At 73.2% G+C, this 115,343-nt stretch carries 79 protein-coding genes and 3 pseudogenes (1 of these 82 cut by a window edge); 19 read left to right on the forward strand and 63 right to left on the reverse strand.

Annotated features, from left to right (window positions below; translation table 11 throughout):
• Positions 1–468 carry the 5' end (the start) of a hypothetical protein gene (locus AB5J73_RS38800; RefSeq protein WP_370963795.1) on the reverse strand. The gene continues 789 nt to the left of window position 1, outside the view, so the window shows 468 of its 1,257 coding nt (coding positions 1–468); it begins with the start codon at positions 466–468; its stop codon lies off the left edge, out of view.
• Positions 469–634: 166 nt separating this feature from the next.
• Between AB5J73_RS38800 and AB5J73_RS38805 the strand changes: the two genes are divergently transcribed.
• Positions 635–1,129: a polyketide cyclase gene (locus AB5J73_RS38805; protein WP_370963796.1), complete on the forward strand. Its 495-nt coding sequence runs from the start codon at positions 635–637 to the stop codon at positions 1,127–1,129.
• Here the strand turns inward: AB5J73_RS38805 and AB5J73_RS38810 are convergent.
• From AB5J73_RS38810 to AB5J73_RS38830, 5 genes are all read right to left on the reverse strand, one after another.
• Positions 1,117–2,826, reverse strand: coding sequence for a dipeptide ABC transporter ATP-binding protein (locus tag AB5J73_RS38810; protein ID WP_370963797.1), 1,710 nt, complete (start codon positions 2,824–2,826; stop codon positions 1,117–1,119). The two genes, AB5J73_RS38805 and AB5J73_RS38810, sit on opposite strands and share 13 nt — an antisense overlap.
• Positions 2,823–4,496, reverse strand: a complete 1,674-nt coding sequence (locus tag AB5J73_RS38815) for an ABC transporter substrate-binding protein (protein WP_370963798.1) — start codon at positions 4,494–4,496, stop codon at positions 2,823–2,825. Before AB5J73_RS38815 ends, AB5J73_RS38810 begins: the two co-directional genes overlap by 4 nt.
• Positions 4,497–4,506: 10 nt before the next feature.
• On the reverse strand, positions 4,507–5,502 hold the full coding sequence (locus AB5J73_RS38820; RefSeq protein ID WP_370963799.1) for an ABC transporter permease: 996 nt from the start codon (positions 5,500–5,502) through the stop codon (positions 4,507–4,509).
• The gene (locus tag AB5J73_RS38825) at positions 5,502–6,428 is read right to left on the reverse strand and encodes an ABC transporter permease (RefSeq protein ID WP_370963800.1); all 927 of its coding nucleotides are present in this window, start codon (positions 6,426–6,428) and stop codon (positions 5,502–5,504) included. The genes AB5J73_RS38820 and AB5J73_RS38825 overlap by 1 nt, the downstream gene beginning before the upstream one ends.
• A 165-nt stretch (positions 6,429–6,593) precedes the next feature.
• Positions 6,594–7,790: an acyl-CoA dehydrogenase family protein gene (locus AB5J73_RS38830; RefSeq protein WP_370963801.1), complete on the reverse strand. Its 1,197-nt coding sequence runs from the start codon at positions 7,788–7,790 to the stop codon at positions 6,594–6,596.
• A 190-nt stretch (positions 7,791–7,980) separates the two neighbouring features.
• Between AB5J73_RS38830 and AB5J73_RS38835 the strand changes: the two genes are divergently transcribed.
• Positions 7,981–9,651 (forward strand): MOSC domain-containing protein, encoded by a 1,671-nt coding sequence (locus tag AB5J73_RS38835; RefSeq protein WP_370963802.1) that lies wholly within the window; start codon positions 7,981–7,983, stop codon positions 9,649–9,651.
• A gap of 55 nt (positions 9,652–9,706) precedes the next feature.
• Here AB5J73_RS38835 and AB5J73_RS38840 read toward each other — a convergent pair whose 3' ends face one another.
• Positions 9,707–10,876 (reverse strand): DUF222 domain-containing protein, encoded by a 1,170-nt coding sequence (locus AB5J73_RS38840; protein WP_370963803.1) that lies wholly within the window; start codon positions 10,874–10,876, stop codon positions 9,707–9,709.
• A 146-nt stretch (positions 10,877–11,022) separates the two neighbouring features.
• Between AB5J73_RS38840 and AB5J73_RS38845 the strand changes: the two genes are divergently transcribed.
• Positions 11,023–11,853, forward strand: a complete 831-nt coding sequence (locus AB5J73_RS38845) for a class I SAM-dependent methyltransferase (RefSeq protein WP_370963804.1) — start codon at positions 11,023–11,025, stop codon at positions 11,851–11,853.
• A gap of 45 nt (positions 11,854–11,898) precedes the next feature.
• On the opposite strand, the gene AB5J73_RS38850 is transcribed toward AB5J73_RS38845, so the two are convergent.
• From AB5J73_RS38850 to AB5J73_RS38900, 11 genes are all read right to left on the reverse strand, one after another.
• Positions 11,899–13,329 (reverse strand): hypothetical protein, encoded by a 1,431-nt coding sequence (locus AB5J73_RS38850; RefSeq protein WP_370963805.1) that lies wholly within the window; start codon positions 13,327–13,329, stop codon positions 11,899–11,901.
• Entirely contained in the window at positions 13,313–14,431 is a 1,119-nt protein-coding gene (locus AB5J73_RS38855; protein WP_370963806.1) for a 2-oxo acid dehydrogenase subunit E2, read from the reverse strand. Before AB5J73_RS38855 ends, AB5J73_RS38850 begins: the two co-directional genes overlap by 17 nt.
• Entirely contained in the window at positions 14,428–15,465 is a 1,038-nt protein-coding gene (locus tag AB5J73_RS38860; protein ID WP_370963807.1) for an alpha-ketoacid dehydrogenase subunit beta, read from the reverse strand. The genes AB5J73_RS38855 and AB5J73_RS38860 overlap by 4 nt, the downstream gene beginning before the upstream one ends.
• Positions 15,462–16,385: a thiamine pyrophosphate-dependent dehydrogenase E1 component subunit alpha gene (locus AB5J73_RS38865; RefSeq protein ID WP_370963809.1), complete on the reverse strand. Its 924-nt coding sequence runs from the start codon at positions 16,383–16,385 to the stop codon at positions 15,462–15,464. Before AB5J73_RS38865 ends, AB5J73_RS38860 begins: the two co-directional genes overlap by 4 nt.
• Positions 16,382–16,813: an MbtH family NRPS accessory protein gene (locus AB5J73_RS38870; protein WP_370963811.1), complete on the reverse strand. Its 432-nt coding sequence runs from the start codon at positions 16,811–16,813 to the stop codon at positions 16,382–16,384. The genes AB5J73_RS38865 and AB5J73_RS38870 overlap by 4 nt, the downstream gene beginning before the upstream one ends.
• A 21-nt stretch (positions 16,814–16,834) precedes the next feature.
• The gene (locus tag AB5J73_RS38875; RefSeq protein ID WP_370963813.1) at positions 16,835–18,199 is read right to left on the reverse strand and encodes an MFS transporter; all 1,365 of its coding nucleotides are present in this window, start codon (positions 18,197–18,199) and stop codon (positions 16,835–16,837) included.
• Entirely contained in the window at positions 18,196–22,494 is a 4,299-nt protein-coding gene (locus AB5J73_RS38880; protein WP_370963814.1) for a condensation domain-containing protein, read from the reverse strand. The genes AB5J73_RS38875 and AB5J73_RS38880 overlap by 4 nt, the downstream gene beginning before the upstream one ends.
• Before the next feature lie 31 nt (positions 22,495–22,525).
• On the reverse strand, positions 22,526–23,554 hold the full coding sequence (locus AB5J73_RS38885) for an AMP-binding protein (RefSeq protein ID WP_370963815.1): 1,029 nt from the start codon (positions 23,552–23,554) through the stop codon (positions 22,526–22,528).
• 81 nt (positions 23,555–23,635) lie between these two features.
• Positions 23,636–25,507, reverse strand: coding sequence for a BTAD domain-containing putative transcriptional regulator (locus AB5J73_RS38890; protein WP_370963817.1), 1,872 nt, complete (start codon positions 25,505–25,507; stop codon positions 23,636–23,638).
• 95 nt (positions 25,508–25,602) lie between these two features.
• Positions 25,603–28,596 carry a type I polyketide synthase gene (locus AB5J73_RS38895; protein ID WP_370963818.1) on the reverse strand — a complete coding sequence of 998 codons (2,994 nt, stop codon included), beginning with the start codon at positions 28,594–28,596 and terminating at the stop codon, positions 25,603–25,605.
• On the reverse strand, positions 28,593–30,419 hold the full coding sequence (locus AB5J73_RS38900; protein ID WP_370963819.1) for an amino acid adenylation domain-containing protein: 1,827 nt from the start codon (positions 30,417–30,419) through the stop codon (positions 28,593–28,595). Before AB5J73_RS38900 ends, AB5J73_RS38895 begins: the two co-directional genes overlap by 4 nt.
• A 463-nt stretch (positions 30,420–30,882) precedes the next feature.
• Here AB5J73_RS38900 and AB5J73_RS38905 point away from each other — a divergent pair, with 463 nt between their 5' ends.
• On the forward strand, positions 30,883–32,400 hold the full coding sequence (locus AB5J73_RS38905) for a BTAD domain-containing putative transcriptional regulator (RefSeq protein WP_370963821.1): 1,518 nt from the start codon (positions 30,883–30,885) through the stop codon (positions 32,398–32,400).
• Between the two features lie 88 nt (positions 32,401–32,488).
• Here AB5J73_RS38905 and AB5J73_RS38910 read toward each other — a convergent pair whose 3' ends face one another.
• The 4 genes from AB5J73_RS38910 to AB5J73_RS38925 all read right to left on the reverse strand — a co-directional run bounded on the left by AB5J73_RS38910 (position 32,489) and on the right by AB5J73_RS38925 (position 39,269).
• Positions 32,489–32,671, reverse strand: coding sequence for an MbtH family protein (locus AB5J73_RS38910; protein WP_370963822.1), 183 nt, complete (start codon positions 32,669–32,671; stop codon positions 32,489–32,491).
• Positions 32,668–35,706, reverse strand: a complete 3,039-nt coding sequence (locus AB5J73_RS38915; protein WP_370963824.1) for an amino acid adenylation domain-containing protein — start codon at positions 35,704–35,706, stop codon at positions 32,668–32,670. The genes AB5J73_RS38910 and AB5J73_RS38915 overlap by 4 nt, the downstream gene beginning before the upstream one ends.
• Positions 35,703–38,759, reverse strand: coding sequence for an amino acid adenylation domain-containing protein (locus AB5J73_RS38920; protein ID WP_370963826.1), 3,057 nt, complete (start codon positions 38,757–38,759; stop codon positions 35,703–35,705). Before AB5J73_RS38920 ends, AB5J73_RS38915 begins: the two co-directional genes overlap by 4 nt.
• Before the next feature lie 87 nt (positions 38,760–38,846).
• Positions 38,847–39,269: a DUF6069 family protein gene (locus AB5J73_RS38925; RefSeq protein WP_370963828.1), complete on the reverse strand. Its 423-nt coding sequence runs from the start codon at positions 39,267–39,269 to the stop codon at positions 38,847–38,849.
• 235 nt (positions 39,270–39,504) lie between these two features.
• Between AB5J73_RS38925 and AB5J73_RS38930 the strand changes: the two genes are divergently transcribed.
• Genes AB5J73_RS38930 through AB5J73_RS38940 form a run of 3 tightly spaced genes read left to right on the forward strand, consistent with a single transcriptional unit; the run spans position 39,505 to position 42,688 of the window.
• Complete coding sequence (locus AB5J73_RS38930; RefSeq protein ID WP_370963830.1) at positions 39,505–40,974, forward strand: APC family permease; 1,470 nt, start codon at positions 39,505–39,507, stop codon at positions 40,972–40,974.
• Positions 40,971–41,315 (forward strand): hypothetical protein, encoded by a 345-nt coding sequence (locus tag AB5J73_RS38935; RefSeq protein ID WP_370963831.1) that lies wholly within the window; start codon positions 40,971–40,973, stop codon positions 41,313–41,315. The genes AB5J73_RS38930 and AB5J73_RS38935 overlap by 4 nt, the downstream gene beginning before the upstream one ends.
• Positions 41,312–42,688 carry a dipeptidase gene (locus AB5J73_RS38940; RefSeq protein WP_370963832.1) on the forward strand — a complete coding sequence of 459 codons (1,377 nt, stop codon included), beginning with the start codon at positions 41,312–41,314 and terminating at the stop codon, positions 42,686–42,688. The genes AB5J73_RS38935 and AB5J73_RS38940 overlap by 4 nt, the downstream gene beginning before the upstream one ends.
• On the opposite strand, the gene AB5J73_RS38945 is transcribed toward AB5J73_RS38940, so the two are convergent.
• From AB5J73_RS38945 to AB5J73_RS38955, 3 genes are read right to left on the reverse strand one after another with little or no spacing between them, the layout of a single operon-like run.
• The gene (locus tag AB5J73_RS38945) at positions 42,654–42,980 is read right to left on the reverse strand and encodes a hypothetical protein (RefSeq protein WP_370963834.1); all 327 of its coding nucleotides are present in this window, start codon (positions 42,978–42,980) and stop codon (positions 42,654–42,656) included. The two genes, AB5J73_RS38940 and AB5J73_RS38945, sit on opposite strands and share 35 nt — an antisense overlap.
• Positions 42,981–43,012: 32 nt before the next feature.
• On the reverse strand, positions 43,013–43,807 hold the full coding sequence (locus tag AB5J73_RS38950) for an SDR family NAD(P)-dependent oxidoreductase (RefSeq protein WP_370963836.1): 795 nt from the start codon (positions 43,805–43,807) through the stop codon (positions 43,013–43,015).
• Positions 43,808–43,811: 4 nt separating this feature from the next.
• On the reverse strand, positions 43,812–44,612 hold the full coding sequence (locus AB5J73_RS38955) for an alpha/beta hydrolase (RefSeq protein ID WP_370963837.1): 801 nt from the start codon (positions 44,610–44,612) through the stop codon (positions 43,812–43,814).
• Positions 44,613–44,754: 142 nt separating this feature from the next.
• On the opposite strand from AB5J73_RS38955, the gene AB5J73_RS38960 reads away from it, so the two are divergent.
• The gene (locus AB5J73_RS38960; RefSeq protein WP_370963839.1) at positions 44,755–45,717 is read left to right on the forward strand and encodes a LysR family transcriptional regulator; all 963 of its coding nucleotides are present in this window, start codon (positions 44,755–44,757) and stop codon (positions 45,715–45,717) included.
• Between the two features lies 1 nt (position 45,718).
• On the opposite strand, the gene AB5J73_RS38965 is transcribed toward AB5J73_RS38960, so the two are convergent.
• Genes AB5J73_RS38965 through AB5J73_RS39045 form a run of 17 tightly spaced genes read right to left on the reverse strand, consistent with a single transcriptional unit; the run spans position 45,719 to position 64,038 of the window.
• Complete coding sequence (locus tag AB5J73_RS38965; RefSeq protein WP_370963841.1) at positions 45,719–46,450, reverse strand: hypothetical protein; 732 nt, start codon at positions 46,448–46,450, stop codon at positions 45,719–45,721.
• Positions 46,447–47,388, reverse strand: coding sequence for a RimK family alpha-L-glutamate ligase (locus tag AB5J73_RS38970; protein WP_370963843.1), 942 nt, complete (start codon positions 47,386–47,388; stop codon positions 46,447–46,449). Before AB5J73_RS38970 ends, AB5J73_RS38965 begins: the two co-directional genes overlap by 4 nt.
• Positions 47,385–48,407 carry a hypothetical protein gene (locus AB5J73_RS38975; RefSeq protein WP_370963844.1) on the reverse strand — a complete coding sequence of 341 codons (1,023 nt, stop codon included), beginning with the start codon at positions 48,405–48,407 and terminating at the stop codon, positions 47,385–47,387. The genes AB5J73_RS38970 and AB5J73_RS38975 overlap by 4 nt, the downstream gene beginning before the upstream one ends.
• Positions 48,407–49,153 carry a hypothetical protein gene (locus AB5J73_RS38980; RefSeq protein WP_370963846.1) on the reverse strand — a complete coding sequence of 249 codons (747 nt, stop codon included), beginning with the start codon at positions 49,151–49,153 and terminating at the stop codon, positions 48,407–48,409. Before AB5J73_RS38980 ends, AB5J73_RS38975 begins: the two co-directional genes overlap by 1 nt.
• Positions 49,150–51,402 (reverse strand): hypothetical protein, encoded by a 2,253-nt coding sequence (locus AB5J73_RS38985; RefSeq protein ID WP_370963848.1) that lies wholly within the window; start codon positions 51,400–51,402, stop codon positions 49,150–49,152. The genes AB5J73_RS38980 and AB5J73_RS38985 overlap by 4 nt, the downstream gene beginning before the upstream one ends.
• A 4-nt stretch (positions 51,403–51,406) precedes the next feature.
• Positions 51,407–52,876, reverse strand: a complete 1,470-nt coding sequence (locus tag AB5J73_RS38990; protein ID WP_370963850.1) for a hypothetical protein — start codon at positions 52,874–52,876, stop codon at positions 51,407–51,409.
• Complete coding sequence (locus AB5J73_RS38995; RefSeq protein WP_370963852.1) at positions 52,873–53,394, reverse strand: hypothetical protein; 522 nt, start codon at positions 53,392–53,394, stop codon at positions 52,873–52,875. Before AB5J73_RS38995 ends, AB5J73_RS38990 begins: the two co-directional genes overlap by 4 nt.
• 10 nt (positions 53,395–53,404) lie before the next feature.
• Positions 53,405–53,737: a hypothetical protein gene (locus tag AB5J73_RS39000; RefSeq protein ID WP_370963854.1), complete on the reverse strand. Its 333-nt coding sequence runs from the start codon at positions 53,735–53,737 to the stop codon at positions 53,405–53,407.
• Complete coding sequence (locus AB5J73_RS39005) at positions 53,737–55,746, reverse strand: hypothetical protein (protein ID WP_370963856.1); 2,010 nt, start codon at positions 55,744–55,746, stop codon at positions 53,737–53,739. Before AB5J73_RS39005 ends, AB5J73_RS39000 begins: the two co-directional genes overlap by 1 nt.
• On the reverse strand, positions 55,746–56,291 hold the full coding sequence (locus tag AB5J73_RS39010) for a hypothetical protein (protein WP_370963857.1): 546 nt from the start codon (positions 56,289–56,291) through the stop codon (positions 55,746–55,748). Before AB5J73_RS39010 ends, AB5J73_RS39005 begins: the two co-directional genes overlap by 1 nt.
• A gap of 13 nt (positions 56,292–56,304) precedes the next feature.
• The gene (locus tag AB5J73_RS39015; RefSeq protein ID WP_370963858.1) at positions 56,305–56,796 is read right to left on the reverse strand and encodes a hypothetical protein; all 492 of its coding nucleotides are present in this window, start codon (positions 56,794–56,796) and stop codon (positions 56,305–56,307) included.
• Positions 56,793–58,688, reverse strand: a complete 1,896-nt coding sequence (locus tag AB5J73_RS39020) for a hypothetical protein (RefSeq protein ID WP_370963859.1) — start codon at positions 58,686–58,688, stop codon at positions 56,793–56,795. Before AB5J73_RS39020 ends, AB5J73_RS39015 begins: the two co-directional genes overlap by 4 nt.
• A complete protein-coding gene (locus AB5J73_RS39025; protein WP_370963861.1) occupies positions 58,685–61,351 on the reverse strand; it encodes a hypothetical protein in 2,667 nt (888 codons plus the stop codon). The genes AB5J73_RS39020 and AB5J73_RS39025 overlap by 4 nt, the downstream gene beginning before the upstream one ends.
• On the reverse strand, positions 61,348–61,542 hold the full coding sequence (locus AB5J73_RS39030) for a hypothetical protein (protein ID WP_247022844.1): 195 nt from the start codon (positions 61,540–61,542) through the stop codon (positions 61,348–61,350). Before AB5J73_RS39030 ends, AB5J73_RS39025 begins: the two co-directional genes overlap by 4 nt.
• A 12-nt stretch (positions 61,543–61,554) precedes the next feature.
• Positions 61,555–62,016: a hypothetical protein gene (locus tag AB5J73_RS39035; RefSeq protein ID WP_370963863.1), complete on the reverse strand. Its 462-nt coding sequence runs from the start codon at positions 62,014–62,016 to the stop codon at positions 61,555–61,557.
• A 13-nt stretch (positions 62,017–62,029) separates the two neighbouring features.
• Positions 62,030–63,226, reverse strand: coding sequence for a hypothetical protein (locus AB5J73_RS39040; RefSeq protein WP_370963864.1), 1,197 nt, complete (start codon positions 63,224–63,226; stop codon positions 62,030–62,032).
• Positions 63,227–63,285: 59 nt separating this feature from the next.
• Complete coding sequence (locus tag AB5J73_RS39045; RefSeq protein WP_370963865.1) at positions 63,286–64,038, reverse strand: hypothetical protein; 753 nt, start codon at positions 64,036–64,038, stop codon at positions 63,286–63,288.
• Between the two features lie 173 nt (positions 64,039–64,211).
• Here AB5J73_RS39045 and AB5J73_RS39050 point away from each other — a divergent pair, with 173 nt between their 5' ends.
• From AB5J73_RS39050 to AB5J73_RS39060, 3 genes are all read left to right on the forward strand, one after another.
• On the forward strand, positions 64,212–67,028 hold the full coding sequence (locus AB5J73_RS39050) for a BTAD domain-containing putative transcriptional regulator (protein WP_370963866.1): 2,817 nt from the start codon (positions 64,212–64,214) through the stop codon (positions 67,026–67,028).
• Positions 67,029–67,283: 255 nt separating this feature from the next.
• Positions 67,284–69,257: a hypothetical protein gene (locus AB5J73_RS39055; RefSeq protein WP_370963868.1), complete on the forward strand. Its 1,974-nt coding sequence runs from the start codon at positions 67,284–67,286 to the stop codon at positions 69,255–69,257.
• Positions 69,258–69,259: 2 nt separating this feature from the next.
• Positions 69,260–70,801 carry a hypothetical protein gene (locus AB5J73_RS39060; RefSeq protein WP_370963869.1) on the forward strand — a complete coding sequence of 514 codons (1,542 nt, stop codon included), beginning with the start codon at positions 69,260–69,262 and terminating at the stop codon, positions 70,799–70,801.
• A 22-nt stretch (positions 70,802–70,823) separates the two neighbouring features.
• Here the strand turns inward: AB5J73_RS39060 and AB5J73_RS39065 are convergent, their stop codons facing one another.
• The 12 genes from AB5J73_RS39065 to AB5J73_RS39120 form a co-directional block, all read right to left on the reverse strand.
• The gene (locus AB5J73_RS39065; protein WP_370963870.1) at positions 70,824–71,069 is read right to left on the reverse strand and encodes a hypothetical protein; all 246 of its coding nucleotides are present in this window, start codon (positions 71,067–71,069) and stop codon (positions 70,824–70,826) included.
• A gap of 71 nt (positions 71,070–71,140) precedes the next feature.
• Positions 71,141–72,964 (reverse strand): OmpL47-type beta-barrel domain-containing protein, encoded by a 1,824-nt coding sequence (locus AB5J73_RS39070; RefSeq protein WP_370963871.1) that lies wholly within the window; start codon positions 72,962–72,964, stop codon positions 71,141–71,143.
• Between the two features lie 63 nt (positions 72,965–73,027).
• A complete protein-coding gene (locus AB5J73_RS39075) occupies positions 73,028–76,975 on the reverse strand; it encodes a ThuA domain-containing protein (protein ID WP_370963872.1) in 3,948 nt (1,315 codons plus the stop codon).
• Positions 76,976–76,986: 11 nt separating this feature from the next.
• Positions 76,987–77,964 (reverse strand): multicopper oxidase domain-containing protein, encoded by a 978-nt coding sequence (locus tag AB5J73_RS39080; RefSeq protein ID WP_370963873.1) that lies wholly within the window; start codon positions 77,962–77,964, stop codon positions 76,987–76,989.
• A gap of 19 nt (positions 77,965–77,983) precedes the next feature.
• Positions 77,984–78,838, reverse strand: coding sequence for a TIM barrel protein (locus AB5J73_RS39085; RefSeq protein ID WP_370963874.1), 855 nt, complete (start codon positions 78,836–78,838; stop codon positions 77,984–77,986).
• A gap of 9 nt (positions 78,839–78,847) precedes the next feature.
• Positions 78,848–79,852, reverse strand: a complete 1,005-nt coding sequence (locus AB5J73_RS39090) for a sugar phosphate isomerase/epimerase family protein (protein WP_370963875.1) — start codon at positions 79,850–79,852, stop codon at positions 78,848–78,850.
• Positions 79,849–80,997 carry a Gfo/Idh/MocA family protein gene (locus AB5J73_RS39095; RefSeq protein ID WP_370963876.1) on the reverse strand — a complete coding sequence of 383 codons (1,149 nt, stop codon included), beginning with the start codon at positions 80,995–80,997 and terminating at the stop codon, positions 79,849–79,851. Before AB5J73_RS39095 ends, AB5J73_RS39090 begins: the two co-directional genes overlap by 4 nt.
• 32 nt (positions 80,998–81,029) lie before the next feature.
• Positions 81,030–82,085, reverse strand: a complete 1,056-nt coding sequence (locus AB5J73_RS39100; protein WP_370963878.1) for a substrate-binding domain-containing protein — start codon at positions 82,083–82,085, stop codon at positions 81,030–81,032.
• A gap of 21 nt (positions 82,086–82,106) precedes the next feature.
• Complete coding sequence (locus AB5J73_RS39105) at positions 82,107–83,105, reverse strand: ABC transporter permease (RefSeq protein WP_370963880.1); 999 nt, start codon at positions 83,103–83,105, stop codon at positions 82,107–82,109.
• Positions 83,102–84,601: a sugar ABC transporter ATP-binding protein gene (locus tag AB5J73_RS39110; RefSeq protein WP_370963882.1), complete on the reverse strand. Its 1,500-nt coding sequence runs from the start codon at positions 84,599–84,601 to the stop codon at positions 83,102–83,104. Before AB5J73_RS39110 ends, AB5J73_RS39105 begins: the two co-directional genes overlap by 4 nt.
• Positions 84,598–85,782, reverse strand: a complete 1,185-nt coding sequence (locus tag AB5J73_RS39115) for an ROK family protein (protein WP_370963883.1) — start codon at positions 85,780–85,782, stop codon at positions 84,598–84,600. Before AB5J73_RS39115 ends, AB5J73_RS39110 begins: the two co-directional genes overlap by 4 nt.
• Before the next feature lie 308 nt (positions 85,783–86,090).
• Complete coding sequence (locus tag AB5J73_RS39120; RefSeq protein ID WP_370973461.1) at positions 86,091–87,263, reverse strand: ROK family protein; 1,173 nt, start codon at positions 87,261–87,263, stop codon at positions 86,091–86,093.
• Between the two features lie 277 nt (positions 87,264–87,540).
• Between AB5J73_RS39120 and AB5J73_RS39125 the strand changes: the two genes are divergently transcribed.
• Positions 87,541–90,489: a BTAD domain-containing putative transcriptional regulator gene (locus AB5J73_RS39125; RefSeq protein ID WP_370963885.1), complete on the forward strand. Its 2,949-nt coding sequence runs from the start codon at positions 87,541–87,543 to the stop codon at positions 90,487–90,489.
• Positions 90,490–90,581: 92 nt separating this feature from the next.
• Positions 90,582–91,401: pseudogene (locus AB5J73_RS39130) on the forward strand (IS5 family transposase).
• Between the two features lie 230 nt (positions 91,402–91,631).
• On the opposite strand, the gene AB5J73_RS39135 reads toward AB5J73_RS39130, so the two are convergent.
• The 3 genes and pseudogenes from AB5J73_RS39135 to AB5J73_RS39145 form a co-directional block, all read right to left on the reverse strand.
• On the reverse strand, positions 91,632–92,351 hold the full coding sequence (locus AB5J73_RS39135; protein ID WP_370973462.1) for a cold-shock protein: 720 nt from the start codon (positions 92,349–92,351) through the stop codon (positions 91,632–91,634).
• A 30-nt stretch (positions 92,352–92,381) separates the two neighbouring features.
• Positions 92,382–92,579 (reverse strand): annotated as a pseudogene (locus AB5J73_RS39140) (cold-shock protein); the annotation flags it as partial.
• A 174-nt stretch (positions 92,580–92,753) separates the two neighbouring features.
• Positions 92,754–93,896, reverse strand: a complete 1,143-nt coding sequence (locus AB5J73_RS39145; protein WP_370963887.1) for an MFS transporter — start codon at positions 93,894–93,896, stop codon at positions 92,754–92,756.
• A gap of 85 nt (positions 93,897–93,981) precedes the next feature.
• On the opposite strand from AB5J73_RS39145, the gene AB5J73_RS39150 reads away from it, so the two are divergent.
• Entirely contained in the window at positions 93,982–94,422 is a 441-nt protein-coding gene (locus AB5J73_RS39150; RefSeq protein ID WP_370963888.1) for a winged helix-turn-helix transcriptional regulator, read from the forward strand.
• Here the strand turns inward: AB5J73_RS39150 and AB5J73_RS39155 are convergent.
• From AB5J73_RS39155 to AB5J73_RS39165, 3 genes are all read right to left on the reverse strand, one after another.
• Entirely contained in the window at positions 94,415–95,374 is a 960-nt protein-coding gene (locus tag AB5J73_RS39155) for a glycine betaine ABC transporter substrate-binding protein (RefSeq protein ID WP_370963890.1), read from the reverse strand. The genes AB5J73_RS39150 and AB5J73_RS39155 overlap by 8 nt on opposite strands.
• A gap of 9 nt (positions 95,375–95,383) precedes the next feature.
• Entirely contained in the window at positions 95,384–97,729 is a 2,346-nt protein-coding gene (locus AB5J73_RS39160; protein WP_370963891.1) for an ABC transporter permease subunit, read from the reverse strand.
• A 170-nt stretch (positions 97,730–97,899) separates the two neighbouring features.
• Positions 97,900–99,846 carry a potassium transporter Kup gene (locus tag AB5J73_RS39165; RefSeq protein WP_370963893.1) on the reverse strand — a complete coding sequence of 649 codons (1,947 nt, stop codon included), beginning with the start codon at positions 99,844–99,846 and terminating at the stop codon, positions 97,900–97,902.
• Between the two features lie 205 nt (positions 99,847–100,051).
• Here AB5J73_RS39165 and AB5J73_RS39170 point away from each other — a divergent pair, with 205 nt between their 5' ends.
• Positions 100,052–100,489 carry a hypothetical protein gene (locus AB5J73_RS39170; RefSeq protein ID WP_370963894.1) on the forward strand — a complete coding sequence of 146 codons (438 nt, stop codon included), beginning with the start codon at positions 100,052–100,054 and terminating at the stop codon, positions 100,487–100,489.
• Positions 100,490–100,491: 2 nt separating this feature from the next.
• On the opposite strand, the pseudogene AB5J73_RS39175 reads toward AB5J73_RS39170, so the two are convergent.
• Positions 100,492–101,829, reverse strand: a pseudogene (locus AB5J73_RS39175) (purple acid phosphatase family protein); the annotation flags it as partial.
• Between the two features lie 91 nt (positions 101,830–101,920).
• On the reverse strand, positions 101,921–103,504 hold the full coding sequence (locus tag AB5J73_RS39180) for a purple acid phosphatase family protein (RefSeq protein WP_370963896.1): 1,584 nt from the start codon (positions 103,502–103,504) through the stop codon (positions 101,921–101,923).
• Positions 103,505–103,660: 156 nt separating this feature from the next.
• On the opposite strand from AB5J73_RS39180, the gene AB5J73_RS39185 reads away from it, so the two are divergent.
• From AB5J73_RS39185 to AB5J73_RS39200, 4 genes are all read left to right on the forward strand, one after another.
• Positions 103,661–104,644, forward strand: a complete 984-nt coding sequence (locus tag AB5J73_RS39185; protein ID WP_370963898.1) for an esterase-like activity of phytase family protein — start codon at positions 103,661–103,663, stop codon at positions 104,642–104,644.
• Between the two features lie 59 nt (positions 104,645–104,703).
• Positions 104,704–105,297 carry a TetR/AcrR family transcriptional regulator gene (locus AB5J73_RS39190; protein ID WP_370963899.1) on the forward strand — a complete coding sequence of 198 codons (594 nt, stop codon included), beginning with the start codon at positions 104,704–104,706 and terminating at the stop codon, positions 105,295–105,297.
• A complete protein-coding gene (locus tag AB5J73_RS39195) occupies positions 105,294–106,457 on the forward strand; it encodes an NADH:flavin oxidoreductase (protein ID WP_370963900.1) in 1,164 nt (387 codons plus the stop codon). Before AB5J73_RS39190 ends, AB5J73_RS39195 begins: the two co-directional genes overlap by 4 nt.
• Positions 106,458–106,555: 98 nt before the next feature.
• Positions 106,556–110,275: a hypothetical protein gene (locus tag AB5J73_RS39200; protein WP_370963901.1), complete on the forward strand. Its 3,720-nt coding sequence runs from the start codon at positions 106,556–106,558 to the stop codon at positions 110,273–110,275.
• Between the two features lie 34 nt (positions 110,276–110,309).
• On the opposite strand, the gene AB5J73_RS39205 is transcribed toward AB5J73_RS39200, so the two are convergent.
• Positions 110,310–115,148 (reverse strand): RHS repeat-associated core domain-containing protein, encoded by a 4,839-nt coding sequence (locus AB5J73_RS39205; RefSeq protein ID WP_370963902.1) that lies wholly within the window; start codon positions 115,146–115,148, stop codon positions 110,310–110,312.
• Between the last annotated feature and the right edge of the window lie 195 nt (positions 115,149–115,343).

Consider the following 115,343-nt stretch of genomic DNA (forward strand, 5'->3'; position numbering starts at 1 on the left):
CGGCCCGACCCGCCGGATCACCTCGGCCACCCGGGCCACCACCGCCTCCGGCGCGCCGAGCTCGGCGGCGACCTGCGCGCACGACCGGTCGAGGAACCCGTGCTCGTCGAGGCTGCCGACCAGGTATTCGGCCACGGCCACCTCGGCGGTCCCGACCTCGGCCCGCACGGCCCGCAGCAGTGCGTGGGTGTCGGGTTCGGCGGCGGCGGCCTCGGGCCGGGCGGCGAACGGGCCGGGCCCGGGGCCGCCGGCCGGCGGCGCGCACACCGGGCACCGCGTGCGCCAGCGGCCCGCACAGACCGGGCATTCGCTCTCCAGCCGTTCGAGCGCGGTGTTGCCCAGCAGCTCGTCTTCGATCGCGGCCTGCATCGCGTCGTACGGGAGCATCAGCATCTCGCCGAACACCACCAGCGCCGGCGACACCTCGAGACCGAGCCTCGGCTCCATGCCGAGTTCGAGTGAGAACACCACCTCAACCTCCCCCACCAGGGCGACTTGGGTTTCGTGCCTCCTCAGCAAGAATCGGGCCAGACCGGCGTTCCGTGACCGCGACTGAAATTTTGGCCGCCGGGTGTCGAATTCCGGCGGGCCCGTTCGTGGTGGGGGTGAGAGCCCCTCGAGAAAGGATCTGACCATGGCGGACCACGAGAACGTGCGCGCGACCCTGACCTTCGCCGTGCCCGCCGAGCGGGTGTTCGCGGTGCTGGCGGACCCGGCCACCCACGCCGCGATCGATGGGACCGGGTGGGTGCGGGAGCCCGTCGACCCGGCGCCGCTGACCCGGGCCGGCCAGCTCTTCCGGATGGACATGTTCCACGGCAGCCGTCCGGTCGGTGACTACCAGGTCGTCAACCGCGTCGAGGTGTTCGACGCGCCGCGCGCCATCGGCTGGGTGACCGGCCACCGGAAGGCCGACGGCGAGCTGGAGTTCGGCGGCTGGCTCTGGCGGTACGACCTGATCCCGCTCGGGGCGTCGGGCACCGAGGTCACGCTGTCCTACGACTGGTCGGCGGTGCCGCAGCACATCCGCGACCGCGGCATCGCGTTCCCGCCGTTCGGTCCCGGCCACCTCGAGAACTCACTGCGCCACCTGGCGGACCTCGCCGCACCCGCCGCTCAGCGCAGCTGACGCCAGGCTTCACGGCGACGGCGCTGCGCGTCCGGGTCGGCGACCGGCGCCGCCGACAGCAGGCGCTGGGTGTAGGCGTGGGCCGGAGCGGTCAGGACCTCCTTGGCCGGGCCCTGCTCGACGACGTGGCCGCGGTGCATCACCGCGACGCGGTCGGCGAGCTGTTCGATCACCGCGAGGTCGTGGCTGATGAACAGGCAGGCGAACCCGAACTCGTGCCGCAGGTCGCGCAGCAGGTCGAGGATCCTGGCCTGGATCGTGACGTCGAGCGCGCTCGTCGGCTCGTCGGCGACCAGCAGGTCCGGGCGCAGGGCCAGGGCCCGCGCGATGCACGCCCGCTGCCGCTGGCCGCCGGAGAGCTCGTGCGGGTAGCGCGAGGCCAGTGCCGGTGACAGCTGGACCGCTTCCAGCAGCTCCGCGACCCGGCCGCCCACTCCCGACGGCCGGACCGCGCCGTGCAGCCGCAGCGGCGTCGCGACGCTCTCCCCCACCGTCGTGCGCGGGTTGAGCGAGGACAGCGGGTCCTGGAACACCACGCCGATCCGCCGCCGCAGCGCCTTCGCCGCCCGCCCGCGCACCCGCGTGAGGTCGGCGTCCCCGACGCGGACGGCCCCTTCGGACGGCGCGAGCACGCCGGTGACCGCCCGCGCGACCGTGCTCTTGCCCGAGCCGGACTCGCCGACCAGGCCGAGCACCTCCCCCGGCTCGACGTGCAGGCTCACCCCGTCGGCGGCCCGGACCGCCACCGCCCGGAACCGGCCGCGGTAGGTCACCGACAGGTTCTCCACGCGCAGCAGCGGGGACTCGGCGGGCACGTCCGCGACCGAGGCCGCGGCCGGGTGTGCCGCCGCGGCGACGTGCCCGGGCCCGACCGGGACGTCGGCGGCCAGCGCGCGTTCGAGCCCGGCCGTGGCGGCGCCGCTGAGCGAGACGACCGAGCCGAGCAGCTGCCGCGTGTACGCCTCGGCCGGCGCGGCGAAGATCGTGCGGACGTCGCCCTGTTCGACGACGCGGCCGTCGTGCATCACCACCACCCGGTCGGCCAGGTCGGCGACCACGCCCATGTCGTGGGTGATCAGCAGGATCGCCGTGCCCAGCCGGGACCGCAGGTCGCGCAGCAGCTCGAGGATCTCCGCCTGGACGGTGACGTCGAGCGCCGTGGTCGGCTCGTCGGCGATGAGCAGCTTCGGCTCGTTCGCCACCGCCATCGCGATGACGACGCGCTGCAGCTGCCCGCCGGAGAGCTCGTGCGGGTAGGAGCGGAACCGCTCGCGCGGGTCCGGCAGCCCGACGAGGCCGAGCAGCTCGACCGCCCGCTCCCGGGCGGCCGGGGCGGCGAGCGGCTGGTGCGCGCGGATCGCCTCGACGAGCTGGTCGCCGATGGTGAACACCGGGTTCAGCGCGCTCATCGGCTCCTGGAACACCATGCCGACGTCGCCGCCGCGGACCGCCCGCAGCGCGGCCGGGGTCAGCGCGTAGAGGTCCCGCCCGGCCAGCTCCGCGCGGCCCGTCACGCGGGCCGTGGGCGGGAGCAGGCCGAGCAGGGACATCGCCGTGACCGTCTTGCCGGAGCCGGACTCCCCGACCACCGCGACGACTTCGCCCGCGCCGACCTCGTAGCCGACCCCGCGGACGGCTTCGACGTCCCCGAACGAGACCGCGACGTCGTGCAGCCGCAGGAGTCCGGCCGCGGTCACTGCACGATCCCGAACTTGCGGTAGTCGACGTAGGCGGGGAACCGGCCGATCCGGACGTCGCCGACGCTCGACCCGTGCAGGAACGAGTTGCGCGTGTAGATCAGCGGCACGACCGGCGAGTCGGCGAGGATCTTCTTGTCCAGCGCCGCCCATTTCTTGCCCGCTTCCGCCGGGTCCACAGTGGCCTGCGCTTCGGCGATCAGCTTGTCGACCTCGGGGTTGTCGTACCGCGACTCGTTGTACCCGCCGTTGCCGATCTCGGTGGACTGGAACAGCGGCTGGATGTTCGCGTTGGCCGACGGGATGTCCGGCTGCCACGAGGTGAGCGTCAGGTCGTAGTCCGACAGGCCCTTGGTGTCCACTTCGGACGTGTAGGTGTCCTCGTCGAGCGGCTTGATGGTGACCTTGATGCCCGCCCGCGCCAGCGACGCCTGGATCGCCGCGGCCTTCTCCGGGTAGCCGTTTTCGTTGTGGGTGGCCAGGACCAGCCCGTCGAGCCCGTTCGGGAAGCCGGCCTCGGTCAGCAGCTGCTTGGCCTTCGCCACGTCACCGGACGGCGGCGCCGGGTACAGGTCGTACTGCTCGCGCCCCTGCAGACCGGGCGTGATGAGCGTGGTGGCGACGTCGCCGGCCAGCTGGGCGCTGCCGGCGCTGGCGACCTGGTACGCGGCCTTGTCGACGGCGTACTGGAACGCCTGGCGCACCTTGGGGTTCGTCAGCTTGCCGCGCTGGGTGTTCAGCGAAAGGTAGGCCAGCGCCCCGGATTCCGACGTCACGAGCCGCGCCTTCGCCGACGCGTTGCCCTGGATCTGGGCCAGCTGCGCGGGCGAGGCGAACGACATGCCGAAGGCGTTGCGGTCCTTGCCGGTGTCGTCGATCAGCCGCTTGGAGATGACGCTGGTGTCCTGGCCGAGCTCGAAGTCGATGGTGTCGGCGTACGCCTTGCGCGTGGTGTCCTCGTCCCGGTTCCAGTTCGGGTTGCGGGTGAGCTTCGCCGCCTTGCCGCGCTCGTAGCTCTGCAGCTGGTACGGGCCGGACGCGACCGGGTGGTCACCGTAGTTGGCCTCGGCGCCCTTGCCCTTCGGCACCGGCGAGAACGCCGGGGTGCTGGCGACCCAGTTGAAGTCGCCGTAGGCGCGGGCGAGGTGGAAGACGATGGTCTTCGCGTCCGGCGTCTGGATGGTGTCGAGCTCCTTGCCGCCGTCGAACGGGCCCTTGTACGCCAGGCCCGGCGAGAGCAGGTCCTTGTGGTAGGCCAGCCCGCCGGAGAACGCGGCCGCGAACGAGCGCTCGAGGCCCCACTTGACGTCCTCGCTCTTGATCGGCGTGCCGTCGGCGTACTTCAGGCCGTCCTTGAGCGTGAACGTCCACGTCTTGCCGCCGTCGCTGGGCCGCCCGGTGTCGGTGGCCAGGTCCGGCACGATGGTGGTGTCCTTGCCCGGCGCGACGTCCCACGACGTCAGCCGCCGGTGGATCAGCCCGAGCGTCGTGACGACGAGGTTGGAGCTCTTCGCCGGGTCCCAGGTGATCGACGGCGCGTCGTTGAGCAGCACGAGGTTCCCGCCCGGCTTGACGGTGCCGCCCTGCCCGGCCGGTGTGTCGTTGGCGCCGCACGCCGTCAGCAGTGTGGCGGCGGCCAGTACCCCCGCGGCGAACCGCAGCTGTTTCATCGTGTCCCCTTCAGACGAGGCGGGCTCGCGGATCGAGCGCGCCGTAGCAGAGATCGACCAGGAAGTTCAGGACCGTGACCAGCAAGGCGGAGAACAGCGTCACGCCGAGCAGCACGGGCAGGTTGAGCGAGGCGATGGCGTCGACGAGCAGCCGCCCGACGCCGGCCATGCCGAAGATCCGCTCGGTGATCACGGTGCCGGCCAGCAGGCCGCCGAGGTCGACGCCGAACACGGTGACCACCGGCAGCAGGACGTTGCGCAGGGCGTGGCGGCCCACGACCTTCCGCTCGGTGAGGCCCTTCGCCCGCGCGGTGCGGATGTAGTCCTCGCCGAGGGTTTCCAGCATCTGCCCGCGGGTGAGCCGCGCGTAGATCGCCGCGTGCAGGAACGCCAGCACGAACCACGGCAGGACCAGGTGCCACGCCCACTGCGCGGGGTCCTCGGTCAGCGGCACGTACCCGTTCTTCGGGACGACGTCGAGCGCGAACGCGAAGATCGTGATGCCGATCATCCCGGCCAGGTAGGCGGGCATGGACACGCCGGCCATCGCGGCGGCCATGGTGATCCGGTCGGCGGCGGTCCCGCGGCGCAGCGCCGAAAGCACGCCGAGGCCGACGCCGAGCACGATCCAGATCGCCGCGGCGCCGAGCGCGACCGAGAAGCTGACCTCGATCCGGCCGCCGATCTCGCTGAGCACGTCGACGTTGTTCTGGAAGTCCCAGCCGAAGCACGGCGCGGTGCAGTGGATCGCCGCGGCACCCGTGCCGAACGTCCGGCCGCCGGCGATCCCGCCGAGGAAGTCCAGGAACTGCCGGTACCAGGGGACGTCGTAGCCCATGAACTCGCGCGCGAGCCGGAGGCCTTCCGGGGTGCACGGGCGGCCGCAGGCCATCCGCGCGGGGTCGGCGGGCAGGACGTAGAACACCACGAACGTCACGAACGCGACGACGAAGAGCACGAGCAGCATCCCGGCGAACCGGGTGGCCACGAAGCGGGCGGTGCGCATCAGGCCGCACCCCCGGACCGCGGATCGAGCGCGTCGCGGACCGCGTCGCCGACGACGTTGAAGGCCAGGGTGATCAGGAACAGCAGGAGGCCGGGGAAGACGAGGTACATCGGGTCGGTCTCGAAGAAGTCGATCGCGGTGCTGATGGTGCGGCCCCAGCTCGGGGTCGGGGGCAGGACGCCGACGCCGAGGAACGACAGCGCGGCTTCGCTGCCGATCATCGACGGGATGGTGAGGCTGGCCACGACGATGATCGGCGCCCACAGGTTCGGCAGGAGCTCCTTGGTGAACACGTGCCACGGGCCGCCGCCGATCACCCGCGCGGCGGCCACGAAGTCGCGCTTGGCCAGCGTCAGCGTCTGGGCCCGGACGATGCGGGCCACCCGCGGCCAGCCGAACAGCCCGAGCACGACGATCAACGTGATCTGGCGCGGGAAGTCGACCGGCAGGACGGCGCCGAGCGCGATCATGAAGATCAGGTAGGGGAAGCCGAGGATGACGTCGGCGGTCCAGGTGACCAGCCGGTCCCACCAGCCGCCGAGGTAGCCGGCGCTGACCCCGACGACGACGCCGAGCGCGGTGCCCAGCGCGGTCGCGCCCAGCCCGACGAGCAGCGATGTCCGCGCGCCGTGGGCGACGAGCGCGAAGAGGTCGACGCCGGTGAGGGGCTCGACCCCGAACCAGTGCGCGCCGCTCACCCCGCCGAGCGCGCCGGCGGGCAGCCCGGTCGGGCCGAGCGTGGTGATGTCCGGGGTGAGGCTCTGCCCCTCGGCCAGCACGAACAGGTCGGCCCCGGCGGCGAGCAGCACGATCAGGACGACGAGCAGGGCGCAGCCGGACGTCCACCGCCCGGATCGGACGGCACGCCACACCGCGGCGGGCAGGGAACGCGCCGCCGCTGGCGGCGGGAGGGAGGGGGCGGACACAGCACCTTCAAGGTTCAGCCGATCGAGTGACGATCGGGGACTCTAAGGAGGTGCGTCGGTGATCGTTCAACCGTCCCACCAGGTGGACGGTAAGTATCGCGCCCCACTGCCCTTTCATCCGGTTGATCCCGGTTTCCGGTCACGATGTGGTCGCTTTCGGCGGGCTCACGTGTACCAGGTCGGCTCCGGCAGCTCGCCGCGCAGCGCGTAGACCCCGACCTCCCGGCGCTTGTACGCCACCGGGTCGTGCAGCGAGTGGGTGCGCAGGTTCCGCCAGAACCGGTCCAGCCCGTGCTTCGACGCGCTCGCCCGGGCGCCGGTCAGCTCGAAGATCTTCGTCCCGATCTCCAGCCCGGTCTCGATCACGCGCTGCTTCGCGGCCGCGATCAGGACCGCCAGCTCACCGCGTGCCTCGGCCGTCAGCTGCTCGCGCGGGGCGTGCAGCACCGCCGAGATCGCCGCGCCCGCCTTGTCGGTCAGCGCCTCCGCCGCCCACAGCTTCGCCTGCAGGTCGCCGTAGCCGTCGAGGATGTACCACTCCTCCGCGGCGGCGTCCTTGTCGTCGCCGCCGTAGGGCCACGGGCGGGTGCGCTCGCGGGTGTACGCCAGGCCCGCGTCGAGGGCGCCCTGGGCGATGCCGAGGTAGAAGTTCGTGAACACCAGCTGGATCGCCGGCACGTTGAGCGTGTTGTAGGTGAGCGGCCGGAACCGCCGGTCGACGTACCCGGCGGCGCTCGCCCACGGGACGCGCACGTCGGTGATCGTCACGCTGCCGGATTCGGTGAGGCGCTGGCCGATGTTGTCCCAGTCGTCGTGGAAGACGATGCCCTCCTGGGCGGACGGGACGATGGCGAAGACGTGGTCTTCGGTCCCGGCGAGGACGCCTTCGAGCACCGTGAGGTCGGAAACCCTGCTGCCGGTGGAAAACGACTTGTGTCCGTTGTAGACGAGCTCGTCACCGTCCTCGGTGATCGTCAGGTCGGAGTCCCGGGGGTTGACCGCGCCGCCGAAGAAGAAGTTGTTGTTCGTGTACAGCTCTTCGACGGCGGCGATCTGCTCGTCGGTGGCGACCAGCCGCGCCGCCCACGCCCAGAGGTAGTGGTAGCCGAGCAGCTGCCCGATCGAGCCGTCCGCGCGGGCGATCTCACGGGTCACCCGGTAGGCGGTGTCCCAGGTCTGCCCGCCCCCGCCGTGCTCGACCGGGCCCAGCAGCGTGACCAGCCCGGCGTCCTTGAGCAGCCGGACTTCTTCGTGCGGGGTGGCGTTGCGGCGGTCGCGCTCGACGGCGTCGACGGCGAGTTTCGCGGCGACGTCCTTCGCGGTCGCGATCCAGTCGGCCGCGGTCTTTTCCGTGGTCGTCAACGGCTTTCCCTTCGGTGCGCGGGCATGGCGGACACCCCCGGGGAGCGGGGTTGTCCGGTGGGAGCGGTCAGGCGGTCCGGCAGCGGCCGCCGGCCATGATCCCGAGTACACCGGGACGCCTCAGGGGTGTCAACGGGAGTCCGCGCGCTGGGACCGGGCAGCCATGCGTTCTCCGCGTAACCTGCCAACCATGAGGTCGGCACGCTTGGTTTCGCTCAACGTCGGGTTGCCCGAGGACGTCGCCTGGGCGGGCCGGACCGTCCACACGGGAATTTTCAAGTACCCGGTCGAGGGACCGCGGCTGGTCCGCCGGCTCAACGTCGACGGCGACGGCCAGGGCGACCTGGGCGGCCACGGCGGCGAGAACCGGGCGGTGCTGGTCTACCAGCGCGAGTCGTACGAGCACTGGCGGCGCTTCCTCGGCCGCGACGACCTCGAGGACGGCCAGTTCGGCGAGAACTTCACCGTCGAGGGCCTCGCCGACGACGAAGTGCACATCGGCGACCGGTACCGGATCGGCGAGGCGGAGTTCGAGGTCACCCAGCCGCGGGTCACGTGCTTCCGCGTCGGCATGCGCCTGGGCGAGCCGCGCATGCCGGCCCTGCTGGTGGCCCACCACCGGCCGGGCTTCTACCTGCGCGTCATCACCGAGGGCCGCGTCCGGGCCGGCGACGAGATCGTCCGCACCCGGACCGGCCGCCACGAGCTGAGCGTCGCGGCCGTCGACGCGCTCCTCTACCTGCCGGACCGCGACCGCGACACGCTGCGCAAGGCCCTCGACGTCCCGGCCCTCAGCCCCGGCTGGCAGGGCTCGTTCCGCGACCTGCTGGCGGCGGCCCCGGCACCCCCGGTCCGGCGCGGGTTCCGGCCGCTGCGCGTGACCCGCGTGGCGCCGGAGAGCACGACGGTGACCTCGATCCACCTGACCGCCGACGAGCCGCTCCCCCGCCCCGAGCCGGGCCAGTACGTGACGCTGCGCGTCCCGGGCGCGGGCGACCCGGCCCCGGTCCGCAGCTATTCGCTTTCGGCGGCGCCGTCGGAGAGCGAGTACCGCATCAGCGTCAAGCGCGACGGCGTCGTGAGCAGCTACCTCCAGACGCACGTGACCCCTGGGACCGTGGTGGAGGTCGCGGGCCCTCGCGGCGACTTCGTCCTGACGGACGAGGAGCGTCCGGTGGTGCTGGTCTCGGCGGGCATCGGCATCACACCGGTGCTGGCGATGCTGCACGCTCTGGCGGCCCGCGAGTCGGAGCGGGACGTGCGCTGGGTGCACACCGCCCGGACGGCGGCCGAGCAGGCGTTCGCCACCGAGGCGCACCGGCTCCTGGCTGCGTTGCCCCACGGCCGCGAGCACGTCCACCTCACCTCGGAGACCGGGCGGCTGACCCCGGCCGAGCTGTCCGCCTTGGACTTGCCGGTGGCCGCGGCGGTCTACTTGTGCGGCCCGGACGCGTTCATGACGGCCATGCGTGCCGCGTTCGTTTCGCTCGGCTTCGACGCATCCCGCGTCCACAGTGAACTGTTCGGCGGCGTCTCGGCGATCAACCCGGGCCTCGTCGGCGCCGTCCGCAAGCCACCGCACGCACCGGCGGGCACGCCGGGCAGCGGCCCGGCGGTGACGTTCGCACGCAGCGGGTTGACCGTGCCGTGGGGCGAGGGGTATCCGAGCCTCCTGGAGTTCGCCGAGGCGTGCGATGTGCCGACCCGGTGGTCGTGCCGGACCGGGGTGTGCCACACGTGCGTGACGCCGGTGCTTTCGGGGAGCGTGTCGTACGAGCCGGAGCCGCTCGAGCCGCCCGCGGAGGGCGAGGCTCTCGTCTGCTGCGCGCGGCCGAGCGAGGACGTGGTGCTGGACCTGTGAGCCGGCCACGGTAGGCCCGGAGCCGGTGGCTGCGGGCCTTTCCCGTGTTCGGTTGTCAGGCTGCGGATGGCAGCGGCTGATGCAGGTTGTTGCGCCTGGGTTTTCGGCGTTTGTCCAAGAACCGTGGAGGCAGGAACTCGGGGTGACCGTCGGTGGCGATGCGGACCTGCCAGCCGGAACGGTGCAGCAACCGGTGATGATGCCCGCAGAGCAACACCAGGTTCGCCAGGTCGGTCGGGCCACCCTCGGCCCAGTGCCGGATGTGGTGACCTTGGCAATGCCGGGGCGGGCGGTGACAGCCCGGGAACGCACAACCCCGGTCGCGCAGGAACAGCGCCCGCCGCAAGCCGGGTGAGATCAGGCGGCGGGCCCGGCCGAGGTCGAGAGGTTCGCTGGTAGTGCCCAGGACAGCAGGGATGAGTTTGCAGTCGCAGGCGTGAAGCCGGGCTTCGGCGGCCGAGAGCAGGCCGGTGTCGCCGAGGGTCGCAGTGCCGAGGACGGACTGCAGGTCCGACAGGGAGACCGCGACCATGACGTGGGCGCGTTCCCCGGCCTGGGTCGGCAGCTCTGGGGAGTTGAGGGCCAGGTCCACCGCGTCGGAGAACGCGTCGCCGTAACGATCCTGCGGGGAACGCAGGTCGGGGCCGTCGTCGGCGGAGCGGCGTTCGGCCAGGGCGTCGAGCAGGGCGCTGGCGCGGGTGCCGGTCTCGTCGTCGAAGCGGCCGGACAGTTCCCACATCCCGGTGCGTTTGCGGCGCAGCGACAACTCCCGGGCGGGGGTGGCGGGCTCGGGGCCGCCGGGGTCGAGGTGGGCCACGATCCGCGCGCCGAGCGCGGCGACTTGTCTGTGGCCGTTGTCGGCGGCGAAGGCCAGTAGGTCTGCTTCGGCGGTGTCGCGGTGCTCGGCCGGGATCCGGGTGAGAGCCTCGACGATCGTGTCGATCATCGGAGTGCTCAGCCGTCCGGTGAGGGCGGCGACACCGGTCGCGGGAGCGGCGTTGGCTCGTACGACAGTCCGCACGGCGGCAGCGCGGGGGACATCGGCGAGGTGTTCGTAAAGCCGCGCGGTGGAGCGGTATCCGAACAGTTCCCGCACACCCCGCGACTCGATTTCCACGAGCACCGCACCCATCTCCGCCTCAGCGGACCGCACAACGGTGAGCAGGGTACGGAGGCGGTCGGCCAAGGCCCCCGCATCCGCTCTCCACACCGCTTCTCTGTCCACACACCAAGATTACCGACGATCGACCACCTGTTCATCACTCGATCGGGTGCACCCGCTGCACTTCAGTGCCGAGTCAGCGGGGCGGGACACGATCGGAGTCAGGGGCCATCCCCTACGCCGGCCATCACATCGAAGAGAGGCCTCCATTGGACACCGCCATCGACGACCGCACTCGTATGCAGAGCAACCAGCAGGGCTGGAACCGGCGGGCGCTCGCCCACCTGGACTCGACCTACTACGACCTCGACGCGTTCCGGGCCGGCAAGAGCAGCCTGCGCTCGCTGGAGAAGGGCGCGCTCGGGGACGTTTCCGGCAAGGACTTCCTGCACCTGCAGTGCCACATCGGGCTGAACGCGATCTCGTGGGCGCGGCTGGGCGCGAACGTCACGGCCGTGGACTTCGCCGACGAGGCCCTCAAGATCGGCCGGGAGCTGGCCGACGGCCTGAACACCGACATCAACTTCGTGCACGCCAACGTCTTCGACCTGCCCCAGGTGCTGGACGACTCCTTCGACATCGTCTACACCGACTACGGCGTGCTCCACCTCCTGCCCGACCTCAACGCCTGGGCCAAGGTCGTGGCGCACTTCCTGAAGCCCGGCGGGGTCTTCCACATCGCGGAGATCCACCCGATCCTCGCCGCGGTCGAAGAGGTCGACGGCGTGCTGCGGGTGCGGCCGGAACGGCTCCCGAGCGGGCCGCTGGAGGACGAGGTCTCCGCGACCTACGGCGACGGGTACGACGACGTCCAGCACATCGAGTCGTACAAGCAGTACAGCTGGCTGTGGACCATTCCCGAGATCATGGGCGCGCTGATCGCGGCGGGCCTGCAGATCCGGACGTTCACCGAAGTCCCGGTCGACTGCCGGCAGCGCTTCAGCACCATGGTCCGCGACGAGCACGACGAGGGCTTCTGGCGCCTGCCCGGCGACCCGCTCCCGCTGTCGTGGACGCTCTCCGCGAGCAAGCCCGAGTAGCACGCGAACCGGCCCCGCCTTCACCGAAGGCGGGGCCGGATTCCGTTATACCGCGCGAACCGCCACCGGCCCCTCGGCGTCCTGCGCCGAAGCGGCGAACTCCAGCGCGACGTCGTTGCGCCCGGTCGGGGTGAGGACGAGCTCGACCGCGGAACAACCGTGACGTTCCGCCGCGGCCGCGATCTCCCTCAGCACCAACGGTTCCACGCCGCGGCCCAGCACCGGGCACGAGACCGAGAACACCTCGACGCGGCAGACGCCGTCGCCGAACTCCAGCGCCGCCACCGCGCCCAGGCCGTGGTCGCCGAACCGGTCGCGGACCGATGCCGCCAGCAGCAGCCGGTCCGGGCCGGCCGCGAAGGCCGCCGGGTCGAACCCCGCGGGTACCGGGCCCAGCACGAAGTCCTTGGCCCGTGCGAGCAGTTCGGTCACCTTCGGGAACTCCGGCTCGCCGAACGTCACCGACAGGTCCAGGCCCGCCAGGAAGTCGTCCAGTGACAACGTGCCCGGGGCTGCCGAGGGCGACGCCGGAGGAGCACCGGGCCGGCGCGGCAGTGGCCGGTCGAAGACACCGGCCTCCTGCAGTTCCGCCGGCCAGTTTTCGGTGGCCGCGCCGAGGAGCACCGGTTCCCGGCCGGCCGCGGCCGTCGCACCCGCCGGATCCGTGGTCAGCAGCCAGCTCGGGCCGGGCGGCGGCGGTTCGCCGGCGGAGACGACCGTCACTCCGGCCGCTGCCAGCCGCCCCAACGGATCGCGCAGGACCTCCGCGTACTCCGGCGCCGCGAGGTCCGCGCCGAGGACCACCGCACGGGGAACGCCGCCGAAGTGCGTGCGCAGGAGCCGGGCGATGCCGAGGCCGAGGCGCCAGAACACTTCCTCGCGGTAGGGGATCCGGGCGAACGCGTACAGCGCCGGGTGGTGCGCGCTCAGCGCCCCGACCTCGCGCACCGCCGCCTCCGCGTCGGCGACCAGCACCTGGGGACGGCCCGCGAGCCGGTCCCGCAGCCGTTGCCGGGCCGTCGAGACCGCGGCCACGACGCCGTCCGCCTGCCCGGCGTCGGCCGCGCCGGCGCCGTCCTGCGGGAGTGCCGGGAGCACGAACACCAGGCAGCTCTCCCAGCGGTCGGCGGCCGCCGCCGCGGCGTCGGCGAGCCGCAGCAGTTCGGCTTCCTCTTCGCCGTCCGGCAGTTCCTCCCAGCGCGGGGCGACGACGAGCGCGTCGGGCGCGAGCCGGGCCAGCTTCCCGTGATCGCCGAGGCACTCCGGCAGGATCTGGTCGAACGGCCCGACGACGATCTCGGGGGCCAGGCCCGCGTCCGCGAGCGCCACCCGCAGGTAGGGCTCGACCGGGTCGATCGTGTAGGTGGCCAGCAGCCCGACGGTCAGCACCGGCGGGACCGCGGGCAGGGTGCGGCGGCGGGCCCGGACGGCGGCCGCGGCGTCGGCCGGCGCGTCGCGCTCAGCGGTCGAGGGCATCGGACACCTCCTCCGGCGCTTCGAGCGCCGCCTTGATCGCCTTGAGGAACTCCACCGCGGCGCTGCCGTTGACGAACCGGTGGTCGTAGGCGAGCCCGACGACGGCGACCGAGCGCGGGGCGACGGTGCCGTCGGCGGCGAACACGGCCTCCTGGCGGACCCCGCCCAGCGCGACCGCGCACGTCTGGCCCGGGAACACGATGGGCTGGGCGAACAGGACGTCGTCGTCGTTGTTCAGCGACAGCAGGATGTTCGCGCCGTCGAGGTCCTCGGTGCGGAAGTCCTCGCGCATGGCCTTGATGCGGAAGTCCATCAGCAGCCCGGCGATCTCCCCGAGCGGCTGCTCCCCCGCGTCCTTCACGACCGGCGCGAACAGCCCCTTCCCGACGTCGACCGTGACGCCGACGTGCGCCGCGGCGGGCAGCAGCAGCGTGCCCTCGGCGGTGGGTGTGCCGTAGCAGAGCGGGAACCGCGTGGTCAGCCTGCCGAGGACGGCCACCAGCAGCTCGGGCAGCCCGATCAGCGCGCCCGTCCGCTCCGACAGCTCCCGCGCGGCCGACAGGGCCGGGCCGGCGGTGACGACGACGGCGGTGAACGCGGCCGGGATCTCCTGGTGCGACCGGGAAACGGCGGCGGCCACCCCGCGCTGGGCCCGGTCCGGGGTGTAGGTGTCCGGCGCGGTTTCCCTCAGCAGCCGCTGGACGTCGGCCTCGCGGATCACCCGCCGCCCCAGCCCGGCCAGCGCGGCGGGCGTCACCCCGTGCTGTTCGGCCAGCAGGCGCGCCGGTTCGGTGAGCGTGAACCGGCCGTCGGCGGTCTCGTCCGCGGCGGGCGCGGGCCGGGCGGACAGGAACTCCCGCAGGTCCGCGTCCGAGGCGAAGAGGCGGGCGACGACGTCGCCGGGGCCGCAGTCGGCGGGCGCGGTGACCAGCCGGTGCAGGACGCCGTCGTGGTCGCAGTACAGCTCTTCGGTCGCCTTCGACGTCTCGACGACGGCGACCGGGTCGCCCTCCTTCAGCGGCTGCCCGTCTTCGGCGAGCCACTCGACGAGCACGTAGGCGGTGTCGTTGGTGTTGAGCTTCGGCACCTCGATGTCGTTCACACCGGGCTCCTTTCCGCACGCAGGTCGGCGAGCACGGCGTCCCGGATCGTGCCGGCCTGGACCAGGACCTCGCGTTCCAGGTGGACAGCGGCCGGGATGACGCTGTCGGCCGAGTGGACGAGCCGCACCGGGCGGCGCAGGCGGCCCCAGAGCCGCTCGTGCAGGACGTGCGCGACCTCCGCGCCCCACGTCCCGCCCGCCGTGCTCTCCTCGACGACGCAGACGTGCGACGCGCGCCGCGCCGCGCTCAGCAGCGGCTCCGCCTCGACCGGGTACAGCCGGGACGGGACCACGAGCCGGCAGCTGATCTCGTGGTGCAGCAGCAGTTCGCGCATCGCGGCGACGGCCCGGTCCGCGACGCCGCCGGGCGCGATGAGCAGGCAGTCCACCTCGCCGTCGGCGTCGACGTACACGTGCGCCGGGGCGACGTCGGGCGCGCCGAGGAAGCCGTAGTCGAACAGGTCGTCCACCCGGCCCGCTTCGGCTTTCCGGCGCGTGTAGAGCACCTTGTCCTCGACGAACACGCACGGTTCGCCGAGGTCGAGCATGCGGGCCAGCACCGCCCGGTTGTCGTGGAACGGCGACAGCTCGAACAGCGACAGCCCGGGAATCCCGATGAAGTGCTTGAGCAGGGACTGGCTGTGGGTCGGGCCGTAGCCGCGGCCGCCACCGGAGGGCAGGCGCACCACCAGGCGCATCGGGTGCGGGCGCCCGTACATGGACACCGACTTGCTGGCGAAGTTGAGCACCTGGTCGAAGGCGAGCCCGGCGAAGTCGCCGAACATGATCTCGACGATCGCCGCGTCCCCGGTGAGTGCGAGCCCCGCGGCGACCCCGGCGATGCCGTTCTCGCTGATCGGGGTGGCGATCACCCGGCCGGGGTGGGCGTCGGACAGCCCGCGGGTCACCTTGAACGCCCCGCCGTAGGGATCGGCGATGTCCTCGCCGAGCACGTACAGCCGGGGGTCGGCCCGCAGGCGCTCGTGCAGCGCGTGGTTCAGGTTCTCCACCACCCGCTCCGGCCGCGCGGTCACGCCCGGCTCCAGACCGCCGGCGGCCGCGCGGCCACCTCGGCCACCAGTGCCGCGATCCGCGCCGCCGCGGCCGCGTCCGCCGCCGCGAACCGCTCCCCCGAACCCCGCGTGTGCCAGTCGGCCGCGCGCACCCGGCTCAGCTCCGCCTCCGGGCGGGTGTCGTCGCCCTTGCTGTGCGGCCCGAGCCGGTTGGTGACGAACTCGAGGACCAGCGGCGCACCCTCGCGCACCCGCTCGACGAGGGGCCCCGCCGCCGCGCGGATCTCGGCCGGGTCGGTGTTCTCGATGCGCAGGTGGGCGCAGCCGAACGCGGCGGCGCGGCCGCCGATGGTGCCCGCCAGCTCCGCGGCGGTGGGCGTCGACTGCGCGATGCCGTTGTTCTCCACGACGACCAGCAGCGGCAGCCGCCACAGCGCCGCCATGTTGAGCGCCTCGTAGACCGCGCCCTCGCCCCAGGTGCCGTCGCCGATGTAGGCGAGCGCGAGAGCACCGGGCTCGTCCCGCTTGAGGTGCAGGGCGACGCCGGTGGCGACCGGCAGGCTCTCCCCCTGCACCCCCGTGGACAGGTAGCGGTCGCGGAAGACGTGCTGGCTGCCACCGACGCCGTGGCAGACGCCGCCCGCGCGGCCCATGATCTCGGCGAGCAGGCCGGCCGGGTCCCCGAAGCGGGCGATGTAGTGGCCGTGGCCGCGGTGGTTGCTGAAGACGTAGTCGCGCGCGGTCAGCAACGGCGCCAGCGCGACCGGCACGTGCTCCTGCCCGAGGCAGGTGTGCGTGGTGCCGTGCAGCTCGCCCCGGGCGAACAGGTCGAGCAGGGCGAGCTCGAAGTGCCGGATCAGCAGCATCGTCGCGAGGTCGGCGTCCGCCGGTGGCGAATCCGGCGCCTTCTCGATGGTGGTCGTCGCCAGGAAGTCCGTCACTCGCCGGCCCCCTTCGCCCGCAACGTCTCCCGGATGGCCGCGACGGACGTCAGGCCCCGGATGTCGGCGGCGGACAGCTTGACGCCGAAGGTGTGTTCCAGGCTCGTGACGAGCTGGATGTGCTTGAGGCTCGTCCACCCGGCGGCCCGGCCCGGGCCGGCGTCGTCGCCGAGCTCCCCCGGGTCGGTCTCCAGCACCTCGGCGATCAGCCGGACGAGCGGGGAGGCTTCGGGTTCCCGGGCGGACCGCGGCCGCATGTCCGTCCACACCTCCTCGATGTAGGCGAGGCACTCTTCCTTGCCCGCCGTCTTCCCGGTGTCGTGCCAGCCCACCGGGTTTTCCTTGTGGGCGGGCCAGATCGAAAACTGGTCCTCGTCGTTCACGACCACCCGGTAGGACGGGCCGGCCGGGGCTGCGGTGTCGGTCATGGCTCTCTCCTTGGCGTGGGCTCAGCGGGCGGGTGCGGTGCCGGGCTCCGCGGGGGCGGGCGCGACCTCGCCGCCCCCGTCCGGCAGCAGGGATTCCGCGTTCCGGATGGCGGGGGTGAGGAAACCGACGAGGGCCACGACGGCCGCGCCGGCGCCGGACACGATGAACAGCACGGCGATCCCGGACCCGGGCCCGGTGCCGGTGACCGGGCCGAAGACCGAAGCGAGCCACCCGCCGGAGCGCATGGCGGGCTCGAGGAGGTCGTCGGCGAGCAGCCCGGCGGCGAGGTAGGCCAGCGGGCTCGCGATGTTCTCGACCATCTGGACCACGGCGAAGATGCGGCCCTGCAGCCGCGGCGGGGTCTTCTCCTGCCAGATGGTCTGGTTGTAGCCGTCGATGAAGGGCAGCGCGCCCCAGCCGAAGAACAGCGCGACCGACCAGACCCAGATGCCTTCGAAGCCGAAGAGGATCCGCCCGAGCACGCCGAGGACGAGGATCGCGACGAGCATCCGGCCGATCTTCTTGTCCGTCGGCTTGAGCATGGCCAGCAGCACGCCCGCCCCGGTGCCGCCGATCGCCCCGACGACCTGGACGATGCCGACCGCGTTGGCCGAATCGCCGGTGCGGGCGAGGATCAGCGGCGGGAACAGCACCCAGCCGAGCGCGGACAGGAAGCTGATCGCGATCATGATGGACAGCAGCCCGACCAGCGGCGGGCGGCGGGCGATGTAGGTGAAGCCCACGGCGAAGTCCCGCCGGAACCGGGCCAGCGCGGTCCCGTCCGCCGGGGTCACCGGCTCGCGGACCGGGTCCGGTGGCAGTGTGATGGCGTACACCGCGACGATCGCCACCACCGCCGAAACGACGTCGACGGCGAGGACCGCGGCGAGGCCGAACGCCGAGACCAGCGGGGCGGCGATGGCCGGGGCGGCCACGTAGGGCGCCGCCCGCAGCAGGCCCATCATCGCGTTGGCCCTGGTGTAGCCGCCCTTCTCGATCATCAGCGTGATCGCGGCGCCGTACGCGGGCACCTGGAAGGCGAGGAACGCGCCGGTCAGGAAGTTCACCAGGTACAGCTGCCAGAGCTGGGGATCGCCGAACACGTAGACGCCGAGCAGCGCCAGGGTGACCGCGGCCGAGCCGACGTCGGCCGCGATGATGGTGGTGCGGCGGCTCCAGCGGTCGATCAGCACCCCCGCGATGGGTGAGAAGGCGACGGTCGCCCCGAAGGCGACGAACGTCAGCAGGGTCACGCTCAACGCCGAGTGCGTCTCCTGGAAGACGCTGATGCCGATGGCGAAGTTCGTCATCCGGGTGCCGACGGTCGAGAGCATCTGCCCGGACCACATCACGGTGAATCCGGCGAAACCCGAAGCGCGTTTCATGGGCGAGTCACGTCCTTTTCGCGGGGTAGGGCGACCAGCTCGGCGATCGTGGGGTGGGCCGAGAACTGCCTGGGGGTGACGGCGATCCCCGCCTCGCCGGCTTCGTGGGCGGCTCGGATGGCGAGCAGGGAGTCGCCGCCGATGGCGAAGAAGTCGCTGTGGACGCCGATCCGGGCGGGGTCCAGGTCCAGCAGGCCGGCCCAGATCCGCGCCAGCGCCCGTTCCCGGTCGTCGCGGGGCGCTTCGGCGACCGGCCCGTCGGGCCGCGGGCACGCCCGCCGCAGCCGCTCGACGGCGACCTCCGCCGCCGGGGCCGGGCCGGTGACCACCTCCGTGCCGGGCAGCCCGGCCAGCTCGACGTGCAGCCGGGCGTCGAGGCGGGCCTCCAGCCGGGGCGGCACCCCCTCCGACGCCCGCGTCAGCAGCACCAGCGGGCGGCTCGTCCGGGCCCGGAACGCGGTGGCCGCCGCGACGACGTCGGTCACCGCGTCGTCCAGGCGGCGGACGAGCGTGCCCGGCCGGGTGGGCACCGGTACCCCGACGAGGTCACCCCAGCGCAGCACCACCGCGGTGAGGCCGGCCGGGCCGCCGGGGTCGAGCAGGGTGCCGAACACCCGGGACGTCACGGCGAGGCCGGGAGGCTCCGCGAAGCGGGTCAGCAGCTGCTCGGCTTCGCGGCGGATCGCCGCCGTGGAGCCGGTCGTCGCGATCGTCAAGTCCGGTGCGGTGGCGCGGGTTCCGGCGCGAACGGGCTCGCTCAGCGGCGGCCCCGGGACGGCTTCGTCGGGCCGCTCGGCCATCCGGGTCACCACGGCGGCGAACCGGGTGACCAGTTCGGCCACGACGTCCTCGCCGAGCCGGCCCGTGTCGTACTCGGCGGTGGCGGCCAGCTCGCCGTTTTCCCACCGCAGGTGCAGGAACAGCTCGTACTGGGTGGCCGCGAGCGGCGGGTCGAGCGTCCGCACCGAAACCTCGGGCAGGTCGAGCCCGGCCGACCGCTCGCCGACGACGTTGAGCGCGTGCTGGAAGACCGGGTGGTGCTCGCGCTCGCGCGGTGGCCGCACCACTTCGACGATCCGGCCGAACGGCACCCCGCGGTGCCGCTGCGCGGTCAGGACCGCCTCGTGCACGCGGTGCAGGAGCGCCCGGGACGTCGTGGCCCCCGCCAGGTTCAGGCGCAGCGGCATCAGGTGGGCGAAGCGGCCGACCACACCCTGGAGTTCCGGGCGGTCCCGGCCCGCGGTGGGTACGCCGAGGACGACGTCGCCCGTCCCCGCTTCCCCGCCCAGTGTCAAGGCGTACGCGGTGAGCAGCACGACGAACGTGCTGACGCCGGTCACCCGGGCCAGTTCGCCGACGCGGGGGCCGAGGCCTTCGCCGAGGGACTGGTGCCGCAGCCCGGCTTCCCCGGTCGCTGTCGGGCGGGCGCGGGCCAGCTCCAGCCGCGGCGGCGCGTCCCGCAGGCACTCGGCCCAGTACGCCGCGTCGGCCTCGGCCGCCGGGCCGGCCAGGTGGATCCGTTCCCACGCCGCGTAGTCCGCCATCTGGACGGGCAGCGGCGGCAGCGGCTCGCCGAGGCCCAGCCGGGCCCGGTAGGCGGCGGCCAGGTCCGTGAGGAACACGTGCCAGGACTCGTTGTCGCAGACGGCCTGGTGCAGGCCGATCAGCAGGTGGTGCCGTCCTGGCCCGTCGCGGAGCAGCTGGACCCGCAGCAGCGGCCCCGTCTCCAGGTCGTACGGCCGGGTCGCGAACTCCCGGACCGCCGTGTCCACGGACCCGGTGGCGGGCCACCAGCAGTCGATTCCCTTGTGGACGATCAGGACCGGGCGCCCCCGCTCGGTGCCGATGGTCGTCCGGAGGGATTCGTGGCGCCGCACGACGTCCTCGACCGCCGCGCGCAGCGCCGCCTCGTCGAGCGGGCCGGTCAGGGTGGCCGCGAAGGTGACCGCTCCCGAGTGGACACCGAGCTGCGCGAGCGCCCACAAGCGTTTCTGCGTGACGGCCGGCTCGATGGGCTCGTCCCGGGACACGGGAAGGATCTCGGCGGGCTTCGGCGCGGTCTCACCGGCCAGGTCGATCGTGGTGGCCAGCGCCGCGATCACGGGGTCGGCGTAGAACTCGTGGAACGGCACGGTCACACCGAACTCCCGGTGCACCAGGGAAAGCATCCGGGTGACCAGCAGGGAATGCCCGCCCATCGAGAAGAAGCTCGTCCGCACGCCGACCTCGCCGGTGCCCAGCTGCTCGGCCCAGAGCACCGCCAGCCGCTTCTCCGTCTCCGTCCGCGGGGCCACGTACTCGTCCGCGTCCGGGGCCGGGCCCGCGACCGGCCGGGCCGCCGCGGCGATCCGCGCGGCGGAGGCCAGGTGGGTGGCGGCGTACTCCGCGCGTTCCGGGCCGGGCGGCGGGGTTCCCCAGTGGGCGTGCAGCCGGTCCACGGCCAGCGTGCCGAGCGCGGCGAAGAACTCTTCGGTGTAGGGAACGTGCCCGAGCGCGTCGGCGGCGGGGTCGGCGACCTCGGTGACGCCGAGGGCCGCGGCGTACTCCGCGGGCCACGTCACCTCGACCCCCGGCACGCCGGCCAGGCCCCGCGCCAGCCGTTCGTCGGCGGCCGGGAAGCCGGTCCCCGGCTCCGGCGGGCAGACCAGCACCAGCAGGGGCCCACCCGTCCGGGCGCGGAACGCCTTCACACCCGCGAGGAGTTCGTCGACGACGCCGTCGAGGAACTCCGCCGAAGCGGCCTTGCGGCGGGTCCAGTCGCTCCAGCGCAGCAGGACGACCTGCGCGTCCCCGCCGTCCCCGGCGAGCAGCTGCTGGAGCACCTGGCCGTACGGGGCGAACCGCGTGTCGGCGGGGACCCGGCGGAAACCGGCCCAGAACCGCATCGCGTCGCCCATCGGCTCGGCCGTGAACGACGCGGCGACCTCGACCCGGCGGCGGCGCACCGGCATCAGCTCGGCGACCGGCCGGCCGGGCGCGGCGGCCAGCCCGGTCAGCACGGTGACCAGGCCGCCGGTGACGTACCGGGCGGTCTCGGCCAGGTACAGGTCGGTGTTGTAGCCGAGGACGCCGGTCAGCCCCGCGGGACCGCGGCGCACCGTCAGGAACAGGTCGAACTCGGTGGTGCCGGTTTCGACGCGCTCGGGGGTGAAGGTGACGCCGGCCGCTTCCCGCGCGGCCACCACGATTTCGCTGACGCTGAGCATGATCTGGAACAGCGGGTTGTACGCCGCCCGCCGGGCGGGCGCGAGTTCCCGCACCAGTTCGGAGAACGGGACGTCCTGGTGCGCCACCGCGGCGGCGGCCGAGCGCTGGACGCGGCGCAGCAGCTCCTCGCCCGACGGGCCGCCGGTCAGGTCGACCCGGGTCACCACGGTGTCGGCGAAGCTGCCGATGAGCGGCTCGAGCTCCGTCCGCCGCCGGCGCGCGACCGGCGTGCCGAACAGCACGTCGTCCTGGCCCGTCGCGTGCTGGAGCAGGACCGCGAAGGCGGCCGTGACCACGGTGTTGAGGGTGACGCCGGTCCGCCGGGCGAGCGCGGTCAGCCGGTCGGTCACGTCGGCGGCGACGGTGAATTCGGTGTGGGCGCCCCGCCTGCTCTGCAGTGGCGGGCGCGGACGGTCCGGCGGGACGGTCGACAGCGCCGGCGCGCCGGCCAGCCGTTCGCGCCAGTAGGCGACCTGCTCCGCGAGCTGCCCGGCGGCTTCCCGCTCGGCCACGGCGTAGTCGGCGAAGCGGAGGCGGAGTCCGGGCAGGTCGGCGTGCCCGCCGTAGTGGGCGATGAGTTCGTCCAGGAAGACCTGCGTGGACCAGCCGTCGATGACGATGTGGTGGACGCAGACCAGGAGCAGGTGGTCGGCCGGCGTCGTCTCGAACAGCGTCACGGCCACCGGCGGCTCGGCGGTCAGGTCGAAGACCGGCCGGATCCGCTCGGCGAGCGCGCCCGGCTCCGCCGTGACCACCGGGGGCCGGAACCCGTCGAGGACCACCTGGCGGGGGCCGTCGGGGGTCTCGCGGAATACCGTGCGCAGCGCGGACTGGCGGTCGATCACGGCGGCGATCGCGGCGTGCAGGCGGTCTCGGTCCAGCGGGCCGGTCAAGCGGATCGCCAGGATGACGGGCGCCGACTGGCCGGGTGAGAGGCGATCGGCCAGCCACAGGCGTTCCTGCGCGGGCGAGAGGGGGAACACGTCGGCGGGTGCCGGTGCCGCCGCCTGCTGGGCCAGCCTGGCGCGCACCAATCTCTGCTGCTGCGGTGTGAGGCCGCCGAGCAGGTCCTCGAGGTTCGTGGTCATCGCTGTCGTCCGCTCTTCCGGGTCGGCCGCATCACGGCGTGCGGGCGTGGTCATCGGTGCGGCCGACGACTTCGAAGCGGCCGTCGGGCAGGACGCGCGCCAGGTCGCCCGTCCGGTAGAGGCGGGCGCCCGGCTCGCGGGCGAACGGGTGCGGGCCGAACAGCTCCGCCGTCAGCGCGGGCCGGCCCAGGTAGCCGCGGCAGACCGTCGGGCCGCCCAGGTACAGCTCGCCCACTGTGCCGCACGCGACCGGCCAGAGGTCGGCGTCGAGGACGTACGCCTCGACCGAGGGCAGCGGCCGGCCGGCCGTGACCGCGATCGACGTCGTTTCCGGTGCCCCGTAAGCCGATGGCGGCCGGCTCGTCCGGTCCGGCAGCCACGGCAGGCCGGCGCCCGACGGGGGCAGCACCACCGCGCCGCCGCTGGTCAGCGGGCCGAAGATGGCGCCGACGACCGCGTCGAACGTGCTCCCGTCGAACGGCGGGGTCCCGGGCCCGAAGCGGCTGCCGAGTGCGGCGAGGAACGCGGTCACGCACCGGTGCTCGACCATGACCCCCGGCCGCCCGGCCGACCCCGAGGCGTACACCACGCACGCCAGGTCTTCCGGCCGGGCGCACGCGGCCGGGAGGCCGTCGCCGGCCGGGGCGGCGACGGGTTCGTCCACCAGCACCACGGGACCGGCGTTGCCGGGCAGCAGGCGGGCGAGGTCCGTCCGGGTGACCACCAGCGCGGCACCCGCGTCGCGGAGCACGACGCCGAGCCGCCGCGGCGGGTGGCCCGGCTCCAGCCCGACGTAGGCCGCCCCGGACTTCAGCACGGCGAGCAGGGCCACGACGAGCTCGGGCGACCGGTCGAGCAGCACGCCGACGTAGCCGCCGCGCCGGGCACCGCGTTCCCGCAGCCGCGCCGCCAGGCGGCAGGCCGCCTCGTCGAGCTCGGCGTAGGTGCGTGCGGCGCGCCCGTGGCAGACCGCGACCGCGTCCGGGGCCGCCGCCCTCCGGCGTTCGAAGAGGCCGTGGATGGTGTCCCAGCCGGGCGGGTGGTCGTGGGCACTGATCATGGCTGGCTGGTTCACCTTCCTGCGGCGCGGCCGTGAACCCCACCTTCGCCGAGTCCTCTGACGCGCCGCTGACGGCGCCCCTCACGCGCCGTCGCCGGTGCAGACCGCCTGCAGCTGCCTGACCTCCCCCGGCTCCGGGCCCAGCTCGGCCGCGACCAGCCGCACCAGCGTGGACATCCGGTAGCGCCCGTCCCGCGGCGCGCCCAGCAGGTGGACGTCGGCGAGCGTGTTGAGGGCGCCGAGCACCCGGGTCACCGCGAGCCCGCTGTGCGCGGCGAGCTCGGGCGCGGTCACGCCGTCGTGCGGCCGGGCACCGAGCAGCCGGAACATCCGCCGGGCGTCCGCCGACGCCAGCCGGTCGTAGCCCGCCCGGATCCGGGCCCGCAGGGTCAGCCCGCCGAAGGCCAGCTCGTCGAGGCGCCGCTGCTCGTCGAGGAACTGGGCGGCCAGCGCCTGGAGCGGGAGGTCGGGCCGGGCCGCCAGGCGCGCGGCCACGATGCGGATCGCCAGCGGCAGGTTTTCGCAGAGGCGGACGATGGTCCGGGCGGCACCCGGGTCGGCGTCGACCCGCCGCGGCCCGGCCGTGCGGCGCAGCAGCTCGAGCGCTTCCTCGTCGTCCGGGACGCCGAGGGCGCGGTGCACGGACCCGTCGATCACGGTGAGCGCGCGCTTCCCGGTCACCAGCGCGGCGGAGGTGCCCGCGCCGGGCAGGAGCGGGCTGACGTCGCCGAGGCAGGCCGCGCCGTCCACGACGACGAGCACGCGCCGGGTGGCGAGTTCCGAGCGGAACACCGCGGCCAGCTCCTCTTCGTGGGCGGGCAGCGCCGTGACGCCCAGCATCGGGAGCCAGCGCCGGAGGATCGCGGCCGGCGCCGGCGTGCTCCCGGCGTCCGCGTGCAGGTTCGCGTAGAGCTGGCCGTCGGGGAAGCGCGGGGCGAGCCGGTGCGCCGCGTGCACGGCGAGGGTGCTCTTGCCGACCCCCGCCGGGCCGCTGAGCATCCCGACCCGGCCGGCGCCGTCCCCGTCGAACCAGCCGCGGACCGCGGCCAGCTCGGCCCGGCGGCCCACGAACGTCGAGGTGTCGCGGGGCAGCTCGGCCGCCGGCCGGGCCGGTCCCCCGCCGGTGCCCCGCTGCCGCGGCAGCTCCGGCGGCCGGAAGCCGCCCGCGCGCCCGGACAGGATGTCCCGGTGCAGCTGCCGCAGTTGCGGACCCGGCTCGATGCCGAGGTCGTCGCGCAGCCGGGCGCGGGCCCGGCCGTAGGTCGCGAGCGCGTCGGCCTGGCAGCCGGTGCCGAGGAGCGCGACCATCAGCAGCGCCCACAGCCGCTCGCGGTAGGGGTGCGCGGCCACCAGGGTTTCCAGGCGGGGCACCAGCTCCCCCTGCCGGCCCAGCGCGAGCGCCGCCTCCGCGGCGTCTTCCGCGACGGCGATGCGCAGGTCCTCCAGGCGCTGGGCGTCACCCTGCAGCGCGGTGGCCGACACGTCGGCGAAGGCGGGCCCCCGCCACAGGTCCAGTGCGGCCTGCAGGGCGGCGTACCCCTCGTCGAGGCGCCCGGCCTTGACCGCCGCGCGGCCCCGCGCCGAGAGCTGCTCGAAGCGGTGCAGGTCGAGCGCGCCGTCGGGCAGCAGCATCCGGTAGCCACCCGGTTCGGTCACCAGCGCGGTGTCCGCGTCGAAATTCAGGGCCTGCCGCAGCCGGTAGACGTAGGCCTGCAACGTGTTCTTCGCCTTGCTGGGCGGTGCGTCACCCCACAGCTGGTCCTCCAGCTCGTGCACGGGCACGGTCTGCCCGGCCCGCAGCAGCAGGACCGCCAGCACGGTCCGCTGCTTGTCGGCGGCGATCTCGACCACCCCGGTGCCGTCCCGCACCTGGAGGCAGCCGAGGATCCGGAATTCCATCATGCGCGCGGGGCCGGCGACGAGCCGGCGGACGAGCGGACACGAAGACGGCACGAACGATCCATGGATTCCCCCAGCGGTTCCCGGTCTCAGCCGGTTCCATCATCACGGCGGGGGCTGAACGCCTCGCTGAACAACACCTGTTTCCGTCAGGCTTCCTCGCGGAGGCGGTCCTCGACCTCCTCGGGCGACATTTCCGCGATCTCCGCGATCAGGCGGGCCAGCCGCTCCGGATCCCGCTGATCGTCCCCGGCGGCCGCGAAGCCGTTTTCCTCGGTGAGCGCAACGAGTTCCCTCGGTGTTTGCGCCACGTACAGCGCGTCGCCGGGCAGCTGCACGCCGGTCTCGTCGGCCAGCCGGGCGACGATCCGGGCGGCGAGCAGCGAATGCCCGCCGAGCTCGAAGAAGTTGTCGTCGAGCCCGACCCGGTCGACGCCGAGCAGGTCCTGCCAGACGCGCCGGACGAGCTCGGGCAGGCCCGCGGGCGCCGGCACGACAGCCTCGGCGCGGGGCGGTGCTTCCGGTGCCTCGGGCGCTGGCGTCCCGGCCGGCTCGATCCAGTGCCGCCGGCGCTGGAAGGGGTAGGTCGGCAGCGGGACCCGCGACCACGGCCCGCGGCGCCACAAGGTCCAGTCCACCGGCGCGCCGGCCTCCCACAGCCGGCCGATCGTCCGGGCCAGGTAGGCACCGTCGTCGGCTTCGCGCCCCGGATCGGGCAGGCCGCCGAGCGCGACCCGGTCGTCGCCGGTCTTGCCGACGAGCGAGCGCAGGGTGGCTCCGGGTCCGACTTCGAGCAGCACCGAGGGCGGGCCGCTCAGCAGCCGCTGCAGCCCCTCGTGGAAGCGCACCGGCGAGAGCAGGTGCCGGACCCAGTACTCCGGGTCCTGGGCCTCGTCCGGGCGGATCCAGTCGCCGGTCAGGTTGGACACGAACGGGATCTCCGGCGGCTTCGGCGCGGCCGCGCGCAGCTTCGGCCGGAGCCCCGCCGCCACGCCTTCCATCATCGGCGAGTGGAACGCGTGGGACGTGCGCAACCGGCGGCAGGTGACGCCATCCGCCCGCAGCCGGTCCGCCAGCGCGTCGACGGCGGCCACCGGGCCGGACACGGCGCACAGCTCGGGGCCGTTCACCGCCGCGACCGCGAGGTCGCCACCCAGCACCGGCAGCACCTCGCCGGCCGGCAGGTGGACGCTCAGCATCGCGCCCGGCGGCTGCTCCTGCATCAGCCGGGCCCGCTCGGCGACCAGGTCGAGCGCCGTCTCGAACTCGAAGCAGCCCGCGAGGGTTGCGGCGACGTACTCGCCGACGCTGTGCCCGATCATCGCCGACGGCCCGAGCCCGAGCTCCGTCCAGAGCCGGGCCAGCGCGTGTTCGACGGCGAAGAGCGCGGGCTGGGTGTAGGCGGTCCGGGCCAGTACCTTCGCGTTCTCGGCCGGGTCCCCGGCGTACAGCAGCCCGCGCAGGTCGAAGTCCAGCCGCTCGTCGGCGGCGTCGATCCAGCCGCGGAACGTCTCCTCGGTCTCGTACAGCGCCCGGCCCATGCCGGCTCGCTGCGCGCCCTGCCCGGGGAACAGGTAGACCACGCCGCGGTCGCGGGCGTCGGCCGTCGCCGGGCGCGCGGCGGCCAGCGCGTCGACCGCCGAGCCGAGGTCCGGGACGGCGATCGCCACCCGGCGGCGCTGCGGCGTGCGGCCGTGCTGCAGCGTGGCGGCGACGTCGGCCAGTCCGGCGTCCGGCCGGTCCTTGAGGTGCTCCCGCAGCCGGGACGCGAGTTCGAGCAGCGGCTCGTCCTCGCGGGCGGACAGCGGCAGGACTTCGTACGCGCGCCCGCCCGGCGAGGCGGGGGCCGGGTCGGGCGGCGCCTCCAGGACCATGTGGGCGTTCGTCCCGCCGATGCCGAACGAGCTGATCGCCGCGCGCCGGTGCCCCTCCCACCGCACGGGTTCGGTGGACAGCCGGAACCGGCTGCCGTCGAGGTCGATGTCGGGGTTCGGCCGGGTGAAGTGCCTGCTGGGCGGCAGCACGCCGTGTTCCAGCGCCAGCACCGTCTTGATGAGCCCGGCGACGCCCGCCGCGCCGGAGAGGTGGCCGACCTGCGCCTTCAAGGTGCCGAGCGTGCAGGGCGGGCCTTCGCCGCCGAACGCCTCGGTGAGCGCCTCGAACTCGATCGGGTCGCCGAGGGAGGTGCCGGTCCCGTGCGTTTCCATGTAGGTGATCGTGGCGGGGTCCACGCCCGCGACGCGGTGCGCGGCGCGGATGACCCGCACCTGCCCGTCGACGCCGGGCGCGGTGAAGCTCATCCGGCGGGCGCCGTCGTTGTTGACCGCCGAGCCGAGGATGACGGCGTGGACCGTGTCGTGGTCGGCGAGCGCGTCCGCCAGCGGCTTGAGGACGACCACGCCGACGCCGTTGCCGAAGACCGTCCCGTCGGCGCCGGCGTCGAACGGCAGGCAGTGCCCGGTCGAGGAGAACACCGAACCGGTGGTGTACCGGTACCCCTCGTACTGGGGCACGTGCACCGTGACGCCGCCGGCCAGCGCCATTTCGCACTCGCCGGCGATCAGCGCCTGGCAGGCCATGTGCACCGAGACCAGCGAAGACGAGCAGGAGGCCTGCACGCTCAGGCTGGGCCCGCGCAGGTCGAGGTGGTAGGACACGCGCGCCGCCAGCATGTCCTTTTCCGTGGCGAGCAGGAACTCCTGCGGGCTGGTGTGGTCCAGCGCCCCCGGCGTCTTCAGCACGTGCGAAAGCAGGTAGGCGTTCTGGCTGACGCTGGCGTAGACGCCCACCGGCGCGCCGTCGGTGCGGGGCGCGTACCCCGCGTCTTCCATGGCGGCCCAGGCGCATTCCAGGAAGATGCGCTGCTGTGGGTCGAGCAGGGCCGAATCCCGGGGCGTGTAGCCGAAGAGCCCGTTGTCGAAGTGCTCGACGCCGTCGAGCACGCCGTGGACGTGCCGGTAGTCGGGACGGCGGGCCTCCTCCGGCGCCACCCCGGCGGCGATCGCCTCCTCGGCGGTGAACTCCGTGACCTGCTCGCCACCGTCGAGCACGTTTTCCCAGAACCGCCCGACCGAGCCGGCGCCGGGGAAGCGGCCCGCCATGCCCACGACGGCGATCTCGAGCCCGGTCGGCTCCGCCGTCATCGGTCGCCTCCGCTCATGGCGGCGCGGCGGCGGTCGCGCGCGGCCGCGGTGAGCCGGTTGCGGCCGCGGCCGTCGTCCGCCTCCGCCGCCGGGGCGCCGGCCGCTTCGAGGTGCTGCACCAGCAGGTGCACGGTCGGGTTGCGGAAGAGCGTGACCATCGAGATCTCCCGTTCCAGGGTCTGGACCAGCCGGGCCCGGAGCCGCATCAGCAGCAGCGACGTGCCGCCGATGTCGAAGAAGTTGTCGTGCGGGCCCACGGTGTCGTGGCCCAGGGTCGCGGCCCAGGCGGCGGCGATCTGCTCGGCCAGGCCCGCCCCGGGCGCGCTCGGCCCGCCCGTCCGGCCGGCGAAGGGATCCGGCAGCGCGGCGCGGTCGACCTTGCCGTTCCCGTTCAGCGGCAACGCGTCCAGCACGACGATCGCCGACGGGACCATGTGCTCGGGCAGCAGGCCGGCCGCGAACGCGCGCAGATCCGCCGGTGTGACACCGGATCCCGCGACGTAACCCGCCAGCCGCCGCTCGCCCCCGGTGCCGTGCGGCACGACGACCGCCCGCGCCACACCCGGGTGGCGGTCCAGGACGGCGGCGACCTCACCGGGTTCGACGCGGTAGCCCATGATCTTGACCTGGTCGTCGCCGCGCCCGACGAACTCCAGGTCCCCGCCGGGGAGCCGCCGGACCAGGTCGCCGGTCTCGTACATCCGCTCGCCGGGTTCGCCGGAGGCCGGGGTGAACGCGGCGGCGGTCGCGGCGGGCGCGCCGAGGTAGCCGCGGGCCAGGTTGCCCCCGGTGATGCCCAGCGTGCCGGTGACGCCGTCGGGGACGGGTTCGCCGTCCGGCCCGAGGACGTGCACGCGCACCCCGCGGAACGGGCGGCCGAGCGGGATCGTCTCGGGCACTTCCGGCGGTACCGGGTACGCGAGCATCGAGACGGTGGTTTCGGTGGGCCCGTAGTGGTTTTCGACCGCCAGGTCCGGGCGGGCGGCGCGGATCCGGCGCACCAGGCCGGGGGTCAGCGGCTCGCCCGCGCAGATCAGCAGCCGCCGCGGCAGCACCCCGGCGACGGCGGCGCCGTCCACTCCGGCCAGCGCGGCGAGGTGGCTCGGGACGAGCTTGACCGCGTCGATCCGGTGCCGCGCGAAGTAGTCCGCGAGCGCCCCGGAATCGACGGCCTGTTCCCGGGACAGCACGTGCAGCCGGCCACCGGTGGTCAGCGCCGCGAACACGTTGGTGCTGCCCAGGTCCGCGGAGAACGTCGACAGCAGGGCCCACGACCACCCCGGCTCGATCCGCTCGGCCAGTCCTGCCAGGTAGTGGACGTACTGGCGGTGCTCGACGGCGACGGCCTTGGGCGTGCCGGTCGACCCCGAAGTGAAGAGCACGTAGCACAACGCCGACGCGGGCGTGGGCGGCCGGGCCGGCCCCGGTGCGCCGTCGTCCTCCCCCAGCACGACGACCGGCCGCCCGGCGACCCGGTCCGCCAGCTCCGGAATCGTCACCACGGCGACCGCGCCCGCGGCGGAAAGCGAGGCGGCGAGCCGGGATCCGGGCAGTTCGGGGTCCAGCGGGAGGTACGCGCCACCCGCCCGCAGGATGCCCAGCATGCCCGCGATCATCGCCGCCGACCGGGGAACCAGGAGACCCACCGGGCGATCCGGTGCTGCGCCGAGTGCCGCGAGCCGCACGGCCACCTGCTCCGCCCGGTGCTCCAGTTCGGCGTAGGTGAGGTCGCCGTCGGGTCCGGTGACCGCGATCTTCGACGGGGCCCCCCGCGTCTGCGCGGCGATCAGTTCGTGCAGCGTCGTTCCTTCGGTGGCTCCCATGACCGCAATCGTCGTGTCGCGCACTGACTCTGCGCTGAACCGGCGGCGACCGGCCCGGCGCTGGGATGATCGGGCGACGGTGCGTTCCTTCGGGTGAAGATCGTTTTCGGCGCGGTAACAGTGTGGAATAGAGAACCGGTCACGCGACAGGAATCCCGTACTGTGCTACGGAGAACGATCTCAGTGACGAGATCGAACCGTTCCGCTACAGTGGCCCGGGGCTGCCCACGGGCACGCCGGCACCGAACCGGGGACTGGTGCCACCACGGGACTTCTGGGGGTTGAGCGCAGCATGGGCTTTCCGATTGCCTTGGGGGAAACCGGGAAAAGGCATTGTGCGTAACCGCCGGGAAACCGCGGTGACGACGTAGTCCACCCGAAAGTCAGCATCGAGCCCGAAAGCGCGATACCGCCTCGCACGACGCCGAAATCCGGGTCCGTGCCGGCCGAAACAGGGAGACTGATGACCGTCCACGTCCTGGGACCCGTCGAGATCACCAAGCATGGCGCACCAGTACCGGTCAGACGGCGGAAACAACGCCTGCTCATCGCCCTCCTCGCCACCCGCGCCAACCAGCTCGTCCCGTTGTCGCGGATCATCGACGTGCTGTGGGAGCAGGAAGTCCCGAAGGCGGCGCGCAACCAGGTCCACGTGCACGTCGCGGCGGTGCGCCGGGCACTCACCGCGAGCGACGGCGATCCGGCGGCGGTGGAAACCTGCCCCACCGGCTACGTGCTGCACGCGCCGCCCGCCGACGTCGACCTCGTGCGGTTCGACAACGCCGTGTCCAGCGGGGAAACCGAGCTCGCCGCCGGCCGCCTGACCGAAGCCCGCCGGCTGTTCCGCACCGCGCTGGCGACCTGGCGCGGCACCCCGCTCGACGGCCTGGAGGGCCGGTTCGCGCACGCCGAATCGGCGCGGCTGGAACAACGACGGCTACGCGTGCACGAACACCAGCTGGACATCGGGCTGACGCTCGGCCGGTTCGCCGATCTGGTCCCGGAACTGGCCGGGCTGCTCACGACGAATCCGTTGCACGAAGGCTTTCGCCGCCGTTACATGCTCGCGCTCTACGGTGCCGGCCGGTCCGCCGACGCGCTCGCGGCGTTCCGCGACGGCCGCCGCGTGCTCGGCGACGAGCTGGGCATCGAGCCGACCCGCGAGCTCCGGGACACCGAAATGGCGATCCTGCGGGCCACCCCGGTCGAGGAACTGGTGGGCAAGCTGCTGCCGGCGGCCCGCCGGGAGGAAAGACCCGACTGGGGCCCCCGGCCCCGGCCGCGGCAACTTCCCGCGCAGGTCAACCACTTCGTGGGCCGCACGCAGGTGCTGGCCCGGCTCGACGACGTGGCAGGCCGCCGCCGCAGCCCGGTGCTCGTGACCGGCCCCGGCGGCATCGGGAAGACGGCGGTGTGCACCCGCTGGGCGCACGCCAACGCCGCCGAGTTCCCCGACGGCGCCCTGTACATCGACCTGCGCGGGTCCGGCCCGTCGCCGGTCGAGCCGTCCGAAGCGCTCGGCCGGTTCCTGCGCGCGCTCGGCACCCCGGCGGACCGGATCCCCGCCGACGTCAACGAAGCGGCCGCCGACTTCCGCTCGCTGCTCGCCTCGACCCGCACGCTGATCCTGCTGGACGACGCGGCTTCGGCCGCGCAGGTCCGGCCGCTGCTGCCGGGCACGCCGTCCTGCCGGGCCGTCGTGACCAGCCGCCACCGCCTCGACGAACTGACGGTCCGCGACGGCGTGGAGCCCATCCGGCTCGACGCGCTTTCCGCCACGGAAGCGGGCGACCTGCTCGCCGCGATCGCCGGCCGCCGCCGGCTGCACAACGAGCCGACCGGGACCATCGCCCGGCTGGCGGCCGCCTGCGAGTACCGCCCGACCGCGCTGCGCGGAGTCGCCCTCCAGCTCGCCGAACGCCCCGAGCTGCGCATCGCCGGCTACCTCCGGGAACTGCTCGCGGCCCCGAGCTTCCCCTAGCGGCTCACCGGCGGGCTGAAGGGGACGTTCATCTCATCTGATGCGAGGAAAGTCCCCTTCAGCTCGTCTGGTGCCAGGAAAGTCCCCTTCAGCCCGGCTGGCGGTCGCGGACGCTCCGGGGCCGGATGTCGTGCCACACCCGCTCGATGTAGGCGACGCACTCGTCTTCGGTGCCGGTCCGGCCGGCGTCGTGCCAGCCGGGCGGGAGCGGGCGGCCGCTCGGCCAGATCGAGTACTGCTCCTCGTCGTTGACGACGACCACGTGGGTCACTTCGGTCCTCCTGCGGGGTTCTGGTCGGGGTCGGCCACGATCCGCCCGAGCGCGGCGAGCAGCAGCCCGGACGCCGTTTCCGCCAGCGCGGCGCCGCCGTGGCCCGCGGCGACCCGCACGGACAGGTCCCACTCCGGTGCCGCCGGCCGCCGCGCGACCGTCAGCGAAAGCGGGAAACCGTTGCGGTCGCCGAACCACCACTCGTGCGCGCGGATCGCCCGGACGCCGTCGACCCCGTCGTAGGCGCGGAAGTCGGCGTAGTTGAACAGCGCGTCCGGCGGCCCGAACCCGGTCACCGCGCGGAGTTCGCCCGGCGGGAAGTGCCGGTGCGGCAGGTGCGCCCGCTCGGCTTCGAACGCGGCGCGGACCAGCGAGCGCCACGAACCGGACGGCAGCTCCAGCCGAAGCGGGAGGGTGTTGACGAACATGCCGACCACGGCCTCGGCGCCGCTGTGCTCGGGACGGCCGTTCGTCACCAGCCCGGTGAGCACGTCGGTGGTCCCGGTGAGCTCGCCGAGCATGCGGAGGTGGGCGGCGAGGTAGACCGACTTCGGCGGCACGCCGGTCTTGACCGCGAGCCGGCGCACCTGCGCGGTCAGGGACGCCGCGAGCGGCACGGACAGTGTCGTTTCCCCGTCGGTCACCCCGTTCGTCCACAGTGGAGCGGGCGAGTAGCCGTCGAGCAGGCGTTTCCAGTAGGCGGCGGTCTCCGGGTCGGCGGCCGCTTTCCGTTCCAGCACCACGAAGTCGCGGTAGCGCGCCGCGGGTGGCGCGGCGATCGGCGCGCTCCCGCCGAGTTCGTGGTCGTAGGCCTGGAGCAGGTCGGCCAGCACCACGGCGAAGCTCCACCCGTCGACCACCGAGTGGTGCACCGAGACCGCGAGGTGCCAGGTGCCGTCCGCGTGCCGCAGCACGTGGCACCGGGCCAGCGGCGCCTCGGCCAGGTCGAACGGCCGCCGCCACTGCTCCGCCCACCACCGCTCGAGCGCGGCGGCGGGATCGGCCGCGGCGGGCGCGTCGAGCAGGGTCAGCGGGATCGGCGCGGTGGCGTGCACCCGCTGCATCGGCTCCGCGTGGCCGACCAGGTCGAAGGACGTGCGCAGCAGTTCGTGGCGGCCGGACAGCGCGTCCAGGGCGCGGCGTAGCGCGTCCTCGTCGAGCGGTCCCGACAGCCGGACCGCGCTGAGGTCGTGGTACAGCGTGGGGTCTTCGGTGATCTCGCACTCGTAGATCAGGCCGACCTGCAGGAGCGCGGCCGGGTACACGCTCTCCTCCGGCGCGGTTTCCGGGACGCTCCCGGCGGCACCGTCCAGTCCGGCCGCGACCAGCCCGGCGATCGTGGGGTGCTGGAACACGCCGTGCACGCTGAGCGCGATGTCCGCCTCGCGGGCCTTCGACACGACGCGGATCGCGGTCATGGAATCACCGCCCAGCGCGAAGAAGTCGTCGTCCGGGCCGACGTGGCCGACGCCGAGCACGCTCGCCCAGATGGCCGCGAGCACCTCGGCCGGCTCGCCGCCGGTGTCCACTGTGGCCGGTTCCGCGCGGTCTTCCCCGGCCCGCAGCGCCGCGCGGTCGAGCTTTCCGTTGGCGGTCAGCGGAAGCGCGTCGAGGGCGGTGAGGGTCGACGGCACCAGGTGCGCGGGCAGCTTCCCGGCCAGCGCGGCCCGCAGCTCGCGCGGGTCGGCCGTGGTGACGACGAACCCGGCCAGGTGCGCTTCGCCGTCCTGGTCGTGCCGGAGGACGACGGCGGCGGCGCTCACGCCGCGCAGCCCGGTGAGCGCGGCTTCGATTTCCGCGGGCTCGACCCGGAAACCGCGGAACTGGACCTGGTCGTCGACGCGGCCGAGGAACGTCAGCTCGCCGTCCCGCACGGCCGCGAGGTCGCCGGTGCGGTAGCGGCGCGCGCCCGGCGGGCCGGCCGGATCGGGCACGAACCGGCGCGCGGTCAGCCCGGGCCGCCCGAGGTAGCCGCCGGTGACGCCGGCGCCGCCGACGTACGCTTCGCCTGGCTCGCCCGGGGGCACAGGCCGCAGGTCCTCGTCGAGGAGGCTGACCCGGAGGTCGGCTAACGGCGCCCCGATCGGGCTGCCCCGGCCGTCGGTGTCTTCGCGGGTGAGCGGCCGCGCGGTGACGTGCACCGTGGTTTCGGTGATGCCGTACATGTTGACCAGCCGCGGCTCGCGGTCGCCGTAGCGGTCGAACCAGGGCACGAGCGCGGCCGGTTCGAGGGCCTCGCCGCCGAACACGACCAGCCGCAGCGCGGTGTCCGGCCAGCCGGCCGCGCCCGCGGCGCGGATCAGCTGGCGGAAGGCCGACGGGGTCTGGCTCAGCACGGTGACCCGCTGCTCGACGAGCAGCCGCCAGAACGCCTCGGGGTCCCGGCTGACCGCGTAGGGCACCACGACGACGCGGCCGCCGTGCAGCAGCGCGCCCCACAGCTCCCACACGGAGAAGTCGAACGCGTAGGAGTGGAACAGCGTCCAGGTGTCGGTTTCGGTGACGCCGAACTCGGCGCGGGTCACCTCGAACAACCGCGTCACGTTGGCGTGGCTGACGACGACGCCCTTGGGCTTGCCGGTGGAGCCGGAGGTGTGGATGACGTACGCGGTGTCTTCCGGCCGCACGTCCACCGGCTCCACCTCCGCGGCACCGGGGTCGTCGAGGGCGACGAACGGCACGCCGGGCACCCGGTCGGCGAACCGGCGCTGCCCGACGACGACCGGGCAGCGGCAGTCGGCGAGGACGAACTCGAGCCGGTCGGCCGGGTACCGCGGGTCGAGCGGCACGTAGCCGCCCCCGGCCTTGAGCACGCCGAGGACGGCGACGACGAGGTCGGCGTCGCGGTCGGCGCACAGACCGGCGAGCACCCCGGGCCCCACTCCGGCGACGCGCAACCGGCTTGCGAGCCGGTCCGCCGCCGCGTCGAGTTCGCGGTAGGTCAGCGCACGCGTCCCGTCGCTGACGGCGACCCGGTCCGGGGTGCGCCGGGCTTGGGCGGTGAACAGCTCGTGCAGGCAGCTGCTGGTGGTCATCGGACCGGGGCCCTCTCTGCCGGAGTCGCGTTCGTCGGCGCCGCGCCGAACACCGGCGTCCGGGGATCGGCGGCCAGTTCGGCCAGTGCCCGCAGGCACTCGTCGAGCAGGTGCTCCGCGCTGTCGCGGTCGAACAGGCCGGTGGCGTATTCGAGGTCGAGCACCAGCCGGTCCGGGCGCCGGTAGGCCTGCAGGTTGAGGTCGTAGCGGGTGGTGCCCGGGTTGAGCAGCTCGGCCGACACCTCGACGCCGCCGTCGGCGAACTCGTAGAACTCCAGGTCCTGGTAGGCGAAAACGGCGTCGAAGAGCGCGTTGCGGGCGGGGTCGCGGGCCAAGCCCAGCCGCTTCGCCAGCAGCTCGGCCGGGTAGTCCGGATAGGACAGTGCGGCGGCGCGCCGGCCGTCCAGGTCCCGCAGCAGCTCGCCGAGGTCGCGGCCGGCGGCCGGTCGCGCCCGCAGGCCAACGACGTTCGCGAACATGCCGACCACCCGATCCAGGTCGGGGTGGGCGGTGCGCCCGCTCGTCGGGGTGCCGACGACGAAGTCGTGCTGCCCGGTGCGCCGGGCGAGCGCCGCGACGTAGGCGGTGAGGACGACGGTGAACGGTGTCGTGCCGGCCTGCCGCGCGACTTCTTCGACGCGGGCGAGCTCGGCCGCGGGCAGCTCGCGGCGGGCCACCGCGCCCCGCGTCGCCCGCTGGGTGCCGCGCGGGCGGTCGAGCGGCAGGTCCGCGGTCGGCGGATCGGCGAGTTCGGCCAGCCAGAAGGCCTCCGCCGCCGGGTCGTCGCCGCGGTCGTGGCACCACCGCGCGGCCGCGGCGAAGCTCGGCTCCGGCGCGGGTGGTTCGTCACCCAGGTAGAGGCCGAGCAGGTCGGCGACGAGGACTCGCAGCGAGAGGCCGTCGAGCACGATGTGGTGGGTGTCCAGGTACAGGTCGTGCGCGCCGGGCCCGGCCGGGACCAGCAGCGCGCGCAGCAGCGGCGGCCGGTCGAGCCGGAACGGGCGCACGAACCGGCCGAGCACGTCCGGCACCGGCTCGTCGAGCACCTCGAAGCCGGCCTCGGCGCCGGCCTTAGCGATCTGGCGCACCCCGCCCTCGGCGAGCACGAAGCTCATCCGCAGGGCGTCGTGCCGGCCGGCCAGCGCCTCGACGGCCTGCCGCAGCCGCGCCGGATCGACGGGGCCGCGCAGCCGCAGCCGCACCGGCACGTTGTAGGCGACGGAGTCCGGGTCGGCCGCCCAGTGCGCGTAGAGCGCGAGCTGGCGCGGGTGCAGCGGCACCTGGCTGCCCGGGGCGGGTTCGGGGATCGGCGGCGCGTGGCCGGTGGCCGCGCCGGCCAGTGCCGCGGTCATCCCGGCGAGGGTGCGGGTGCGGAGGGCGTCGGCGTACCCGAGCCGGACGCCGAGCCGCCGGTCCAGCCGGCCCAGCAGCGCACCGAGTTTGAGCGAATTCCCGCCGATGGCCAGGAAGTCCTCGGCCGGGCCGATGGTGTCCGCCGGCAGGCCGAGCACCTCGCCCCACAGCTCGGCGAGCCGTCCCTCCGCCTCGGTGTGCCGCACCTTGGCCCGCACGGCACCGGGCGCGGGCAACCGGGCGGTGTCGACCTTCCCGTTGGCGTTCAACGGAAGCCGGTCCAGCCAGACGAACTGGTCGGGCACCAGGTAGTCCGGCAGGACCGCCGCGAGCTCCGCCCGGACGGCCGCCTCGTCGGTGTCCGGCGCGACGAGGTAGGCGACCAGCCGCTTGTCCTGCACGGTGTCGCCGACCGGGCGGGCGTAGGCGTCGCGCACCCCGGTCACCGCGTACAGCGCCGTGATCACCTCGGCGATCTCGATGCGGTGGCCGCGGATCTTCACCTGCCCGTCGACCCGGCCGTGGAAGTGCAGCAGGCCGTCGGCGTCCTGGTGCGCCTGGTCGCCGGAGCGGTAGTACCGCTCGCCGCCGACCTCGACGAAGCGGTCGGCGGTCAGCTCGGGCCGGTTGAGGTAGCCGCGCGCGACGCCGGACCCGCCGGTGCAGAGCTCGCCGACCACGCCCGGCGCCACCGGGACGCGGTGTTCGTCGAGCACGAGCACGGTGGTGCCGTCGAGCGGCCTGCCGAGGGGCACCGGCCCGGCCGGCTCGGCGTCGATCGGGTGGACACTGGTGAAGATGGTGTTCTCGGTCGGCCCGTACGCGGCGTGGAGGGCCAGCCCCGGGGAGTGCGTGCGCGCCAGCTCGAGGTGCCGCGGCGACACGACGTCCCCGCCGGTGAACACCTTCCCCAGCGGCGCGAAGATCGCGGGTTCGTCGTCGACGAGCTGGTTGAACAGCGCCGAAGTCACGAACGCCCAGGTGACCCGGTGCTCCCGCAGCGCGGCGGCGAACCGCACCGGCACGACGACGGTCGCCGGATCGACGATGCACAACCGGGCACCGGTGAGCAGCGCGCCCCAGATCTCCATGGTCGCGGCGTCGAACTCGAGCGGGCTGGCGTGCAGGACGTGGTCGTCGGGCGAGAAGGCGAGGAAGTGCGGTTCGCGGACGACCCGGAAGATCCCGGCGTGTTCGATGAGCACGCCCTTGGGCTTCCCGGTGCTGCCGGAGGTGAAGAGCACGTGCGCGAGCGGCGACCGCTCGTCCAGCGGCGGCGGCGCGGTGACGCTCCCGGTCCCGCTCCCCCACGCCTCGACCCGGGAGAGAGCGGCGACCTCGACCCCCTCCGGCGCGGCGGCCGCGATGCCGGCGGCGTCCGCGGCCACGACGATCCCGATGTCGTTGTCCGCCAGCAGCTCCCCGATCCGCCGGCCGGGCGTGGCCGGGCTGATGGGCACGTAGGCACCCCCGGCCAGGGTGATCCCGACCGCGGCGACGACGGCGTCCACCCCCCGCGGAAACGCCATGCCGACCAGGGTTTCCCGCTCCACCCCGAGCCGCTGGAGCCCGGCGGCCACGGCGATCGCCCGGGCCGCCAGCTCCCGGTAGGTGAGCGTGCTGTCACCACAGACCGCCACGGCGTCGGGCCGCCGACGGACTTGGTCGAGGAAGCATTCGTCGAGACGGAGCGAACCCACGGACCCCCCTGACTCCGGCAATGCCCCGAAGTATCGGGGCCCGGGGACAGCGGATCCCTGTACACGCCGCTGAACGCGACCGGCGCGTCACCGGGCCGGCCGCACCGCGGCGGCGGCCACCCCCGACAACGTTCCGGTGATCACCAGCCCGACGAGGAGGTTGCCCGCTGCCGTCGCGAGCCGGCCGGGGCTGTCCAGGGTGACCGGGACGATCACCGCGATCACCGTCGCCAGCAGCATGATCGACACGAAGAACGACTTCGCTCGCGGTGTGCTGATCAGCAGCAGGTGCAGCAACCCGGTGGCCGCCAACGCTGCGAGCGCGGCGCCCGCGGCGTAGCTCGCGATGTCCACGCTGCTCCAGGCGTTCTCCCCGCTGGGGGCCAGCACCGGTACGCCGAACAAGCCGTCCGCGGCGATGACGGCCAGGATCGCCGCCAGCGCCGCGACCAGTGCTGTCGCGGCGCCGCCTGCCCAGAGGCGGCCTGCCACGAGGGTGGGTCGGGTCATCGTCGTCCTCCGCTCGCCGTACCGGACGAGCCACCGAAGCACACCGGACCGGCGGGCGGGCTCCTCCGCCGGGGGTGAGGCGCTCCGGTCTCACCCCCGGCGGGTGACCCGGTCTCACCCTTGGCGGAACACGATGAGGCCTCCGTCGAGGCGAGCCCGGGAGGCCGACTGCCATGACCACCACGAACTCACGCCGCACAGCCTCACCACACACAGCACCGGCGGGAGCGGCTCGATGAGCGGCGCCGACACGCCGGTGCGGAGCGGGTCCGGCACCGCACCGCCCACCGAAGGGGCCGGCCGCGCGAGAAAGCCCGCCGCCGCGTGGATCTCCTGGGTCGCGCTCGCGCTCATGACGACCAGTTCCGTCGCGAGCCTGCGCCCGTCGCCGACGATGGCCGTGTACGGGCTCGCGGCCGTCTTCCTCTACGTCGTCCCGGCGATCGTGTTCCTGCTGCCGACTTCCCTCGTCTCGGCCGAGCTCGCTTCGGGCTGGCCCGGCGGGGTCTACAACTGGGTGGCGCTCGGGATCTCCAAGCCGATGGGCTTCCTGGCCGTGTGGTGCCAGTTCGCGATGACGATCTTCTACTACCCCAGCCTGCTCGGCTACGTCGCGAGCACGCTGGCCTACGTCGTCGACCCGGACCTGGCCGGCAACGGGTGGTGGACGGCCGCGGTCATCGTCGTGGCCTACTGGTCGGGGGTCTGGATCTCCTCCCGGGGCACGAAGGGCGTGGCCGGGCTCGCCGGCGGCGGGCTCGTCATCGGCACCCTGGTCCCCGGTGCCCTGCTGGTCGTGCTCGGCATCGTGTTCCTCGGCCAGGGTCACCCGTCCGCGGCGCCGATGTCGGCGGACCACCTGCTGCCCGCGTGGGCCGGGCTGGCGAGCCTCGTGCTGATCGTGAACAACTTCCTGTCCTACTCGGGCATGGAGATGAACGCGGTGCACGTGTCCTCGCTGCGCAAGCCGGGCAAGGAGTTCCCGCGCGCGATGTTCCTGGCGATGGGGCTCGTGCTGCTCGTCTTCGTCCTGCCCGCGCTGGCGATCAGCTGGATCGTCCCCGCCGAGCAGCTCTCCCTCACCGCCGGGGTGATGCAGGCCTTCGACGCGGTCTTCGCCACCTTCGGCATCCAGTGGCTGACGCCCCTGATCGGCGTCATGCTCGTCCTGGCCTCGCTCGGCGGGATGCTCACCTGGCTGGCCGGCCCGTCGAAGGGCCTGCTGCTGATCTCCCGGCAGGAGGGCTACCTGCCGCCGTTCCTGCAGCGGCTCAACAAACAGGGCGTGCAGCGGAACATCCTCGTCACCCAAGGCGCGATCACCACCTTGATCGCCCTGTGCTACGCGTTCGTCCCGGACGTGTCGAGCGCCTACTGGATCTTCTCGGTGATCACCACGCAGGTGTACCTCATCGTGTACCTGCTCATGTTCGTCGCGGCGGTGCGGTTGCGGCGCAAGCACCCGGAGCACCCGCGCGGGTTCCGCGCGCCGATGCTGCTCGGCCTCTGCGGCGTCGGGTTCTGCGCGTCGCTGGCCGCGCTGCTGGTCGGGTTCGTCCCGCCGTCGCAGTTCGGCTCCGGCAACCCGTGGGTGTACCTCGGCGTCGTCGCGGGCGGCGCGCTCGGGCTCGGCCTGCTGGTGCCGTTCCTGTTCTACCGCATGCGAAAGCCGTCATGGCGGCAGCCGGAGGTGAGCCCGTCGTGACCACTGTGGACGAACACTCGACGAGGCGGCAGCGGATACTGGTCTACGTCGTCGTCGGCATCGCGCTCGGCGCGCTGCTGGTGGCCGGGTACGGGCTCTTCCGCTCGGCCCGGTCGAGCGTCGCCGCCGTCTGCGCCGACCCGGCCGCCGCACTCGCCCGGGCGGCGAGCGACAGCGGGCTGGCCAACGGCGCCGGCGGTCCCGGCACCCGCCCGGTCCGCGCGCCCGGCACCGCGGTGCGCGGTCAGCTGGCCGTGATCGAGCGGTACTGCCCCGAGCGGCTGGCGGCGTTCCACGACTACGCCGACCGGCTGGCGTTCGCCGCCGGGACGGGCGGGTGACGGCCGTGGACCTGCGTGACCGGGTGACCGCGCTCATGCCGCGAGCGCACGAAGAACTCGCGGAGCTCGTCGCGATGCGGTCCGTCGCGGACCCGCGGCAGTTCCCGCCCGAGGAGTGCCGGCGCGCGGCGGTCTGGGTGGCCGATGCCTTCACCGAAGCGGGGTTCGCCGACACCCGGCTCGCCGAGACCCCGGACGGCAGCCAAGCCGTGGTCGGCACCCGGCCGTGCGGGCGGGCGGACGCCCCGACCGTGCTGCTGTACGCGCACTACGACGTCCAGCCGCCGCTCGCCGACGCCGAGTGGCGGACCCCGCCGTTCCGGCTGACCGAAGTGGACGGACGCTGGTACGGGCGCGGAGCCGCCGACTGCAAGGGCAACATCCTCATGCACCTGACGGCCCTGCGCGCGCTCGGCGACGAACTGCCGGTCCACCTCAAACTGGTCGTCGAAGGCTCCGAGGAACAGGGCACCGGCGGCCTGGAGGCGTTCGTGCCCGAGCACGCCGACCTCCTGCGGGCCGACGCGATCCTGGTGTGCGACACCGGGAACGCCGCGGTCGGGGAGCCCGCCGTCACGGTCAGCCTGCGCGGCATGGTCACCGTGGTCGTGTCCGTCGAAGCGCTGCCGACCGAACTGCACTCCGGCATGTTCGGCGGCCCCGCCCCGGACGCGCTGGCCGCGCTGATCGCCGTGCTCGCCACCCTCCGCGACGCCGACGGCGACACCACCGTCCGGGGCCTGCCCAACGACGGCCGCTGGCCCGGCGCCCCCTACCCGGCGGCGCGCTTCCGCACGGACGCGGGACTCTCCCCCGGCGCCGCCCTGCTCGGCAGCGGCGGGGTCGCGGACACGCTGTGGGCGCGCTCGTCGCTGACGGTGCTCGGCATCGACTGCCCGCCGGTCGTCGGCTCCACCGCGGCCATCACCCCGCGCGCCCGCGCCCGGCTGAACCTGCGGATCCCGCCGGGCGTCCGGCCGGCGGACGCGGCCGGCGCGCTGACCGCCCACCTGACCGCCGCGGCGCCGTGGGGCGTTCACCTGTCGGTGGCGGTCGAGGGGATCGGCGAGCCGTTCCACGCGGCCACCGACGGCCCCGCCCACCAGGTGCTGGCCGAGGCGATGCGGGCCGCGTACGGCCGCCCGGTGAGCCGGCTCGGGCAGGGCGGGTCGATCCCGCTCTGCACCGTCTTCGCCGACACCTACCCCGACGCCGAGATCCTGCTCATCGGCGTCGAGGAACCGCAGGCGCTCATCCACGCCCCCAACGAAAGCGTCGCCCCGGAGGAGATCGCCGCCATGGCGCTGACCGAAGCGTTGTTCCTCCGGGGCTACGGGGTCAGCCGCGGTCCTGGTGCTCGCCGCCGGTGCTGAAGTGGCGGTCGAGGTACTCCGCCGGCGGCAAGGAGCTGTCGCGCAGCAGCGAGAACACCTCGCTGCCCGGCGACAGCTCCCTTTCGCCGGTCGCGTACCCCTGCGCGAGCCCGAGGTAGCTCACCTCGGCTCGCTCCGCGTACTCGCGAGCTTCCGCCTCGGCGAGCGCCTGTGCCTCGTCGAGGTCGGCCGCCCGCCACAGCGTTATGCGCTCTTCGTACGGTTCTTCGCCCGCGTGCGTCCACCGGAAGAGGCAGCGCACCGCGAACCATTCGTCGGATTCGTCCGTCACCACTCCCCCGTCCCCGATGGTCCGGACGAATTTTAGTGCGTTTCGGTGGTGTACCCGCCGTCGAGGGTGAAGGTCGCTCCCGTGATGTTGCCCGCGACCCGGTCGGCGGCCAGGAAAGCCGCCAGGTTCGCGACTTCCGCGGGTTGGGTGAACCGGCCGGTGACGGCGTGGGCGGCCGCCTCGCCGGCCACCGCGCGGGGGGTCGCGCCGGAGCCGGCCGCGACGGTTTCGGCCACGCCGCCGGTGCCGAGCCACAGGTCCGTCGCGACCGGGCCCGGGTTGATCGCGTTGGCGCGGACGCCGTGCGGGCCGAACTCCTTCGACACCGACTTCGTGAAGTTGACCAGCGCCGCCTTCGCCGCGCTGTAGTCGATGACGCCGGGGTCGGGCAGGACCGCGTTGATCGAGGCGATCGTGACGATGCTGCCCCGGCCCGCGGTCACCATCGTCGGCAGCACGGCTCGCGTCGCGCGGACCGCGCTCAGCAGGTTGAGGGTGATCGACCGGGTCCACTCGTCGTCGGTGACCAGCAGGAAGCCGTTCGGCCGCGGGGTGACGGCGCCGACGTTGTTGACCAGGACGTCGACGCGCCCGAGCTCGGTCAGGGCCAGCTCCACGAGCCGGCCGGGGCCGTCGGCGGTGCCGAGGTCCACGGCCAGCGCGTGCGCCTTCCCGGCCCTGGTGAGCGCGGCCAGCTCGGCTCCGGGCGCGCGGGCGCCGGCGACGACGTGGACGCCCTCGGCGACGAGCGCTTCGGTGACGGCCAGGCCGATGCCCCGGCTGGCCCCGGTGACCACGGCGACCCGGCCCGCCAGATCCAGCTCCACGGGCTCAGACCTCGTGCTCGCGCAGCCAGGCGAGGACGGCGTCGGCGACGTCCCGCCAGCCGCTGTCGATCGTCAGCGAGTGGCCTCGCCCCTCGAACTGCTTCAGCTCGGTGACGGCGGCGGAGTCGCGGTACTGCTTGAGCGTCGAGCGGGTGACCACGTCCGGGACGGTGTGGTCCGCGGTGCCGGAGACCAGCAGGAGCGGGCCGCGGTCTTCGCGGCCGGTGTCGACCTTCGCCTCGGAGTGCAGCACGAAGTTCGCGGCCGCGGCCTGGAACAGCGGCCGGGCCGGCGACGGGATCGTCCAGCGCCGGTGGAGCTCGGCCGACTCCTCGTCGGTCAGCGCGTTGCCGAAGCCGAACCGGAACTCCTTTTCCGTCAGCGACACCGACCGGTGCCGGTTGGCCGGGTTGCCCAGGGCCGGCAGGCCCGCCCGCAGCTGCGCCAGCGGGAGCGGCAGGACGCCCTTGATCTGCGCCGGGTCGATGGCGACCCCGGCCGCGCCGATTCCCTGGCCGAGCAGCTTCTCGGTGATCAGGCCGCCGAACGAATGGCCGATGACGACCGGCGGCCGGTCGAGGCCTTCGATGATCGACGCGAAGTGGCCGGTCGCGTCGTCGATGCCGATGTCCGCGACGGCCTCCGGGTGCGCTCTGGCCGCTTCGACGGTTTCGGGCTCGTGCGGCCAGCCGGGCGCGACGGGCGCGTACCCGGCGGCCCGGAAGTGGTCGATCCAGGGGTTCCACGACGTGGCGTGGAGCCACAGGCCGTGGATGAACACGACAGGGGTACCCGCGGCGGCCATCGGATCCTCCAGGTTTTCGGGACGACGTCTCGGCAGCAGCCAACACGACCCGGGGCGGGCCGTCCAAGACCTGGTGCGTGCGCATCGATAGCCGGGGTGGCATCGTTGGCGCTCCACTGCCGTCCTCGCGCGGGAGGCCCGGATGGACCTCGACCTCAGGCTGGTGCGGTACTTCGTCACGGTCGCCGACGAGCTGCACTTCGGCCGGGCCGCCGCCCGGCTGTACATCAGTCAGCCGGCGCTGTCCAAGCAGATCCGCCGGCTCGAGGCCGAGGTCGGGGCGCCGCTGCTGGTGCGCGACAGCCGCCACGTCACCCTGACCCCGCGCGGCGAGCGGTTCCTGCAGCTCGCGCGGCAGCTGCTGGCCACCGCCGGGCAGATGCTGCGCGAACCCGCGCCGAACCGCCTGCGGGTGGCGCACATCTTCGAGCTGGACACCAGCCGGGTCGTCACCGACGCCTACCTCGCGGCCCACCCGGGCGTCGAGGTGGTCCAGAGCCAGATGGACAGCGCCCGCCAGCTCGCCGCGCTGCTCGACGACCACCTCGACGTCGCGATCCTCCGCGTCACGACCGCCTTGAAGGCCGAGTACCCGGCGGGCTGGCGGCACGCGCCGCTGCGGCTCGAGCCGTTCCGGCTGGTCGGCAGGCCCGGCGACCCGGACCGGACGTCGGTGTCGATGCACGAGCGTCCCATCGAGGTCTTCGCGGACGCGCCCGGCACGGCGCTCTACAACGTGCACGGCCACTACCTGAGCTCGTTCGAGCAGCACACCGGGCTCACGCTGCGCTGGCTGGGCAACCCCGGCACCTTCGACCACTGCCGCGCCGCCCTCGGCCGCGCGTCCGGCAGCGCGTTCCTGCTCGAATTCGACAGCTACGCCCGCCGCTACCCCGGTCACGGGTTCCCGGTGCACCGGCCGCGGGAGCTGCAGCCGGTGTACCCGTGGTCGGTGGCCTGGCGCGCGGGCGACGAGCCGGAACCCGTCCGGGAGTTCCGGCGCATCGCCCGCGAAACCGCCGAGCGGAACCGCTGGCTGCTGCCCGAACGGGCCGGGGGCGCGCCGCTGTGGACCCCGCCCGAAGACCTCTCGGCCGCGCCTTAGGTCACCAGAAGAAGATCCAGCGGCCGTCGAGGCGGACGCCGTGGCCCTGGTAGGTCACGCGGCGCCGGCCGGGGGTCAGGCAGCGCGACCCGGAGATCCGGTGCCACAGCTCGGATTCCGCGAACACCATCGTGCCGGTCCGGTACGGCACGGTGATCGGTTCGCCGCCGCCGCGGCGCCCGGGCGGGGCGCCCGGGACGTCGGCCTCCAGGTCCAGGCCGCTGCCGCCGTCCGGCAGCTCGAACGGCACGGTGAAGGTGACCACGGCGGTGATGTCGGCGCCGCGCTCGATCAGGGACGGCGCCTGCGTCTCGAGGGCGTCGACGTGCCAGCCGCCGCCCGCGTACTCGCCGGGCGCGTCGAAGCCGAACACGTGGAAGCCGGGGACGGCGAGCTCGTCCGCGTAGACCACCGGCAGCCCGTACCGCTGCTCGAAGAACGTCGCGACGCGCTCGTGCACGAGGCGGAAGTGCCGGTAGAGCACCCGGTTTTCCGCCCGAGCGCACGCCGCGTAGTGGCCGAGCCTGCCGCGGCTGCGGTAGAGCGGCTCGCCGATCGTGGCCATGCCGCCGACCCCCGGCGTGCGCGTGCCTTCGTGCCACAGCCCGGCCGGCGCCGCGTCGACGGCGGCACGGACCTGGTCGACTTCCGCCGGGCTGAACAGGTCGGCGGCGAAGACCCGGGCGCCGCCGAAGCGGATCTCTTCGACCGGCCGGGTGTCCATTGTGGTCATAAGGTGTGCTCCTTGCACAGCGCCGCCGCGGCGAGCAGCCCGGCGACGGCCGCCGCGATCGGCTGGCCGGTTTTCGATTCGTAGTAGGTGAAGCCGGGCGACGGGTTGACTTCGAAGCAGTACCACTCGCCGTCCGGGGTGCGCCGCAGGTCGATGCCGGCCACCGGGAGCCCGAGCCGCTTGGCGAGCTCGAAGCAGCGGACGGTGACCTCCGGCGGCAGGTCGATCGCCGTCAGCACCGGATCGCGGTGCCCCAGCGCCCGGGCGTAGCGGTAGTCGTCGGCGTCGCTGTCGACCTCGGCGGCGAACACCTCGGCCCCGACCACGTGCACCCGCACGTCGGTCCCGGGCACGCGGCGCTGGAACTGCGTCGGGCAGGCGGCGACGTCCGCGAGCCGGTCCGTGGGCCGCACCCGCCGCACCCGGCTGCGCACCCCGCTGGCCGACTTGACGATGACGTCGCCGTGTTCCCGCACGAACTCCGCGACCCGATCGGGATCGTTGCTGACGAGCGTCGGCGGCACGGCGAACCCGGCCCCGGCCACGGCCCGCAGCTGAAACGGCTTGGACGCGTTCCCGGCGGCGGCCTCCGGCCGGTTCAGGACGTAGGCGCCGGTGCGATCGGACCAGGCGTTGAGCACCTGGTCCACCTCGACGGCGTGCCGCCACTCCGCGGAGGACGCCGGCCGCGCGCGCAGCCCGGGCAGCTGGGTGCTGTCGTGCGGACGCACGTAGGCGGCCCGCACCCGACCGAGGTCGAACGCCTCCCCCGCGACGGTGACGGTGGTGCGGCTGGTGCGGCCGGCGTCGACCTGGACGGTGGTGTCGAGGACACGCCGCTGGTCGAGGAAGAGCACGGGAGCGTCGAGCCGCCGCAGCTGCGTCAGGACGGCGGACATGGGCTGGTCGCGGATCAGGCCCCAGAGCAGGATGGTCATCCGGCCACCGCCTTGAGGCCGGAGGAGTCCCCGTGGGCGGCGGAGGAGGCATCGGCCGCGTCGCCCGGCTCGGGTGCGGCCCCGGCGGTCCCGGCCACGTCGCGACCGGGACCGCCGCTCGACGCGGTCGTAGGCGGCTGGTCGACCGGCCCACCCGGCGCAGCCCCGGCGGGACCGGCCACCCCACGGCCCGGACCGCCGCGGGGCGTGGTCGTCGGCGGGTACCCACCCGGCCCGGCAGCACGCGACTCCCCCGCCAGCCCGCCGAGCCCCACCCCGGCCGGGGCCTCCGGCACCAAGCCCGGCGACTCCCCCGCCACAGCCACCCCGCCACCCGCGGCCCGGCCCAGTGCCACCGCGAGTGCGTCCGCCACCGCCGGGTCGGCCAGGTCCGGCCAGGCCGACAGCTCCGCCACCTCGGCTCGCGCGCCCAGGCCGGAGACCGTCGCCGTCAGCAGCGGTGTTCCCGCCAGCTCCGCCAGTGCGCGCAACTGCCTGCCCACGAGTGGATGCACCTCCCCCACGCAGACGTCCCCCACGACGTGCACGCGGTGGGGTCCCGGCGGGGCGGCCGCCGGTGCCGGTACGCCGAGCCGGACCGTGCGGTGGACCGGGGTCACGTGCAGGCCCACCGCGGCCGCCGCGTCGGCCCACTCCTCCGGGTACCAGGCCGGGCCGTTGAGGCACCTCGGGTTGGGTGGGTTCAGGACCGGGGCCGGGCACGCGTCGAGCCACGCCAGCAGGAAGGCCGTCAGCTCCGCCGCCGCGTACGCCCGGTCCTCGCGGCGCACCCGGGACAGGTCCGCGTCGGTGAGCACGCCGAGCCGGTTCACCACCCCGGTCACCGCGACCGGAGTGTCGAGGGAAAGTTCCGCGCGGACCCGGCCCCCGCGGTCCACCGAAAGGCTCCACCGGGCCCGGTGCAGTTCGTCGACGGTCAGGAGCAGGGCCTCGCTCCCCCAGCGGTCCGCCAGGGCGCGGGCGGCCGAATCGCGGGCGTGGGCCAGGATCAGCAGCATCAGCTGTCCTCTTCGGACAGTGCGTCCCGGCCGACGTCGGGGCGGTCCGCCAGCGAGATGAACGTCCGCTCGTCGCCCTCCGCGGCGGACTCGGAGCCCGAAGCACCGGGCGGGAAGGTCCCGGCGAGGTCGACGAACTCCTTCTGCCCGTCCTTGCCCCGGTCCTTCTCCTTGCCTTCCTTGCTGTCCTTCTCCTTGCTCTCCTTGTTGTCCTTGCCTTCCTTCTCCTTCGACTCCTTGCCCTCCTTGCTGTCCTTCTCCTTCTCCTTCGACTCCTTCGTCTCCGTCTTGTCCTTGATCGGGTCGATCCGCCGGTCGATCGCGGTGATCTTCACCTGCAGCTCCTGGACCACCCCGAACAGCTCCAGCCGCAGCTCCTTGATGCAGTTGCTGACCGTGCGCAGGGCTTCCGCGACACCCCCGAGGTCGGTCTCGATGGCGTGGAACCGGTGGTTGAACCCGATCTCCGTCGGCGTCTCGCCCGCCTGCACCACCGTCACGCCGTCGACGAAGTCCGGGTGCGCGAACGTCGGCTCGAAGTGCAGCTCGCACTGGGGCGCCGTCTGGGGGACGCTGGTCTGGAACACGAACGGCGGGCTCACCGTCGCCGCCAGGCCGGGCCCGGACGAGCGGGCGATCGCGCGGCCCAGCACCGCGACGACGTCGTCCTCGGCGACGCCCGCGGCGCGCAGGGCTTCGACGATCGTGTGTGCCGGGACGCCGTAGACGAGCTGTTCGTCGCTCATGAGATCTCTCCTTGTCCTGCCCGCGCGGACGGCGCCAGGCGGTAGTGCCGGTAGGCCCGGGCGGCGGCGATGTTCAGGCCCGTGGACCGGCCGGAGCCGTCCACGTCCACGTGCCGCCGCCGGATGGCGAAGGTGTCCGCCCGCACGCCGACGGGCGTCGCCAGCTCGACGATGTTGAGCAGGTGCTCGTACTGGCGCAGGGTCAGCAGCGCCCCGTCGGGCAGCGACGGCCGCCACGTGTACGGGTCGTTCGCACCGGAGCGCTGTCCCACCACGCACGACACGACGCTGATCCCGTCGTTGAAGAGCGGGATCGAGACGACGGCGCCGCGCCTCGGCGAAAGCGTGGCGTGCTGGACGCCGAGCCCGCGCACCTGCCAGCGGTGGATCAGCGTGTGCTCCCCCGCCAGGTTGGCGCCCGCCAGCGGCAGCCCCGTCACGCCGAACAGCAGCGCCAGCGTCCCGCTGCCGGTGGCCAGCGCGACCACGCTGCTCGCGCCGGCCGCGGTCGCCGTGCTGAACAACGGGCTCAGCAGGGCCGAGTTCGCGATGACCGCGGAGGTGCGCGCGGCGCCGAGGTCGAACAGCACGTAGTCGCGCGGCGAAACGGTGGCCAGCTGCCGGGTGAACGCGGCGACGTCGGTCACCTTCGGGACGCTCCGGCCGTCCAGCGCGGCGTCCAGGCCGGCGACCGTGCTCGTCGGCCGCGCGGCCGCCAACACCGCGGCCGGGTCCGCGACCGGGGTCAGCTGGCTGCCCGCGAGCGCGGTGATCACGGAGACCACCGGGACGTCGTGGTCCGGGTCGGTGGCCGAGACCAGCCGCGCGGTCAGCGTCAGCGGGACGTCGCCCGAGGCGTCCGGCTCGACGTCCACGACGAGCGGGCCCATCGGCGCGGTGCTGGTGAACACCGTGCCGTCGGCGCCCTGCTCGACCGTGCGCAGGCCGCACGCCTTGAGCAGCCACGCTCCGGCCGGGTCCGCCGACCTCGGCTGCGGGACCAGGTTCGGGTCCTTGAGCTTGCCCGCCGCGGTGACCGCGGCGTCGAGCTGGGCGGCGACCGGCGCCGCGAACAGCGCGCCGAACCCGAGCTCGAACCGGGACCCGCCGGCGTTGTCCTGACCCTTGAGCACCTTCGGCCACGGCCGGGCCCCGAGCTGGACGCACCGCCGGTCCAAAGTGGTCAGTGCTTCGGCCACGGTGGGCGCGAGCGGCTGGAAGGGCTGCACCTGCCAGGTGGCGAGCGCCGCGCGCTGGGTGTCCACGCGGGCGGCCACGTCCGGCGGCAGCAGGCGGTGCGCGTGGGCGTCGTCGCCTTCGGTGCTGCCCGCGGGCCAGATCATGTGCACCCGCCGGATCGCGTTGAGCAGCTGGCCGATGGCGGCCGGGGCGCCGGGGGCGACCAGCCGCAGGGCGATCAGCTGCGGGTCGGGCGCCTCGTCGACGCCCACCGTGCCCGGCACGCCGACGTCGGCGAGGAAGTCGTCCAGCGCCGAGTCGAGCCACGGCGTGCTGGGCAGCCGCACGCCGCGCAGGATCCGCAGCCGGGCGCGGTAGGACGCGTCGTCCTCGCGGGTGCCGGGCGGCTGGAGCGGCCGGGTGGCGGGGGTCTGCTCTTCGGCGTCCCAGAACAGCTCGTCGGAGAACCGCGGGCTGGACAGGTCGGCGCCGATCCGGTCGAGCGCGTTGCCGCTCGCCACCGCCAGGGTCCGCGACGCGCGGATTTCCCTTGCGGTGCGCCGGATCCGGCCCTTCTCGTCGAGCAGCACGGTCAGCAGCCGCCCCAGCACGCCCTCGACGAGGTCGAACCGGACGGCCGCGATGAGCTGAGCGGTGCTCAGCCCGACGCCGGTCTCGCCGCCGCGGATCCCGCGCGCCAGCACGGAAAACGGGGCGGTGACGTCACCCTTGCCCGCCGGTGGCAGCGCCGCCACCAGCGCGGTGCCCGCCGCGGTGTGCGGCGCGAACGTCACCACCGGCAGCGACTGCGGCGCACCGCCGCCGGTCTTCACCGCGGGCAGGACGGTCAGGCCCTGGGTGTCCACATCGGACAGGACGGTGCAGAGCACCAGCGGGTGCCGGGTCGCCGCGTCGACCACCGCCTCGACCTGGCCGGGGGACGTCGTGGCGTGCGAGGTCAGCGGGTGCGGGGTGGCCGCCGGGGACAGCGGCCCGATCAGTTCGGCCGCCGCGGCGGCCAGCGCCCCGGCACGGAGGTGGTCGGGGTCGAGCAGAGAGTGCGTGGTCATGGCTTCACCGCACCGTCAGCCGGCCGGGCGACTCGACGAAGACCGCGATCTGGTCGGCCCCGACGACGAGGTTTTCGTCCAGCTCGAGCACGTCGGGCGAGGTGTCGCTCTCCCCGCCGGACCCCACCGCGTCGACGGCGTACGGGAACCGCATCAGGTGGAGGTCGCCGACATCGACGACACCGGGCTCCGCCATCATCGCCGCGGACAACGCCGCGGCCCGCACCGGTTCCGCCAGCGAGAGCCCGTCGACGACCCCGCGCAGCCGGGCCGCCAGGCGCTGCTTGAGCGCCAGCGCGGCGGGGCTGAGGTTGCGGCTGGCGACCGACCCGGACGGCAGCGGCAGGCCCGAGGTCACCACGTCGGCCTGGACGGTGAAGAACACCTGCTCGGCCCGCACCACGTCGGGGAAGATCCCGACCGGGCGGACGTCCCGGATCGCCTGCTGCACGGCCGCGCGCAGCCCGGCCGCGCCGTCCCAGACCGCGGCTTCGGTCGGCGCGACGAGCACGGTGACGAAGAACGGTGACGACAGGTCGCGGTCGGCCGCGAACAGCCGCTCGAAGAAGGCGAACTGGCCGAAGATCGACTGCGACAGGTCGAGCCCGCCCCAGCCGTCGCGCACCACGACCTGCCGCACGCCGGGGACCAGCGCCACCGTGGCCGCGATCGAGTCCGCCGTCCACAGCGACCGCGGCGCGGCGAGCAGCAGCGCCCGGTAGCGGTCGTCGTCGAACTGCCCGTTGCCGCCGGTCAGCGCCTGCGTGTGCTGCACGCGGACCAGGCCCTGGCCGATCGACGACGCCGTGGCGAGGAAGCCGGCCGCCACGTCGGCCGCGATCATCGCTTCGAGCTTCGCGTCGGCGACCTCCCACCGGTCGATCCGCTGCGGGTGCCCGCCGCCGGCGTCGGTGACGGCGGGGTCGAGGTTGCCCACCGGGCCCGGGTCGAAGCTCGTCACCGGCACGACGGCGGTGGTCACCCCGGTCGTGAACTGGACCGCGGCGGCCAGCGCGATGCGGTGCCCGCCCGGCGTCGACAGCCGGGAACCGCGCGGCAGCACCAGTTTCGGCACGCTCGACGGCAGGGCCTTCGCCAGCGTCAGCGTCACGGAGCCGGTCGCGCTGAGGAACGGCCGGGTGATCCCGAGCTCCTCGCCGAGGTCGGACAGCGCGCGGCCGCGGGCCGTCGCGACGAAGCTGTCGTCGTACTCCGCCGCCAGCGCGGCCCAGGTCCGCGCGTCCTCCAGCGCCGTGACCTCGAGGAGCTTGCGCACGACGCTGCCGCTCGAAAGGTCGATGGCGGGGTCGATCAGCTGCTGCGCGAGCGCGATCTTCTCCGCCAGCAGGCGGGTGAACGGCTTGGGCAGGAACCCCGCGGGGGTCACGCCGAAGCCGGCGCTGCCGGTCGACCGGGTGACCGTCTCGTCGACGGCCAGGACGTCGGTCAGGTCGATGCTGGTCTCGTCGCTCACGGGGCCACCTCCCCGAACGACGTGCCGGAGGCGAGGCCGCCGGTGTTCAAGGTGGCCGGGTCGCCGCTGACCGCCTCGAACGAGACGGTGACGTCGAGCCGTCGGGAAGCGACGTCGCCGGTGGGCGACGGCGCGGACAGGTCGACCACGCGGCGCACCCGGGGATCGGCCGCGACCAGCTCGACCACCGCGCTGCGCAGGCCCTCCCGCGCCAGCACCGGGGACGTCTGGTCCACCATCGGCGTCAGGCCGAGGAAGCCGAACCGCAGGTTGAACGGGTCGCTGCCGCGCAGCGTGGTCAGCCCGACCGCGAGGTCCTGGCAGAGGGCGTCCACGCCGTCGACGAGGTCGAGGTCGACGCCGGCGGAAGTGCTGCGCAGCACCAGGTCCCGTGCGGTGTCGGCGGGGTCGGTCAGGTCGGCGCGGACGCCGACGCCCAGCAGCGCGCGGCGGCGGGCGGCGGAGTCGTCGCCCGGCGCGGCGCCCGGGGGCGTCGGGGGTGGGGGCAGGGCTGTCATCGGAACTCCTTCACGAGGCGGTGAGAACGGATTGCCCGGCGGCGAGCTTCACCGGCGTGGCCGCGGGCAGCGAGCTGGCGGACATCGAGTCGAGCAGGACCGGGGCGCCACCCACGGTCAACCGGGCGGCCCGGCCGGAATCCGGCGGCGCCGGCAGGGTGCTCACGCACTTCCCGGGCGGGATCGGTGCCTCGCACTGCAGGTACGGCTGCGTGAGCAAGCCGTCGAAGAGCACGACCTGGTCGCCGCCGACGGTCAACCGCCGGTCGGCGACCGCGGGCAGGGACACGGCGCCGTGGTGGTCGCACTCGGCCGAGCCGGATTCGGTGACGGGGAAGGCCATCAGCTCACGTCCATCGTGCCGCCGTCGAGCTGCACCCGGACGTCCTTGGTGTTCAGCTCGATCCGGTCCTCGGCGTCGAAGGTGATCGACTTCGCGCTGATCGTGACGCTGCCGTCGGCCTTCAGCACGATCCGCGCGGCCCCGTCGCCGGCCCGGCTCTCGATGAGCACGCTGCCGGCCCCGAACTCGTCGTCGGGTGACGGCCGGTCCGGGACGCGGGTGAGCGCGTCGGTCACGCGCAGCACGAACCGCGCGGTCTCGATGACGCGGGTGCCGTCCCCGTCGACCAGGTCGTGGCTCGCGAGGCCGTCGTCCGGGGCCTGCCGGTCCGGATCGCGCAGGTGCTCCCGGTCTTCGATCCCGACGGGCAGCGCCAGCCAGTAGTCCCCCGGCCGGGCGTCCGGGCCGGCGTCCGGCGGCCACAGCGCACCGACGTCGACGAAGTCCGCCGAGCTGCCGCCGACGTTCGCCAGCACCACCCGGGTGCCCGGGTACCGCGGCAGCACGAGACCGTAGCTGCCCCACGCGAACGGCGTCACGTACGGCACCTGGGTCAGTTCCGCGTGTGCGTCGGCGGTGATCTTCGTGCGCTGCGCGGCCTGCGGCCGGCCGTCCGGCGCCGCGTCGGAGTGCCAGACCTCGCTGGTGTGCTTGGGCGTGTCCGGGGACACGGCGTGGTCGTGGATCACCGCGGGCCGCGACCGGGTCACCCCGAGCGTCCGCTCGATCCGGTCCCCGACGACGTCGCCGATGGTGCTCGCCGCGCCCTGCGCGCTGTCGGCGAACGGCACGCCGGACCGCCGCGCCCGCTGGGCGTCCTTCGCCGTGCCGGGCGTGACCTCGTCCCACCCGTCGTCCTCGCCGGCCAGCACGACCGCGCGGATCGTCGTGAGGAACCCCCGCTCCCGGGAGATCTCGTGGCGCACCTCGATGATCCGGCACACCGACGCGTCGGCGTCCGGGTCGGCGACCCCGGCCGGCAGGTTCGGCACCGACGTCAGCAGGGTCGCGCCGAGGCCCGGCGGCTCGGTGACGGCGAAGTCCTCCGGTGGCAGCACCGGCGAGACCAGATCGCCCGGTTTCAGGTCCGGACGGCCCAGCGCGGTCACGGCGAACGTGCGCCGCGGCGGCCGCGGGCCGAACAACCCCGGCGGGATCCGCGAATCCCGCGGCAGGTCCGCGCCGCGTTCGATGGCGAGCAGGCCGCTTTCGTCGTCCATCGGCCGCTCGCCGTCCAGCCGCGGGGTGGTCCCGTTCTCGGTCCACTTGCCCAGGTGCAGGGTCCCGTCGCGGATCACGGCCGTCTCCTGGCTGTAGAGGCCGAGCGCTCCCTGGACCTGCGTGCTCAGTTCGAGCATGGCGGCCAGCGCGGTCCCCGGCGGGACGGCGGCGTAGTCCGGCACCCCCGGGGTGGGCTGCGCCCGTCCCAGCCCGTGCCCGACCACGGGCACGGCGTCACCCGCGACGTTCTCGACGGCCACCTGGAGCCCGTTGGCGTCCGAGCGCGGGGCGAAGCAGCGGCCCTCGACCCGGCGCTCGGCCAGCCGGGCCACCACCCGTTCCCGGCCCTTCGCCACCACGTCCATCCGCCGCTGACCGGGCCGCCGCCACAGCCGGTCCACCCGGAGCTCGGCGACCAGGCTGCCGTCCGGCGGGACCGGGGTGGTCGCCGAGAGCGGGTTGTCCAGCCCGGTGAACTTCGCGAGCCCGCCGAGCACCCCGGTCGGCGCGTCCTTCCACCACAGGTGCAGCGAGGCGTCCAGCGGGGTCCCGGGCGCGAGGCTGATCTTCCGGTAGTCCTCCGCCGTCATGCCTTCGACGACGACCTCGTAGCTGCCGCCGGTCAGGCCGGCCGGCAGCGCCGCGGTCACCGTGCCGGAATAGGTGTCGCTGCCGAGGGTGCACAGCTCGGTGCCGCGGACGCCGTGGCGGAACACGACGGCCCACGCCGGCACGGTGCCGGGCACGACTTCGTGGCCGCGGTCGAACGTGAAGCCCTTGAAGGCCATCACATCTCCTTTCCCAGCTGCGACAGCAGCACCGGGACACCGGGGTCGCCCACCGGGTGCGGCGGGCCGTCGTCCGGCGCCGGCGCGAGATCGCGCCAGCGCAGGGACAGCCGGCTGCCGAACCGGCCGGGGCTGCGCAGGGAGCCCGCGGTGAGCACGAGCTCGTCGACGATCACCTCGACGGCGGCCGTCCCCGGCGCGCCGGTCAGGCGGACCGGGACACCGGTCACCACCGGCACCGTCGCCCCGATCGCCCCGGTGACGACCAGGGTGAGCCGGGGCCACGCGGCGCCGTAGTCGCGGAAAGCGGTGCCGTCGGCCGGGTCCGCGGTGGTGAACACGACGGCGGACGGGTCGGCGGCGAGCACCGCCCGCGCGACCCCGAGCGGCACCGCGAGCACGAGGGCGCGGGCGGCGTCGAGGTCGACGCGGACGGGCAGCCCGGCCGTCAGTTCCTGCCGCACCACCCGGACCGCGGGGTCCGGTGGCGGCGCGGCGACGGCGGGCAGCAGGCGGGCGATCAGCGCGGGCAGGGTCCTGGACATCGTCGGCGCCCCCTCAGACCGGCAGCGCGTCGGTCAGGGCGCCGACACCGATCGACGAGACGTCGAGCAGCTTCGCGAGGCTGCCCGGGCGCGGGAGGTGCAGCAGCCGCAACGCCACGTCGAGGGTGTCCCGCCGCTGCGCGCTCTGCGAAAACGTCAGCGACTGCACCGCGAGGTCCGTCCGGATGGTCGCGGTCGTGATCAGCACCAGGCCGCTCTGCGTGCCGCCGGTGATCCGGGAGAGCGCCGTGCCCTGCCTGCTGGACTCGGCGAGGTTCTCCAGCGCGACCTTCCAGGTGAAGCGCAACGGGCCGAGGAGGACGGCGTTCAGCGACAGCGTGTCGTCGTGGCTGACCACCGCGACCCGCCGCCGGGTCCCGCCGACCTGCGGCACGAAGTACGCCGAGTCGATCGACAGCTGGGTCACCGCCCACAGCGGCACCGGCACGATGCCGTCGGACAGCACGGCGCTCGGCGTGTGCAGGTACGGTTCGAAAAAGCTCATCGTGTTTCCCCTCCGCGGGGCTCGGTGCCCGGCCTGCGCAGCCGTTCCTGGATCTCGGTGAACCGGGTGCGCAGGTCGGCGAAGTCGATCTTCATGTCCAGCAGGCGCTGCTGCAGGTAGCTCAGCTCACCACCGGCGTTCGTGATCACCCGCCGGACCCGGATGTCCGGGTCGTCGAGGATCGCGGCCGCCTTGGCCTGCCCTTCGGGCGTGGCGAGTTCCGCAGTGGACAGGCCCTTCAGCCGGTCCCGTGCCTTCGTCAGGCGGCCGACGGCGTCCGCCACCCCCGACGCTTCCCCGGTGAGCGGGTCCGGGAGGTCCTGCACGCGCTTGGTCAGTTCGACGACGTCCTTCTGGACGTTCTTGCCGATGTTCTCGACCAGGCTGCTCACCTCGCCGAGGCCGGACTGGGACAGCGTCTTGTTGTCGCAGAGCCAGATCTCCCGGCTGCCCTTGACGAGCACCATGAAGTCGGTGCCGCCCGCGGTGACGCCGATGTCCGGCGCCTTCAGCACGAGGACGTCCTTGCCGAGCTGGAACACCGCGGCGAATTCGCCCGCCATGCCGCGGACGTGCTTGCTCATGATCACGTCGCGGACGTAGACATCCAGCGGCACCAGTGGTTTGCCTTCGGCCGCGTCCCGCACCGCCTTCTCCAGCCAGGCTCCGGAGAGCTCCAGCAGGTGACCGGGGTTGCGGGTGCCGAAGTCCCGCAGCAGCGCGGAACCCCGCAGCGCCTCGGCGACCTGCCCGGTCGGCGGCAGCCCGAGCGCGGCGACCTGGCGGTCGAGCTGCGCGGCCCGGGAGCGGGCGTCGGGCGAGCCGCCGACGCCGGCTTCCACCGCACGCCGCTCGGCCTCCCGCGCCCGGTTCAGCGCGATCAGCGCGCGTTCGAGGTCGGCCCGTTCGCCCGCACCGAGGCCGTTTTCCGCGGCGAACCGGTCCATTTCCGCCGTGCGCCACGGCACCGGAACGCCCTGCGCCTGGCCGGGCCGTTCCTCGCCGAGGGCCATGGCCCGCACGAATTCGGGGTCGACGGCCGCGACGCGGTCGAGCACCGCCCGCTCCCCCGTGGGCAGCACGTGGTAGGTGGCCTGCACCCGGGCGTCCGGCGGGCGGCTGCCGCGCAGGCCGCCACCGAGCGCGTACGCCGTGTCGGGCGTGCGTGTCATGCCGATCGCCTCCGTCACCTGGGCCACTTCCCGGTGCCCCAGTACGCCGTTCAGTTCTTCCAGCACCCGGATCGTCGCCCCGGGCCTGCCGTCCAGCGCCGCGTCCACTGTGGACCGGCGCAGGTGCCGGGCGCGGCGGAGCGGCAGGCGCAACGGCTCGGGCAGCGCGTCGATCCGCTGGTTCAAACGCCGGGTCGCCCACCGCGGTCCATCCGCCGGCCGCGCCACCGGTTCCCTGGCGGGCGCCTGGGCTTCGAGGTCCGCGAACGGGTCCGGCACCGGCTCCGGCAGTGCTTCCGGCCGCGCTTCCGGCGTGCCGGGCAGTTCCGGGGCGGTGCGCAGCTGCCGCTGGGCCCAGAGGTCGGGCGGGAGCAGCTCCGAGCTCGTCTTGCGCAGCCGTTCCAGTGCCGAGCGCAGGCCCGCCAGCTCCTCGGTCCGCAGCTTCCGGCCGAAGGCCTTCCGGTAGTAGCCGTCCACCTCTTCGCGCAGCCGGCCGACCCGCTCGACCGCCGCGCCCATCTCGTTCACGTAGCGCTCGCCGAGGCGTTCGAGGGCCCGCAGCACCGACCGGTCGAGGTGTTCGCCGACCAGCTTTTCGGGGATTCCGGCCGCCTTCGAAATGTTCTCGACCGCGTCGCGCAGCCGCGGGAACTCCCGCACGCGCGCGCTCACCCTCGCCGCGGCCGCCGCGTCGACGACGACCCGGGCGCGGCCCGTCACGATCCCGCCTCCGTGCTCGCGGCCACGGCGGCGGCCATGGCGCGCATGGCGTGCCCGGCGACCTCGCCCTTCGGCACCGTGCCACCGAGCCGGTACTCGGCCGCCACGGCTTCGGCGAACTCGCTCACCACCGCCGACAGCGCCAGGTTCAGCACGTAGCCGGTGGTGAGCTGGGTGAGGAAGCTCTTGACGAAGTGCTCGGCGGTGATCGAAGCGAGGTGCCCCGCCACCTCCGTGAGCTTGCGCCGCAACGCCGCCGACGTGACCGCGTTCAGCTCGCCCTTGGCCAGCGCCCGCGCGCCGGTGATCGCGTCGCGCACCACGGCGGGCAGTTCCGGCGCGATGGCGAGGAAGCCCTGCAGCCACGCCCCCGCCAGCTCGGCCTCGACCTGCGCGCGGGACAGGATGTCGTCGCCCCCGAGCAGCGACCGCTGCAGATCGGCGTGCTCGTGCGCGGTGTGGATGCCTTCCCCGGCTTGGATCAAGCCGATCACCAACGCCTCCGCGGGGAAGAACACGGCGAGCAGGGTGAGACCGGCGAGCTCGAAGAATTCGCGGAACCGGGCCTTCGCGATCTCGTGCCCGGCCAGCGCGGCGAGGCCTTCGACGTAGATGTGCTCGTCGCCGAAGATCGACGCGCCGCTCTTGGCGCGGGTGAACATCGCCCGCAGCCGCTGGTCGGCCAGGTCGTGCACGCCGCTCAGCTGGGCGTGCAGCTCGCTGCTCCCGTCCGGTTCGAAGCTCGCCAGGCCGTAGGCGACCATCCGGTCTTCGCGCGCTTCCTCGGTCTTCTCCCGGTTGGTCTGCTGGATCTCCGCCAGCACGGCGAAGAACTCGCGGTCGACCGCGTCGGTCACCACCCGCCCGGCGGTCTCCGCCCCCAGGCTGTCCAGCTGCGTCGCGGCGCGCAGCCGGCGCACCACGTCGGCGATGTCGGCGAGCTTCTCCAGGAACGGATCCGTGAGCTGGGCGGTGGACCGCAGGTTCTTCACCTCGGCCTCGACCTCGTCGAGCGTGTGCCAGGCGCCGTGGGCGTCCTTGATCCGGTAGCCGGTGCGAAACGGGTCGAGCCCGGGCCGGTCCCGGCCGGGGAAGACCGGGGTGCGCACGACTTCGACCCCGTCGACCGACCGGTAGTTGTGCGCCGGCTCCGGTCCGATGCGGACGGTGCTGTCGTTGATCGCCTTGGCCCGCCGCAGCTTCCCGAGCAGGTCGGTCAGCTCGGGCAGGTCGGCGAGGAGCACCGTGAGGACGACGCGGGTGGCGGGCAGCCAGTCGGTGCTCGCCAGCCGGCCGGCGATGTCGGCCGCGCTCGTCTCCAGGCGCTCCAGCAGCGCGTCCTGGCAGGCGGCGACGAACAGCGACGCGACCACCTTGCGGCGCAGCGGGAAGTAGTCGCGGTGCAGGTAGCCCGCCCACTCCTCGGCGTGCCCGGCCAGCGGGCACGGCAGCTTCCGCGCCTTGTCGCGGGCGAGCACCGCCTTGGTGTAGGCGAAGAACAGGACGTTCACCGCTTCCAGCGCCGTCACGAGGTGGCGGAGCACCTCCTGGCGGGCTTGCGTGCCCACGAGCCACCCCAGGCCTTCACTCCGCCGCGCGATGACGGCGAGCGCGGCGAAGAGGAACGACCCGATGAACCGCGGTTTCGGCAGGCCGAGCGCGGCGGCGATCGTGTCGATCAGGTCGCCGAACGCGCCCTCGTCCCAGTCGGACACCTCCAGCTCGTGGAGGTAGGGCCGGTCCGGGTCGGCGTTCCCGGCCGCGTCCGGGTCGTGGCGCAGCGGCTCGCAGTCGGTGCCGTACCGCGTGTCCCGCGCCTCGGGCGCCTGCTCGGTGAGGACGAGCACCGGCAGCCCGGCCCGGTCGGCCAGCCCCGCCTGCCCGGCGAACCAGGCCACCGGCGTGCCGGCCAGCCGGTATTCGTAGAGCGACCCCTTCAGCCGGTACCGCTTGGCCCGGGCCGCCGCCCGTTCCGCCAGGCGGGGTTCGGGGACGTCCGGGGTCGCGGCGCGCCAGATCCGCACCAGGGCCGCGATCAGCGCCTTGCGGAAGGTGTCCTCGTCGGCGGCGTCGGCCACGAGGTGGAACGAGTCCGGGTAGCCGGCCGAGTAGCCGGGTTCCGCTTCCGCGTCCCGCCCGTCCGGCGGCAGCACGAACCGGTTCAGCTTGGTGCCCCACGCGACGCCGAAGGACCCGTCGCCGCCGGCGTCGACGAACAGCATCACCGCGGCACCGGCGGAATCCGCCGCGATCGCGAGCACGCGAGGCGGGCGGGTGTCCCCGCCGTACCGGACGGCGAGCGCGTCGAGCAGCTCGTCGGCGGTGGCGAACTGCCGCAGCCGGGGGGTCGTGCGGACCGGCTTCGCGGGCGCGGCGGCCGACGGCCGCAGGTTCGCGACGGCGGTCTGGACCGCTGCGTGCGCGCTGGCTTCCAGGTGCGCCGCGGCCCACGCCGGCACGGGCGCGCCGCGGAACCGCACGCTCACCTCCGGGGCCCGGCCGGACCACACCGCGCCGTCGAGCGCGTCGGCCCGGCCGGCCCGGCCGGCGGTCCGGGCCGCGGCCGCGACGGCCGCTTCCCGCACCAGGTCCAGCACGTGGGTGTCCAGCGGATCGCCGGTCAGGTCCAGCCGGATCCGCACCGGCATGCGCACGGTGGTCATGTCAGCCCCTGCAACGCCGCGGTCAGCCGGTCCAGAGCCGTGGTCACCAGCTGGTCCGGGTCGTACGGCGCGACCACGCGCACCTCGATCTCCACCGGGAACTGGAACACGAGCTCGGCCGGCCCGGACTCGTCACCCTCGGACGGCAGGATGACGCCGCTGCCCTCACCGGGAACCAGGTCGTCGAGCACGGATCTCCCCCTCTACAGCGCCGACTGCAGCGGACCGGACGTCTTGGCGCCGCCGGCGTCGGTCGCGTCCACGTGCATCGAGAAGCCGGAGAACGTCGCCTGCGGGGCGCCGGCCACCGTCGCCGCCGTCGGCGAGGCGCTCGTGATGACGCACCGGCTGAGCACGATCGTGGAGAACGACCAGTCGTCGCCGCTGCGCTCCTGCATCGAGATGCTGAACTCGGTCGCGTTCAGCGCCAGCGCGGTCAGCTGCGCGGTGGCCGGGCCGATCGCGTTGACCGTCAGCGAAAAGGTCAGCGAGTACGGCTGGACCACCACGCCGACGTGCGTGCGTTCGATGCTGTGCAACGGCTCGGCCGTGGTGGCGAACGTCGGCGTGAACGACTGGATCGGCGAGATCTCGTGGTCCACGCCCTTGTCGTCGGTGTAGCGCACGGCGAGGCGGGTGTTCCAGCTGGTTTCGGGACTCGACATGGTGGTCTCCTGCTCAGGACTTGGCGTCTAGGGTCACGTTGAGCCGGTGCACCGCGGGCCCGTACGTGATGCTGATGAGGACGGCCACCTGCCGGGTCTGGCGGGCGGTGACCACCTGGGCCTGTTCGGCGGCGGTGCGCGCGCTTTCCGGCAGCGCGAGGATCGACAGCAGCGGGATGCTGACGGAGAAGTCGTCGATCACCGCGCCCAGCTGCAGCGGGCCGAGGATGCCTTCCACCCGCACGCGCACGGCGGTCAGGCCGGCCTTGGTGACGCGCGCGTCCCCGATGGTGCCGATCAGCCCGGCCCGCAGCCGGAACTCGAGGTCGTCGAGCACGCGGCAGATGTCGACGTAGTTGCGGCCCGGATCCGACGAGAACGTCCCGCCGTCGCCGAGGAACAGCCCGGTGCCGGGCACGAGCGCCGGATCGATCAGCGGGATGGCACCCTGGCCGGCCAGCCCGATGACCTCGGCGGGCACGTACTGCTGGATGACCGGGATGGTGAAGCCCCGCACCTGCTTGAGCACGACGCTGGTGGCCGGGGCCTGGCCGGCGATCGCGCCCATCACGGCCGCGGCCGCGTCGGCGACCGGGTTCGGGCTCACCGTTTCGTCGGTGGTCGCGCCGCGCGCGGCGACGAGGATCATCCGGCCGGTCGCGCTCTTCAGCGCGCCGTAGGAGTTGGCCGCCAGCACGGTGTCCACGTAGGTCGCGCTCCGCGGCGTGGCCGGGTCGATCATCGCGACCGCCATCCGCCGGTTGCCCGCCGCCGACATGTTCTCGACGTGCTCGGCCAACGCGCGCAGCCCGGTGGCGGGGGTGCCGCCGGTGGTGGCCGCGCCCACGTTCACCTCCCCGGCGAGGCAGACGAACGTGACGTCGTCCGCGGCCTCGAGCCCGGCGAGCGCGGCGGCGTAGTTGCCGGCCGCCGGCGTGCGGACGCCGTAGACCTTGGTCGGCCGCGGGTCCTGCGCGAGCACCAGGTCGAGGCTCCGGCTCAGCGCGGTCGCCGCGCCGGCCTTGCCGAACAACGCGAGCGCGTCGGCGTGGCCGGTGACCACCAGCGGCGTCGACGCCGGCGCGGTGGCACCGTCGGCGTTGCCGACGACGGCGACCACGCCGGGCGAGCGTTGCGCGGCCGGGACCAGCGCGCTGGTGTCGATGACGACGTCGACAAAGGGGAAAGCCGGTTGCACGAGGGTGGCCATACCGATCTCCGTACGTGGTTCGGGCGTGGTCGATGCGCGTTTCGCGCGGGACTTGGTGGTCATGTGGACTCCGTGGTGGTGATGACGGCGACGCCCTGGCCGGCGAGCCAGCTCCGCGCGGCGCCCAGCCGGTCCGCCCGCCGCTGCTCCGGCGACGTGCCGGTCCGGGCCCCCGGCCAGCCGGGGTCGTCGAACGCCGTGGCGGGCACGACCCAGCAGACGAGGCGGTCGAACCGGCGGTCCGGTGCCCCGGGCGGGGCGTCGGCGACGGCGTAGCGGGCCGCGCCGAGCCGGGCGGCCGGCGTCGCCCGCAGCAGTTCCCGGGGACTCGTGTCCGCGGCCGCGGCGAGGAACGCCACGAGCACGGGCAACGGGACCGGGGCCGGCGGCGGGTCCGCCCCCGGCGGGCCCATCGCCACGGTGGCGTCGAGCGCGACCGGATCGTCCACACCGGACTGTCGCGCGGTGACGTCCACAATGGTGCCGTCCAGGACCGCCGTGCGGACCACGACGGCACCGGTCCACACCGCGTCGGCCGCGACGGGCGGTGCCTGCCCGGTGTCCCAGGAGGCGGCCACCTCCCACGGCACCGGCTCCCCGGTCCGGCGGAACTGGGCCGTCGCGGACACCCGGGGGTCGAGCGGCACCGCGAGGTCGAACCGGTCGAAGACGGCCGTCACCGGCTCGGTCACGAGCGCCGGGTCGAGCTCGTAGGCCACGGTGCCGAGCGCGAGCAGCGCGTCGGCGGTCAGCACGGAAGCGCGGGCCGCCGGATCGGCGAGCCGCAGCACGATCTCGCTGGCGACGTCCATGGGACCACCGTGGCAAGGCCGGTCGACAACCCGTCGACAACCGGTCGACAGCAGGGAAGTTGGGCCGAACGGCCCTGTATCCACCCGGTCGTCCGGTCCTCCTGAGAGAGGTGGGGACGGACGACCCGAGTGAAACCCGTGCGGCTCAGGGGCAGGCAAGACCGGAGTTCCGCGTGCTCGGCGCGTTCGAGGTCCGGCTGCACGGCAGGCCGCTGGACCTGGGCGGTCCCCGCATCCGCACGCTGCTCGCGCTGCTGATCGCGAACGCCGGGCGGGTGACCGGAGTGGACACCATGGCGGACGCGTTGTGGGACGTGGACGCCACTCCCGGCACCCCGCGCACGGTCCGGACCTACCTGTCGCGCGTGCGCCGCTCGCTGGCCCCGGTCGCCGAAGCCCTTGGCGTGGCCGACCTGATCGAGACCCGCGCGGCGGGCTACGCCCTGCGCCTCGACCCGGCGCTCGTCGACGCCCGCGAGTTCGAAGGACTGGTGGCCGCCGGGCGAACCGCCTTGGCGGCCGGGGATCCGGTGACAGCGGCGAAGCGGTTGTCACGCGCTTTGGCGCTGTGGCGCGGTGACGCCTACGAGGACTTCGCCGGCTCCGTGGCACTGCTGGCCGAAACGCGGCGGCTGCACGCGTTGCGGCTCGGCGCCGTCGAAGACCGCGTCGACGCCGACCTCGCCACCGGCGCGGGCGAAGCGCTGATCGGCGAGCTGACGACGTTGAGCGAGCGGCACCCCGGCCACGAACGCCTCTGGGGACAGCTCATGACGGCGCTGTACCGCGCGGGCCGCCAGGCGGACGCGCTGGACGCGTTCACCCGCGCCCGAGCGGTGCTCGTCGACCAGTTCGGTTTGGACCCGTCGCCGAGGTTGTCCGAAATCCACCGCCGGATCCTCGACAACGACCCCCGGTTACTGCCCACCGCGACCGCTCCGGCACGGCCGGTGGTCGTGGCGGGCCGCAACGACCTGCCCGGCGACATCGCCGACTTCACGGGCCGGGAAACGGAACTGTCCCGGCTGCTGTCCGTCCGGGACGGCGTCGCGCACACCGCGCCGAAGGCCGTCGTGATCGAGGCGATCGACGGGATGGCCGGCATCGGCAAGACGACGCTGGCGATCCACGCGGCGCACCGGCTCGCCGAGCAGTACGGCGACGCGCAGCTGTTCATCGACCTGCACGGGCACACCTCCGGGCAGGAACCGGTGACCCCGGCGGCGGCGCTGGACACCCTGCTGCGCGCGCTCGGCGTGGCGGCGGACCGGATCCCGCTCGACCCCGACGCCCGCGCCGCGTTGTGGCGGGCGGAACTCGCCGGCCGCTCGATGCTCGTCGTGCTGGACAACGCCGCGGACGCCGCGCAGGTGCGGCCGCTGCTGCCGGGCAGCGCCCGCGCCCTGCTGCTGATCACCAGCCGGCGGCGGCTGGTCGGCCTGGAGGCGGCGCACACGCTGTCGTTGGACGTGCTGCCGGAGGCGGCCGCCGTCGAGCTGTTCGCCGGCATCGTCGCCGACGACCGGCCGGCCGCCGAAGCCGGCGCCGTCCGCGACGTCGTCGAGCTGTGCGGCCACCTCCCGCTGGCCATCCGCATCGCGGCCGCGCGGCTGCGCACCCGGCCCGCGTGGACGGTGGCGCACCTGGCCGACCGGCTGCGCCAGGCGGGCCGGGCGCTGGCCGAGCTGTCCGCGGGCGACCGCAGCGTCGCCGCGGCGTTCGCCTTGTCCTACGGGCACCTGGACGCGGCGCAGCAGCGCATGTTCCGGCTGCTGGGCCTGAACCCGGGCCCGGACATCGACGTCCCCGCCGCCGCGGCGCTCGCGGCCGTGCCGCCGTTCGAAGCCGAGCGCCTGCTGGAAAGCCTCGTCGACGACCACCTGCTCCAGCAGCCGGTGACCGGCCGGTTCCGCTTCCACGACCTGGTCCGCCAGCACGCCCGGACCACCGCGCTGACCGACGAGCCCGAACCCGGGCGGCGGGCCGCGCTGCGCCGGCTGGTCGGCTTCCACCTGCACACCGGCCACCGCGGCAGCCGCCTGCTCGACCAGCAGCACCCGCCGATCGACGTCGGCGAGCCCCCGGCAGGCTGCGTCCCGGCCCCGCTCCCCGACGACGCGGCCGCGATGACCTGGTTCGACGTCAACCACGAGTGCGTCCTGGCGGCCAGGCAGGCGGCCGAGGACGCCGGCTGGGACACGTGCGTCTGGCAGCTGGCCTGGACGCTCGACAACTTCCACTACCGCCGCGGGCACCTGCAGGCCAACATCACTTCGTGGCTGGCGGGCCTGGCCGCCGCGGAGCGCCTGGAGGACCTCGCGGTGCAGGCCCGCGCGCACCGCCGCCTCGGCCTCGTCTACGGCCCGTTCGGCCAGGCCGCGGAGGCCCTGCACCACCTGAACCGGTCCCTGACCCTGGCCAAGGAAATCCGCGACACGCTCGGGCAGGCGGGCGTCCACTTCGTGCTGGCGCTGCACTGGACGCACGAGAAGGACGACGAGCGCGCGCTCGGCCACGCGACCAGCGCGCTCGAGCTGTACCGGGCCCTCGCGGACCGGAAGTGGGAGGCACGCGCGTTCAGCCTGATCGGCGCGTGCCTGAGCCGGCTCGGACGGCACGACGAAGCACGCGGCCACGCCGAGTCGGGCTTGGCCCTGTGCCGCGCCCGCGAAGACGTCTACGGCGAGGCCGACGCGCTCGACAGCCTGGCCTCGATCGCGGCGGAGACGGGCCGGCCCGCGGAGGCGCTGGGCCAGTCCCACCAGGCGCTTTCGCTGTGGCGGCACCTCGACAACACCTACCGCCAGGCAGGCACCCTCGCCGCGATGGGCGACGCGCACCACGCCCTCGGCCACCCCGCCCAGGCGCGTGAGGCGTGGCAGCAGTCGATCGACCTGTACCGCGCGCGGGGCCTGCACCCGGCGGCGGACGAGGTCGAGAAGCGGGCGGCGAACTCCGGCTGCGCCCGCGCGGCCCAGCGCCTTGAATGACTCATTCAGGACCTCACCGGCGTGCGTCGCGAATGACTCATTCGGGACCACCAACGTCCCGAATGAGTCATTCGCGACCCCAACCCGCCACCCCCGCATCAGCCACCCAGCGCCACCCGCCGCGCCGCGCCCAAAGCGCCGGGCAGACCGAGCCCGATGCGGCGTTCGGCCCAACGCCCTCCGGCGCCGGCCGCGATTCGCCCACGATTCGCCGTCTTCTCGTATCAGGACCCCGCACCTCTTACTCTCAGTGGTGTGGACGGCATCGACAGTCTCCGGCACGCCATCGAAACGATCCCCATCCCCGGCGCCCCGCCCCGGCTGTCGCGGCAAGGCGCCGCCGTCGGGCTCGCCCTCCTGGACACCTCGCTGCGGCTCAACCACGTGCGGCGGCTGACCGAACGGCTGACCGTCGTCGAGCACGGGACCGCGCGCCGCAGCACCGAGGTCGACGTCAGCCTCAAGCTCCTCGACGAAGGCCAGCGCCAGGCCACCGCGCAGCTGCAGGACCTCATCGGCCAGGAACACGGCGGCCGCGCCGCCGAGCGGCCGGCGCGGCAGCGGTCGCTTTGGGTGCCACTGGCCCGGTTGCCGCGGCGGGACGTCTCCCCCATCGACGTCTTCGACAGCTCGGGCCAGAAGCTGCCGCGGCTCACCCAGCACGAGGCGTCGCGGCTGGTCGCCGCCGGGCTCTACCGGCTGCTGCGCGGGATCCTCGGCAGCGACGAGAACGCGCAGACCGCCAAGCACGAGCTGAACACCTTCCTGTTCCAGGTGCACGAGCCGCGCTGGCTGATCCAGCAGGCGCTGCTGACGCTGCTCACCGAGCGGAACCACCCGGAGGAGGAGTTCGCGCTGGCCCCGGCCGGCGGCACCGTCCCCGGGTACGGGCGGCAGTGCCGGGAGCTGGCGCTGGGCATCCTCGACGGCTGCGCCGAGCTGCTGGTCGAGTACGCGTACCTGCTGAACGTCGCCGTCCGGGACTACATGCTCGTGGTCGCCCTCGACGACTCCGTGGAGGAACACCGGCTCAGCTACGAAACCCCGCTGCACGTCGACGCGCGCCAGCCCGTCGCCAAGGAGCAGTGGCGGCGGCTGGCCGCCAGCCGGCGCGGCTACGTCGTGAGCTACCAGACCATGATCCCGGCGACGCTGAAGTCCTACCACCTGGTGGCCCGGACCGCGCCGGAGGCCGAGATCTCGCGGATGTACCTGTCCACCGACGCCGATCAGCACCAGGTGGAGGGTCTCGCCGAAGACCTCGGGTCGCTCGCCGAACGGCAGGACGCCGCCCCGCTGCAGGAGGCCGACGGGGCCCGGCACAAGATCCTCGAGCTGCAGGCGCAGACCGTGCTGCGCCGGCTCGCGGACCTGCTGCGCCGCCGCAAGTGGGAGGCCGGTCAGTCCGGGGTGGAACTTTCCCCGCGCAGCCTGCCCGCCTGTCACCGGCTGGCCGCGGCGGCCACGACGGGCGAAGCGGTGCGGACGGGGACCAACGAGCTCGACAACTCGCTGCGGCGGCATCCGGAGTTCACCGCCGCGAACCTGCGCGAGGCGGCGCGCGAGCTGACCGACCGGGAGTTCGGGCAGGACCTCGTGCTGGTCAACGGCATCGCCGACAACGAGGCGCGCGCGTACTGGCGCCGCTCCGGCGGCCGCGACCCGCGCGGCGACCACGTCCGCGTGCGCGCCACGCTCGTGCTCAAGGACTCGACGAAGTCCGGTCCGCTCAACGTGACGTTCTACGCGCTCGCCGTCGCGACGGTGTCGTTCGTGCTCGGGTGGCTGCTGGTGGGCAGTCCGTGGCCGTACGGCCGGGAAGCCACCGAAGCGCTCGGGCACATCGGTGACGGCCAGTCCGTGATCACCATGTTGCTGCTGCTGCCCGGTTTCCTCTACAGCCGCCTGTCGCTGCCACCGCGCCGCACCGTGCTCGGCTACCTCGGGACGCTGCCGCAGGCGCTCGTCCAGCTGAGCATCGCGGCCATCGCCGGGTTCGCCGCGACCGTCGCGACGCAGGCGAGGGGCGAAGTCGTGCAGGTGGCGCTGACGGTCGCGGTGGGGCTGCCGGTGCTCGCCGCGCTCGTGCTGTTCGGGCAGGCGTCCTGGCGCGAATCGGCGATCCCGCTGTCGCGCATCGGGGCGCCGCGGTGGGCGGGCGCCGGTGCCTGGGACCGCCGCCGGCCGCTGGAAGCCGACGTCCGGTTCGACTCTTCGGGGGGATGGTGAGGATGCGCGGCCAACGGGTCTCCGTGCGCAACGTCGCCGATCTGGCGCGTGCGGGCTTCGAAATCGCGCGGCAGCCGGTGACCAAAGTGGACTTCGAGGTGCACCACGCGATGGCCCGCCACGGCTACCTGCGCGAGCTGGTCACCGCGGACGCCGACAACGCCGTCTTCCTGGAGACGCTGTGCTCGGCCACGAACGGCGCCGGCGTCGTGATCGGCACCCGCACCCGCCAGCCGCTGGACGGCACCGAGGTCGTCGAGCACGTCGACGGCCACCGGCCGGCCGAACGCCCGGAGCAGAACGACGGCGGCTGGGTCTTCCACCAGACGACCTCGCCCAACCCGACGTTCATCTACGAGTCCGAGCAGACCTTCGAGGGCCTGATCTCGATCGATCCGGCGGCGCGGGAAGTCAGCGAATGGCACGGACTGGCCGTCCGTGACCTGGTGCGGGAGATCTCCGACGCCGCGGCGGCGTTCATCGACGCGCCGCTGCTGTCGCTGCAGTGCCCGGCGCAGCTGCCGCTGGTCGTGAAGACCCGCAACCACGACCTCCGCACCCGCAAGGAGATCGCGTCGCCGTGCGCGTCGCTGGCGGTCCGGTTCGCGATCGCGCTGCGGGACGTGTCCGCGGCCGCGCGGTTCGAGCTGGCCGACCGGTTCCGCGAGCTGTGCGAGAAGCACGGCTACAGCTTCTGGCTCGCCGACACGCGACCGGGCCACCGGCAGGGCAACTGGTTCGAGGTCTACCACGCCGACGGCGAGTTTTCCCCGCTGTACAAGGGCGACCTCCGCTCCCGCCAGCGCATCGGCACGTGCCTCCCGGTGACCTTCGTCGGCCCGGCCCGGATCGGCTCGACGCACGCGATCGTCTCGTTCCTGCAGCGCTACCCGCAGGTGGGTGTGGTGGGCTGCGCGGGCACGACGCTGTCCGACGTGGCGTTCGTCCACCTGCAGCTGGCGGTCCACGGCGTCGCCGCCGACCGGCTGAACCGCATCCTGGCCAAGCTCCTCGGCGAGTCGTCGACCCCGGCGCGCCCGCAGAAGCTGCTGCGCGAGCTGTTCAAGCGGCTCGGCCTGCCCCCGGACCCCGACGACCCGGCCCCGCCCTCGACGGACCCGACGGCCGACTACCAGACCTTCGCCGGCCCGGCGTTCGCCTACCGCCCGTTCCAGATGCCGGACTGCCTGGCGGTGTGGGTGTCGTGGGAGATCGCCCGCCAGCACCAGGGCCTGGCGGCACCGCTGGAGTGTCTGTACCGCGCCTTGAGCCAGGTCGCGTCGGCGGGTGACCTGGCGACGGTCGAGTACCTCATCTGCCGCGCGACCGAGCAGTCGGTGATCCGCGGGAAGGCGAAGCTGGCGGTCCCGAAGTCGGTCCTGCGGCAGTTCGCCTCGGGCGGGGTCGAGCTGCCGGCGTCGAAGCTGTGCGCGATGGTCGAGGAGGCGTGGAAGGCCCAGGTGGACCGCTCCGGGGTGGACGGGGTGAGCGAGCTGACGGTGGCGTGGCGCGAGTCCTGGCTCGGCCACTGGACGTACTCCTGACCGCCGCCGGCTCGTCCAGGCCCTACCGCACCACGCCGGCGAAGAGGACGAGCCCGAGGCCGACCAGCAGCAGCGGGACGACGACCAAGGTCCAGGTCAGCAGCCGCTTCAGCTTGTAGACGGCGACCAAGGTCTCGTACTTCATCTGCAGGTCGGCCTCGTCGACGTCGTCCGCCTCGAGGATCCGGGCCACCACCTGCTCCATTTCGGTGCCGGCCCGGACCTCGTGCGCGGTCATGATGCCGAACTGCGCGAGTGTTTCAGCCATGGCGGTGACCTCCCGCTTTCCGGTGCTACTCGCAGGTCGTCCCAAGCGGCACCGCCGTTACGGCCGGCCGCCTACAGGCGCTTCTTCGCGTCCGGGCGGGCGGGGGTCGCCGCGGGCGGGCCGCCGATGTCGGACTCGATCGCCGCCGTCACGATGCGGTTGCGGTCGCCTGACGACAGGACGCCGTTGCCCACCAGTTCCTGGGTCACCGCCTTCACGTGCTGCACGAACCGGTCGTGCGAGGCGTACTCCGCGGTCTCGTCGATGACGTCGTTGAGCGTGCAGCCGTTGCCCGTGTCGATGTTCTCCACCTGGCTGTCGATTCCGCCGATCACCACCGTGTCGCGGGTGTCGGAGTTCGGGCACGCGTCCGGTGGTGGCGAGGCCGCGACCACCGTGAACGTGCCCGCCACCTCCGCCGACACGTTGCCGGCGACGTCCGTGGCCCGCGCGCGGACGGTGTGCGCGCCCAGCGCGGGCACGACCACCGGTGCCGGGTACCGCGTCCACGCGCCACTGTCCAGTTTGTACTCCACCAGGCCCACCCCGGACTCCGCGTCGGAAGCCGCGACGGAAACCGTCGCCTGGCCCACGTAGTTCCAGCCGCCGTCCTGCTTGCCGGTGACCTGGAGGGAGACCGACGGCGCGGTGGTGTCCCCGCCGGCGACCACGGTGAACGCGACCGAACCCTCCGCGGACGCGTTCCCGGCGACGTCACGGGCGCGGTAGCCCACCGTGTGCGCGCCCGCCGCGGTCACCGGAACCGGTGCGGCGTAGGCGGTCCACGCCCCACCGTCCACCTTGTACTCCACCGCGGCGACCCCGGAACCCGGGTCGGAAGCGGTCACCGTCACGGTCGCCTTGCCGACGTAGTTGCCGTCGGCGTCCTGCGTACCGGCCACGGAAGCCGAGACCACCGGCGCCGTCGTGTCCCGCTTGACCACCGTGAAGGAGGACATGCCCTCCGGTGACGTGTTCCCCGCGGCGTCGGTCGCCCGGAAGTGGACCATGTGCGCGCCCGCCCCGGTCACCGCGACCGGCGCCGAATAGCGCGTCCAAGCACCGCCGTCGAGCTGGTACTCCACCGAAGCGACCGCGGAATCGGCGTCGGTCGCCGTCAAGGTGACCGTGGCGACGTCGAGGTAGTTGCCCGCGGAATCCTTGTCCCCCGAGAGAGACGCGGTCACCGTCGGCGGCGTCGTATCGCCTTGCCCCTCGACGATCGTGAAGTGCGCCATCCCCTCTTCGGACGTGTTCCCGGCGACGTCGGTCGCCCGGTGGTGCAGCATGTGCATGCCCACCGCGGTGACCACCACCGGCGCCGAATACGCCGTCCACGCGCCGCCGTCGAGCTGGTACTCGACCGAAGCCACCCCGGAGCCCGCGTCGGTCGCCGAAAGCGAGACCGTGGCCGACTCGATGTAGTTGCCCGACGGATCGCGGTCCCCCGCCACCGCGGCGGTCACGACCGGCGGCGTGGTGTCCCCGGTGCCGTCGGAGACCACGAACTCCCCAACCATCGCGGTGTGGCCGGGGATGGTGCAGAAGTACCGGTACTTGCCCGGCGTGAGCGTCACGACGGCTTCGTGCCGGCCGTTCTGCGGGTCGAACGGGTTGGCCAGGATGTTGAGGGAGACGTCGTGGTTGTAGCCCGGCGTCGAGGTGTCGAACGTCAGCGTGTGCGACATCCCGGTCGTGTTGCCGGTGGCTTCGCTGTTCTCGAAGACGATGGTGGTCTCGCCGGGCAGCGCGCCGGTCGGCGCGGACGCGTATTCGGTGGTGCTGTTGTTCCCGGTCCAGGTCAGCGTCTGGACCGGCGCCGCCACCGCGGGGGTGGCCAGCCCGAGCAGGGCGAGAAAAGCCGTCAGCAGCACGGCGATCAGTCGTGGGGACATCGCGGGAGAACCTTCCTGGGATGGGACGGATGGGGGCCGGGCGCACGCCCGGCCCCCATCGCGCTACAGCTGCCGCACCCGGATGTTGCGGAACTCGATCAGGTCGTTGTCGCTGTGGTTCTGCAGCCCGATGAACCCGCTGACGAACTGCCGCAGGTCGGTCGGCGGGTCACCCGCGCGCGACGACTGCTGGCCCGGCGTGTTGTCGAACTCGTTGATCACCACGCCGTTGCGGATCATCGTGTAGTGCTGCCCGACGACCTTGATCTCGTACTCGTTCCACGTTCCCTTCGGCCGCGCGCCCGCCTGGTCGAGCGGGCGCGGGTCGAAGTTGTAGACCGACCCGGTCTTCTGCGGTTCGCCGGTGTCGCCGTCGTAGATCTGGATCTCGTGGCCGCAGTAGATGGCCACCCACGCCTGCGACGTCCGCGCCGACCCGACCGTGCCGCAGCTGCCCGGCGGCCGCTGGTCCAGGGGTGTCCGCGGATCCGGGAAGCGGACGAAGACGCCGCTGTTGGCCCGGTACCCCTCGGGTGCGATGTCCTTGAACTGCACCTTCACCGAGAAGTCGCCGAACTGCCGCTGGGCGTACCAGAGCATGCCCAGCCCGCCACCGGCCCGGATGGACCCGTCGGGTTGCAACGCGAACTGCCCCGACGGCGCTTGTTCCCACGCCCGCAGCGACGCGGCGGTGCCGTCGAACAGCGCCTCGTACCCCGTCGTGCCCGGCTTCCCGATCGGCGACGCCTCCGCCGCCGCGTTCAGCTCGGCCACCTCGGCGTCGTTCAGCACCCCGAGGTCGGAGAGCGTCTCGGTGGCCTGCCCGACGTGGTTGACGAACGCCGCGTGCGTGGTCCACACGCCTTCGTCGTCGATGAAGTCGTCGACCGTGCAGCCACCGCCGGCGTTGCGGTTGACCACCTTCGTGATGCTGTCGCCCAACGTCACCACCGGGCTCGGATCGGCCACCACGCAGCCGACGTTCACCGCGGTCCGGGTCGTCACCGCTTCACCGTTCGCGTAGGTCACGGTCAGCTTCGCGGTGAAGATCCCCGTGCGCGGGTAGGTGTGCCGCGGGTCGGCCTGGGTGGACACCGAGCCGTCGCCGAACTCCCAGCGGTAGGACACGCCGCCGGACTTCGACCCGGTGAACGCCGCCGTCAGCGCCTTGTTCTGCACCATCGTCGACGTCGCCGCGGGCGCCGGGGTCGGCGCGCCGCCGGTGTAGCTGATCTTCAGCAGCTTCTGGTTGGCGTCGAGCGAGAAGAACCCGTTGCCGTAGTCCAGGACGTACAGCGCGCCGTCCGGCCCGAACTTGGCGTCCATCCAGCTCTGCACCCGGGTGTCACCCGAGCCGCCCGGGATGATCTGCCGGAACGTCTCGGCGAACACCGGCGGCTGGTGCGTCGGCACGCCGGCCGGGTCGACGGTCACCGCGACCCGGTTCTGCGCGTTCGACTCGTCGCCGATGAACCACTTGTTGTCCCAGTACGCCGGCCAGGCCACGCCGCTGTTCGTGTTGACCAGCGAGCGGTGGTACGTCGGCCCGGACATGACCGCCTGGCCGCCGCCCCGCAGGTACGGCTGGGTGTAGGTGGCGTCCGCCGCGACGTACGTCGGGATGGACGAGCCCGGCCGCTTCGGGAAGACCGGCCCGCCGCCGTCCGGCGAGTACCAGATCATGTTGTCCTTGATCGGCGGCAGGTTCACCAGGCCCGTGTTGCGCGGCGAGGTGTTGACCGGGTTGTCGCAGTCGTACCAGCCGGTCAGCTCGGCCGCGTTCGTGCTGCTGCGGTCGCGGTAGGGCTGCCGGTTGCCCATGCAGTACGGCCAGCCGTGGTTGCCCGCCTCGGTGATGATGGTCGCCGTCTCGTACTTCGCCGGGCCCAGTTCGGGGCTCGGCGAGGACGCGTCGGGACCGACCCAGCCCGCGGTCATCCAGTTGTGCACGGGATCGATCTGCAGCCGCGAGATGTTGCGGACGCCCATCACGTAGATCTCCGGGCGCGTCTTGTCCGCCGGCCCGTTCGGGAACAGGTTGCCCGCCGGGATGGTGTACGTCCCGTTGGCCTCCGGGTGGATCCGCAGGATCTTGCCGCCCAGGTCGTTCGTGTTGCCCGCCGTGCGGCGCGCGTCCTGGAACGAGAGGCCCTTGTAGTCGAGCGTCCAGTTGTTGCCCGAGTAGCCGTTCGAGCCGCCCGAGGAGTTGTTGTCCCCGGACCCGACGTAGAGGTTGCCGTCCTTGTCGAACGCCATGCCGCCGCCGGCGTGGCAGCAGCTGTGGATCTGCACATCCCAGGACAGCAGGTCCTTGCGGGTCGCCTGGTCGATCGTCTGCGCGGTCGCGTTGTAGGTGAACCGCGAGATCGTGCGCTTGCCGATCCGCTTGTCGCGGTCGATCGACTCGTGCGGCATCCAGTAGGCGTAGAACCAGCCGTTCTCGGTGAACTTCGGGTCCAGCGTGATCCCGAGCAGGCCCTCTTCGTTCTTGACCAGCTCGTCGCCGCTGCCCCGGTTGCCCATCACGCGCAACGTCGTGAGCAGCTTGACCTTCTTGGTGACCGGGTCCCACTGGTGGATCGTGCCGCAGCCGAGGCCGACGTTCGGGTCGTCCCAGCTGACGACCGGCCCGGTCGGGCAGGCGGCCTTGCCGATGTAGAACACCTTGCCGTCCGGGGCGATGGTCAGCCCGTGCGGCTCGCCGATCTGGTCGAGCTGCCCGGCCGCGTTCTTGCCGGTCAGCCGCTCGACCTTGTAGTTCGCGGCGATCCCGGCCTGGCAGTCGCCGCGCACCATCCCGGTCGTCCAGCGCAACGCGCCGAGCAGGTGCTTCCGGAACTGGTCTTCGCCGTAGGACCCTTCGGTGCGGCCCATGCCGGTGTAGAAGGAGCGGCCGCCGTCGTAGTCGCGGCACCACGAGATCGGGTGGAACGCGCCGTTCGCGCCGACCCCGGGGTTGTAGCCCTTCTCCTCGACCTGCGCGACCGTGTGGACGGTGCCGACCGGGTTGGTCTCCCAGTTGAGCCAGCGGTCGGTGCGCGTCCAGTTCTGCGGCAGCCCGGCGGTGGCCGGGTGCTGCGCGTCGAGGACGTCGACCACGGCCTGCTGCGGCGCCGGCTCGGGCGGCGGCGGGGTCGTCGAGGTGTCCTTGAACAGCTTGAGGTCGGCGAGCTGGATGATCGGTTCACCGGCGTTCGCGGTGATGTTCAGCCGGTAGTTCGCGTACGCCGTGGTGTTGGCGAAGGTGAACGTCCGGGTCTGGAACGGATCGGTGAACACCTCGTTCGCCCGCGTGTCCAGGTCGGTCCACGTGGCCCCGTCGGCGGAGCCCTGCAGGGTCCAGTTCTTCGGGTTCCGGCCCGGGAAGTCGTTCGCCGACACCAGCGAGTAGCTGCTGACCGCGACCGGCGCCGCCATCTTGTAGGCCGCCCAGCCGGTGGTGGCGAACGTCAGCCACTTGGTGTTCTCGTTGTTGTCGGCCAGCTTTTCCTTGGTTTCGTTCGGCGGGTTCTCCCCGCTCGCCGTCACCGCCGCGACCGCCTCGGGCGTGGGCCGCGCCCCGATCGGCCGCGCGCCGATCAGGCCGGTGAACCACTGGGACGAGTCCTGTGCGCGGGCGGCGTCGGAGATGCCGAGGAACCCGCCGCCGGCCTTCATGTACGCCTGCAGCGCGCCTTCCTGGTCACGGCTGAGCGTGATGCCCTGTGCGGACAGGTAGACGACACCGCGGTAGCGGGCCAGGTTCGCGGCGCTGAACACGGCGGGGTCCGAAGACGCCGTCACCGTGATGCCGTTGTCCGTGCCCAGCCTCGCGATCGCGTCGGCCGCGCGCAGCACGGGGTCCTTCTGATCCGCCGCCGCGCCGTGGAAGACCAGCACGTTGACGGGCACGTTCACCGCGGCGGGCGCGGCCTGCGCCACCGGCATCGTGATCAGCGGGGCCCCGGCCGCCAGGACCGAGCCGATGGCGAGCACGAGCGCCCCGCGCCTTCCGAACCACCGTTTTCTCATAGCTCCCGTCCTCATGCGTGCGTCCGTCCATCCGGGCTCATGTCGTGCCCGGAATGGTCATGCAGCTTGAACCGGTCGATCGCTTCCTGCGCCCCGTCGGGCAGGCTGCCGTCGGCGTTGCGGACCAGGAACAGGCCCACCATCCCGCCGTCGGAATGGGTCTGGACGTGGCAGTGGTACATCCACGCCCCCGGCCCGACGCCCTCGCCGGCGATCACCTGGAAGCCGAAGGAGCTGCCGGGGTCGAGGTTCTTGTTGTCGACGGTGGCAGCGTTGTCAGCGGCGCCGCTGAGCATCCCGGTGCGGGTGTCGGCCCAGCGGTGCGCGTGCAGGTGGAACGTGTGCGGCAGGCTGCCGTACCCGATGCAGACCCACTCGACGCGCTCGCCGAGGCGGGCCTCGAGGATCGGCGTGTCGGGCGCCATCTTGTGGTTGATCATCATCTCGTTGAACACGACGGTGTACTGCCGGCTGGGCAGCAGGTCGCCGCGCTTGCGCACGATCAGCCCGCCGTAGAGCCCCCGGGCGAGGCCGGCGGTGCCGTGGTCGGTGCCCATCGCGTGGTCGTGGTAGTGCCAGTAGCCGGCGTTGCCCGGCATCCAGAACCCGCCGCCCGCGTCGTACCGGGCCCGCGTTTTCCACGTGTAGGTCCGGGTTTCGCCCGGCTTGTTGAACGACGCGTTGAGCGGGGCGCCGTCGGACCCGGTGTCGTAGTTGACGCCGTGCGGGTGGATCGACAGCCGCTGGTCGGTCCGGTTGACCAGTTCGATCTCGAGGGTGTCGCCCTCGTAGATCTCCAGCAGCGGCCCGGGGATGGTGGCCTTGCCCGGTTCGAGGCCGTAGCCGTAGAGGCCGCCGGGCAGGGCTTCGGCGTAGATGGTGATCTGGCGGTTCAAGCCCGCCGCGAAGGCCGAATCGGCCATCCCGACCGCGGGCACGAGGACGCCCGCGGCGGTTCCGGCCAGCATCGACCGACGTGACACTCGCATGCGACTTTCCCCCGGGGTCTCAGAAACGCACGGTGCGGAGGTACTCGAACCCGACCTTGGCGGTGTTCAGCGGGTCGGTGGGCTGGTCGTGCTCGACGATGTATTCGCCGATGTTGTGGCAGGACGCGGCGAAGATGCGCGGGAAGTTGATGACACCCGCGCCGGGGTCGACCATCTGCCCGTCCGCGGTCCGGTCCTTGACGTGGTACTGCCTCACGCGCGGGTAGTTGCGCCGGAACAGCTCGACCGGGTCCGCGCCGCCGTTCACCGCCCAGAACAGGTCGATTTCCAGGTGCACGAGCCGCTTGTCCGTCTTCGCGGTGAGCACGTCGTAGGGCACGACGCCGCCGATCGGGGCGAATTCGTGGTCGTGGTTGTGGTAGCCGAGCTTCAGGCCGGCCTTCTTGAAGGCGACCGCGGCGGTGTTCATGCGGCCCGCGAACGCCTCCCACTCGGCGATGGTGCCGAAATTCGCGTACGGCACGACGACGGAGCGGTTGCCGAGGACCTTGGCGTCGGCGATCGTCTGGTTCAGGTCGCCGTCGATGCCGACGTGCGTCGAGGAGGCCTCGATGTGGTTGCGGTCGAGGATGGCGCGGAACTCGGCGGCGCTGCGGCCGTAGGTGCCGGCCAGCTCGACCTTCCGGTAGCCGATGTCGGCCAGCGCGGACAGCGTGCCTTCGGGATCGTTCTGCAGGAGCGACCGCAGGGAGTAGAGCTGGATGCTGATCTTGTCGAGCGGGATGCGCTGCCGGGCTTGGGTGGCGTCCGCGGAACCGGGTAGCGCGATCGCTGCCGCCCCCACCGTGAGGGCCGCTGTCGCCACGTTCAGGAACGTCCGTCGGGAGTGCTGCTCAGCTTCATGACCGCACATGGAACTCCCTCATCTCTGGTTGCTGAAAGCCGCGTCGAAAGCCGCCGACGGCTGGTCGAACAGGTGCTCGCGCAGGTACTTCACCGCCTCCGCCGCGCCACGGAGCCGGTCCATCCCGGCGTCTTCCCACTCCACCGAGATCGGGCCGGTGTAGCCGATCGAATTCAGCGCCCGGAAGCAGTCCTCCCACGGGACGTCGCCGTGGCCGACGGACACGAAGTCCCAGCCCCGCCGCGGATCCGCCCAGGCCAGGTGCGAGCCGAGCCGTCCGTTGCGGCCGTCGAAGCGCTTGCGGGTGTCCTTGCAGTCGACGTGGTAGATCCGGTCGGCGAAGTCGAGGATGAACCCGACCGGGTCGAGGTCCTGCCAGACGAAGTGCGACGGGTCCCAGTTCAGCCCGAACGCCGGCCGGTGGTCCACGGCTTCGAGCGCGCGCTTGGTCGTCCAGTAGTCGTACGCGATCTCCGACGGGTGGACCTCGTGCGCGAACCGGACGCCGACCTCGTCGAAGACGTCGAGGATCGGGTGCCAGCGACGGGCGAAGTCCGCGTAACCGTCATCGATGTCATCGCGCGTGACCGGCGGGAACATCGCCACGTACTTCCAGATCTTCGACCCCGTGAAGCCGATGACGGTGTCCACGCCGAGCTTCGCGGCGGCCCGCGCGGTGTCGGCCATTTCGGCCGCCGCCCGCTGCCGGACGCCCTCGGGTTCGCCGTCGCCCCAGATGCGGGACGGGAGGATCGCGCGGTGCCGGGCGTCGATCGGGTCGTCGCAGACGGCCTGCCCGACGAGGTGGTTGGAGATCGCCCACACCTTGAGGCCGTGCTCGGCCAGCAGCGCCAGCCGCGCCGGCACGTAGTCCGGCTCGGCCAGCGCGCGGTCGACCTCGAAGTGGTCGCCCGAGCAAGCGATTTCCAGGCCGTCGTAACCCCAGTCGGCGGCGAGCTTGCAGACCTCCGTGAACGGCAGGTCCGCCCACTGGCCGGTGAACAGCGTGACGGGACGGCTCATTTCCCCTCCTCCACCGCGGTCCAGGACGCATCGGCCGCCGCGCTCTGCTCGACGGCGTCCAGCACGCGCTGGACACGCAGGCCGTCGTCGAAGCTCGGCGCGGGGTCGGTGCCCGCGCCGATGGCGTCCAGCAGGTCCGCGACCTCGTGGGTGAACGTGTGCTCGTAGCCGAGCAGGTGGCCCGGCGGCCACCACGCGCCGACGTACGGGTGCTGCGGCTCGGTGACGAGGATGCGGCGGAACCCGGCTTCGGTGCCGGTGCCCTCGTACCACTGGAGTTCGTTCATCGCCTCGAAGTCGAACGCCAGGCTCGCCTTCGAGCCGTTGACCTCCAGCCGCATCGCGTTCTTGCGGCCCAGCGCGAACCGGGTCGCTTCGAAGGTCGCCACCGCTCCGCCGGACAGCCGCGCGAGGAACAGCGCGGTGTCGTCGACCGTCACGTCGTCCGTCCCGCCGTTCTCGGCGGGCCGCTGCTTGACGAAGGTGTTCGTCAGCGCCGAGACGCCGGTGATCAGCTCGCCGGTGACGAACTGGGCCGCGTCGACGATGTGCGCGCCCAGGTCGCCGAGCGCCCCCGACCCGGCGGATTCCCTGCGGAGCCGCCAGGTCATCGGCGCTTCCGGGTCGGACAGCCAGTCCTGCAGGTACGCCGACCGCACGTGCCGGATCTCGCCGAGCGCCCCGCTCGCCACCAGCTTCCTGGCGTGCGCGAGCGCGGGCACCCGGCGGTAGTTGAACGCGACCATGGACCGGACCCCGCGGTCACGGGCCCGCCGGGCCGCCTCGGCCATCGCTTCGGCCTCGGCGACCGAGTTGGCGAGCGGCTTCTCGCACAGCACGTGCTTCCCTGCTTCCAGCGCGGCGATCGCGATCGCCGCGTGACTGTCCCCCGGCGTGCAGACGTCGACCAGGCCGACGTCGTCGCGCTCGACGAGCTTCCGCCAGTCCGTCTCGACGGCCTCCCAGCCGAACTTGTCCGCCGCGGCCTTGGCCCGGGCCTCGTCCCGGCCGCCGAGGACGGCGAGTCGCGGCACCAGCGGTGGGTCGAAGAACCGGTGGACGCTGCGCCAGGCGTGCGAATGCACCGCACCCATGAACGCGTGGCCCACCATCCCGATCCCGATGGTTTCCCGTGCCGGGCTCATACCCCTCCTTTGGTCTGGCGAAAAAAGTCCGGTCAGGAATCGAAGCCGACGTCGAGGTACTGGTCGACGTTCTCCTTGGTGACCACTGCGGAGTACGTGGTGATCTCGGCCGGGATGTCGTGCTCGGCGAGGTCGCCGATCCCCTTGGCCTGCCCGAGCAGCCGGGCGAGCGCGACCGCCGTCGAGGCCATCGACGGGCTGTAGAGCACGGTCGCCTTGATCGGCGACGAGTCGGCCTTGATCAGGTTCATCATGTTCTTCGAGCCGGCGCCGCCGACCATGATGAACTCCTTGCGGCCCGCGGTGTCGATCGCGGCGTTGACGCCGATGCCCTGGTCGTCGTCGTGGTTCCACAGCGCGTCCAGCTTGGGCGCGCCCTGGAGCAGGTTCGCGGTCTGCTGCTCACCGGACTCCGACGTGAACTGCGCCGAGACCCGCGGGCCGACCTTGAAGCCGCTGCGCCCCAGCGCGTCCGCGAAGCCCTTGCTGCGTTCCTGGGTCAGCGGCAGCGAGTCGATCCCGGCGACCTCGCCGATGACCGGGTTGGCGACGTTCTTCTTCTTGAGCTCGGCGGCGATGTAGTTGCCCGCGTTGACGCCCATCCGGTAGTTGTCGCCGCCGATCCACGTCCGGTACGCCAGCGGCGTGTCGAAGACGCGGTCGAGGTTGATCACCGGGATGCCCGCGTCCATCGCCTGCTGGCCGACCGAGGTCAGCGCCTTGCCGTCGAAGGGCAGGATCACCAGCACGTCGACCTTGGCGTTGATCAGCGTCTCCACCTGGGAGATCTGCTGGTTGACGTCGTTGGTGCCCTCAGTGGCGTTGAACTTCACCTCGCTGAACTTCTGCGCCTGCGCCTTGGCGTTCTTGGTGATCGCCGCGATCCAGCCGTGGTCGGCGGCCGGCGCGGAGAAGCCGATGGTGACCGGCTTGCCCGGCTGGGCGTTGTTCCCGGCGTTGGCGACCGGCGCGTTGGACTCCGAGTTCGCGGGTGTGTTCGACGTGCAGCCGGCCAGCAGCGCGCCGGCGCCGACGGCGGCCCCGCCCAGCAGGAATCCCCGGCGGCCGAGGAAAGGTTGTTCGGCCATGTTGACCTCCATCGGTGGTGACTAACTACCGGTCCTGGCTTTCCTGGCCCGGAACTGCAAGAGCACGGCGAGCACGATGATCACGCCTTTGGCGATGTTCTGGATGTCGGTGTCCAGGTTGTTGAGCGTGAAGATGTTCGACAGCACCGTGAAGATCAGCACGCCGATGAGCGTGCCGATGAGCGAGCCGCGGCCACCGGTCAGCAGCGTGCCGCCGATGACCACCGCCGCGATCGCGTCGAGCTCGTAGAACATGCCGTTGGTCGACGCGCCCGCCGTCGTCCGCGCGACGACCATCAGCGCGGCGATCCCGCAGCACAGCCCGGCCACGCCGTAGACGAGCGCGAGGTGCCGCTTGACGTTGATCCCGGCCAGCCGCGACGCCTCCGCGTTGCCGCCGACCGCGTACGTCCGGCGGCCGAACGTGGTGCGGTTGAGCACCACCCAGCCGACCGCGAACACCAGCGCGAACAGCCAGATCAGCGTCGGGATGCCGAGGAAGCCGCCGCGGAAGAACGCGAGGAAGTCCTGGTCGGCGACGACCTGGGTGCGGCGGCCGCTGATCCGCTCGGCGAGCCCGCGCGCCGAGACGTACATCGCCAGCGTCGCGATGAACGGCACGACCTTGCCGTAGGCGACGAGCACGCCGTTGATCAGCCCGCAGCCGAGGCCGACCGCGAGGCCGCAGATCACCATCACGAACGGCCCGTACGACTGCGTCGCCAGCGTCGTCAGCCAAACGCCGGCCAGGCCGACCATCGAGCCGACGGAGAGGTCGATGCCGCCGCTGATGATCACGAACGTCATCCCGACGCTGACCACGCCGATCGCCGCGGCCAGCCGCAGGATCGTCGAGATGTTGCTTTCGGTGAAGAACAGTTCGGGCCGGGTGAACTGGCCGACCAGGCACAGCACGACGAGCACGCCGGCCAGCCCGAGCAGCCGCGGGTCGGCGGAGAAGGTGAACCGCCGCCGCTGCGCGGGAAGCGCTTCCTGTGGTGGTGCTTGGGTATCGGTCATGCCGCGCTGCCCTCCAGGATCACGTCGAGCACCTCGGCCTCGGTCAGCTCGCCGGACGGCCGGTCGGCGAGGACGCGGCCCTCGCGCAGCACCAGCACCCGGTCGGACAGCCCGAGCACCTCGGGGATTTCGCTGGACACCAGCACGATCGCCACGCCGGTCGCGGCCAGCTCGTCGATCAGCCGGTACAGCTCGGCGCGGGCACCGACGTCGACGCCGCGCGTCGGCTCGTCGAGCAGCAGCACCCGGCACCCGCGGACCAGCCACCGCGCGAGCACGGCCTTCTGCTGGTTGCCGCCGGACAGCGTGCGGACGATCCGCCGGGGATCCGCGGGCCGCAGGTCGAGGCGGCGCAGGCTCGCGCCGGCGTCGTCCAGTTCCCGGGCGCGTTCGGTGAAGCCGAGCTTCGCGTAGCGGCCGAGGCTGGCCAGGGTCACGTTGTGCACCACCGGCAGGTCCAGCAGGAGGCCCTGGCTCTTGCGTTCCTCCGGCGCGAGGCCGATCCCGGCCTTGACGGCGGCTCGGACGTTGCCGGTGCTCAGGGGTTTTCCTCGCACGGCGACGGTGCCGCGGTCGGCCTTGCGCGCGCCGAAGATCGTCTCCAGGAGCTCGCTGCGGCCGGAGCCGACCAGCCCGGCGATGCCGACGACTTCCCCGGCGTGGACGGTGAAGCTCACGTCCTCGAACTCGCCCTCGCGGGAGAGGTGCTCGACTTCGAGGGCCGTCTCCGGCCTGGCGTGGCCGTCGTGACGCGGCCCGAAGACGGTCTCGACCTTGCGCCCGGCCATCAGCGCGACCAGGTCGGCGGTCGGCGTCGCGGCGGCGTCGAGGCCGGTGCCGACGGTCCGGCCGTCCTTCAGCACGGTCACCCGGTGCCCGATCCGGCGCAGTTCTTCGAGCCGGTGCGAGATGTAGACGACCGCGACGCCGTCCGCGGTGAGCTCGCCGACGATGCGGAAGAGGTTGTCGACCTCCGCACCGGCCAGTGCGGCGGTCGGTTCGTCCATCACGAGCAGCCGGGCGTCGTGGGCCAGCGCGCGGGCCATCGACACCAGCTGCTGCCCGGCGGCGGAGAGCCTGCCGACTTCGGTCGACGGCCGGATGCCGGGGTGCCCCAGCCGCGTCATCAGCCGGGCGGCTTCGTCGCGGGCCTGCGAGAGCCGCGTGAACCCGAAGCGGGCGCGTTCGTGGCCGAGGAAGATGTTGTCCGCCACCGAAAGCCCGGGCACCAGGTCGAGTTCCTGGTACATGGTGGCGATGCCCAGCCGCAGCGCGTCGACCGGCGAGCCGAGCGTCACGGGTTCGCCCTGCCACGTGATCTCCCCGGTGTCGGGCTGGTGCGCGCCGGCGAGGACCTTGATGAGCGTCGACTTGCCCGCGCCGTTCTGCCCGAGCAGGCAGTGCACCTCACCCGGTTCGACGTCGAAGTCGACGCCGTCGAGCGCGCGGACGCCGGGGAACGTCTTCACGATCCCGCGGACCGACAGCAGACTCATACCGAGGCCTCCTCGACGAGCGTCGGGTTCGCGAACAGCCGCTCGGCCGCCAGGTGCGCGGCTCCCCGCAGCGGGGCCTTCAGGCCGAGGCGGGACGGCACTACCCGGGCGTGGCCGAGCGGCCGGGCGGCGAGCTCGACGCGGACCGGCTCGACCAGCCACTCGCCGAGCTCGGCGAAGTAGCCGCCCAGCACGACGACGTCCGGGTCGAGCACGTCGACCACAGTGGACAGTGCGACGCCGAGGGCGACGCCGAGTTCGTGCACCGCGGTGACCGCGCGCTGGTCGCCGCGCCGGACGCGGAGTCCGAGCAGGCCGACCCGCCCTTCGACGCCGAGGGCGGGGTCGTGCAGCGGATCGCCGGGCGGCGCCGCGGCGCGCAGGACCGCGGCCAGGTTCGCCTTCGTCTCCAGGCACCCGGTCCGGCCGCACGCGCAGCGTTCGCCGGACGGGTCGACGGCGATGTGCCCGACCTCGCCCGCGAAACCGCGCGCGCCGCGCAGGATGGCGCCGCCGGAGACGAGCCCGCCGCCGACCGTCGTCCCGCCGCTGAGGTAGAACAGGTCGTCGGCCCCGTCGACCGATTCGGCGAGTGCGCCGAGGTTGGCATCGTTGTCAACGGCGATGGCCTCGGCCGGGAGATCCAGTCGCGCGGCCATCAGGCCGGCGATTTCGGCGTCCCGCCAGCGCAGCGCCGGCGCGAGTCTCAGCACGGCGGCGGCCGAGTCGACCAGCCCCGGCACCGAGATCGCGACGCCGACCGGGTCGCCGGGCAGCACCTGGCGGGCCAGGTGGGCGAGCTCGTCCATGCCCCGCTGCAGCCCGAGCGCGGCGACGTCGACGGTCTCGGCCCGCTCGGCCAGCACCCGCCCGGAGAGATCCGTGACCACGGCCGCCAGCCGGTCGGCTTCGATGCTCAAGGCCAGCGCGTACGCGTCTTCGCCGTGCAGCTCGACGAGCCGGCTGGGCCGCCCGTTGCCCGGGAGCACGCCCGCGGGGCGCACCAGCCCGCGCCCGGCGAGGTCGGTGAGCAGGCCGGGCACCGCCGACTTGGCGATCCCGCAGCGGGCGGCCAGCTGCGTGCGCGAGAGCGGTCCGCTCCGCAGCGCGCGCAGGACCGCGGCCAGGTTCGCGGTACGCGGGCTCGCCGGATCGGCTCGCCTCGCCCCGGTGACGGCCACGGTGCCCCCAACTTGTGCTGTCTGCTGAACGGACTTTGTCGCCCAGGCAGCGAAAGTAGGGTGGCGCGCATCACTCGTCAAGGTGAGGGAGTCGCTGATTGCCCGGTTTTCACCCGGATAGACGTGCGAAACCGGACAGACTTTCGATCGAAGAGTGCAAAAGTGTGTCCGATCCTGACGTTACTACGCGGGGTTGCTCAGCGACCGAACGTGAGACCGCGACGGTGGCGGACGGCCGGCGAGCGTCGCGAATGACTCATTGGGGACCTCGGAGGTCGCGAATGAGTCATTCGCGACCTCCGGGCCGGTCAGCTGCTCAGCGTGAAGGCCCGGTCCGTCGCCGACCAGGCCGCGCCGATGACCCCCGCCGTCTCGCCCAGCTCCGACAGCACGATCGGCAGGTTGCCCGTCGCCAGCGGCAGCGAGCGCCGGTACACCGCGCTGCGGACCTCGGCCAGCAGCTGGTGCCCGAGCTGCGCGACCCCGCCGCCGATCACGACCATGCCCGGGTTGATGAAGCAGACCAGCGAGGCGATGACCTGGCCGAGCCGGCGGCCGCCGTCGCGGATGAGGTTGACCGCGCCGAAGTCGCCCGCCGCCGCCGCGCGGCCGACGTCACGGGCCGTGACCGCGCCGCCGTCCGCGGCCACCTCGGCCAGGTGGGCCGAACGGCCGCTGCGGGCCAGCGCCAGGCCGTCGCGGGCCAGCGCGGCACCGCCGAAGTAGGCCTCCAGGCAGCCGACCTCGCCGCACGCGCAGGTCGGCCCGAAGTCGTCGAGCCGGATGTGCCCGATGTCGCCCGCCGTGCCCGCGACCCCGCGGTACACCTTGCCGCCGAGCACGATGCCGCAGCCGATCCCGGTGCCGATCTTCACGAACATCAGGTCGTCGGTCGAGCGCGCGACCCCGGCGTGCCGCTCCCCGAGCGCCATCGCGTTGACGTCGTTGTCCACCGCGACCGGGCAGCCCCACAGCCCGCCGAGGTGGTCGCGCACGCTGAACCGGTCCCACCCGGGCATGATCGGCGGCGCGACGGCCATGCCCTCGGCGAAGCTGACCGGCCCCGGCAGCCCGATCCCGGCCGCGACCAGCCGCCCGGGCGCTTCGTCCCGCACCTTCTCGGCGAGCGCGGCGACCCGCCGCAGCACCGGGTGCGGCCCCTGGCGCACGTCGCAGTCCTCGACGGCGTGCGCGAGCACCTCGCACGAGGCGTCGGTGACCGCCACCCCGACCGACGTCGCGCCGACGTCCACCGCGAGCACCCGCAGCTCCCCGGACAGCCGGACCAGCGTCGACCGCCGCCCGCCGCGGCTGGCCGACGGGCCCGCGGCTTCGACGAGCCCGACCTCGGCGAGCCGGGCCACCTCGGCCCCCACCCGCGCCCGCGGCAGCTCGAGCCGCTCCCCCAGTTCGACCCGTGACATCGGGCCCTCGTCCCGCAGCAGGGTGAGCAACCGCGTCTGGTGCCGGGTTTCGACCATCGAGTGCTCCGTGCCGGATACCGCGCTCATTCGCCTCAGCCTACTGCGTCGGGCGGCGGACCTCGCCGCGTCCCGAGTGGACGGACCCCCCGGCACCGGCTCCGGCCGCGGTCCGCGATTTTCCTCCCTGCTCAAATGAAGGCGAAAATGAACGGTTTCCCACTTCCGCTCAGGAAAGCAATTCCGGCCGCAAATATCGTTGTGGTCTTGGAAATGGCGGCTCTACCATGCGGCAAGGGACAAATACGACAAGTCTCCGTCCGCCGGGGAGGGCAGCGTGGATTTCCGCGTCCTGGGACCGATCCGCCTGGACACGGGCGGCCGGCCCGTCGAGCTCGGCGAACCACGCCGCCAGGCGGTGCTCGCCGTGCTGCTGTTCGAGGCGGGCCGGACCGTCGGGGTGGACGTGCTCGTGGACCGGGTCTGGGGCGAATCGCCGCCCCAGCAGGTCCGCCGGTCGCTGCAGGCCCACATCACCCGGATCCGGCGCGTGCTCGAACAGGCCGATCCCGGAGGTGCCCGGGTGGCAAGGGATTCCGGCGGCTACCGCCTCGTCGTCCGGCCCGAGCAGGTCGACGTCTTCCGGTTCCGGAGCGTCCTGCGCGAACACCCCGCCGACGCCACCGCGCTGCGGACGGCCCTTTCGCTGTGGCAAGGCGAACCGCTGGCCGGGCTGCGCGGGCACTGGGCGGAACGGACCCGGCGCGCCCTGCGCCAGGAACACGCGGACGCCGTCGTGGCGTGGGCCGAAGCCGAAATCCGCGCCGGCGACGCGGCGTCGACGATTGCGCGGCTGATCGAGCTTTCCGACGAAAACCCGTTGCAGGAACGGGCCGCCGCGGCGTTGATGCGCGCGTTCTACGCCGTCGGCCGCGGTGCCGACGCCCTCGCCGTTTTCGAGCGGACCCGGCGGGCGCTGCGCGACGACCTCGGCGTGGACCCCGGCCCCGGGCTCGCCGCCGTGCACGAAGCCGTGCTGCGCCACGACCTCGCGACGGCCGCCGTGGCCCCCGTCGCCGTCCCCGCGCAGCTGCCCGCCGACGCCACCGCGTTCATCGGGCGCGCCGGCGAACTGGCCGAGCTCGACCGGGCGGCCGCCGGGACCGGGGACGAGCCGGTGGTCGTCTGCGTCACCGGCTCGCCCGGCGCGGGCAAGACCGCCACGGCCGTGCACTGGGGGCACCGCGCCCGCGACCGCTTCCCGGACGGGCAGCTCTACCTCGACCTGTGCGGGTACGACCCGGGCGAACCGCTGTCAGCCACCGACGCGCTGGCCGTGCTGCTGACCGCGGTGCTGCCCCCGGGCACGGAAATCCCGCTGCGGCAGGACGAACGCGCCGCCCGGTTCCGCACCGCGGTCGCGGGCCGGCGGCTGCTCGTCGTGCTGGACAACGCGGCGACCGTCGAGCAGGTCCGGCCGCTGCTGCCGGGCACGGCCAGCTGCGTCGTCGTGGTCACCAGCCGGGACTCGCTCGCCGGGCTGGTGGCGCTGCACGGCGCGCACCGCGTCGAGCTCGACCGGCTGCCGGGTGCCGACGCGGTCGCGTTGCTGCGGCGGCTGATCGGCGACCGGGTGGCCGCGGAACCGGCGGCCGCGGCGGCGCTGGCCGAGCGGTGCGTGCGGCTGCCGCTGACCCTGCGCCTGGCCGCGGAGCACGCCGTGTCCCGGCCGGCGACGCCGCTGTCCCGGCTGGTCGAGGAGCTGCGTGCGGCCCAGGACACCCTCGACGTGCTCAGTGGCGGCGGGGACAGCCGGGCCGCCGTCCGCGCGGTCTTCTCGTGGTCGTTGCGGCAGCTGAGCCCCGACGCCAACCGCGCGTTCGCCGCCCTGGGACGGCACCCGGCGCCGCTGTTCGACGCCCACGCGCTGGCGGCGCTCGCGGACCGCCCGCTCGAGGACGCCCGGCGCCTGCTGGACGTCCTCGTCCGCGCGCACCTGGTCCACGCCGCCGGCGCCGACCGCTACGGCATGCACGACCTGCTCAAGGCCTACGCCGCGGAAGCCGGCGGCGAGTTCGGGCTGGACGGGGTCTACCGCTACTACTTCGCGACCGCCGGCGCGGCGATGGACCGGCTCTACCCGGGCGAGACCCACCGGCGGCCGGCCGTGCCCACCGCCGTCAGCCCGGTACCGGCGTTCCCGGACACCGAGGCCGCGCGCGAGTGGCTGGACGCGGAACTGCCCGCCGTCCAGGCTCTCGTCGCCCATGCGGCGACGCGGGGCCGTCCGGAACACGCCGTGACGCTGTCGGCGGTGCTCTACCGCTACCTCGACGGCCACCACGAGGCGGCGGCGCTGGTGATCAACACCCACGCGCGGGAGGCGGCGCACGCCACCGGCGACCGCGCGGCCGAGGCCAACGCGCGCATGGCGCTGGGCAACGTGCACAACCAGGCCGGCCGCGGCGAGCCGGCGGCGGCGGAAACGTGGGCGGCCCACGCGCTGTACGAGGAGATCGGCGACGTGCTCGGCCAGGCGCGCGCACTCGGCAACGTCGGCATGCTCGAGGAGAGCGCGGGCCGCTACCTCGCGGCGACCGGCTACTTCGAGCGGGCGCTGGCGATGTTCGACCGGATCGGCGACACGAGCGGCCGCGCGCACTTCCTCACCCGCCTCGGCACGGTCGAGGTCCGCACCGGCCACGCCACGGCGGCCCACGACCACCTGCGGCAGGCACTGGCGCTGCACCGCCGGGCCGGCCACCGCTTCGGCGAGGCGTGGGTGCAGCTCGGCCTGGGCGAACTGGCCGCCGCCGAGGGCCGCCCCGCCGAATCCGTCCGCCGCCACGCGGAAGCGGCCGGCGTGTTCGGCGTCCTGGGCCACAGCGGCAGCGAAGCCTGGGCGATCGACGGCCTCGGCCGCGCGGAAGCACAGGCCGCCCACCTCTTCGACGCGGCAGGCCACCACCGCCTGGCACTGGACCTGTTCCGCCGCAACGGCGACCGCGTCGGCGAGGCGTGGGCCCTGAACGGCCTGGGCGAAGCGTGCCACGCGTGCGGCTACGCGGTGACGGCCCGCGAGAACTTCGCGTCGGCGCTGCTGCTGGCCATCCGGACGGAGTGCCGCGACCAGCTCGCCCGCGCCCACCACGGCCTCGCCCGCACCATCGCCGCCACCGACCCCGAGGGCGCACGGGAGCACTACGAGCTGGCGATCGGCATCTACGCGGAGCTGGAACTGGCGGCCGCCGACGGGATCCGCACAGAACTGGCGAGCTTGGGCTGAGACCTGGTCTCAAAACTTGAGGGTGTGTCACTGCGTAACCTGCCGGTCCTGGTCGTCGATCGTGGGCAGTCGTGGCGAAGACGACGCAGCAGCTGCGGGTCGAAGACCGGCTCTGGGAGCTGATCGAACCCCTGATCCCGCCCCGACCAGCGCCGCGCGGTCCGGGTGGGCGGCCCGGATCGATGACCGTGCCGCGCTGGAGGGGATCTTGTTCGTGCTCGACACCGGCTGCCGCTGGCGAGACCTACCCGAGCAGCTCGGATGCGGTTCCGGGCACACCGCGTGGCGGCGGTTACGTGAGTGGCAGGGCGCCGGCGTGTGGGACCGGCTGCACCAGCTCGTGCTCGACGAGCTGTCCGACATCGACGAGCTCGACTGGACCAGAGGCTGCATCGACGCGGTGTCGGTGCGGTCGAAAAGGGGGGCGAGCTGACCGGCCGCAGCCCCACTGACCGGGGTAAAGCCGGCTCCGAGCACCACGCTCTGTGCGACGCGAACGGGCTACCGCCGCACATCATGTTGTCGGCGGCAAACACCCACGACAGCATGCTGTTCGAGCCGCTGCTGGACACGAACCCGACCGTGCGCGGCCACCACGGCCGGGCGGGCCGGCCACGATGCCGACCGGACAAGCTGCACGCCGACAAGGGCTTGAACTACCGCCGCTGCCGCCGCTACCTGACCCGCCGCGGTATCAAGGTCCGTATCGCCCGGCGCGGGATTGAGGGCAAGTCCCGCCCCGGCCGGGTCCGCTGGGTCGTCGAACGCACCATCTCCTGGCTGCTGCGGTTCAAACGCCTCGGGCTGCGCTACGACCGGACCGAACGCACCACGCTGGCGCTACTCACGCTGGCCTGCACCGTGATCAACGTCCGCCGGCTCATAAGGAGCGAGCTCTGCGACCAGGTCTGACGCATCCGTTCACTCGTTTGGGATACATCGGTAGCTCCGTGTCGTTGGGTGGGGGTGACCGGTGAGCTTCTGAGCGCGGAGCAGGTCCTCGGGTCGGCACGGGGCCCCCGTCACCACGAGGGAGATCGATCTCCTGGAGGAGGCTGCAGCCGCGTTGCTGACGGCACCATCGACGGGGATGAACGAGCACTCTCGTCGGGAAGTGATCAGCCATCGGTGGGGCCGCCTCTTCAGAGGCGTTCGATGCGGTCGGCCTGCGGGCCCCGGTCGCTCTGACGCACCGCGTACCGGACCCGGTCACCCTTCCGCAGCGGCTCCGACCCCATGACCACGGACACGTGGGCGAAGAGATCGTCGCCGCCTGCGTCCGGGGTGATGAAGCCGAAGCCGCGGTCGCCGTCGTAGCGCGCGACGACGCCCTCGCCGCCTCGTACGGGCACGTCCCGCGCCGCCGGCCCTGCGGCCGCGGCAGGTGCCGACCGCTGCGGCGCCGTCTGGGGCTCGGCGCCCCGGACCAGGTGCACGTCGCGGGCCTGCGGGCCCTTGTCTCCACTAGCCACCTCGTAGGCGACGCGGTCGCCCTCCGCGAGCCACGTCAGCCCCTCGGCCAGGGCCCGGGCGTGAACGAAGACGTCCCCGGCGCCGGAGTCGGGGTTGATGAAGCCGAAGCCCTTGTCCTCGTCGTACCAGGCCACCGTGCCGTCGGCACCGTCCGCGATACCAGCCGCAGCGGGTGAGCCGGCCCCTGCTCCCAGCGGAATCACGTGCCCGGCCTGCGGGCCGCGCTCGCCTTCGACGATCAGGAAGGCCACCCGCTGCCCCTCGGTGACCACGCCGCCGGTCACGATGGCGGAGCTGTGCACGAAGATGTCGGCGCCGCCGCCGTCCGGCGACGCGAAGCCGTACCCCTTGCCCGGCTCGTACCAGTTGACGGTGCCGAGCAGGCCCACGGCGCTGCCGGTGGCCGCATCGGCAGTGACTCGAACGCGCAGCGCCTGGGGCCCGCGGTCGTTCTCGCCGACCTCGAACACGACGGCCTGACCCTCGCGGAGCACTTTCGCGCCGCCGTCCCCGACGATCTCGGAGGCGTGCACGAACACGTCCGGCGAGCCGTCCTCGGGCGCGAGGAAGCCGAAACCCCGTTCGGCGTCGAACCAACGGACGGTCCCTTGCGGCATCAACGGCTCCAGGTCGAGAGGGCGGGCGCTGGCCCCCAGTCTCTCTGACAGACCTCGCGGTCCGTCGGCCGGGCCCGCAGACGGGTGGTGCGGAGCCAGGGGCGGGCCGTTGGTTCGCCTAGCGACACGCCGAGTTTTGAGACCAGGTCTGACTCCGCGAGCGGCAGGGTCGAGCTACCCGCCCGCGACCGCCCAGACCACCAACGCCCCCACCGCGAGCACGGCCCCCAAGACCGCCGACCCCGGCCAGCCCGCCGCCCCGAACGATGCCGTCGTCGCGGTTGCCCCGAACGCGGAGCCGAGTGAGTAGAACACCATGTACCCGCCGATCGCGCTGCTCGTGCGGTCCGGGTGCGCGGTCGCGAGGACGTGCTGGTTGCCGACGTGCACGACCTGGACGGCGAAGTCCAGCACGACCACCCCGAGCACCAGCAGCGGCAGCGAGCGGCCGAGCTGCCCGATCGCGGCCCACGAGCACACCAGCAGGACGAGCGCGAGGCCGGTCACCCGGCGCGCGTGCCCGGCGTCGGCCCAGTGGCCGGCGCGGGCGGCGCCGAGCGCGCCGGCCAGGCCGGCGAGGCCGAACAGCCCGATCCGCGTTTCGCTCAGGTGCCACGGCGCCGCGGCCAGGGGCAGCGCCAGGCCGCTCCAGAGGGCGCCGAAAGACGCGAACAGGAAGAACGCGATCAGTCCGCGGCCGAGGAACGCCGGCCGGCTGAACAGGCCGCCCAGCGCGCGCAGGACCTGGCCGTAGCGTTCGGTGCGGACGCGGTCGTCCGGCGGCAGCACGGCGAGGCTCAGCACGCCGAGCGCGGCGGCGAGCACCGCCAGGGTGAGGTAGCCGCCGCGCCAGCCCCACACGTCCGCGAGGCCGCCGGTGACGATGCGGGCGCCGAGGATGCCGACCACCACGCCGGACGTCACGACGCCGAGGTTGCGGCCGCGCTCGCCGGGCGGGGACAGCGACGCCGCGTAGGCGACCGCTGTCTGCACCACGACCGCGAACGAGCCCGCGACGGCGAGTCCGGCGAACGCCACCCAGGCGGCCGGCGCGGCCGCGGTGAGCGCCAGGCCGGCCGCCTCCAGTCCCAAGTGGACGGCGAGCAGCCGCCGCCGGTCGAGCAGGTCCCCCAGCGGCACCAGGAGAACCAGGCCGGCGAGGTAGCCGAGCTGGCCGGCGGCCACGAACCAGCCGGCCGCGGCGCGCGCGACGCCGAGGTCGTCCCCCATCGGCCCCAGTACCGGCTGTCCCGCGTAGACCCCGGCGACCGCCACCCCGCACACGACCGCCAGCAGCAGCCTCGTTCCCCGTCCCACTGACCCCTCCACTTTGGTTGCGTTTTGCAACTCTTCGCAGAGTAGGGCAGAATGGTTTCACTACGCAACTGATGGAGGAACCGCCGTGCCGGGAGAAAGCTGGACCGACCCGGACTGCCCGGTCGCCCGCGCCGCCGACCTGGTCGGCGATCGCTGGAGCCTGCTGATCATCCGGGACGCGATGGACGGCGCCCGCTCGTTCACCGACTTCCAGCAGCGCACGGGCATCGCGCGCAACATCCTCGCCGACCGGCTCCGCAAGCTCACCGCCCACGGGCTGCTCGCGCACGTCGACGCCCCGACGGGCAAACGCCGGCGCTACGCGCTCACCGACGCGGGCAAGGACCTCTTCCCCGTGGTCGTCACCCTCCGGCAGTGGGGCGAGCGGCACGCCTTCGAGGCGGGTGAGGCGCATTCGGTCCTGGTCGACGAACACGGCGAAGTCGTGCCGGACGTCGTGCCGTCGGCCGCGGACGGAACCGCGCTGACGAGCGACACGACGTCCGTGCGGAAGGCACTCAGCTGATGAAGCCCGCCGACTTCAGCCAGTCGCGGGCCACCTCCGCGGGCTTCTGCCCGTCCACGCTCACCTTCTTGTTCAGGTCGGTCAGCGTCGCCGTGTCGAGCTTGGCCGCGATCGGCGTGAAGACCTGCTCCAGCTGCGGGTACTTCTGCGCCACCCCGGACGCGATCGAGATGGCCGGGTTGTAGGTCGGGAAGAAGTGCTTGTCGTCGTCGAGCACGACGAGCTTCTGCCCCGCCACGCGGCCGTCCGTCGAGGCCACCTCGCCGAAGCCGCAGGTGTCGCCCTTCCCGACCGTCGGGTAGATGACCGCGTCGTTGAGCAGGTGCTCCTGCGGGGCGGGCAGGTCGAACCCGTACGTCTTCTCCAGGCCCGGGAAGCCGTCGTCGCGGCTCTTGAACTCCGGGCCGATGCACGTCGACGCCGCGGCCGGGTCGCGCTTCACGAGTGCCGCGTAGTCCGAGAGCGTCTTGACGCCGGTGCGGGCGATCGCCGCCGGGTTGCCGGCCAGCGCGTAGGTGTCGTTCGCCGGCGAACGCGCCCACCACGTGACGTTGTTGGCGGCGTCGGCCTGCTTGACCGCGTCGTACTGCGCCTGCGCGTCGGCGATCGGCTTGGTCTGCTTGAGGTAGCTGATCCAGGCGGTGCCGGTGTACTCCCAGTACAGGTCGACCGCGCCGCTGGTGAGCGCCTGGCGGACGTTGCTCGAACCGGTGATGTTGGTCTTGTCCTGCGGGCTCGCCCCGGCGGCCTGCAGCGCGACGACGGCGATCTGGCCCAGCAGCAGCTGTTCGTCGAACTCCTTGGAGCTGACCCGGATCTGGGCGCCGCTCAGCGCGTCGATCTTCTTGATGGATCCCTCGCCCACCTGGGGGCCGGACTCGTCCTTGCCGATCGTGCAGCCGGCGGCGAGCACCACGACGAGTGCGGATACGGCGGCGATCGTGCGTCGCATGGTGTCCTCCTAGGGTTGGGTTCCGCGCGGGTGCAGGACTTCCTCGGCGAGCAGGCCCAGCCAGTCGGCGAAGAGCGCCAGCGCGGCGACGACGATGCCGAAGGTCAGGCTCAGCACCGGGCGGTACAGCCCGATCCCGGCGACGAGCCCGCCGCCGAGCCCGCCGCCGTCGATGAACGTCGCCAGCGTCGCGCTCGCGACGGTGAGCACCAGCGCCGTCCGGATGCCGGCGAGGATCACCGGGACCGCCAGGGGCAGTTCGATCCGCCAAAGGATCGCCGTCTTCGTCATGCCCATGCCGCGCGCGGCGTCCACGAGCGTCGGGTCGACGCCGTCCAGCCCGACGATCGTGTTGCGCAGCACCGGCAACGTCGCGTAGACGACCAGCGCCGTCACCGCCGTCGTGGTGCCCGTGCCGATCCACAGCGCGAGCAGGACGACGAGCCCGATCGACGGGATCGCCTGCCCGAGGTTGCCCAGGCCCAGCCCGATCGGCCGGGCCCAGCGCGCGCCCGCGCGGGTGAGCAGGATGCCCAGCGGCAGCGCGATGGCGATGGTGCACACCGTCGAGATCAGCGTCAGCCGCAGGTGCGCGCCGAGTTCGGCGAAGATCTCGCCCGGGTTGAGGTAGCGCTGCTCGATCGAGTCGATCGGGTGCGCCCGCACGATCAGGAACAACGCCAGCAGCGCGAGGGCGAGCAGGACCGGGCGCACGAGCAGCCCGAGCCGGCGCCGGCGCCGCTTCGACGGCGGCGCGGTCTTTTCCGGCTCCTCGGCGACCGCGGGCGGAGGCGGCTCGACGGTCGGCTCGAGCGCCGCGACCAGGCGGGCGACGTCGCAGACGCCCCCCTTCCCGGCCACCGAGACCGCGGTGCTGCCGGTGCGGACCATCGTGTCCAGCGCGTCCCGCAGCGTGGCCGTGGCGGCGACGGACGGCAGCCCGTCCGCGGCCGGCCCCAGCGGCACGTCCGCCACCGGGATCAGCGCGAGCCGCTTGAGGTTCCGCTTCGACCCGACGAACGCCGAGACGTAGTCGTCGGCCGGTGCGGCCAGGATCGCCTCGGGTGTGTCGTACTGCGCGAGCACCGACCGGGGCCGCAGCACCGCGATCCGGTCGCCGAGCTTGAGGGCCTCGTCGAAGTCGTGCGTGACGAACACGATCGTCTTGCGCACCCGGCGCTGCAGGCGCAGGAGCTCGTCCTGCAGCCGGGCGCGCGTGATCGGGTCGGTGGAGCCGAACGGCTCGTCCATCAGCAGGACCGGCGGGTCCGCCGCCATCGCCCGGGCCACGCCGACGCGCTGCTGCTGGCCGCCGGAGAGCTCACGCGGGTAGCGGAGGCCGTGCTCGCGGGTCAGCCCGACGACGTCGAGCAGCTCGCGCACGCGCCCGGCGATGCGCTGCCGCGTCCAGCCGAGCACCCGCGGCACCACGCCGATGTTGGCGTCGACCCGCAGGTGCGGGAAGAGCCCGACCTGCTGGATGACGTACCCGGTGTGGCGGCGGTGCTCGTCGAGGTCGAGCGCCGCCACGTCGGTGCCGCCGATCGTCACGACCCCCGAGGTGGGCTCGACGAGCCGGTTGACCATCCGCATGGTCGTCGTCTTGCCACAGCCCGACGGGCCGGTCAGCACGACGATCTCGCCCGCCGGGATCCGCATCGAGAGCCGGTCGACCGCGGGCACCGCGCGGCCGGGGTAGTGCTTGCTGACCTCGCGCAGCTCGATCGTCTCGCCGCCGGTGCCGGTCGGCTCCCCCGGCGCCGCTTCGAGGCGGGTACGGGGGCGCCGCCACGCCGTCAGCTTGCCGACGACCACGTAGGCCAGGTCGAACAGCAGCGCCAGCACCATGATCCCGACCGTCCCGGTCAGCACCTGGTTGAGCGAGTTGACCGAACCGAACCGGCCGAGCCCGTCGAAGATCTCGTTGCCGAGGCCGGGCCCCTTGACGTAGGCGCCGATGGCCGCGATCCCGATGGTGATCTGCGTCGACACCCGGATGCCGGAGAGGATCACCGGCCACGCCAGCGGCAGCCGCACCCGCCACAGCACCCGCGCCCGGCCGAGCCCCATCCCGTGCGCCGCGTCGACGACGGCCGGGTCGACCCCGCGCAGCCCGACGATCGTGTTGCGCGTGATCGGCAGCAGCGCGTAGAGCACGAGTGCGAAGAGGACGTTCGTCAGCCCGAGCCCGAACGGGCCGATCAGGATGCCGAGCAGCGCGATCGACGGGATGGTCAGGAAGGCCGCGGTCGTCGTGGTGGCGAGCGAGCCGAGCCAGCGCCGCCGGTAGGTGAGCACGCCGAGGGTGGTGCCGATCAGCACGGCCAGCGCGACCGCCGCCAGCGTGAGGTCCACGTGCAGGATCGCGTCGTTGACGACGTCGATCCAGTTCTCGCGGAGGTACTCCCACCAGCTCAGGGCTTCGCTCCTCGACGTCGCAGGGCGGCAATTCCCCGACCGCGTCCCCGTGCGGCCGGGTCCCAGCCCAACACGCCGACGGGGCTCCTGTCCACCGCCGGGTACCCCTACACGTCGATGTGCGAGCCGATGATCACCGTGCGGTCGCGCGGCAGGCCGAAGTACTCGGCGGCGTCCGCGGTGAGGTACGAAGTGGCGATGAACAGGCGTTTCCGCCACGGCGCCATCGTCGGTTCCGGGCCGCGCCGCAGCTCGATCTTCGACAGGAAGTACGACGCTCCGTCGAGGTCCAGCCGTCCCTCGGTCTGTTCCGGACCGAGCCGGGCCAGCGCGCCGGGCACGTCCGGGGTCTCCATGTAGCCGTAGCGCGCGGTCACGAAGACGATCCCGTCGTCGCGGTGCCCGAGGCCGGCGACCGTCACCCGTTCGCCGGCCGGCACCCGCGGGACCGGCTCGGTCTCCAGCGACACGATCACCACGTGCTCGTGGCGCACGTGGTTGTGCTCGGCGTTCGCGCGCAGGGCCAGCGGGGCCGTCCGGCCGCCGCGGTTGAGGAACACCGCCGTGCCCGGGACGCGCCGCGTCGGGGTTTCGCGGTCACGCAGCTGCTCGATGAACTCCGGCAGCGAGCCTTCCCGGCGTTCCCGCTCGGCGGTGACGATTTCGCGCCCGCGCTGCCAGGTGATCATCACGGTGAACGCCGTCAGGCCGATCAGCAGCGGCAGCCACGCGCCGTGCACGAGCTTGGTCAGGTTGGCGCCGACGAACAGCAGGTCGACGAGCAGCAGCAGGCTCGCGCCGGTCCCGAGGATCCAGCGCGGGGTGCCCCACTTCGCGCGGGCCACGTAGCAGAACAGCAGCGTCGTGATCGTGATCGTCCCGGTCACCGCCATGCCGAACGCGAACGCGAGCGCGGCCGAGCTGCGGAACGCGAAGATCAGTGTGAGCACCGAGACCAGCAGCAGCCAGTTGACCCACGGCACGTAGATCTGCCCGCGCTCGGTCTCCGACGTGTGCGCGATCCGCAGCCGCGGCAGGTAGCCGAGCTGCGCGGCCTGCGACGCCACCGAGTACGCCCCGGTGATCACCGCCTGGGACGCGATCACGGTGGCGGCCGTGGCCAGCAGCACCATCGGCAGCCGGGCCCAGCCGGGCAGGAGCAGGAAGAACGGGCTGCTCGTGGCCGCCGGGTCGGCCAGGATCAGCGCGCCCTGCCCGAAGTAGCTCAGCACGCAGGCCGGGAAGACCAGCAGCAGCCAGCCGCGGGTGATCGCCTTGCGGCCGAAGTGCCCCATGTCGGCGTACAGCGCTTCGGCGCCGGTGACCGCCAGGACCACGGCGGCGAGCGCGAAGAACGCGATGCCGAAGTGGCCGGCCATGAAGCCCAGCGCGTAGGTCGGCGAGAGCGCCTTGAGGATCGCCGGGTGCCCGGCGATGCCGGTGATCCCGACCGCGCCGATCACCGCGAACCAGGCGATCATCACCGGCCCGAACACCCGCCCGACCGCCGCCGTCCCGCGCCGCTGGACGAGGAACAGCACCACGACGATGACCGCGGTGATCGGCACGATCCAGTCTTCGAAGGACGGGTCGACGACCTTGAGGCCCTCGATCGCCGACAGCACCGACATCGCCGGGGTGATCATGCTGTCGCCGAAGAAGAGCGCCGCGCCGAAGATCCCGAGCCCGGCCAGCACCACCGCGGCCCGCTTCCCGCGTTTCGCCGTCCCCCGCCGCAGCAGCGTGATGAGGGCCATGATGCCGCCCTCGCCGTCGTTGTCGGCGCGCATGGCCAGCAGGACGTAGGTGACGGTGACGATGACGGTCACCGACCAGAAGATCAGCGAGACGACGCCGTAGACGTTGTCCGGACTGACCGGGACCGGGTGCGGGTCGGCCGGGTTGAAGACCGTCTGCAGGGTGTAGATCGGGCTGGTGCCGATGTCGCCGAACACCACGCCGAGCGCCCCGACGACGAGGCCGAGGCGCACGGTGTCGCGCACGGCGGACGTCGCGCCCGCCGGTTCCTGCGCCGTGGTCGTTTCGTGCCGCACGTGCTCCCCCTTCGCCGCGGGTGCCCCGGAGCGGACCCTGCCGGTCCATTGTGGCCGGACCCGGACGCTCGCGCACGGGAGCGGCCGCGTCCCTGGCGATCTTGGGGAAATCTTGACGCCGGTCCGCGGGCATCGGCCGAAAGGACGAGGTCCGCTGTCCCTTCGGCCGAGGTGGCCGCCCGTCCCCTCCCCTAGCTTGGCGACCATGGAGTTCACCGCCAAGCGCGTCGCGGTGGCCGCGGTGTCCGCCGTCGCCGTGGCGGTCGCCGCCGGGACGACCGTGCTGGCCTCCGCCGCCGATCCCGTCGCGCCGGAGGTCGTCGGCGCGACCCCGGCCGAAGCCGGGCACGAGAGCGAGGGCAAGTACACCGCCGGGGACTACGTGCTGAACGTGCACGAGCTGGACGACGACGGCGAGGGCACCGGCACCGCCATCGGACCGCGCACCACGTACTACTCGAAGACGTTGCACGGCAGCGGAACCCGGACGCCGACCGTCGTCCGGTTCTCCGCCGGCAGCGAGCGCGACGGCCCGATCGTGTTCAGCTACCCCGTTCCGGGTCCCGGCCGGGGCCTCGACTGCGTCGCGTCCGGGACCGAAGCGGCGCCGCTCGTGCGGTGCGAAACCAAGCCGGCGCGGTAGGTTCACCCGCGCCGCAGCACCACTTCGTCGATCTTGTCGCCGGTTTCGCCGAGCGCGCGCACCGTGAGCTGCCCCGGGGTGACGTCGACCGCCACCAGGCCGTAGCCGCGGTAGCGGACCCGCGACCACGTGACCTTCGTGTCCGTCGGGGTCGTGCTGCCCTTCTGGTACGACTTCATCGTGGCGGCGGACTCGTTCTCGTGGCCCAGGTAGCTCTCGGGCGCCTTCTTGTAGAACGCGTCGAGGGCCTGCCCGCCGCCCCCGGCGGTGACGTAGGTCGTGCCGTCGGTCTCCGGGTGCACCACCCCGGTCTTCTTCGTCCCCTTCCCCGCCCTGATCGGGTCGGTGCGCTCGTAGAGCCGGTTGTGCGCGGTCAGCACCAGGTCGACGCCGTGCTTGTCGAACAGGGGCGCCCACTTCTCCTGCGCGCCGCGCTCGGCGCCGTAGCGATCGCCGGTGCTGTAGACGGAGTGGTTGCAGTAGACCACGACGAACTCGACGGCCGGGTCGGCGCGGAACTTCCCGAGCTGCGCGTCGAGCCACTTGAGCTGCTTGCCCGCGGTGTAGCCGAGCTTGGCCGGGAAGCGGTAGCAGACGTCGCCGGAGTCGAGGCTCAGGAGCCCGACGTTGTGGTAGCGCCACGCGTAGATCCCGGTGGACCCGCTCCACGCGTTGTCCGGCATGGCGAACCGGGCCCGCACGCCGCCGTTCCCGGTGCTGTCGTAGAACTTCTCGTACTCGCGGTGCCCGAGGGTGATCATCCACGGGATCCCGGACGCCACCACGTCGTTCTGCGCGAAGAAGGAGTCCCACTTCCGCGCGTCGTATTCGAAGTCCTCCGAGGCGGGCTTGTCCTCGGGCTCGTGCATCGCGTAGCTCAGGTCGCCCAGTGCCAGGTGGAACGCCGGGGCGAGGTCCGCGACCTGACTGGCACCGTTGACCGCGTTGTAGCCGAGGCCCTGGTCCCCGGCCGCGGTGAAGGTGAACGCGCCGGAAGCGCCGGCCGTGCGGAAGCTCGCGACCTCGCCGAGGCGGTCCGCGGCCACCGGGTCGTAGCCCGCGTGGCCGAGCACGTAGTGGTACGTCGTGCCCGGCGTCAGCCCGGTCAGCTCGGCGTGCAGGAAGTACTGCGTGTAGCCGGCCGGCGCGTGCGGCGGGAAGTCGTGCTCCTCCGGGTGCTGCCAGGACAGTTCGCTTTCCAGCGGGCGCACTTCGGCGGCGACGGGCGCCCCCAGCGTCGTGGGCGAGGTGCCGAAGCGGACGTACGGCCCGGTCACCTTGCCGGGCACCTGCCAGGACACCGTCACCTGGGTGGCCGGGTCCGCGCCGAACGCCAGGTGCCTGCCGAACGGCCGCCGCGCGGGCCCGGCGGCGCCGCGGCCCGGAACAGCGCGCGCCGGGAAAGGTTCGTGGTCATCGCGTGTCCTCCGGTCAGCCGCGGCGGATGGTCAGGTCGTCGACGAGGACGTTGTCTTCGGTGAGCGCCCGCACCCGCAGCCGGCCGGGTGTCCCGCCGGCGGCCGGGGTGACGCCGACGTGCACCAGGCTGTAGCCGCGGAAGCGCACCCGCGACCAGGTGACCTTCTTGGCGTGCCCACCGCCGTCTTCGTCGTCCCACCGCATGGTGGCCGTGGTGTCGTGGACGTGGCCGAGGTAGGAGTCGCCGGCGGACTCGTCGATCCAGTCGTTGATGCTCTCGCCGCCACCACCGGCGGTGATGTAGGTGACCCCGTCGGTCTTCGAGTTCACCGTGCCGCCGGGCGCGACCTTCTTCGTGCCTTTGCCCGCTTTGATCGGGTCGGTGCGCTCGTAGAGGTGGTTGTGCCCGTTGAGGACCAGGTCCACCTGGTACTGGTCGAACAGCGGCGCCCACTTCTGCTGCGCGCCGAGCTCGGCGCCGTTGGCGTCCGAAGTGGAATAGGTGCACTGGTGGCAGTAGACGACGATGAACTCGATCGTCGGGTCGTCGCGGAACTTCGCGAGCCGGCTCTTCAGCCAGGCGGTCTGCTTGCCCTCGGTGTAGTCCAGGTTGGACTGGCTGTTGTAGCAGATGTCGTTGCCGTCCAGGCTGATCAGGCCGACGTTCTGGTAGCGCCACGAGTAGATGCACGTCGAGCCGGCCCAGGCGTTGTCCGGCATGGTGAACCGGGCGCGCATGCCGCCGTAGCCGTGGTCGTCGTACCAGCCCTCCATCTCGTGGTTGCCGATGGCGACCATCCACGGGATCCCGGCCGCGACGAGCTCGTTCTGGGCGAAGAAGGAATCCCACTTGCGGGCGTCGTACTTGTCCTCGTCCGGGTGCCCGCCTTCGCCGTTGAGCGCGTAGCTCAGGTCCCCCATGGCGAGGTGGAAGCTCGGGCCGAGGTCGGCGATCAGGCTGTTGGTGGCGAGTGCGTTGTAGCCGACGCCCTGGTCGCCGAACGCGGTGAAGGAGAACCCTTCGGTGCGGCCCGCGGCCGGGGCGGTGCGGAACGTGCCGACCTCACCGGGCCGTCCGCTGGTCGCCGGGTCGTAGCCCTGGTGGCCGACGACGTAGTGGTAGGTCGTGTTCGGCACCAGGTTGTCGAGCTTGACGTGCTGGTAGTACTGCGTGATCGCGGACGGGCTGTGCGGGGAGAAGGTGTGCGTAGCGGTCTGCCAGGACAGGTCGCTCTTCAGGGCGCGCACTTCGGCGGGCACGGTCGCGCCGTAATCCCCTTCGGCCGTGCCGATCCGCAGGTAGGGCGCGCTCACCTGGGCCGGCGTCTGCCACGAGACGACGACCTGCCGCGAGGCGTCGGCACCGTAGGCGAGGTGCCTGCCGAAGGGCCGCAACGCCGAGCCGGGCACGGTTTCCGCGCGCAGCAGCACCGCCGGTCCCGGTCGCGGGACCGGGGCCGCCGCCTCGGCGGTTCCCGGGAGCAGGAGGCGCCCCGCGGCCAGCGCGGCACCGCCGGCCGCGGCACCGCGGAACACGCTGCGCCTGGTGTGCTTCCGGACGTTGTGGTCGTACCACTCGGCGAGCCGCAGTTCCATGAAGTCAAGTTAAGAAACTTTCCTAACTACGTCAAGAGCGCGACCGGACACCGACGGTTGCCGCCAGTCGATCAAGTCGGTACAGTCCGCGGTGCCGAGGGATTCCTTGGCACCGCCGCGTTGTTTCGCCCGAGCCCGATGGCCCTAGGAGCACACGTGCGCATCTCCCGCCGGTTCACGGCACCCGTAATCCTCTTCTCGGCGCTGCTCGCCGCCCCGGCCGGCACCGCGCAGGCCGCCACCGCGAAGTGGCCCGGCGACGCGGCCGTCGCGGTCGCCGACGCCGCCGGGGCCTTCGGCGAAAACCTCAGCGGGCTCTCCTTCGGGGGCGCCGACGTGCTGTGGGCGGTCAAGAACGGGCCCGGCACCCTGTACCGGCTCGTCCGCGGCGGTACCACCTGGGGACCGGACCCGGCGAACGGCTGGTCGTCCGGGAAGGCCCTGCACTACCGCGACGGCAGCGGCGACCCGGACGCCGAAGGCGTGGTGGCCACCCCCGACGGCGTCTTCGCCGCGACCGAGCGCGACAACGACGGGGACGGCAGCCTGCTGAAGGTACTGCGGTTCGACACCGCGTCCCCGGTGAAGTCGCTGAACGCGGCCGCGGAGTGGGATCTCACCGACGACCTGCCGACGGTCGGCGACAACGGCGGCTTCGAAGGCATCACGTGGATCCCGGACGCGTTCCTGACCGCGGGCGGCTTCCTCGACGAGCACACGAAGGCCCCGTACGACCCGGCCGCGTATTCCGGGCACGGCACCGGCCTCTACTTCGTGGGACTCGAGGACACCGGCAAGATCTACGCGTACGCGCTCGACCAGTCCGGCGGCGGGTTCACCAAGGTGGCGACCATCGCGTCCGGGTTCCCGAAGGTCATGGAGCTGGAGTTCGAGCCGGGCACCGGCCGGCTCTGGTCGGTCTGCGACGACACCTGCTCCGGCAAGACGGCCACGCTGAAGCTGGCCGGCGGCAAGTTCACCGTTTCGGCTACCTACGCGAGGCCGTCGAAGATGCCGAACTACAACAACGAAGGCTTCGCGATCGCGCCGGCGTGCTCGTCCGGCCGCAAGGCCGTCGTGTGGGCCGACGACGGCAACGACGGCGATCACGCGCTGCGGACCGGGACGCTGACCTGCTGATTCAATCACTGATTGAATCACTGCTTGAAAGCGGCCGCTCCCGGTGGTCTACTCGTCGGGTGGCGGAGAAGACGACCGTGGACTCGACGCCGGACCGGCTGCTGGCCGCCGCGGAACGGCTGCTGCTGGCCGGCGACTACGACCGCGTGTCCGTCCGGGCGATCTGCACGGCGGCGGGGCTCAACCCGGCCGCCGTGCACTACCACTTCGGTTCGAAGGACGCGCTGGTCGCGGCGATGCTGGAGGACCGGCTGGCCCCCGTGTGGCGCGACCTGCTCGACGACCTCGAGCGGCGGCGGAGCCAGGGCCGGGTACCGGCCGCGGCGGACCTGGCCGACGCCGTCGTGGCTCCGCTGGCCGGGCTGGCCGCCGACCCGGTCGGCCGCCTCCGGCTGCACCTGCTCGCCCGGGTGCTGCTCTCGGGGCAGCGGATGCACTGGCACTCCCCCTGGTTCAGCCTGGACCCGTGGGTCGGCCTGCTGCGCGCCGCCCGGCCGGACCTGACCGCCGAGCAGGCGACCACGCGCTGGGTCCTGGCCTTCCAGCTGCTGCTCCAGGTGTTCGGCCACCCGGCCGCGCCCGCGCCACCCGAGCCGCGGCTGCCGCTCGACGCGGTGCGTTCGTTCGTCACGGCCGGACTGGACGCGCCGTGACGCCGCCCGACGTGTTCGCCCCGGCCCGGCTCGGCCCGGTCGAGCTGCGCAACCGGGTGATCAAGGCCGCCACCTTCGAGGGCCGGACGCCGGACGGGCTCGTCACCGACGAGCTGATCGAGTACCACCGCCGGCCCGCGCGCGGCGGCGTCGGGATGACGACGCTGGCGTACTGCGCGGTGTCGCCGGAGGGTCGGACGGACCGTCACCAGATCTGGATGCGCCCGGAAGCCGTGCCCGGGCTGCGCCGCTTCACCGCCGCGGTCCACGCCGAGGGCGCGGCGGCCTGTGCCCAGATCGGGCACGCCGGGCCGGTGGCGAACGCGGCGTCGAACCGGCTGCCGGCGCTGTCCCCGACCCGCCGGTTCAGCCCGCTGGGGATGCGCCCGACGCGGGCCGCCACCGCCGCGGACCTGGACCGCATCGTCGAAGCGCACGCGAGCGCGGCCCGCACGGCCGCGGAAGCCGGGTTCGACGCCGTGGAAGTCCACTTCGGACACAATTATCTCGTCAGCGCGTTCCTCAGCCCCCGGCTCAACCACCGCACCGACGGCTTCGGCGGCAGCCTCGCCCACCGGGCCCGCCTGGCGCGCGCGGTCGCCCGCGCGGTGCGCGACGCGGTCGGCGACCGGATCGCGATCACCGCCAAGCTGAACATGGACGACGGCGTGCCCGGCGGCTTCTGGCTGGACGAAAGCATCGAAGTCGCGCGGTGGCTGGAAGCCGACGGCAGTGTGGACGCGCTGGAGCTCACCGCGGGCAGTTCGCTGCTCAACCCGATGTACCTGTTCACCGGGGACGCGCCGGTGCGGGAGTTCGCGGCCCGGTTCCCGCAGCCGGCCCGCCTCGGCCTGCGCCTCGGCGGCCGGTTCTTCCTGCGCGAGTACCCGTTCCGCGAGGCCTACCTGCTCGACCGCGCCCGCCAGTTCCGCGCGGCGCTGCGCCTGCCGCTGATCCTGCTCGGCGGCATCACGACGGTGGAGACCATGAACCGGGCGATGGCGGAGGGCTTCGCCTTCGTGGCCATGGCCCGCGCCCTGCTGCGGGAACCCGGTCTGGTCGACCGGATGCGCGCGGACGCGAGCACCCGCTCGCTGTGCGTCCACTGCAACCGCTGCATGCCCACGATCTACGGCGGCACGCACTGCGTCCTGGCCTGACCGCCGGTATCCCCTGGACCGATCGGCGCAATTCGCGGCCGCCCGGAACCAGGGCCTTCCGAAGCCCGTCAGTATGAAGCGGTCAAGGGGGTGCGCTGATGCCGGAGGGGAATCCGCTCGTCGCGGAGTCGAAGCAGGACCCGGACGGCCCGGGCGCGTTCACCGCCGGCAACGGCGACTACGGCTGGGCCGGCGGCATCGGCATCGCCGAATCCTCGATGGACGCCTTCAACGGCATCAAAGACGGCGACTGGGTCTCCGGCGGCCTCGGCATGCTCTCCCTGGCCGGCGAAATCGCCGGCGCGGCGATCGACCCGTTCGGCTACCTGATGTCCTCGGTCGCCTCGTTCCTGATGGAACACATCCAGCCGCTCAAGGACATGCTCGACTCCGTCGCCGGCAACCCCCCGGTCATCCAGTCCTACGCCGACACCTGGAGCAACGTCTCCAAAGCCCTCGGCGAACGCAAAACCGACTTCGACAACGCGGTCAAAAACGGCACCACCGGCTGGACCGGCGCCGGCGCGGACGCCTACCGCAAGTTCGCCGCCGAGCATTCGGAGGCGCTGTCGGGCGCGGCGACGGTGGCCGGGGCGATCAGCACGGTCACGATGATCATGGGCCAGGTCGTGTCGTTCGTCCGGGAAACCGTGCGGCAGCTGATCGCCGACCTGGTCGGCAAGCTGATCGCGTGGGTGATGGAGGAGGTCTTCTCCCTCGGCTTCGGCACCCCGGTCGTGGTCGCGCAGGCCTCGGCGGCGATCGCCAAGTGGGGCAAGAAGATCGGGGAGCTGCTCAAGAAGCTGACCGACACGATCCGGAAAGTGTCGCCGCTGCTGTCGAAGCTGGTCGACGTCTTCGAGAAGATCGCGAAGGTGTTCGGGAAGGTACTGGGCAAGGTCTCCGGCCTGGACGGGTTGAAGGTCAAGGAGGGCGGGTTCGTCCGCAAGATCCCCAAGGGGGAGGGTGGCGGGGTCCACGCCCGCGCCCACGGCGAGGACGGCGCCGACGGTGGCGAGGGCTCGCACTCCGGGGACGGAGACGGCTCGTCCGGCGACGGGGACGGCTCGTCCGGTCATCCGGACGGGGATTCGCCGAGTTCGGACCCGATGAACACCGACTCCACGCCGGATCCGGGCTCCCGCCGCGGCTCAAGCCAGGACGGGTCACCTTCGCATGCGGGGGACGATTCGCCCTCGGCCTACGGTGAGCCCGACAGCAGCCCCTCGACGGCCCGCTCCGGTGACAGCACGCCGTCTCGCAGCGGGGACTCCAGTCCCTCGCATGCCGGGGATGGTGCGTCGCCAAGTCGGTCGCCGTCGCACGCGGGCGATTCCAGCCCGTCACCCACCCGGGGCAGCGACAGCACCCCGACCCACGCCGGGGACAACACCCCCTCCCGGGCGGGCGACAACGATCCCTCGCCCACCCGCGGCAGCGGCGGCACGCCTTCCCACGCCGGGGACAGCAGCCCCTCGCCGACCCGCGGCAGTGACAGCACACCCTCGCATGCCGGGGACAACACCCCGTCGCGGGCGAGCGACAGCAGCCCGTCGCCGACCCGCGGCAGTGACAGCACACCCTCGCACGCCGGGGACAGCACACCCTCGCGGGCGAGCGACCCTTCGCCGGCCCGCGGCAGCGATGGCACACCCACCCACGCCGGGGACAGCACACCGTCGCGGGCGAGCGACAGCAGCCCGTCGCCGACCCGCGGCAGTGACAGCACACCCTCGCACGCCGGGGACAGCACACCCTCGCGGGCGAGCGACCCTTCGCCGGCCCGCGGCAGCGATGGCACACCCACCCACGCCGGGGACAGCACACCGTCGCGGGCGAGCGACAGCAGCCCGTCGCCTGCACGCTCGGGCTCGCCGGACGGGCCCGGCTCCCACACCGGCACCGACACCCCCAGCAGCGCCGCACCGGCTGCCCGCGCCGACGGCACCACCTCCGCCAGTGGCACCGCCCCCACCACACCACGCACCACCGACCCCGTCCCCGCCCCGCGCGGCAGCGACGGCGCCAACCTCCCGCCTCAGGGCGGCGCGCCCATGACCGGCGGCGCACCTGTCACCGGCGGCGGCGGGCTCAGCGGTAGCGGCGGCACCCCACGCACCAGCGGCGGGGGCTGGACCGGCGCCCACACCCCCGACGCACCCACCCGGCCCCGCACCGGCAGCGACCTGCCCGCCAGCCGCCCCCGCACACCCGACACACCCGCACCCGCCGCCCGCGGCTACGGACCCGGCACCCACACCCCCGACACCCGCCCCGGCGGCCACGCACCCGACACCCGCCCGCACAACCCCGACACCGGCACCCCCCACCACAACGACCCCCTCACCCCCGACGAAGTCAACACCCGCCACGCCGAACACACCCCCTCCGGCAGCTCCTACCACGCCGGCGACCCCGACATGGGCGACCTCCCCCACCGCGTCCACCCCGACCCCGACGGCCGCTACACCGTCGACGTCCACGTCACCCCCGACGGACACGCCCGCATCGGCGACCGCCTCTACACCCCCGAACAATTCGCCGACATCCTCCGCCGCAACGCCGACTACGACGGCCGCCCCGTGCGGCTCATCGGGTGCGACGCCTCCTCCAACGACTTCGCCCACCGCCTCTCCCGCGAACTCGACACCGAAGTCCTCGCCCCCACCAAACCCGCCTGGACCGACTCCCACGGCCGCGTCTTCTCCTCCGACTACGAAATCGGCCCCGACGGCCGCATGCGACCCCGCATCCCACCCGACGGCGAATGGAACACCCACCACCCCGACGGCTCCACCCACCGCGCCGGCGACGAAGGGTTCGCGCCCGGTACCCACGACCGGGACGTCGATGCCGATGACGCGCGGGCCCGGGGTGAGGACGCGCACAAGAAGAAGGTGCACGAAGAACTCCTCGAAAAGCTCAACAAGCACGACGACGAAGCCAAGGAGCTGCTCCGCAAGTACTGGCGGCAGATCGAGGGCGACGACCAGGTCATCAGCCGCCGGCGGACCAACGCCGAGCACGAAGGTGTCGAGCTGCCGGTGCTGCGCCGGAACGAAAACGGCGACTACGAAATCCACCAGCCCGCCAACGACAGCACCAGCGTCCGGTCCGAGTTCCTCGAAGGCAGCCGGCGGACCGGGGGCCGTGACACCGCGCCGCCGGACCTGCTGGCGGACGCCGACATCCTCGCCGCCGGGCGGCCGCACATCTGGTCCTATTTGGACGAAGCCAACCACTCCGTCCGCGGCACCCCGCTGCCCGAAAGCCGCTTCGAGACCCCGCTCGACGAGTTCGACCAGGCCGGGTTCAACGACGTGCAGAGCAACCACTGGAACAACAAGCTCGGCGAGCTGGCCGCCGACCACGCCGTGGGCGACGGGCTCGGGCGACCGGAGTTCGCCGGCCGGCCGCTGCAGCCGGTGGACGTGCCCGACCGGGGCGCCCACCACTTCGACCGGGTCTACCAGGACGCCGACGGCAACTACGTCATCGTCGAGGCGAAGGGCCCGTCGGCCGGCTACAACGCCAACGGCGGCTACCAGCAGGGGCACCCCGAGTACGTCCGGAACGTCCTCGCCAAGATGATCGAACGCGGCGAACCCGAGGCCGGCCACGCGCGCGCGATGCAGGCCCAGCTCGACCAGGGCAAGCTGCGGTACTTCTACGTCAAGGCCCAGGTCGAAAAGCCCGATCTCACCGGGTACACCGACGAACAGCTGCGCGCGATGCCCGCCGCCCGGCGACCCGCCGACCGGTACGCCGGGTACTCCGCCTCGGAGTTCGACCTCTCCCTCACCACGCGCCGGCCGTGACCGGCGGGCCCCGGCCGAGGGGCCCGCCGGCGCGTCAGCTGAAGGCGCCCGTGAGGGTGTCCATCTTGGTACCCTTCGGCGGGAACTGCGGGAGGAACTTCGGCTCCTTGGCGAACTGGATGTACTGCTGGAGCTCCGGGGTCAGCCCCTTGTACTCCGCGTTGAGCACCACGTGGTCGCGAATGGACCGTTCGAACTCGTTGGGCGAGTTGGGGAACTTCACGTTCGGGCTCGTCTCGACCGAGTACTCCACCTTGAGGTTCTGGATGTCGTCGCGGACCTTGTTGTACTGGCTCGGGCTGAACCCCGCGCGGCCCAGGTCGGCGTCCGACGGCGGCTTGGCCTTCAGCTGCTCGAGGCGGACGTTCGCGTTCTTCAACGGGCCCTCGAACTTGCCGGACATGTTCTTGTTCGCCGTCGACGTCAGCGGCGTCATGTTGTCCGACAGGCCCGGCCCGCCGAGGTTGTCGTTCTGCAGGTGGCCGCGGATCCAGCGGTTCTTGCCGTCCGGCTTGTAGCCGTTGACGTTGTTCAGCTCGTTCTGCAGCTCCGGGCTGTAGCTGGAGTGCTTGGTGTTCTCCAGCTCCTTGACGTCGGTGAGCTCGCCCGGCTGCGGCTTCGAGCCGCCGGGGCGCGGCGACCCGTCGAGGACCTGGTCCCCGGACGACCTGCCGCCGCCCTGCGAAGTCGTGCGGCCGCTGACCGGGTCCTTGCTGCCCCACGGCTTGGCGGACGTGCCCGGCTGGTTCGACGACGTCCCGCCGGACCCGCTGCCCTTCTTCGGCTTGGTCTTCGGGTACGGCGCCGCCGCCTGGGTGGCCGCCTTGGCGCACTTGCCCGCGGTCGACCGGCCGGAGAACCGGCGCTGGTCGTTCGGGTCCGAGCCGAAGCCGCCGGCGGTGAGGCCGAGCGGGTCGGCCGCCATCAGCGGGTCGCCGACGTAGGTCAGCGGGTTCGGCGCCGGCGCGAGGCCGAGCGGGTCGGGCGAGATGTAGCGCGCGTTGGCCGGGTCGTAGTAGCGGAAGACGTTGTAGTGCAGCCCGGTTTCCCGGTCCAGGTACTGGCCCGGGAACCGCAGCGGGGTCTCGGCCGCCCCCGCGCCGGACAGGCCCCACAGGCTCGTGCGCACGGCCCGGACCACGCCGTCCACGCCCACGAGCTCCACCGGCGTGCCGATGTCGTCGGTGACCAGCGCGGCCAGCCGCGTGCGGCCGTCGGGAGTGGTGACCGCCTGCGCCACCGGACGGCCGTCGTCGGGGTGGTGCACCCACGTCCAGGTCTCGACCGGCGCGCCGCCCAGCGTGTGCCGGGCTTCGACCAGGGCGTTGCCGTCCCAGGTGAACTCGACCTGCTCGGCGACCGCGTCCGCCGCGTCGAGGCGCTGCTTCGCGATCCGGCGGTCCAGCGCGTCGTAGTGGTAGCGCCACTCGGCGCCGTCCGGGGTGCGCACCGCGACCAGGTGGTCCTGCGCGTCCCAGGCGAACGTCCAGGTCAGGTCCCCGACGGTCCGCCGCACCAGCCGGCCCTGCGCGTCGTGGGCGTAGTGCACCGCACCGGCCGCCTCCAGCACGCCGCCGGCGTAGCGGCGCGGCCCGGCTTCGGGTCCGGTCCCCGGCGACGACGACACGAGGTGGCCGAGGACGTCGTAGGCGTAGCGCTCGGCCGTGCCGGGCCGGAGCACGGCGGTGATCCGGCCGGTCGCGTCGAACTCGTGGCGCACCGCGCCTTCCGGGTCCTCGCGCGCCAGGACGCTGCCGTCCGGACGCCGGTGGTAGCGCCGCGTCCCGGCGGGCGTCCGCTGCGCGGCGAGCCGGCCCGCGGCGTCGAACTCCTGTTGCAGCAAGGGGTTCGGCCCGGCGGCGACCGCCACCGTGCGGCCCGCGTCGTCGCGCTGCAGCGCCAGGCCGGCACCGGCGACGTCCAGCAGGTCGACGCCGTCCTCGGTCCGTCGCCAGTGGACGTCCACTCCGGACGGGGTGCGCCGCCGGGTCGCGGTTTCGCTGTCGTAGCCGAAGGTCGTGGTGCGGCCGCCGGTGGTCTGCCGGACGACCCGGCCCTCGGCGTCGTGGGCCAGCTCGACCGCCGCGCCCGGGCCCGCGGCGTGCACGAGCCGGCCGACCGGGTCGTAGCGGTAGGTCTCGGTGCCCGCGGCGGAGGTGCGCTCGGTCAGGTTGCCGAGCGGGTCGTAGCGGTACTCGACGACTTCGCCGGCGGCGTTCTCCAGCCGGACCAGCTGCCCGGCGGCGTCGTAGGCGCAGCGGGTGACCCGGCCGTCGAAGTCGGACTGCGCGAGCAGCCCGCCTTCGGCGTCGTAGGTGTATTCCCAGGTCCGCCCGGCCGGGTCGTGCACGGCGAGGAGCCGCAGCTCGGTGTCGTAGCGGCGGGTGGTGCGCGCGCCCGCCGGGTCGGTCGTGGCGGTGACCAGCCCGAACGGCCCGCGCTCGGTGACGGTGATGCGGCCGAGCGCGTCGGTGTGCGACGTCTCCCCGCCCTCGCCGTCGTAGGTCCACAGCCGGCGGGCGCCGTCGGCGGCCACGACGGCCCGCAGGTCGCCCTCGACCGTCCAGGTCAGCGCGGCCCGGCCACCGCCGTCGCGCACCGTGCGCGGCCGGCCGAACAGATCGGGCTCGGCCGGGGCACCGGGCGCCCACGGCTGCTCGGCGGCCGGCGGCTGCTCGGCGTCCTGGTCTTCGGCCACGCCGAGCGGATCGGTGTAGGGGTCGGGCAGCGCCGTGGCCGGGTAGCGGCGGCGGAACACTCCCCCGGCGGCCGTGACCTCGATTTCGAGGGCCGTTTCCGTGCGTTCGGTCAGCACCACGCGCGTGCCGTCCGGGCGCAGCACCGCGCGCAGGATCCCGGCGGCGTCGTGCTCGAACTCCGTGCGCCGCCCGAGCGGGTCGGTGCGGGCCAGCAGCAGGTTGTGCGGACCCCATTCGCTGCGCGTGACGCCGCCGAGCTTGTCGGTCTCGGCCACCACGTTGCCCGCCGCGTCGAACTCGAAGACCTTCCGGTGCCCGAGCGAGTCGGTGGTCGTGGTGCGGCGTTCGGCGTAGGCGAGGGACCCGTCCAGGTAGCCCTGGTCGCCGACGGTCCGGACGCAGCGGCCGGCGTCGTCGTAGACGTACCGGTACCAGGCGCCGTTGTGGTCGGTCCAGCCGGTGAGCCTGCCCTCGGCGTCGTGGTCGTAGCGCGCGGGGCGGGGCGTGGAGTTCGTGCGCACGGCGAGGTGCCCGTGCGCGTCGTAGTCGTAGCGCGCGACCGGCACGTCCCCGCCGGGCGAGACGGCCCGCACGGCCCGCACCCGGCCGCCCGCGGTCTCGAACGCGATCCGCGCGCCCGCGGAATGGGTCAGCAGCAGGGGTGCGCCGGCGGGGTCACGATCGAGTTCGAGGAACTCGCCGTCCTCGGTCCGGACTTCGCGCAGCAGCAGCTCGCCGTCGCGGGCGGGCGTGAACCGCCGGGCCTGCCCGCGGCCGGGGTCGGTGACCACGTAGTCGTCGCCGTCGGCGTGCAGCAGGCGCAGGGGCCCGTGCTGGGAGCTCGTGGTGGTGCCCGGTGCGGGCAGCGGGAAGGTCAGCACCATCGCGTCGGCCGAGTGGTAGCGCACCAGGCCGGCGTCGAGGGTCAGCCGTTCGTCGGGCAGCGCCGTCCAGGACGGGCCGAACCAGCGGCCGTCCCGGTAGGACGACACGTGGTTGCGGGTGATCAGCTCGCCGAGGGCGCCGGGCACCACAAGGTCGACCTCGGTGAATAGCACGTCGCCGGTCGCGACGTCGATCGGGTCGAACTCGCAGACCTTTTCGTCCGGTTCCTTGGTCTTCGCCGGGTCCGGCCCGTCCTTGGGCTTGCCCTTCGGCGTGCCCGACGGGGTGGTGGAGTTCCCGTCGGGACCGCCGCGAGTGCCGGGCGGCGGCGGTTCCGGGCTCTTGGGGGTGTCGTCGGGGCCCTTCGACGCCGGCGGCGGATCGGACTTCGGGGGAGCGTCGGGATCGCCCTTGGCGCCGGAGGTGTGGGTCCCGTCCCCGTCCTTGCCGCCCGGCCCGCCCGGCCCACCACCCTTGCCACCCGGCCCGTCGATCCCCTTCGGGCTGCCGTTGATGTCGCCGTGCTTCGGCGGCGGACCGGCCTTACCCGGCTTGACGTTCTTCAACGCCTTCGCCGCGTCATCGAACAAATCCCCGGCCCGCTTCAGCAGCGGCACCAACGCCTTCAACGCCGTCACCAGCCGCTTCACCAGGTCGGCGATCTTCGACGCCGTCTTCGCGACCGCCCCGATGACCTGCGGCACCACCCACGTCAACCCGATCCCCAGGGTGAACACCACCTGCAACGCCCAGCTGATCAAATGCCCGATCAGCTCCGCGATGATGTCCCGCACCAGCGCCCGCACCGCCGCCACCACCTCACCGGCGGTCTTCACCCCACTGGAAGCGCCTTCACACCCCTTCTGCGCCGTCTCCAGCAACGTCACCGTGTCCTGAGCCCGCTGACGGTAGGAGTCAGCCGCAGGACCGGACCAGGACGCGGTGTCGGCCTTCACCATCCCGGCCAGGTCCTCACCGACACCGCCCAGCTCGGTCGCGACGTTCTTCCACGTCTCGGCCTGCGCGGCGATCTCATCGGCGTTGCCGGTCAAACCGTTCAACGCTTCCTTCAGCGGGCCGACGTGTTCCATCAGCCACCCCACCCCGGCCGCCAGCACGGCACCGAAGGGATCCATGGCCATCGACAACGCGTCCAGCGCGGTGCCCACCGCACCCATCGCGACCGAAGCCCAGTCCCCCGATTCGATCGCCGACTTCAGGTCGTTCGCCGACTCCAGCAGCGAGATACCCGAGTACGCCTTGGTCGAGTCCTTGGTCTCCGCAACCAACGGATTGCTGATGGCGCCGTACCTCCCCGTGAAACCTTCTTGAACGTCCATCAAAGCACGAAGGTGTCAACGGCCTTCCGGCCACGCGCTGAAGTGCGGGGCCGGCTGCCCGACCGCACCCGAAAGTGTGCCCGTGGCCCCTCGACGGCTGTCCGGTTTTGTCAGCCGGTGCCCGTCGGTTGCGGCATCCGGTCT

Source organism: Amycolatopsis sp. cg9 (assembly GCF_041346945.1).
Lineage (GTDB): Bacteria > Actinomycetota > Actinomycetes > Mycobacteriales > Pseudonocardiaceae > Amycolatopsis.

Excerpts from the sequence above, each read along its gene's own strand:
- AB5J73_RS38805 (WP_370963796.1), top strand. The coding sequence starts at position 635 with ATGGCGGACCACGAGAACGTGCGCGCGACCCTGACCTTCGCCGTGCCC.
- AB5J73_RS38815 (WP_370963798.1), bottom strand. The coding sequence starts at position 4,496 with ATGAAACAGCTGCGGTTCGCCGCGGGGGTACTGGCCGCCGCCACACTG.
- AB5J73_RS38820 (WP_370963799.1), bottom strand. The coding sequence starts at position 5,502 with ATGCGCACCGCCCGCTTCGTGGCCACCCGGTTCGCCGGGATGCTGCTC.
- AB5J73_RS38835 (WP_370963802.1), top strand. The coding sequence starts at position 7,981 with ATGAGGTCGGCACGCTTGGTTTCGCTCAACGTCGGGTTGCCCGAGGAC.
- AB5J73_RS38850 (WP_370963805.1), bottom strand. The coding sequence starts at position 13,329 with ATGCCCTCGACCGCTGAGCGCGACGCGCCGGCCGACGCCGCGGCCGCC.
- AB5J73_RS38870 (WP_370963811.1), bottom strand. The coding sequence starts at position 16,813 with ATGACCGACACCGCAGCCCCGGCCGGCCCGTCCTACCGGGTGGTCGTG.
- AB5J73_RS38875 (WP_370963813.1), bottom strand. The coding sequence starts at position 18,199 with ATGAAACGCGCTTCGGGTTTCGCCGGATTCACCGTGATGTGGTCCGGG.
- AB5J73_RS38880 (WP_370963814.1), bottom strand. The coding sequence starts at position 22,494 with ATGACCACGAACCTCGAGGACCTGCTCGGCGGCCTCACACCGCAGCAG.
- AB5J73_RS38885 (WP_370963815.1), bottom strand. The coding sequence starts at position 23,554 with ATGATCAGTGCCCACGACCACCCGCCCGGCTGGGACACCATCCACGGC.
- AB5J73_RS38895 (WP_370963818.1), bottom strand. The coding sequence starts at position 28,596 with ATGACGGCGGAGCCGACCGGGCTCGAGATCGCCGTCGTGGGCATGGCG.
- AB5J73_RS38900 (WP_370963819.1), bottom strand. The coding sequence starts at position 30,419 with ATGGGAGCCACCGAAGGAACGACGCTGCACGAACTGATCGCCGCGCAG.
- AB5J73_RS38905 (WP_370963821.1), top strand. The coding sequence starts at position 30,883 with ATGACCGTCCACGTCCTGGGACCCGTCGAGATCACCAAGCATGGCGCA.
- AB5J73_RS38915 (WP_370963824.1), bottom strand. The coding sequence starts at position 35,706 with ATGACCACCAGCAGCTGCCTGCACGAGCTGTTCACCGCCCAAGCCCGG.
- AB5J73_RS38925 (WP_370963828.1), bottom strand. The coding sequence starts at position 39,269 with ATGACCCGACCCACCCTCGTGGCAGGCCGCCTCTGGGCAGGCGGCGCC.
- AB5J73_RS38930 (WP_370963830.1), top strand. The coding sequence starts at position 39,505 with ATGAGCGGCGCCGACACGCCGGTGCGGAGCGGGTCCGGCACCGCACCG.
- AB5J73_RS38955 (WP_370963837.1), bottom strand. The coding sequence starts at position 44,612 with ATGGCCGCCGCGGGTACCCCTGTCGTGTTCATCCACGGCCTGTGGCTC.
- AB5J73_RS38960 (WP_370963839.1), top strand. The coding sequence starts at position 44,755 with ATGGACCTCGACCTCAGGCTGGTGCGGTACTTCGTCACGGTCGCCGAC.
- AB5J73_RS38965 (WP_370963841.1), bottom strand. The coding sequence starts at position 46,450 with ATGACCACAATGGACACCCGGCCGGTCGAAGAGATCCGCTTCGGCGGC.
- AB5J73_RS38970 (WP_370963843.1), bottom strand. The coding sequence starts at position 47,388 with ATGACCATCCTGCTCTGGGGCCTGATCCGCGACCAGCCCATGTCCGCC.
- AB5J73_RS38975 (WP_370963844.1), bottom strand. The coding sequence starts at position 48,407 with ATGCTGCTGATCCTGGCCCACGCCCGCGATTCGGCCGCCCGCGCCCTG.
- AB5J73_RS38980 (WP_370963846.1), bottom strand. The coding sequence starts at position 49,153 with ATGAGCGACGAACAGCTCGTCTACGGCGTCCCGGCACACACGATCGTC.
- AB5J73_RS38985 (WP_370963848.1), bottom strand. The coding sequence starts at position 51,402 with ATGACCACGCACTCTCTGCTCGACCCCGACCACCTCCGTGCCGGGGCG.
- AB5J73_RS38995 (WP_370963852.1), bottom strand. The coding sequence starts at position 53,394 with ATGACAGCCCTGCCCCCACCCCCGACGCCCCCGGGCGCCGCGCCGGGC.
- AB5J73_RS39000 (WP_370963854.1), bottom strand. The coding sequence starts at position 53,737 with ATGGCCTTCCCCGTCACCGAATCCGGCTCGGCCGAGTGCGACCACCAC.
- AB5J73_RS39005 (WP_370963856.1), bottom strand. The coding sequence starts at position 55,746 with ATGGCCTTCAAGGGCTTCACGTTCGACCGCGGCCACGAAGTCGTGCCC.
- AB5J73_RS39010 (WP_370963857.1), bottom strand. The coding sequence starts at position 56,291 with ATGTCCAGGACCCTGCCCGCGCTGATCGCCCGCCTGCTGCCCGCCGTC.
- AB5J73_RS39015 (WP_370963858.1), bottom strand. The coding sequence starts at position 56,796 with ATGAGCTTTTTCGAACCGTACCTGCACACGCCGAGCGCCGTGCTGTCC.
- AB5J73_RS39025 (WP_370963861.1), bottom strand. The coding sequence starts at position 61,351 with ATGACCACCGTGCGCATGCCGGTGCGGATCCGGCTGGACCTGACCGGC.
- AB5J73_RS39035 (WP_370963863.1), bottom strand. The coding sequence starts at position 62,016 with ATGTCGAGTCCCGAAACCAGCTGGAACACCCGCCTCGCCGTGCGCTAC.
- AB5J73_RS39040 (WP_370963864.1), bottom strand. The coding sequence starts at position 63,226 with ATGGCCACCCTCGTGCAACCGGCTTTCCCCTTTGTCGACGTCGTCATC.
- AB5J73_RS39045 (WP_370963865.1), bottom strand. The coding sequence starts at position 64,038 with ATGGACGTCGCCAGCGAGATCGTGCTGCGGCTCGCCGATCCGGCGGCC.
- AB5J73_RS39060 (WP_370963869.1), top strand. The coding sequence starts at position 69,260 with ATGCGCGGCCAACGGGTCTCCGTGCGCAACGTCGCCGATCTGGCGCGT.
- AB5J73_RS39065 (WP_370963870.1), bottom strand. The coding sequence starts at position 71,069 with ATGGCTGAAACACTCGCGCAGTTCGGCATCATGACCGCGCACGAGGTC.
- AB5J73_RS39070 (WP_370963871.1), bottom strand. The coding sequence starts at position 72,964 with ATGTCCCCACGACTGATCGCCGTGCTGCTGACGGCTTTTCTCGCCCTG.
- AB5J73_RS39075 (WP_370963872.1), bottom strand. The coding sequence starts at position 76,975 with ATGAGAAAACGGTGGTTCGGAAGGCGCGGGGCGCTCGTGCTCGCCATC.
- AB5J73_RS39080 (WP_370963873.1), bottom strand. The coding sequence starts at position 77,964 with ATGCGAGTGTCACGTCGGTCGATGCTGGCCGGAACCGCCGCGGGCGTC.
- AB5J73_RS39085 (WP_370963874.1), bottom strand. The coding sequence starts at position 78,838 with ATGTGCGGTCATGAAGCTGAGCAGCACTCCCGACGGACGTTCCTGAAC.
- AB5J73_RS39090 (WP_370963875.1), bottom strand. The coding sequence starts at position 79,852 with ATGAGCCGTCCCGTCACGCTGTTCACCGGCCAGTGGGCGGACCTGCCG.
- AB5J73_RS39095 (WP_370963876.1), bottom strand. The coding sequence starts at position 80,997 with ATGAGCCCGGCACGGGAAACCATCGGGATCGGGATGGTGGGCCACGCG.
- AB5J73_RS39100 (WP_370963878.1), bottom strand. The coding sequence starts at position 82,085 with ATGGCCGAACAACCTTTCCTCGGCCGCCGGGGATTCCTGCTGGGCGGG.
- AB5J73_RS39105 (WP_370963880.1), bottom strand. The coding sequence starts at position 83,105 with ATGACCGATACCCAAGCACCACCACAGGAAGCGCTTCCCGCGCAGCGG.
- AB5J73_RS39110 (WP_370963882.1), bottom strand. The coding sequence starts at position 84,601 with ATGAGTCTGCTGTCGGTCCGCGGGATCGTGAAGACGTTCCCCGGCGTC.
- AB5J73_RS39120 (WP_370973461.1), bottom strand. The coding sequence starts at position 87,263 with ATGGTCGAAACCCGGCACCAGACGCGGTTGCTCACCCTGCTGCGGGAC.
- AB5J73_RS39155 (WP_370963890.1), bottom strand. The coding sequence starts at position 95,374 with ATGCGACGCACGATCGCCGCCGTATCCGCACTCGTCGTGGTGCTCGCC.
- AB5J73_RS39170 (WP_370963894.1), top strand. The coding sequence starts at position 100,052 with ATGGAGTTCACCGCCAAGCGCGTCGCGGTGGCCGCGGTGTCCGCCGTC.
- AB5J73_RS39180 (WP_370963896.1), bottom strand. The coding sequence starts at position 103,504 with ATGGAACTGCGGCTCGCCGAGTGGTACGACCACAACGTCCGGAAGCAC.
- AB5J73_RS39200 (WP_370963901.1), top strand. The coding sequence starts at position 106,556 with ATGCCGGAGGGGAATCCGCTCGTCGCGGAGTCGAAGCAGGACCCGGAC.